Genomic DNA, 104338 nt, shown 5'->3' with positions numbered 1-104338 from the left:
GGCCGCGGTCGAGCCGCGCCTCGATCGCCGCCAGCTCCCCGGCCGCGCGCGTGCCGCCGGCCTGGCCCGGGGCGAGCGTCGCGTGCGGCGCGTCGGCGGTGATCGTCGAGGCCTCGCCGGTCGGCGTGCCGTGATCGAGCATCCACTTCCAGCTGCCGTCCTTCTGCCGCCGCCAGATCGTGAAGAACCAGCCGTGGCCGGTCCGGCCCGCCTGCTCCTGGACGAACGGGCCGGTGGTGAAGGCGAGATCGCCCGACTGGGCGATGCCGGCAAAAGCCGGCCACCATCTCAGGCTCCCCGGCGACTCCCCGGCCTCGGCGAGGAAGGCCTGCGCCGGGCGCGGATCGGGAGTGAACAGCACGCCGTCCTCGGCCGCGTAGGTCCGGAAGGCGGTGCTGATGCCCTTCTGCGCGGCCAAAGCGGCGAAGGCGCGCTCGATCTCGACGATCTCCTTGCTGTCCGGCGCGGCCACCGCCGCAGCCGGCGCGAGGAGCGGGAAGAGAAGCAGGCTCGATCGCATGGCGGGATCCTCCGGTCTCGCCGAGGGGTCAGCGGGTGCCGCGGACCGGCGCGTTGCGCTGGCGGGCGGCGAGCACGGGCGCCATCTTCTCGGCGACGCTGCCGGCGACCTCGCGGTGGCATTCGGCGATCGAGGCGAGCTCGCCGAGATCGCTGCGGTCGAACGTGCCGCAGATCCTGCGGGTGGCGAGGCGGACGCGGCGCTCGAAGGTGGCGCGGCCCTTGTCGGCGGCGAGATCGAGATCGTCATAGCGGATGCGGACCGACTTCTCGCCGGCCGCCACGGCGGGGGCCGGCGCTGCGGCCGCGAGCAGCGGCACGATCAGCACGGACGAGAGCAGAATTTTCATCGAAAGTCTCCTGGTCAGCCGCGGCGGGCGCTCGGCCCGTGGCGGTGATCCGGGGATAGGTGAAGCGCCCCGGCGAGGCGCGCCTGCTGCGATCGAGCCTCGCGGCGCTGCTGCGAAGCGCAGACCCCCGCGACGAACCCGTCGCTGCGGTCGACGAAAGGGTGGGGGGCACCGGGCGCGAAGGGCAGGCCGGAGCCCGGCCCCGCCGTCTCGGCGGCATCTCAGGGGCGGACTGCTAAGAGAGGCGAAGCATCGATCAACACCGTTCGGCCTGGGCTTGTCGAAGGCCACCTCCGCTTAGGCGGAGTAAGGGAAGGGGTGGGCTTCGACAGGCTCAGCCCGAACGGAGTGCTTTGCGCAGCGGCCGGTTCTATTTCGTCTCCGAGACCAGGGAGAAGTGGGCGCCCTGCGGATCGATTCCCGAGACGATCCAGCTGCCGTCGGGCACCGCCATCGGGCCGTTGGTGATCCGGCCGCCGGCGGCGCGGATCCGTTCGGCGGCGGCGTCGATGCCCTGGACGACGAAATAGTAATTCCACACCGGCTGCGGGGTCTGCGGCATCCGCGTCATCATCCCGCCGATCGCCTCTCCGTCGCTGCCGCCGCCGAGGCCCCACAGCCGGTATGTGCCGTAGCAGCCCATGTCCATGGTCGAGACCTCGCGCCAGCCGAACAGGTCGCGGTAGAAAGCGAAAGCGGTCTCGCCGTCCTCGGCATGGAGCTCGTGCCAGCCGACATTGCCCGGATGCATCCGGGGGAGGGGCGGCGGAACCTCGCCCTGGGGCTGCGGCGTCATGATCATGAAGGCGGCGCCGCCGGGATCGGCGACGACGGCGAAGCGCCCGACATCGGGTATGTCCGCCGGTGCGCGCAGGATCCTGCCGCCCGCCGCCTCGATCCGCGCCGCCGCAGCGTCGGCGTCGGGCACCGAGACGTAGCCGAGCCAGCCGGGCGGAGCGTCGCGGCAGTCGTCCGGGCAGGCCATCACGCCGCCGACGGCGCGGTCGCCGGCCTTGACCAGGGACTAGCCGGCGTGCGGCCCGCCGAGGTCCTCGCTCTCCCAGCCGACCACGTCGCGGTAGAAGGCCCTGGCGCCCTCGGTGTCGTTGGTCACCAGCTCGTACCAGAAGAAGGTCGGTGTCTCCGCCATCCTGCCCGCTCCCTCAGCGATCGACGATCGGGGCGAAGCCGCCCCAGAACATGCGCTGCCCGTCGAACGGCATGTCGCCCTCGGGCTTCATCCTCTCGTCGGCCATCAGCTTCTTCCAGCCCTCGTCGCGCGCCTGCTTCGACGGCCATTCGATCCAGGAGAAGACGACGGTCTCGCCGTCCACCGCCTTCACCGCCTTGCGGAAGTCGGTGACCTTGCCATCGGGCACGTCGTCGCCCCAGCCCTCGACCACCCGCAGCGCGCCGTGCTCGCGGAAGATCGGGCAGGCCTTCTCCGCCATCGCCCGATAGGCGTCCTTCTTGCCGGGCGGGACGGGCACGACGAAGCCGTCGACATAGGCGCTGCCGTCCGAGGCCCCCTCGTCGAGCAGGGACTCGAAGCCGCCGAAGATCATCCTCTTGCCGTCGAACGGCATCGAGGCGCCGAGCGCCTCCATCCGCGGATCGGCCATCATCTTCTCGTGCGCCGCGTCGCGCGCCGCCTTGTCCGGATATTCGAGCCAGGAGAAGACGACCTCCTCGCCGTCCTGCGCCTGCACCGCGCCCTTGAAGTCGGTGACCTTGCCGTCGGGGACGTCTTCGGCCCAGGCCTCGACCATTCGGCGGGCGCCGAACTCCTTGAACAAAGGCTCGGCGCCGAGCGCGTGCTCGCGATAAGCGTCCTTGTTCGCGGCCGGCACGGCCGCGACGAAGCCTTCCACATAGGTCATCGTCTCTCCTTGCTCTCTCTCCCGCCGGCGGGCGCAGCCCCGCGCGGCGGCCTCTCGGATCGTTCGACCCCTCAGGCCGGAACGGACTCCCTGGGCGCCATCGCCTCCTGCGCGGCGGCGAGGTCCATCCACATCACCTCCCAGTGATGGCCGTCCGGATCCTCGAAGCTGCGCCCGTACATGAAGCCATAATCCTGCACGGGACCGGGATCGGCTCTGCCGCCGGCGGCCGCGGCGCGCTCGATCCGTGCGTCCACCTCGGCGCGGCTGTCCTCGGAAAGGCAGATCAGCACCTGGCTGGAGACATGGGCGTCGGCGATCTCCTTGCTGGTGAACTGGCGGTATTTGTCGTGGGTGAGGAGCATCGCGTGGATGGTGTCGGAGAAGACGATGCAGGTCGCCGTCTCGTCGCTGAACTGCGGGTTCCGGGTCGCGCCCAGCGCTTCGTAAAAGGCGGTGGAGCGGGCGAGATCGGTGACCGGCAGGTTGATGAAGATCAGCTTCGACACGGGCGTCCTCCTGGCGAATCGATGTTTGACGATCATGTCGATTCTGGTTACTAAAAACAACCATGGAGTTAGAAAAAATAACCAAAACGGAATCAAGGGCTTCCCGCCGCTACGAGGATGCGTGCGGCGCCGCCCATGCGCTCGACCTGGTCGGCGAGCGCTGGGCCCTGCTCGTCATCCGCGAGCTGATGCTCGGCCCCAAGCGCTTCGGGGACCTGCGCGCCGATCTGCCCGGGATCAGCGCCAACGTCCTCACCCAGCGGCTCGAGGGGCTGGAGCAGGCCGGAGTCCTCGTCCGCCGCAGGCTGGCGCCGCCCGCCACCGTCCAGGTCTACGAGCTCACCCCCTGGGGCTATGAGGCCGAGCCGATCTTCCAGGCGCTGGGGCGCTGGGCGGCGCGCTCGCCGAGCCACGATCCCGGCCTGCCGCTCAGCGCCGTGTCGCTGCTCCTGTCGTTCCGCACGATGGTCGATCCGGTGCGCATCCGCGGCGTGAAGATGCGAGTCGGGCTGCGGCTCGGGCGCGAGGACTATCTGGTGCGGATCCACGGCGGCACGCTCGAGGTGGCGCGCGGAGACGTCGCCGAGGCCGATCTGCTGGTCAGCGGCGCGCCGCCGGCGGTGGCGGCGGCCGTCTACGGCGGCGTCGCCGCCGAGGCGCTGGAGGCCGACAAGGCGCTCGTCCTCGAAGGCGAACGCGGCCTGTTCGCCCGGTTCGTCACCTTCTTCCCCCGGCCGCCGAAGGTGGCAGACTGAGATTCCCGCCGAAGGTGGCAGGCTGAGGCTGCTCAGCGGGTCGGTTTCGCGAGCGCGTCGAGGGCGGCGCTGATATGGGCGCGCATCTGCGGCTCGCGGGTCATCTCCAGCATCGCGCTGAGGCTCGCGCGGGCCGCGGCAAGATCGCCCAGCTGCAGCTCCAGCCGGGCGCGCTCCCACCAGGCCTGGCTGTTGCCCGGGGCGATGATCGTCATCCGTTCGTGCAGGGTCAAGGCGCGCTCGTGGTCGCCGGCCGCCTCGGCGCGGCTCGCCTCGTTGAGCAGCAGCCGCACCAGCATCGCCCGGTTGGACATCGGGGAGAGGTGCTCCGGCCCGGGCTGGACGTCGGCGCCGAGCGCCTGCGAGAGGAGGGTGGCGAGGCGGTCGGCGCCGACCAGGGTGCCGCCGTTGAACGGATCGACCAGCACCGCCACCTCGTCGTCGCCGACGCGGATCAGCACGTGGCCGGGGGTGTTCAGCGCGTCGGCGCTCCAGCCGATCCGCCGGGCGAGGCCGACGTAGAGGATCGACAGGCTGACCGGCAGGCCGAGGCGCCGGTCGAGCACCCGGATGAAATCGGCGTTGTCGCGGGCGTCATAGGCCTTGCGGTCGCCGTCGAAGCCGTAATCGGCGCCGATCACCTCGGCCAATGCGAGGGCGCGCTCGGCAGGGCTCTCCGCGCCGTCGCCGGTCCTCTGCAGCGCCTCCGCCATTTGCGCGAGCTGCTCGAGATAAAGCGAGAGATCGACGTCCGGATGGTCGAGCGCCGCGATCTCCAGGGCGGCGATCTCGGGCGCGATCAGCTCGTCGTCGACGAGGCCGAGATGGGCGATCTCCTGGGTCATCTGCGAACGGACGTTCGGCGACCCGCGGCGGTTCCGCTGCTCGGCCCGGCAAGTTGATCAACCTGGGTAAATGCGCGGGCTCGCGCGCCGGAGTAGATTTGGCTCAGCAGAGGAGGCCGAATTGTTGTCCGAGACCGAGCGATCGTATCATGCGAACAGGGCGCGCGCCGAGCACGATCTGGCGCGGGTCGCCGCGTGCAAGGCCGTTGCCGATGCCCATGCGCAGCTCTCCCTGCTGCACCTGGCGCGGCTGAAGGAGGTGGACGAGCTTTGCGAAGGGACGATGCTTCGCGGGCGGCGGTGAGGCACGCCGCCTGCTGAGGCGTCAGTGGCCGGCGGACATGCCGGGGAAGACGGCGAAGCGCTTCTCGATCACGCAATCGACCCGGTGGCGATATTGCTCGAAGCACTCCATGCCCGGCCGGACGAGGCCGAGCTCGGGCTCATAGTCGCCGCGGATCGGCACCAGGGTGATCGGCGTCGCCGCGGGGATCAGCTGCGAGCCGGAGCCGACGACGAGCGTGGTCAGCACGCCGTTCATCTCGCCGTGGATGGTCGGGCGGCCGAGCAGGATCAGCCGGTACTGCCCCTCGGTATTGGTCACGAGGTAGATGTGGCCGGAGAGATGCGGGAACGAGACAAGCCCGTGCTGGGTGAAGTCCGCATCGAGCCGCGCCGCCTCGGCGAACTGCAGCAGGTTCCGCTCCGCGTCCCAGGAGATCAGGGTACGATAAGCGTAGATCGCGCCCGGCTCGTCGAGCGAGGGCCGCAGGGTCAGATAATGGCCCTCGAGCCAGCGCACGCCCTGGCGGGCGTAGGCGCCGAGCTCTTCCGGCGCGAGGCCGCTTTCCGCCACCGGCCCGGCCTTGGTCGCGGCTTCCTCGCGGAGGCGGACGGCGAGCGCTTCCTCGAGTCGCACGACGGTGCCGAGGGTGAGGGGGCGCCGGCCGGACAGCGCCTTCTCCAGCGTCGAGATGCTGATCCGGGCCTCGTCGGCAAGCCACTGGCGTGAGCGCCTGCGGCGCGCGAGCTCCTCCCGCACCTTCGCCGCGACGGCATTGCTCTGTGCGAGGTCGAAATGGTCCTGCATCGATCCCCCGGTGATTCCCCCGCCGTACGTTTCCGCACAAATCCGCACATCTCGTCAATGGCAGATCGCATGCGGACGTTGTCGCCATCAGAGATGGACGCGATTTGCCCAGATGTCCCGTGGCCGCCTTCGCCGCCGCACCGCATAGAGGGGAGCACAGGAGAAGGGGTTCGGCCGATGACGAGATGGAACAAGGAGGCGGTTCGACTAGGCGGCGGTTCTGCTGGCATCACCCTCGTCGCACTGGTGCTGGCGCTGGTCCAGGTCCTCGGCGGCGGCGCCCAGGCGCCGATGCTCTGAGGCGCCCCACGCTCCCCCGAAACAAGGACAGAGACGATGACAATCGACCATGATCTCGAGACCGGCGCCTCCAGCTTCCCCGGCACCGCAGCGACCCTTCGCAAGCGGCTCGGCGGCGAGCTCAACCGCGTGGTCGAGGCCTGGCTGCTCTGGGTCACGGTCGGCGCGCTGACCGGCGTGCTGATCCTCTCGCCGTCGCTGCAGAGCCCGACGGAGCTCGTCACCCGCCCGGCGCCCAGCGCGAGCGACATCGAGCAGGCGGTCGCCCAGGCCGAGGCCGAGGGCATCGCTGCCGGCGCCGCCATCAAGCCGCGCGCGCAGTGACGCGGCCCGATTTCCGCAGCCGGCACGCACCGCGGGGGTGAAGCCGGCGCGCGCGCGGCGGGGGCTCGTGGCCCGCCGCGCGCGCGGAATGTCCTCTCCCGAAATCGATGTCTTCGCCGCGCCCCGCGCGATCCGGCCGCGACCAGCCGCAGTTACGGCCGGAGCGGACCGATCGTCCCGGCGAGGAGGTCGGCGAGCTTGCGGTCGTCGGCGAGCGACGGGTGGCTGTGACAGCCGGCATAGTCGAGCCCGTCGAAGCGCAGGGTGACGATCCGTCCCGCGTCCGCCTTGCCGAAGGCGGCGGCGACTCTCTCCACCTCGGCGAAGAACAGGTCCGATCCCATCAGCACGAAGCGGGCCTGCGGCTGGCGGGCGCGCAGCTCGCGTACGAAGCCGACGTAGCGCGCCCGATAAGCCGCCTTCAGCGCCTCCGCGTCGCGCCACGGCTCGCCCGGGTTCAGGGCCGTCGAGAAATCGTTGGTGCCGAGGTTGATCACGATCACCTGCGGCCGCCACGCCGGATCGCTGCCTTCGACGTGGCCGGCCTCGTCCGGCTTCAGGCGCGGATAGATCGCCGGCAGGCTCAGACCGCGGCTGGTGCCGTTGTAGTTCCGCACCATGCCGAAGCCGGAATAAGCGTTGATCCGGTAATCGGCGTCGAGACGCTTCGCCAGCAAGGGCCCGAAGGCCGACTGGGTGTCGGTCGTGTCGTGGACCTCGCGATCGGTGCACGTCCGGCTGGCGGAGGTGTTGCCATAGCCGACGGTGAAGCTGTCGCCGATGAACTCGATCTGCCGCGGGCGCGCGGACGCCGGCAGCAGCGCGCCGCCCGGCGGAACGAAGAAGCCGAGGAAGCGGCCGCCGCCGCTCTGGCTCTCGGTCATCTTCTCGAGCCGGACGCTGTGCTCGCCGTCCGCCAGCCCGCCGAGCAGGATTTCGCCGCGGCCGGCGCGCTTCAGCACCATCTTCTCCTCGCCGTCGACGAGCAGCCGCATGTGCTCCGCCGGCGCTTCGATCCGCACCCCGATGGCGGTGCCGCGGAAGCGGCTCTCGAAATAGGTGCCGGGCCAGCCGAACACCCAGGCGCCGTCGTCGGCGATGACGCGTCCGCCGACGTGCGGCGCAGGATCGGTGGGGGGTGCGGCCGCGCCGAGCAGCGCCAGCGCCGGCAGCGTCAGGATGGATCGCATCGGTGATCCGTGACCTGGCGCCGGGGCCGCCTAGCGGCCGCCCTTCAGCGTCAGGTTGAGCGTGCCGTCGAACCAGCGCGCCTTGGCCTCGCCGGTCGAGCGGATGTCGCCGCGCTCGGAAAGGCTCAGCACCGTCATTCCCACCAGGGTCTCGATCGGCGTGCAGCCGACTCCGGAGACGAGCACGCGCTGGGTCTTGCCGTTCGGCTCCACCAAAGCAGCGTAGGGGACGGTGAGATCGAAGGCCTTCGCCGTCTGTCCGGGCAGGGTGCACTGCTTTGTGCGGAAGATCTCCTCGGCGATCGCGACGAGCTGCGTGTAGGGGACGTATTTCATGTTGACCTTGAGGTCGGGCATCTTCTCCCAATTGGCCGAACCGACCTGCAGCACCTCGCCGTCGCGCAGCTTGCGGTCGAGCGGGAAGGGCTGCTCTCCGGTGAAATCCTCGTCGTCGCGCAGGTCCATGATCGACTTGCTCCACGCCGAGGCGAGGCGGCACGTCTTCCGCTTCACCATGCTCGATCCGGTGGCGACGCTGTTCTCGCAGGTCACCCGGAAATCGTTGCTGGTGGTGGCCGCCGCGGGCGCGGCAAGGGCAGCACTGCCGGAGATCCCCAGCGGTACCGCGAGCAGAAGCCATTTCATCATTACCACGTCCCCCGAAACATCACCCTTTCCGGATGGTAGAAAACCGACGGCGGCGCCGCAACCGGTCTCGTCTTGCTTATTTTCAGCGACTTGCGTCCTGCGCGGGGATGCGCTTGAGCGTCGGCCGTGATGATCCGCGGAAACCTCCAGCGCCTGCTCGTCGTCGCCTTCTGGACGGCTCTGCTCTTCGCCCTGGTCATGGCGCTGCTGCCCAAGCCGCCGCGCGTGCCCGGCGATCCCGGCGACAAGGTCCAGCACGTCATCGCCTTCGCGACGCTCGCCGCTCTGGCTTCGGCCGCCTATCCCAGAACCAGGCTGGCGGTGATCGTGCTCGGGCTCGCCGCCTTCGGCGCGTTGATCGAATTCGCCCAGGCGATCCCGGCGCTTCACCGCGACAGCAGCGTCCTCGATTGGGTGGCCGATTGCGCCGCCGTCGCCGCGGTGCTGATCGTGCGGATCGCCGCGGCGCGCCTCGTCGCGACGTTCAGCCGCTGAGCAGGGCCTCCAGCCAGAACATCGTCGCCGGTCCGGCCCAGGCGAGGCCGATGCCGAGCACGACCAGCAGGATCCGGCGCCGGCGCACGCCAAGCACGAGCAGGGCGACGACTCCCGCCGCCCAGCAGGCGACGAGGGAGTAGAGGAAAGCGAAATAAGCGTTGCTGTTGATCATGCATCCCTGCGCGGCCGCCGCGGCGGGTGCATGCCTGTCCGGCCCGGCGGGGCGATGTCAATCCGCCGGCGCCGCGCGCCCGGTTGCGGTCTCGTCCAGCGCGGCGACGTCGCCGCGCAGCGCCGCCTCGAGGACGAGGCGGGCTTCCGCCGCGCCGAACGCGCGCGGATTGCCGCCGGCGGACGGATCCGCCTCCGCCAGATCGGCGAGCCGGCCGATCGCCGCCTCGTCGACGCCGAGCTCGGCCAGGCTGTGAGGGATGCGCAGGGTCGCGCGCAGCGCCAGGATCCAGGCGAGGAAGCCGTCGAACGTCGCCGGCGCGAGGCCGAGATAGGCGGCGAGCGCCTCGATCCGGCGGGTGATCGCGGGCCGGTTGAAGGCGAGGACATAGGGCATCAGCACCGCATTGGTGAGGCCGTGATGGCTGCCGAGCGTCGCGCCGATCGGGTGAGAGAGAGCGTGCATCGCGCCGAGGCCCTTCTGAAAGGCGGTCGCGCCCATCGCTGCGGCGGCGAGCATGTGGGCGCGCGCCTCCAGATCGGAGCCGTCGGCGACCGCGCGGGGCAGCCAGAGATGGACCAGACGGACGCCTTCCGCGGCGATGCCGTCGGCGAGCGGGTGAAAGCCGGGCGCGCAATAGGCCTCGATGCAGTGGGAGAGGGCGTCCATGCCGGTCGCCGCGGTGACGTGCGGCGGCAGGCCGACGGTCAGCTCCGGATCGAGGATGACGATCGCGGGCAGCATCTTCGGGTGGAAGAGGATCTTCTTCACCCCGGCCGCCTCGTCGAGGATCACGCCGGCTCGGCCGACCTCGGAGCCGGTCCCCGCCGTGGTCGGCACCGCGATCACCGGGGCGATGCCGGCCGGATCGGCGCGCGACCACCAATCGTCTTTGTCCTCGAAATCGAACAGGGGCCGGCTCTGGCCGGACATGAAGGCGACCAATTTGCCGACGTCGAGCGCGCTGCCGCCGCCGAAGGCGATCACGCCGTCATGGCCGCCGGCGCGATAGGCGGCGAGGCCGGCCTCGACATCGGCGCCGGTGGGATTGGCGCTGATCGCCGAGAACAGGCCGGTGTCGATGCCCGCCGCCTGATTGGCGGCGATCGCCGCCTGCACCATCTCCATTGCCGCGAGCGAGGGATCGGTGACGAGCAACGGTCGCTGCATTCCGGCGGCGCGGCAGGCGTCCGCCAGCTCCGCGATTCGCCCGGCGCCGAAGCGGATCGCCGTCGGGTAGTTCCAATTGGCGTGCGGAACCATCAGGCGCTCCTCAAATGGAAGGATCGCGGCCGGGTGACCGAGTCGAAGCCGTAGCGGCCGAGCGAGGCGCCGCGGCCGCTGTCCTTCACCCCGGTCCAGGCGAGGCGCGGATCGAGATAGTCGCAGCGGTTGGCGAAGACGGTGCCGGCCTCGATCCGCGGGGCGAGCCGGCGCGCGGCGTCGAGGTCCTGCGTCCAGATCGACGCGGTCAGGCCGTAGGCGGAGTCGTTGACCAGGCGCAGCGCCTCTTCGTCGCCCTCCACCTTCATGATCCCGACCACCGGGCCGAACGTCTCCTCGCGCATCAGCCGCATCCCGTGATCGACGCCGGTCAGCACCTGGGGCATCAGCCAGGCGGTGCCGGGCGCGTCGGCCGGGAAGAGCTGGCGTGCGACATGCGCCTCGGCGCCCGCCGCCAGCGCCTCGCCGGTCTGGGCGCGAACCTCGCCGGCGAGCCGCGGGCTGGCCATCGGGCCGAGGCTGGTCTCCGGATCGAGCGGGTCGCCAAGCCGGTAAAGCTCGGTCGCCGCGACGAACGCGTCGACGAACGGATCCCAGACGCTCTCCTCGACATAGATGCGCTCGATACCGCAGCACGATTGGCCGCTGTTGTAGAAGCTGCCGTCGACCAGCCCCTCCACCGCTGTGTCGAGCGCCGCGTCCGCGCGCACATAGGCCGCATCCTTGCCGCCGAGCTCAAGCGTCAGCGTGGTGAAGCGGCGGGCGGCGGCCCGCTCGACGGCCCGCCCGCCCGCGACCGAGCCGGTGAAGGTGGCGTGATCGATCCGGCCGGAGGCGAGCAGCCGGACGACGTCGTCATGGCTGAGGAACAGGTTGTGGAACAGGCCCTCGGGCAATCCTGCGCTCGCCAGCGCCTCGGCGAAGCGCTCGCCGGCGAGCGGAGTCTGGGCGGCGTGCTTGAGCAGCACGGCATTGCCGGCGAGCAGCGCCGGCACGATCGTGTTGGCGGCGGTGAGAAACGGGTAGTTCCAGGGCGCGAGAACCAGGACGAGCCCGGCAGGCACCCGGGTCACGAAGCGTCCCGCCTCCGGATCGCCCACCGGGCCGAGCGCTTCGGGCACGAGCGCGAGCATCTCCTTCACCCGCTCGGCGAGCGAGCGGAACTCGCCGCTGTAGCGGACCGGCCGTCCCATCTGCCAGGCGAGCTCCGGGACGATCAGAGGATTGAGCGCCTCCATCGCCTCGACGAAGCGGCCGAGGACGCGGCAGCGCGCGTCGAGCGGCACCTGCGCCCATTCGCGCTGCGCCCGCCGCGCCTCCTCCAGGGCACGCTCGATCTCGGCCGGGGAGGCGAGCCGCCGCCGCGCCACCTCGCGGCCGTCGACCGGCGACAGGCAGACGATCTCGTCCATCAGATGATCTCGAAATAACGGGCGAGCTGCCAGTCGGTGACCGCCTTGCGCGCCTCCCGTTCCTCCCATTCGCGGGTGGCGGCATAATGATCGACGAAAGCGGCGCCGAACAATTCGCGTGCGGCCTCCGATCCGCGCAGCCGCTGCGCCGCCTCCCACAAGGTGGCGGGGAGGCGGCGCTCGGGCGGCGCCTCCTGGGCATAGGCATTGCCTTCGATCGGCGCGTCGGGCTCGATCCGATGCGCGATGCCCCACAGGCCGGCGCCGATCGCGGCGGCGAGCGCGACATAGGGATTGATGTCGGCGGCGGTGATCCGGCACTCGACGCGCTGCGCCTTCGCCGATCCGCCGATCACGCGCAGCGCGCAGGTCCGGTTCTCATGCCCCCAGCTCGCCGAGGTCGGCGCCCAGAAGCCCGGGATCAGCCGCGTGAAGGCGTTCACCGTCGGCGCCAGCATCGCCAGGAGCTCGGGCATCAATTGCTGCTGGCCGCCGACGAACCAGCGCATACGGTTGGACATGGAGAGCGGATTGCTCTCGTCGAAGAACACAGGCTCGCCGGTCGCGCGGTCGGTCAGCGACATGTGGAGATGGCCCGACTGGCCCGGCCAGTCGACCGACCATTTCGCCATGAACGTCGCCATCCAGCCGCGGCGCTGGCAGAGGATCTTGGTCATCGTCTTGAACAGGGCGGCTCGGTCGGCGGCCTCGAGCGCCTCGTCGACCGCGATCGCCGCTTCGATCACGCCCGGCCCCGTCTCGGTATGCAATCCCTCGAGCGGCATGCGCATCGCCTCGCACAGGCTCCACAGGTCACGGTAGAAATCGGCGTGCACACCGGAGCGCAGCATCGAATAGCCGAAATGGCCGGGCGTGATCGGCTTCAGGCCGCGATAGCCCTTGTCGCGGATCGAGTTCGGCGTCTCCTCGAACACGAAGAACTCGAACTCCGCCGCCGCTTTCACCGCGAACCCCATGTCGTCGGCTCGGCCGAGGATCCTGCGCAGCAGGCCGCGAGGGCAGATCGTCTCCGCCTCGCCGGCGAACTCGCCGAGGATGAGCGGCATCCCGTCCTCGAACGGAATGGCGCGGAGCGTCTCGGGGATCAGGCGCACCGAGGCGTCGGGATAAGCGGTGTGCCAGCCGGTGTAGGCGGCATTGTCGTAGAGCTGGTCGCTCGAGTCCCAGCCCAGCACCACGTCGCAGAAGCCGAAGCCCTTCTCTAGCACGGAGCGGAGCTTGTCCGCCGACATGTATTTGCCGCGGAAGATGCCGTCGATGTCGAACACGCCCACCTTGGCGCAGGGCGGATCGCGCTCCGCCAGCAGCTTCATGATCTCCGCCGGATTCGCCTGCATGCTGGCCCGCCTCGAGAAAGTGCCGGCCAGACCTAACCGATCCGCCGCACGCGGGCGAGCCCCCGACATTAGCCCGGGTCAGCGGCGCTGGAGGGGGTCTGTTGCCCTCCGGCCACGGCGCCCGCTTTTCGCGCGCCGCAGCGCCGCACCGGAGCGTCATGCGTTGACAGCTGTCCTCACGATATGAGATCGTGTCCCACATTATAAGATAGTGGCGTGGGAGAGGGTTTCCCCCTCCGAGTCTCGTCGGATGCGTTCGGTTTCCCGAAGACGGAGATGGACATGCACTTTCGCGCACGGCCGCGCTCGCTGAGCGGCGCTTCCCTTCCCAGCCTCGCCCTTGCCGCCGCCTTCGCGGCCCTCGGTGCCACACCCGCGCTCGCCCAGCAGGAGCCCGGCGCCACCGTCGAGCCCGGCGACGAGACCACCGCCCAGGATCAGGCGGCGGAGGCGCAGCCGGCCGGCACGGCGGCCCAGCCGGAGGAAGACATCGTCGTCACCGGCTTCCGCGGCGCCCTGCAGAGCGCGATCAACGCCAAGCGCAACTCGAACGACATCGTCGACGTCATCAACGCCGAGGACATCGCGGACTTCCCCGATGCGAACCTCGCCGAGTCGCTGCAACGCGTGCCCGGCATCTCGATCGAGCGCGACGCCGGCGAAGGCCGCAACATCACCGTGCGCGGCCTCGGCGGGGATTTCTCGCGCGTCCGCCTGAACGGGCTCGAGGCGATCTCGGCGACGACCGGCTCGACGCTGGGCTCGACGATCAACCGGGGCCGCGGCTTCGATTTCAGCCTGTTCGCGTCGGAGCTGTTCAACTCGATCACGGTGCGCAAGTCGCAATCGGCCGAGATCGACGAAGGCTCGCTCGGCGCGACCGTCGACCTGCAGACGGCGCGCCCGTTCGACAGGAAGGGCCTGCGCGGCGCCGCCTCGGTGCAGGGCGCTTATTACGAAATGGGCAAGCACGTGCAGCCGCGGGTCGCTGCGCTGATCAGCGATACGTTCGCGAACGATACGATCGGCGTGCTCGTCTCCGGCGCCTATTCCGAGCGTACGGTCGAGGAGGAAGCCTATTCGAACACCGCGCTTTCCGATTTCTGGGAATCGCAGCAGGGCTTCTGCCCGGTCGTGCCGGGCACCGCGGTCACGCCGATCAACACTCTGGTGACGACGGCGCCGTTCACGCCGAACTGCACGCCCGCGCCGGGGCCGGTCCCTGGCTCGACCCCGGCGGCCTATGCGGAGGTCGCGCGCGCCGGCGTCTTCGTCCCGCGGCTCCCCGGCTACGGCCGGTTCGTCAACCGGCAGAAAAGGCTCGGCCTCACCGCCGCAGTCCAGTGGCAGCCGAGCGACAGGACGCTGCTCACCATCGACGGCGCCTATTCGCGCTACGACCAGCGCAAGAACGATCTCGCCACCAATCCGATCAGCTTCAACCGCGGCAACGGCACCGCGGCGGGCAGCCTGACCGCGCGCCAGGCAACCGGGCGGCCGAACATGAAGATCCGCGAGGCAGAGGTCGATGAGACCGGGCTGCTCCGCTACGGCGTGTTCGACGACACCGATTTCCGCATGACCAATGCGTTCGAGCGCTCGGTGACCCACTTCTGGCAGGTCTCGGGCGCCTTGCGCCAGGAGTTCGGCGATCGCGGCGTGCTCAACGTGCTGGCCGGCGAATCCCGGTCGCTGTTCAAGGTGCCGGAATTCACCCTGATCTCGTTCGATCGCCTCGACAGCGACGGCTTCGTCTTCGATTCCCGCGAGGACAAGCGCCGGCCGATCCTGAACTTCGGCTTCGACGCCTCCGATCCGGCGAACTGGAACTTCATCAACGGTTATTCGGACATCCGCGTCCAGCGCCAGCGGGTCGACAACAAGTTCCGCAACGCCAAGGCCGATTTCGCCTGGGAATTCGATCAATATGTCACCGGCAAGGTCGGCTTCGCCTACAAACGCTTCACGTTCGAGACGCAGAGCCAGTCGCGGCTGACCTCGACGATCATCAACGCGCCGATCCCCGCCGGCTCGTCGGTGGCCTCGCTCAGCCAGCCGATCACCAATTTCGGCCGCGGGCTGAACCTGCCGGAGGGCTCGACGACCAGCTTCATCGTGCCCGACATCGACGCCTTCGAGGCGGTCTACGATTACAATTGCAACTGCCAGAACGCCCTCGGCGATTTCCGCATCGGCACCGCCGCCGCGCTCGGCAACAACCGCTTCGTCCGCGAGACCGACACCAGCCCCTATCTGCAGCTCGATTTCGATCTGCCGCTGAACGAGACGATTCGCCTGCGCGGCAATCTCGGCGCCCGCTATGCCTGGACCAAGCAATTCTCGACCGGCTTCATCTCCGCTGCCTTGCCGATCGTCGAGGCGCGGCGCTCGTACGAGGATTTCCTGCCGGCCGCGAACCTTGCGGTCGAGGTCGGCGAGGACCTCGTCTTCCGCTTCGCCGCCGCCAAGGCGATCTCGCGGCCGGCGCTCAGCAATCTGACGCCGGGCGGCGCCGTCAGCACGACCGGCAACCTGTTCACCTCGACGGTCGGCAACCCCGAGCTCGAGCCGTTCCGCTCGAACAATTACGACGCCAGCGCCGAATGGTATTTCATGCCCGGCGCCGTCCTCCAGGTCGCGGTGTTCCAGAAGGACCTGAAGACCTTCGCCCAGCAATTGCTGACCCAGACGACCGTCGGCAACAGCGGCATCCCGGCCTCGGCCTTCCCGGCCGGCACCGACCCCAACACGCCGCTGAACATCACCAATTTCCAGACCACCGAAGGCGGCCGGATCCGCGGCCTCGAGGTCAACTATCAGCAGCCGTTCACCTTCCTGCCCGGCTTCCTCAGCAACTTCGGCGCCCTGCTCAACTACACCCACATCAACTCGAAGATCAGCTATTTCCTGACGGCGAACCCGAACGGGCCGGTGCTCCGGGACCAGCTGATCAACGTCTCGCCCCACTCGTTCAACGCGACGCTCTATTACGAGAAAGGCGGCTTCTCGGCGCGCCTCTCGGGCGCCTATCGCAAGGAGTATCTGCGCCAGGTGCCGCTGCGCGCCGGGCTCGCCGATGCCACCGGCTCCTATTCGACCTTCAACCTCGATGCCGCTTTGTCCTACGATCTCACCGACAATATCGGCATCAACATCGACATGCTGAACCTCACCGACCAGCCGACCGACTTCTGGGACGGCAAGACGATCCGCGACCAGCAGGTGTTCAGCAAGACCGGCCGCCAGTTCTTCGTCGGCGCCCGCTTCAAGTTCTGACGGGCAGAGCGGTGGGAGCCTAAGAGATCCGGATCGCGGCGAAACGCTCCGGATGGGCCGCCTCGCCGCGGAAGTTCGAGAAGGTGAGGCCCGGCGCGTTCTCGGCCTGGAGGGCGTGGGTGAAGCTCTCGGGCAGGGCGCCGGACCAGCGCACGGCGCAGTCGCGCAGGGTGACGGCCTCCGCGTTGCGGATGCTGATCGCCGGGGTGGGGTGGGGCTCGATCGGCGGCACGACCGCGGTCGGTCGGTTGTCGAAAACGGCGCCCGGATAGGCGGTCGTGCGGCCGAGCGTCAGGTCGACCCGCTCGAGCGTGACGTCGCGGACGCGGCCGCCGCCGAGCCCCTCGATCCGGACGCTGTTCTCGGCGCGGCCACGGACCCGCTCGACCCGGACGTCGCGGATCGTGCCGACCTTCGTGTCGGCGTTGCGCGGGATGGCGGTGAACGAGATCGCCTCGCCGCGGCCCCACCAGGGCGCCGAGTGATAGCGGGAGACGAAATCCACGTCGCGGAACAGGATGTCGTGGACGTCGCCCGGATCGCGAAGCTGGATGGTGAGGCCGCGGCAGCTGGACACGATCCGGCAGCGCTCGAAGCGGATGTCGTGGATGTCCTGGGTCGTCTCGGTGCCGATCTTGAGTCCGGAATCCTGGGTGTCGAGCACGCAATCGTGGACATGGATGCGGGTCGACGGGCCGTATTGCGGGAAGGCGGCGGTGGTCTTGATCACGGTCGCGTCGTCGCCGCAGGTGATCCGGCAGTTGCGGATCACGACGTCCTGGCAGTGATCGGGATCGATGCCGTCGCAATTGGGCACGTCGCGCTGGTTGCGGATCGTGATGCCGTCGACCAGCACTCCGCGGCAGCCGACGAGATGGACGGTCCAGCTCGGCGCGTCGACGATGGTGACGCCGCGGATGGTCAGCCGCTCGCAGTCCTCCAGCACGATCAGGCGCGGGCGGAACGCCTTGGGGATCCACCATTCGTCGGCGGCGTCGTAACGCTCCATGAACTCCGGCGAGCGGCCGTCGATCGTGCCGCTGCCGCTGATCGTCAGGCCGGGCGCGCTCTTCGCATGGAGCAGGGAGGGCTGGGCGTAATCGGCGGGATCAATGCTGACCCGGAGCACGCCATCGACCCGAAAGTCGATTCCGGCGGCGAGGCGGAGCGGGCCGGTCAGATAGGTTCGTCCGCGCCGCAGCAGCACGCGTGCTCCGCCGCCCGCCGCAGCCGCCGCGTCGATCGCGCGCTGGATGGATTGCGTATCGGGGGTCCTGCCGTCGCCGGCCGCGCCGTAATCCTCGACGTCGAAGATGCGCACGGCGGCCGCGGCGGGCAGGGCGCGCAGCGCGGCGGCCGCGCCGGCGAGCAGGGCGAGCAGCCGGCGGCGCGCCAGGCCGCTCATTTCGGCGGATCCGCGACGAACGAGACGTCCCAGACCTTGGCGAGGCGGGCGCTGCCGCCGGGCCCGGAGGCGCGGAGCACGACGACATATTTGCCCGGCCGGGCATAACGGTGGACCGGGTGCTGCTCGGTCGAGGTCCCGCCGTCGCCGAAATCCCAATGCCAGCCGGTGACGCTACCCCGGCTCTCGTCGCGGAACGCGACGATCCGGCGGTCGCGGTCGATCATGGTGAAGCGCCAGTCGGCCGCGAGGCGGGGCGGCGGATCGCGCGGCATCAGCCGGAACGCGCGGAGCTGCGAGGCCTGGCCGTACATCGTGTGCGCGTCGGACAGGTTCCAGAAGCCGCTGCGCGCCGCCGGCCCGTCGCGGTCGATCACCGCCCAGGACATCGCGATCACCTTGTCCTCCTCGAGCTTCGTCTCGATCGAGCGCCCGGGCCCGTCCGGCGAGGCGAGATCGAACGGGGTGATCCAGAATTCGAGGGTGAGGCGCCCGCGCCCGCCGGGCCTGAAGTCGTAGCGGTAAGCGGCGTTGGCGAACGGCAGGCGCTTGATCCAGTCCGCCTGCGGACCCCAGGCCATCGCCCAGTCACGCTCCCCCGGCGGCGTGAAGATGTGGTAATTCTGGGCGTGGATGTTCTGGAAGCCGAACCAGGCGTCTTCGTCCGACATGGCGAGCGGTCCGGGCGTCGCGCCGGGGCGGGACGCGAGCTCGGGATGGAAACGGGCGATCAACGGGCCGCCGGAGCGGTCGCCGTCGACGACCAGCTCGAAGATGTCGCCGCCGAGGTCGAGGCCGGCGAAGTCCCAGTGATCGTCCTCGGCCTCGTAGAGGAAGAAGAGGCGGTTGAGGCCCTTCACCCAGCCGACGCGGACCCGGACCGTAAGGCTGGCCGGATCCGGCCGGCGACTCGATCCGTCGTCGGCGGCGAGCTGCGTGGTGTCGACGACATATCCGTCGCCGACCGCGCCCCAGTCGGCCGGATCGCCGTCGATGCGCGGGATCGCGTCGGCGGGGAACTGGAAGATCCGGTAGCTCTCCTGGCGCGGCTGCGCCGTCGCGACCGTGGCGAGGATCAGCGCGGCGGCGAATCCAAGCCAGGCAGTCCGCATCGGCCTCTCTCCCCGTCAGGGCGACTCCCGCGTCGCGCCGGGCCTATTGGAGGTTCACGAAGGCGCCGCCGTCGACCAGCAGCGAGGCGCCGGTGACGTATCTGGCGAGATCGGAGGCGAGGAACACGATCGGGCCCTCGAGGTCGTCGGGCTGGCCGAGCCGGCCGAGCGGCACCCGACCTTCCATGTACCTGCGCTTCTCGTCGTCGGCGAGATCGTCCTTGTTGATGTCGGTCAGGATCGTGCCGGGCAGCACCGAGTTGCAGCGGATGCCGTATCTGCCGAGCGCGATGGCGGTCGATTGCATCAGCGAATGAAGGCCCGCCTTGGTCGGCGTATAATGGGTCTGATACTCGCCGCCGACCAACGCCGAGATCGAGCTCACCGCGATGATCGCGCCGCCATGGCCCTGCTTCACCATCTGGTTGGCCGCCGCCTGGACCATGAAATAGGCGCCGTGGAGGTTCACCCGCATCGTCCGCTCGAACGTCTCGACCGGCATGTCGAGGAAGGCGTGGAAGGGGCAGATGCCGGCGTTGTTGACGAACACGTCGACCTTGCCGAACGCCTCGACCGCACGCGCGACGAAGTCCGTCGCGGTCTCGGGATCGGAGACGTCGCCCTTCACCGCGAGGCCGCGCTGGCCGAGCTTCTCGATCTCGGCGACCGCGCTCTCCGCCCCGGCGACGTCGCGCGAGAAGTTGATCGCGACGTCGGCGCCGTGGCGGGCCGCGCCGATCGCGGCGGCGCGGCCGATCCCGGCCGAGGCGCCGGTGACGAGAACGGTCTTGCCTTCGAGCAGCTTGGTCAATTCAGTCTCCTATTTCTGGCGGCGCCCCCGCCCGGCCGGCGCGGCGTCCGGATTCCAGCCGAGCTCCCCGCTGATCGTGTTGGCGGTCGCGACGACGTCGTGGGTCAGCGACTCCATCCGTTCGTCGTCCATGTACTGGGCGGCGCTCGACACGCTGATCGCGCCGAGGATATTGCCGCTGGCATCGCGGATCGGCGCCGCGACGCAGCGGATCTGATCCTCATTCTCCTCGAGATCGTAGGCCCGGCCGGCCTCGACATAACCGCTCATCCGCTCCAGCCAGGTCGCGTAATCGGCATGGACGCTCGACGTCTTCTGGTCGCCTTCGAACAGCGCCTTCCAGCGTTGCTGGCCCTCGTCGAGCAGCAGCGCCTTGCCGAGGCCGGTGGAGGTGAGGGGGTGGCGGTCGCCGACCCGGCTGCTGATCACGATGCGGCGTCGGCCCGGGATCTTGTCGAGATAGAGCGCGCGGTCGCCGTCGAGGACGCCGAGATGCACCGTGTCCTCGGTCTGCTCGGCCAAAGCCTCGAGCCGCGGGCGCGCGATCTGCACCAGGTCGGCCTGCTGCTGCGCCTGGAAGCCGAGCTCGAGCAGCTTCGGCCCGAGCTGGTAGCCGCGGCCGGGCACGAGCGTCAGATAGCGGCGCTCGATCAGCGCGTTGGCAAGGCGATGGGTGGTGCTCCGGGTCAGGCCGAGCCGGGTGGCGAGCTCGCCGAGCGAGGCCGGCCCTTCCGCCACGCCTTCGAGCACATCGAGGCCGCGCAGCAGCGTCTGGCTGCCGGACGGCCCGCGACTGGCCTTAGCCGAATTTTCCTGCTCCGCATCGTCGCGGCGAATTGACGTCCCCTGTCTCATCACGTAATACTCTATCCCATATTGTGGAAAAGCCAAGCCGGAATTTACCCCGGTCGGAGAAGCGATCGTTCGGGCGGGAGGCGGAAGGACCTGTGCTTTGCGTGCGGCGTTCCTCCTGCTCCGCGTTCACCGTTCCAGATAGCTTCCCAACATGTGGGATTTCCATAGGCTGTTGAGGGAGAGGCCGCCAGCATGAACTTGCCGAAGATCGCGCATGTGCGGGCGTTCGTCGTTCGCGGCGGGGGCGCCGACTATCACGATCAGGGCGAGGGGCACTGGATCGACGATCACATCGCCACCCCGATGAGCCGCTATCCCGAATATCGCCAGAGCCGGCAGAGCTTCGGGATCAACGTGCTCGGCACCCTGGTGGTCGAGATCGAGGCCACCGACGGCACGATCGGCTTCGCCGTCACCACCGGCGGCGAGCCCGCCTGCTACATCGTCGAGAAGCACCTTGCCCGCTTCCTCGAGGGCCGCAGCCCGACCGAATATGAGAAGATCTGGGACCAGATGTACTTCTCGACCCAATATTATGGACGTAAGGGCCTGGTGGTGAACGCCCTGTCCGGCGTCGACCTCGCGCTCTGGGACCTGCTCGGCAAGCTGCGCGGCGAGCCGGTCTACCACATGCTCGGCGGCGCGGTGCGCGACGAGCTGCAATTCTACGCCACCGGCGCACGGCCCGATCTTGCCCAGCAGATGGGCTTCATCGGCGGCAAGATGCCGCTCCACCACGGTCCCGCGGAGGGCGAGGAGGGGCTGCATAGGAACATCGCCGAGCTCGCCGAGATGCGCAGCCGGGTCGGCCCCGATTTCTGGCTGATGCTCGATTGCTGGATGGCGCTCGACGTCAACTACGCGACCCGCCTCGCCCAGCGAGCGCACGAGCATGGCCTGAAGTGGATCGAGGAGGCTTTGAGCCCCGACGATTATTGGGGCTATGCCGAGCTCAAGCGCAACGCGCCGACCGGCATGCTGGTCACCACTGGCGAGCACGAGGCGACGCGCTGGGGCTTCCGCATGCTGCTCGAGATGGATTGCTGCGACATCATCCAGCCCGACGTCGGCTGGTGCGGCGGCGTCACCGAGCTGATCAAGATCTCGGCGTTGGCGGACGCCCGCGGCAAGCTCGTCGTGCCGCACGGCTCGTCGGTCTATTCCTATCACTTCGTGATCACGCGGCATAACAGCCCGTTCGCGGAATTCCTGATGATGGCGCCGAAGGCCGACGAGGTGGTGCCGATGTTCCACCCGCAGCTGCTCGGCGAGCCGATCCCCGAGAACGGCCGGATGCGCGCCTCGGCGCTCGACCGGCCCGGTTTCGGAGTCGAGCTCAACCGCGACATCGCCCTCCACCGCCCCTACACCCACTAAGAAAGGCGCTTTCCCGATGAAGCTGCTGCGCTACGGCCCGCCGGGCCAGGAAAAGCCGGGCCTGCTCGATGCCGACGGACACATTCGCGATCTTTCCGGTCACGTCGCCGACATCACTCCGGCCGAGGTCACGCTCGCCGGCATCGCCCGGCTGAAGGCAATCGATCCCGCCTCGCTGCCGCGGGTCGAGGGCGAGCCGCGCTACGGCGTGCCGGTGAACGGCATCGGCAAGTTCATCGCGATCGGCCTCAATTATGCCGACCATGCCCGCGAGGCCGGCCTCGAGCCTCCGCCCGAGCCGATCTTCTTCACCAAGGCGATCTCCTGCCTGACCGGCCCGAACGACGAGGTGATGCTGCCGCGCGGCTCGGAGAAGACCGACTGGGAGGTCGAGCTCGGCGTGATCATCGGCAAGACCTGCCGCTACGTCGAGCAGGCCGAAGCGCTCGATCACGTCGCCGGCTACGTGCTGGTCAACGACGTGTCGGAGCGCTGCTTCCAGAAGGAGCTCGGCTCGCAATGGGACAAGGGCAAGGGCTGCGACACGTTCGGCCCGACCGGCCCGTGGCTGGTCACGCCCGACGAGGTCGGCGATTGCCAGGCGCTCGGCATGTTCCTCGACGTCAACGGCAAGAGGATGCAGACCGGCAACACGGCGACGATGATCTTCCCGGTCGCCGAGTGCATCGCCTACGTCAGCCGCTTCATCACTCTGCATCCCGGCGACCTGCTGATCACCGGCACCCCGCCGGGCGTCGGCGAGGGCCAGAAGCCGGAGAAGATCTTCCTCCGGGAAGGGGACGAGATGCGCCTCGGCGTGTCGAAGCTCGGCGAGCAACGGCAGAAGGTCGTCGCCTGGCGCAAGCTCAATGACGAGGCAGCCTGACATGACCAAATATTCGGGCCGCTTCGACGGCCGAACCGCGATCGTCACCGGCGGTGCGTCCGGCCTCGGCCTCGAGACCGCGCGGCGCATCGTCGCCGAGGGCGGGCGGGTCGTGCTCTGGGATCTCAGCGCCGACAATCTCGCCGGCGCCCGCGAGGTGACCGGCGCCGAGCATGCGATCGCGCTCGACGTCTCGGACGCCGCGGCGGTGGCCCGGGCCGCCGAGGAATCGAACCGCGTGCTCGGCCGGATCGACATCCTCGTCGCTAGCGCCGGCATCACCGGCGCCACCGCACCGGTGCACGAATTTCCGATCGACAGCTTCCAGCGGGTGGTCGAGATCAACCTCTACGGCGTCTTCTACTGCTGCCGCGAGATCGTGCCCTACATGCTGGCGAACGGTTACGGGCGGATCGTCAACGTCGCCTCGGTCGCCGGCAAGGAAGGCAATCCCAATGCCTCGGCCTATTCGGCGTCGAAGGCCGGCGTGATCGGGTTCACCAAGTCGCTCGGCAAGGAGCTGGCCGGCAAGGGCGTGATCGCCAACTCGCTCACCCCGGCGACGTTCGAGAGCCCGATCCTCGAGCAGCTCCCCCAGAGCCAGGTCGATTACATGCGCTCGAAGATCCCGATGGGCCGGCTCGGCGAGGTCCACGAATCGGCGGCGATGGTCTGCTTCATGGTCAGCGAGGAATGCAGCTTCACCACTGCGAGCGTGTTCGACACGTCGGGCGGCCGGACGACCTATTGAGCGCCCGCGAGGGAGGAGAGATGCGCGACATCCCGTTCGTAGACGCCCATGTCCATCTCTGGGACCTGGCGCGCATCTCCTACCCCTGGCTGGCGCCGCCGTTCTCCGACGACGGCCCGAACGGCAGCGTCGAGCCGATCGCGCGGACCTATCTGCTCGACGATTACCTGAGCGACGCGACCGGCTGGAATGTCGCCGGTCTCGTCCATGTCGACGCCGGCGCCGCCGCCAGTGCGGCGCTCGACGAGACCCGCTGGCTGCAGGACATGGCCGAGGCGCGCGGGATGCCAAACGGCATCGTCGCCTTCGCCGCGCTCGACGATCCCGACGTCGAACGCCTGCTCGCGGCGCATGTCGAGCATCGCAACGTCCGCGGCATCCGTCACATCGTCAATTGGCACGCCGACCCGAAGCGCACCTACAGCGAGCGCGACGTCACCGCAGACGAGGCCTGGCAGCGCGGCTTCGACCTGCTCGGCAGATACGGCCTCTCGTTCGATCTGCAATGCTATCCGGGTCAGTTCGCCAACGTGGCGGTCGCGATCGCGCGCAATCCCGCCGTGCCGGTGATCCTCAACCATTGCGGCATGCCGGCCGACGATCCCGATCAGTGGCGCCGCGAGATCGGCCGGCTTACCGCGCTCCCGAACGTCTTCGTCAAGCTGTCGGGCTTCGGCTTCATCGAGCGGGCCTGGTCGGTCGAGACGATGCGGCCGTTCGCGCGCGAGGTGATCGATCGCTTCGGGCCCGAGCGCGTGCTGTTCGCCAGCGATTTCCCGACCGACAGATTGTTCGCGTCCTTCGCCCAGGTGATGGAGAGCTTCGTCGACGTCTCCGCCGGCTTCAGCGAGGACGAGCAGCGCGCGATGTGGGGCCGCAACGCCGACCGCGTGTACCGGCTCGCCCTCGGGGTCTGAAGCGGCGAGGGGCGCGCTGAGTCTACGAGACTCTCCCCGCCCACTTCCGTTCGGGCCGAGCCTGTCGAAGCCTTTCCTTTCTGCTTGTCAGGAAGGGGCGGGGCTTCGACAAGGTCAGCCGCGAACGGCTTCTGGGAACCGATCTCTCGAGCGGGCGGCTCAACGGGCCGCGTCGCTGACCGGGGCGATCGGGATCACCATCAGCGAATGCTTCTTGCCGTTGGTCAACATGCCCGATTGCACCAGGATCCGCCGACCGTCGGCGCTGAAGCTCGGATGGGTGTGGTCAGGCTTCATCTTGTGGCCGGTGGTGAGCAGGGTGCGCTTGTTGTTGCTGCGATCGATCAGCCAGACGTTGCCGTCGAAATCATCGCCCGCCGCCCAGCGCCCGTCATAGGTCACCGCATTGTGCCAATAGCCGCCGGTGCTCGACGCATCCTGCGGGATGTTGGGATCGGTGAAATTGGCGAGCTCGGTGCGCTTGAACTCTTCGATCGGGATCTGACCGAGATGCTCGATCGTGTCGTCGCGCAGATTGACGACGAGCAGGCCGGTGGCGGCCTTCCTGAGCTCGCGCTTGTGGCCCATCAGGTTGAAGATGACGTGGTTGGCGTCGGCGAACTGCTCGTGGGTCACCCAGTCGGTCGGCCCCTCGTGGAAGACGGGGCGGTTGCCGCTGCCGTCGGCCTTGACGATCCACATCCGCTGTGGGGCGTCGCCGCCGGTCTCGTGGCAATAGAGGATCTCGCCCGGCACCAGCGGATTGGCCTGGACGTGGCCCATCCGGAACGGAGTCTCGATCACGGTGCGGACGCGGCCGGTGGCGAGATCGATGGCGCGCAGCCCGCCGGGCACCTGCGGCACCGGCTGACCGGGCTGGCGCGGTGGGGCGCGCCGCGCGTCGAAGCCGACATAAGCGGTCTTCTCGTCGGCATCGAGGGTGAAGCCGCCCGCCTCGATATGATCCCTAGGCAGGGTCGCGACGACCCGCTCATAGCCCTGCGGGCGCAGCGTCCCGGCCGCGGAATCGGCGAGAAGCGGAGTGAGGTCGACCTCGATCAGCTGGGTCTGCGCGTCCTCGGAGGGACGGCGCATGTAATAGAGCTTATTCGAGCGTCGGCCGAGATTGAGGCTGCCGGTGCCGGTGCCCGGCCCGTCGGTCAGCTGGATGATGTCGCCGGTGATCTCGTTCACCGCAAAGGCCTGCGGCGTGCCGTCCGGATCGCGGTCGGCCGAGCGAAAGACGATGTGGACGCCGTCCGCCGCCCATTGCGGATGGGTCGGGTAGTTCTTCGAATCGGCGTAGCGGCCGGAGGTCAGCACGGCGATCGGAACGCCGGTGACGCGGTCGACGATGCTGGTCTTCTCGGACGGATAGCGGCGGCCGACGTCCGAGCCCTGCGCGAGCGCGGGAGCGGCGGAGGCGAGAAGGGCGGCGGCGGCGAGCAGGCGGAAGCGCATGATCCTGATCCTCATTCGGGCTTGAAGGCGGGGGACGCGACAAGGGACATGGGAACGCCGCCGCGGACGCTGCCGAGGTCGACGAGCTGGACCTGCTCCAGCCCGTTGCCCGAGGCGCCGTCGCTGGTGACGGCGATGGCGAGCGTGTTGCGGCCATTGGGGTTGAGGATGCCGGTCGGCACGATGAAGGTCCGCTGCGGGCCGGCGTGGGCGATGAACTGGCCCATGTTCCAGCCGTTGACGAAGATCAGTGCTCGATAGCTGACCGCCGAGCGCGGCGTCTCGGGATTGCCGATGGTGAGGCCGATCGAGGCGTCGTGACCTTTGGGGACGCCGAGATCGAAGCTGGTGCGGTACCAGGTCGTGCCGGGCGGGACCTGGGTGGCGGGCAGCCGCGCCCTGGCCCAGCCATTGTCGGCGAAGCCGGGCAAATGCCAGCCCATCCGCTCGCCGAACTGGCCGCCGTTGTTCATCGGCCCGCGCACGGTGTCGGCGATCGCCTCGCCGCCTTTATTGCCCTGGATGCGCCATGCGATCGGCACCGCGAAGCTCGGACCCGACTGGCTGGACAACGAGACCGAGATCAGGCCGCGCGGCTCCTTGTGCGCATCGTCGGCTTCGAGATCCCAATTGTGGCCGTTGTTGCGCACCATCACCGCCAGCACGTGCGGCCCGGCGACCTGTGCCTCGGGCGGCAGAGTGAACTCGGCGACGCCGTGGGTGAGCGGCCGGGCCATGCCGGTCGGCAGCTCGTGCTGGCCGACGAAGCGGCCGTCGAGCCAGAGCTGGAGCATGCCGGTGCCGCCGCCGCCATAATGGAGCGCGATCTTGCGCGCGTCGGGACCGCCCTCGAAGCGCCCGCGATACCAGACGTCGCCATTGTGGAAACCGTGCGCCGACATGTCCATCGCCGGCTGGCCGGTCGGCGGTCGGATCGTCGCGGCGGTGCCCGCCTTGCCGATCTGCAGCCAGCTGGAATCGTCGAAGCCCGGCTGCGCCTCGGGCGAGCCGGCGGCCACCCGCCATTCGAGCAGGGTCGGGAGCGGGATCTTCAGCGCCTCGGGCAGCGGCTTTTCCGAGCGCCAATGGCCGTCGGCGGTCCGCTCGCCGCCGATCGTACGGCCGTTCAACTGCACCCTGCCGACGCGCGGGCCCCAGATCTCCAGATCGGCGGCCTCCCTGGTGTCGCCGGTCAGCGACAGCTGGCCGCGCGACAGGGCGGCGGTGCGCAGCAGGGCCGGGCCGCGGGCGAGGATCGCGCCGCCGGCCGTGTCCTGCCGCCAGAATCGGGCGGCGACATCCTCCTCGCCGATCAGCAGCATCAAAGGCGGGCGGCCGCCGCCGCTGACCCGCAGCCGGATCAGCCCGTCGTGGCGGTAGTTGAGCCTCAGGTCGCCGCTTGCCGGATCGAAGGCATGCTCGGCTGCGCCTTCCAGAATCTCGACCAGCGGCGCGCTCTCGAAGCGCAGCACTGTCTCGCCGTCCTCGCCCTTGCGGCCGTAGAGCAGGGCGATGTCGCCGTCCGCACCCTTGAGCTGGGTCTGCAGCTCGGAGGTCGAATAGACCAGCCGGTGGGCGCCGAGATCGTGCGAGGCGATCAGCAGCTTGGCGTCGAAGCCGTTGAGCCGCAGCGTGCCCGCCTGCGGCAGGCGGTAGCGGCCGTCGCGTGTCTCGAGATCGAAGCTGAAGGCGTCGTCGCTGCGCGCGTTCGAGGGATCGTGCGCGACGAACAGAAGGTGCGCCCCGGTCTCGGCATTCACATTGTGCCGGATCCGCACCTTGTCGGACGAGGTCTTGATCTCCGGCCCCTTGTCCATGCGGGCCAGGCTGGTGAAGCTCTGCACGAACTGGCCGAGCTGCTTCAGCTCGAGCGCCTTGGGCCGCAGGTTGCGCGCCTCGTCGATCGCGGCGCCGTAATCGTAGCTGGTGTAGACCACCGGCGCCGGCTGCCAGCCCCAGGAGGTGCCGCCGAAGCCCATGTAGAAGCTCTGGATGGTCAGCGCGTTGGCGAGGTTGGTGCCGTAGAAGACGCGCTGGTAGCGCTTGCCGCGCTGGATCGCGGTGCAGGGATAGGTGCCGTTCGAGCCCCAGTAATCGAACCAGCCGCCGCCGAACTCGGCGGCGAAGCCCGGGGTATCCGGCGAGGCGGAGGCACCGCCCTTGGCGCCGCCGGGGCCGTACAGCCCCCAGTCGGGCGCCGCGCCGCCGTTCGTCGGCCTGGCGAAGACGTCGCACGATCCGCCGGGATAGCCATCGAACGCATAGAGATCGCTCGGCCCCTTGATCGTGCCCTCGACCGGGCTCGACGCCGGCACCCAGCGGCCGTTGCGGCCGATGTCGTTATGGAAGATCGGGACGGTGATCCCGTCGGCGCGCGCGCGATCGTAGAGATGCCGCATGTAGCGCTGCTGTTCGGCATTGGTGAGCAGCAGCTCGTTCTCGATCTGGTGGAGGATCACCATGCCGCCGCCGTCGCTATATTGGTGCCGGGCGATGATCTTGTTGATCCGGGTCAGCCATTCGTCGGCGGCGGCGAGATATTCCGGTGCGTCGGTCCGGGCGCGGGCATTCTGGCGGACCAGCCAGCCGGGATAGCCGCCGCGGCTGAGCTCGGCGTTCACATAGGGGCCGGCGCGGGTGATGACGTAGAGGCCTTCCTCCTTCGCCATCTTCAGCAGCAGGTCGACGTCGCGCACGCCGCTGAAATCGTACACGCCCGGCGCCGGCGAATGGTATCCCCAGGCGAAATAGAGGGCGACGGTGTTGAAGCCGCTCGCCTTCATCTTCTGGAGGATGTCGCGCCACAGGCTCGGGCTCGGCAGCCGGTAATAATGGAATTCGGACGACCAGATAACCAATGGCTTGCCGTCGAGGATTATCGAATGACGATCGAACGACACCCGGCCGAAGTCGCGCCGGGCGGCCGTCGCCGCGGGCGCATCCGCAGGCGGCTGGGCAAGGCCCGTTCCCGCGAGCAGCAGGGCCGCTCCGCACGTGAGTCCCGTCCGCCAGCCCCGTACCATCCGTCTCTCCCGAAGCGCCGCTACCGGTCTTGCCGTCGGCTGGCGGCGCGTCAACTTGCTTGAAATGTGGAACGTCTTTCCAACATGTGGTATCAACCTCTCGCCGAAGGTCAAGGCTTTCGAACCATCTCCGCCGCCTCGCTGACGATCTCCGGCCGCGCGTCCGGTCGCTCGGTCTCGAGCCGGACGTCGTCCAGACGAACGCCGCGCGCGTGGCGCAGCCACAGCCCCCAGGCGGGCGTCACCCCGAACATGCTCGGCTCCGGATAGGCGTCGGCGAGCAGCGGCGGGCGCCGCGCGGCGTCCTCCGCGCGGCCGCCGCCCTCGTAGACCAGGCGCACGTCGCGCAGCCGCACGTCCTCGATCTCGTGGCCCGGCAGGCCGGCGATGGTCGCGGCGAAGCGTCCGTCGATGCCGATCGCCTCGACATCCTCGATCGATACGCCGCGCATCGCACCGATGCCGGTCCCGGGCGGCCCGCGTCGCCGGTCACCGAGTCGCAGGAAGATCGGCGCGGTGGTGACCTCGCGCATCGTGATCCCGGAGACGGAGACGTTCTCGATCGTGCCGCCGTCGACCGTCTCCAGCGCCAGGCCGCGCGATCGCTCGAAGCGGCAGTCGCGGATCGCGATGTCGCAAAAGCCGCCGTTCGACTCGGTGCCGAGCTTGATCCGCCCGGTGACCCGGTCGCGATCGGGCGCGATCTGCTGGGTTCGGCCGAACGTGCCGTCGAGCATCGTGCCGGGATCGAAGCCGCTGACCGAGCAATGCTCGATCACCACGGCCTCGGTCGCTGCCGGCCGGCCGAGCGCGAAGGAGCTCTTCAATACGATCGCGTCGTCATTGGGCGTGTTGACCCGGCAATGCGCGACGCGGGCATTGCGCACGCAGTCGAGATCGATGCCGTCGCGCTCGGTGTCGATCGTCAGGCGCTCGACGGTCAGGCCGTCGACGCCGGTGGCGAGGAGCGCGAAATGCCCGCCACCGTCGATGGTAAGATCGGCGACCCTGACATTGCGGCAGTTCTTCAGCGCGATCGCCTTGTTGCCGAGGCCGTTCATTCTCTCCGCCTCGGGCTCGAGCGCTCTTATCTCGGCTTCGCTCATGCCCTGCATCGACAGCGGCCGCTCGCCCGTCTCCTTGCGCCAGCGCGCACCGGGTCCGTCGCGGGTGAGGCCCTTGCCCTCGATCCGCCCGGGCCCGAGGATCGCGACGTCGTGGAGGCCGTCGCCCCAGATCAGGGAGTTGCGCCAGTGGCTGTGGCCGAAATCCTGGTAGAGCTCCTCCGGCCCTTCCTCGGGCGGATCGTAACGGCCGGCGTGCCGGGCCGGGTCGGCGGCCTCGATCACCGCCCCCACGGCGAGCAGCAGGGTGACGCCGCTCGCCAGCCGCAGCGAGAAGCAGAGAAAACGCCCGGGGCCGAGCAGCACCGTGCCCCCGCCCGCCTGCGCCGCCGCGGCGATGGCGCGGTTGATCGCGTCGCTGTCGATCGTGCGGCCGTCGCCGCGTGCGCCGTGATCTCGGGCGTCGAACAGACTCAATGGCAGGCGGCGCGGCCGAGCGGCGCGGTGCGGGCGAGATCGGGCCGGGTGGCGAGGACGTGGGCGGAGACGGGCAGGTTCAGCGCCTTCAGGTCGCGGGCGACGATCTCGGCGATGCCGCGCGCGCCGATCTCGCTGAAATGGGTGTCGTCGGCGATTCCCTCGGGAAAGGCGGCGACGCCGTCCGTCTTCGAATAATGGAGGAAGAGGCGCTTCGAGCCTTCGGCACCGGCCTGCTCGACCCAGGCACCGGAGTCGCGCTCGAGGTCGATCAGCGGCACGTCGAGCTCGGCGGCGAGGCCACGCACCGCGTTGGACCAGGCGGGGAAATCGGCCAGCACCCGGCCGTTCTCGAAATTGCGGCGGGTGACGGGGGTGATCAGCACCGGCTGGGCGCCGGCCGATTTCGCCACCGCGATCATGCGGATCAGGTTGGTGCGATAGGCGCCGAGCGGATCGGCATAGCGCTCGATCTTCACCCTGTTCGCGTCATTGTGGCCGAACTGCATGAGCAGAGTGTCGCCGGGCCGGATCTCGTCGGCGATCCGCTCGAGGCGCTTCTCGCCGATGAAGGTGCGGGTGCTGCGGCCGCCGACGGCATGGTTGCGGACGGCGACGCTGCCGTCGAGCGCGCAGCCGAGGAACTGGCCCCAGCCGGCTTGCGGATAGCGGTCCGCGGCGTAATTGGCGGCCGTCGAGTCGCCGGCGATGTGGATCGTCGAGGCGAGCGCGGGCATGGCGGCGAGCATGAAGAGAAGGACGGCCCCCGTGCGCAACATTGGCATTCTCTCCCGATATTGCCTGTCCATCGCACATGTGGGATGCTGTAGCAATATGTGGGACATTGCTTCGGTCGATCGTCGCGCCTTCCTCGCCGCTCTCGCCGGTGGTGCGGCGCTCGCCGGCTGCGCGCCGGTGCGAGGGCGCTCCACGCTGCTCTACCATGACGACTTCCGCTCCGGGCTCGACAAGTGGCTGGTCGAGGCGGAGAAGGGCGGGCGCTTCAGTGCCGAGGATGGCGTACTCGACATCGACAGTCCCGGCGGCGTCACCCTCTGGTTCCGTCCGCGGCTCGAGAGCCCCGTCGCGATCGACTATGAGGTGACGGCAGTTGCCGAGGGCGGGACGAACGACCAGGTCAGCGACATCAACTGCTTCTGGATGGCGACCGACGCGCGCGCGCCCGGAGGCGACGTGCTCGCCCGTCCGCGCAGCGGCGCCTTCGCCGATTATGACGAGCTGAGGACCTATTATGCCGGGATCGGCGGCAATCGGAACACGACCACGCGATTTCGCCGTTACATCGGCCGGCGCGACGATCGCCCGCTGCTGCCTCAGCACGATCTCTCCGCCGCGGCGGATCTGATCGTCCCGAACCGGCCGTACCGGATCCGGCTGGTTGCCGCAGGCTCGCGGATCGCGCTGATCCGCGACGGCCGCACCCTGTTCCGCCTCGACGATCCCGAGCCCTACACGCGAGGCCATTTCGGCCTGCGCACCACCTGGAGCCACCTGCGCATCCGCGACTTCCGGGTTCGGCGGCTGCCGGCCTGAGCGGGAACGCAGGAAAGCCGGCAAAATAAAATGTGGAACAGCGCCTCAACATATGGGATTTGGCTTGCCTTGCCGACCGATCCGTAGGACCAAGTCGGCAGCCAGACGCGTGGCGCGAAACGAGCGGAGAGGCGGATGAACGGCAGGACGAACCCGATGCGCTGCGGAGGGCTCGCCCTCCTGCTTCTCGCGAGCTGCGGCACGGCATGGGCGAAGGGGCCGGCGACGGTCTCGGGCCGCCAGGCCGAGGCGCTCGACCGCGGCCTGGTCGTGGTGCCGGTGAACGGCGGCGGCGGCAATCTCGTCAGCTGGCGCCTGCTCGGCGACGATCCGTCCGGCACCGCGTTCGCGGTCTATCGCGACGGCCGCCGGATCACGGCCGCGCCGCTGACCGCCGCGACCAGCTTCGTCGACCGGGGAGGGGCGGCCGGGTCGCGCTACAGCGTCCGCACCGTCTCGGGCAGCCGCACCGGTCCCGCCGGCGAGACGGTGGCCGTGCAGGCGTCCGGATTCCTGACCATCCCGCTCGATCGCCCGGCCGACCGCACTGCCCAGGACGGTAGCGTCTATAGCTACGAAGCCAACGACGCGAGCGTCGGCGATCTCGACGGCGATGGGCGCTACGAGATCGTAGTCAAATGGTATCCGTCGATCGCCAAGGACAATGCGTTCGCCGGCTTCACCGGCAACACCCTGTTCGACGCTTACACGCTCGACGGCAGGAGGCTGTGGCGGATCGACATGGGGCCGAACATCCGCTCGGGCGCGCATTATACGCAGTTCATGGTGTTCGATTTCGACGGTGACGGCCGCGCCGAGCTGGTCGCCAAGACGGCGGACGGGACGATCGACGGCGCCGGCCGGGTGATCGGCGACCGGCGCGCCGACTGGGCCGAGCGCGGCGGCGATGCGGCGAGCACCGACCGCACCGGATCGACCGAGCTGCCCGACGGCCGCCGCGTCGCCCAGCTCACCGGCCGGATCCTGAAAGGCCCTGAATTCCTCACCGTGTTCGACGGCCGTACCGGGCGGGCCCTCGCCACCGCGCCTTATGCGCCGCCGCGCCATCCGGACACGCCGAACCCGAGCGGCGACCAGCTCAAGGCCCTGTGGGGCGATTCCTACGGCAATCGCTCCGAGCGCTATCTCGCCGGCGTCGCCTATCTCGACGGCAAGCGGCCGAGCATCGTCATGGGCCGCGGCTATTACGGACGGTCGACCGTCGCGGCCTGGGACTATCGCGGCGGCAAGCTGGTCAAGCGCTGGCTGTTCGACAGCGCGGCGCCGGGCAACGAGCGCTTCGGCGGCCAGGGCAATCACCAGCTCAGCGTCGCTGATGTCGATGGCGACGGGCGCGACGAGATCGTCTACGGATCGATGGCGATCGACGACGACGGCAAGGGCCTGTGGAGCTCGGGCCTCCGCCACGGCGACACGATGCACCTCTCCGACCTCGATCCGACCCGCCCCGGGCTCGAGAAATGGGGCGTGCACGAAGAGGTGTCGCGCAACGGCGGGATCGGCGCGGCGATGCTCGACGCGCGGACCGGCGAGGTCCTGTGGTCGACCAAGGCGGACAAGGACACCGGCCGCGGCCTCGCCGCCGACATCGACCCGCGCTACCCGGGCGCGGAAGCCTGGGCGAGCAACACGCCCGATCTCTACGATGCCCGCGGCAAGAGCATCGGCCGCCACCCGCGCCAGACCAATTTCGCGATCTGGTGGGACGGCGATCTGTCGCGCGAGCTGCTCGACGGCGCCCGCATCTACAAATGGGACTGGCAGAAGCAGGAGAGCGTTCCCCTACTCGATCCAACCGGAGTCGTCTCGAACAACGGCACCAAGGCCAATCCGTCGCTCAGTGCCGACATCCTGGGCGATTGGCGGGAGGAACTGATCGTCCGCACCGCGGACAGCAGCGCGCTGCGCATCTATCTGACGCCGTACCCGACCGAGGTGCGCCTGCCGACGCTGATGCACGATCCGGTCTATCGCCTCGGCGTCGCGTGGCAGAACACCGCCTACAACCAGCCGCCGCACGCCAGCTATTTCCTCGGCACCGGGATGGCGCCGCGCGGGCGCTGAGCGGCCGGGTCAGCTCAGCCAGCGATGCCCGGCGAGCCGCTCCAGCGTCTCGGCCGGCAGCGGGCCCTCGGCGGCCGCGGCGAGATTGGCCGCGACATGATCGGGCCTGTGCATGCCGACCGCCACGGTCGTCACCGCCGGATGGGAGAGGGCGAAGCGCAGCGCCAGCGCCGGCAGCGCGTCGATCGGGAGGCCGAGGCTCGCCGCGATCGCTTCCGCCCGCGCCCGCGTCTCGCGCCGATGCGAGTCGAAGAAGTAAGCGGCGCGCCAGTCTCCCGCGGGAAACGGCTGCGCGAGCCTGGGCGAGAGCCCGCCGAAATAGAGCGGCGAGCGGGCGACGGCGCCGACGTCGTGACGGCGGCAGAGCGGCAGGATCTCCTCCGCGGCGGCCTGGTCGAACAGATTGTACATCAACTGCACACAGTCGATGCGGCCGCTCGCCACGGCATCCAGGCCGGCGGGAACGTCATGATCGAACAGCGAGACGCCGATCGCGGCGATCTTGCCTTCCTGCCGCAGGCTGAGCAGCGTCTCCAGCCAGTCGCCTTCGTCCAGCCACTCCGGGCACCAGGCGTGGAGCTGCACCAGCGCGAGCCGCTCGACGCCGAGGTCGCGCAGCAACTGCTCGGTCTCGGTGCGCAGGGCCGCGCCCGGATAGGCGTCCCCGGCGTGGACGTGCGGCGAGGGGAGGTCGAACGCCACCCGCGAGGTCGCGCGGCAGAGGACGTGCGGCGCCGCCCCGCCGCGTGCTCTGATCGCTTCGGCGAGGATCGACACCGCCTGCCGGTCCGCGGCGGCCAGTTCCACGGTGTTGATCCCGGAGCCGAGCGCCAGATCGACCGCCTGCGCCGCTTCGGCGGGATCGAGGCCGGGTCGCCCCAGCCCGGTTGTGCCGAGCGTCAGCTCGGACACGGCGATCCCGGTACGCCCTAGCCGCCGCATCCGCATCACGCCGGGTCCGCGGCGACGGTGATCACGATCTGGACGCCGGGGGCATGGCGATTGGCCCAAGAAGAGCAATGGAAAGTGCCCTGCGCGGCCGGTGTCGCGACGCGATGGATGCTGATCGCGCCGGGCGCCACCGACCACGCCCGTGCCGGATCGACGATGAACGGGAAGCGCCCCGTGGTCATCGCCGCGAGCTGCGCCGGCCGGTGCGCCCAGAGCGTCTCGAGCGGAGCGCCCGTGCGCAGGACCTCCGTGTCGAGGCGGCAGAGCAGGGGATGCTCTCGCCGCATGTAGGCGCCGTAGATCCCGGGATCGATATTGTCGGCCTGCGTGACGCGCATGCCGCCGGGCCGGCCGAGCGGCCAGAGCAGCCGGAAGGCGCGACGTTCGGCGACCCGGTCGACGTGCCAGACGAGGTCGCCCGGCGCGAAATAGGTGCGCAGGGCAATCTGCGGCCGCGCGCCCTCGACCAGCGCGGCGGCGAGGGCGGCCAGCCTCTCGATCTCGGCTGCGAGCGAGGCCCGCTCGGCGGCGAAGGCGCCCGCGAACAGCTGCCGCGCGACCAGCGCCAGGGCTTCGTCCGGAGTCTGGCCGCGGAAGTCGAGCCTGAAGCCGGGCGCCCGCTTCAACGCCTGCACCAGATCGCGGAACGGCTGCGCGTCGAGCGGTGCGGCCGCGATCTCCACCGCCTCGATCGCCGGGTCAGCGAGTCGCCGGCGGGCGTCTTCGGCACCGGCGTCCGCGGGCAAGCTGGCGAGGGCGGTCACCGCGCCTGCGGCTCGCCTCGGGCCGCCGCGGCCTCCTCGGGCGACAGCCTGCGGACCGCGCGGACCAGGCACCTTTGCGCGCCGCGGCCGCTCGCCGTCGGCACCACCAGCTCGGCATTGGCGCCGGAGCAGATGCGCTCGCTGCCGCGCGAGACGATGCCGATCCGCATCGCATAATCGACCTCGGGGCAGCCCGGCGCCAGGTCCAGCGCCCATGTCTCGCGGCGGCCGATGCTGACCAGGGCGCGATCGGGGCCGGCGTCGCTGAAGCTGGTCACTTCCGAGGCCCAGAAGCATTGCCGGGCACCCGTGTCGGTCGCCGCTTCGCTCGTTCCGCGCGACGAGGCGGTGCAGCCGGCGAGCAGCGGCAGGACGCACAGGAAGGGGAGGTGACGCATCGATCTTCTCCGCTGATTGCGCCTTTCTGTACCCAAAACGGCGGGTCCGCCAGAGATTGCCCACCGCCGGCGCGAGGCAAAAAAAGGCCCGGCGTCAGTCGCCGGGCCCAGGGGGGAGAGCAGGCAGACGCGCTGCTGCGGACAGGCCGGTCAGCAGCTTTCGCTGCCGTGGCGGGGAGACCGGCAGCTTACTTGCCGCCGAACTGGATGCGCACGCCGCCCATGATCCGCCGTCCGCCGTAGGACAGGCGCATCAGCCGCGGCGTGTCGTCGCCGAACGGCACGTACTTGCCGGTCGAGATGGTCTGCGCCTCGCGGGTCATGTTGCGGCCTTCCAGATAGACCTGGAAGTTGCGGTTGATGTTGTACGAGATCTTGGCGTCGATGAAGGTCGAGCCGTCGTTGAAGCGCGGCACGCCCGGGTTGTAGCCCGGCGCGACGAGGCGGACGTTGGTCCACTGTTCACCCGGATAGTTGATGTCGATGTTGTTGCCGCCGCACGGCGTGATGCACGAGAAGCGGGCGCTGCGCTTCTGGTACGAGACGCGCATGTTGAGCTTGCCGTCGTCATACCAGAGCGAGGCGTTGGTGTAATATTTGGACTCGTCCGGCGGCAGCATGATGTCGCCGGTGAGCGGGTCCTGCTGGCCGCTGGTCGCCGCCGAGGAGAGGATCGCGAAGTTCGCGTCGACGCCGGTGTGGCGCAGGAACCAGGGCAGGAAGGTGAAGGCGGTCTTCGCCTGGAACTCCCAGATGTCGCGCTTGTAGCCGGGGCCGTCGTCCCAGGTCGGAACCAGGAACTCGAGATCGGCGAGCTGCTGGCCGGTCAGCGGATCGGTCTCGGTGCTGGTCGCGAACGGCCGCTCGGCCCTGGTCACCGCGACCGGCTTGCCGATCTTCACGTCGAGCTTGCCGTAGGTCACCGCGAACAGCGTGTCGGCATTCGGATACCATTCGAGGCTGGCGTTGTAGTTCCAGGCGGTGAACGGGCTCAGGCCGGCGTTGCCGAGACGGCCGGTGCACTCGAACTCCTCGTTGTCCACGCCGAGCGCGGCGCGCTCGTCCTGGATCGTGCAGGTGCCGCCGGGAATGATCGTGTCGAGCGACGGCCGGGCGATCGTCTTGCCGCCGTAGAGCCGCAGGACGACCTTCTCGTTGAAGCCCCAGAGGTTGAAGTTGGCGCTCGGCAGCCAGTCGGAGGTCTTGGCGTCGACGGTGACGTTCTGGCTGAAGGTCACTGCGTTGATGCCGGCGGCCGCATTCGGGTTGAGCGGGTTGAACGACGAGGTCAGGCGGACGGCGCGCAGCGTCTGCAGGCCCGAGCCCTTGACGTCCGCGAAGACGCCGCGGATGCCGACATTGCCGTTGAACAGCAGGCCCAGCGGCAGCTTCTGCTCGAAATCGACCATCGCATAGACGTTCTTGATCGTCTCGCTGACCCGCTGGACGGGCTGGTCATATTCGTTGCCGTCGCTGCCCACGCAGCGGATCAGGCAGTCGAAGTTCATGAACTGCGACGCGCCCAGAGCGGAGAACAGTTCGTCGGTGCGGATGCCCTGCCAGGCGGGGGGCAGGTTGCCGCGGTTCGGCAGGTCGCCGAAATATTCGGAATCGCTGTCCTCGAGCGTGCGGGCGAACAGGTCCTGGAGCTCCTGCGGGGTCAGCGTGTCGAGGCCGGAGCGGACGTTGAGCGGGTTGGTGTTCGGAACGAAGCCGTAGTTGCACGACAGGCCGCCCGGCGCGGACGAGCCGGCGGTCGGCACGCAGGCGCGATAGTTGCCGCGGACCTGCGCGGTCGGGACGATCACCGCCGGCACGTAATCAGCCTGGCCGAACGTGCCCTTCTGCGGGATCACGGTGTAGCCGCCGGCGCCCCAGCGCGCGATCTTGTTCTGGCGGTACATCGCGCCGGCCTTCACCCGGGTGAGGAACGGCATGAAGTCGTCGGTCTTGTAGGCGGCGTCGAACTTGGCGATCTTCTCGGAGGCCTTGCCGAGGCGCGGCGAATATTGGACCGCGAAGTTCGGGGTGACCAAGGGCATCTGCGAGACGAGATATTGCGGCGTCGCCGGGCCGTTCGGCCCCGCGGCGACCGCGTTCTGGCCGATGCAGGTCGCCGGGTTGGTGCCGCCGGCGACGCAGGCCGGGGCGGCCGGCTGGACGAAATTGGCCGGATTGGTCTCGTCATAGCCGGAGGGCAGGCCAATGTCCCACAGGCCGTTCGGCTGCAGGGTCAGCGTCGCATCGCCGTAGCGATAGGAGCGCGAGGTGCGCATGTCGGCGCGGCTGGTGCGGGCCGAGGTATAGCCCGCCATCGCGTCGATCTCGAGCCGGTCGCTGCGATATTCGGCGCCGGTCTGGGCATATTTGGTCTTGGTGTCGATCTGGTTCTCGATCTGGTCGATCGTCACCGAATTGTTGGTCAGCGTCATCTGGGTGACGTTGTGAGCGTCATCGACGACGACGCTGCCCGGGACGACGTTCAGCACGTTGCCGCGGGTGGCGTTGTTGCCGACGTTGTTGAGACCGAATTGCGGATCGAACAGGAAATAGCCGGCCGGCGCGTTGGGCGAGACGCTGCGGACGCGCGGATAGCCGGTAGTGGTGTCGACGAAGGTGCCGGCGACGTTCTGGTTGAACAGCGAGACCGGGGTGCGGCTGCGGTTCTGGTCGTGGACCTGGCGGTTGGCCATCGTGCCCTTGGCGAAGACGGTCAGGTTGTCGGTGACCCGGAAGTCAACGCGGGCGTCGAACGCCATCCGTTCGTCGGTCTGGGTGTTCATGAAGTGCCGGATCAGCGACGGCGTATAGTCGTTCCACTGATTGAGGCAGGTCTGCTGCTCGAGGATCCGCTGCGACCGCTGCGCCGTGCTCGCCGTCGGGTTGTGCGGGAAGATCGTCAGGCATTCGGCCTTGGTCTGGGCGCCCGCCGCGAGCGTCACCAGCTCGCGCGGGGTCAGCGACGAGCCGTCCGGCGCGGTGCTGTTGGCGAACGGCACGTCGGCCGCGTCGGTGCCGACCGTTGCCGGATTGAAGCTGAACGTCTTCTCCGCGGACTGATCGAAGTCGAACAGGCGCGCGTAGCCGCGGTTGTTGCTGGTCGTGTTCTCGTAGCCGTGGCCGTTGTTCTGGATCTTCGAATAGCTGCCGCTGGCGATCACGCCGAGGCGGTTGTCGAGGAAGCGGCCGGCGGCGACGCCGTTCACGTCCGGCGTCCAGTCCTTGCCCAGGGAATTCTGGCCGAGTCCGGCGCGCAGCGAGAAATAGGGCTTCTTGAAGTCGAGCCCGGTACGCGTCTTGATCTGGACGGTGCCGCCGAGCGAGCCCTCGGTCATGTCGGCGGTCGAGCCCTTGACGATGTCGACGCTCTTGACGAGGTCGGCCGGAAGCTCGCGAAGGTCGCCGCCGCGGCTGCCCTGGCCGTCGATTGCAAGCGTGTTGGTGGCCTGGACGCCGACGCCGTCGAGCTCGACGCGGGTGAGATCGGGGCCATTGCCGCGCACCGCGACGCTCTCGCCCTCGCCGAATTCGTTGCGGCCGAGCGCGACGCCGGGGACGCGGGAGATCGCCTCGTTGACGTTACGGTCGGGGAAGGAGCCGATGTCGTCGGCCACGATCGAATCGGTCGCCGTGCGCGCGTCGCGCTTGCGGTTGTTCGACGATTGCTGGCTCGCGCGCGAGCCGGTCACGACGATCTCGTTGGCGGGCTCGGCCGCGTCCGTGACATCGGTCTCCGGCGGCGCCGCATCGGCTTCGGCGGCGGCGTCAGGGCCTGCCTGAGCCTCGGCCGGCGTCGTCTGCGCACCTGCGGTCCCGGCACCGAAGGCGAGCAGCAGGCCGAGAACGGCCCAGGACGACGTCGCACCGATGTTGCGGCGCAGGTTGGCGTGATTGACCATATTTCCTCTCCCCTGGGAGTGAGGCCGTGCGCGCCGTGGGGCATGTTCTGTTCTTCCCACGGGCCTCCATGCGGAGGGCCCCGACTCGTCTCGTTTAGCGCGGCTGCTCCATTTCCACAATATGGAACGACCTTCCACGATTCGGGAAGCTATCATCCGTTTTGGAGTGTGGCAAGCAGCGGTCAGACCAATTGCTGACACTATTCCGAGGCTTGGATCGTATCCACCAGCACGAGCCCGTCGAGCGCGAGCCCGGCCTCGCGGCTGTACAGCGTGAGCTGCAACCCCTTGCCGGCGGGCAGCACCGGCAGCGGCACAAGCAGCCGGTTGTCGAGCACCGCCTGCTTCCACGCCGGGCTTTCAGCGTCGCGCGGCACGGCGAATGCGCGCGCCGCGCCGCCATTGGCGGAGACGGCGAGGTGGAAGCCCGTCTCGCCTTCGGTGGGGAAGGTCGGCACCAGAGCAAGGGCGAGGCGGCAGCCCGTGGGCAGGGTTGCGGTGAGGCGGAGTCCGGCGCCGGCCTCGGCCGCGACCAGCGCCCGGCCGCTGCGGCCGAGCCCGTCGTGGCTGCGCCAGCCGGGGGCGACGCGCGGCAACGTGGCAGCGGTGCCGGCGCAGCGCGCCGTTCGGCTTCCGGCCCAGCGGCTCATCGCGCGCAGCCCCGCCTCGGACAGGTCGAGCGGCGCCGTGCTGAAGCGGGGCCAGACGCCCGCGGGCAGCCGCTGCGTCATCAGGTGGCGCCATTTGCCGCCGGCGACGTCCTCGTTGAAACGCCGCGTCATCTCCTTGACACGGGCATCGGCGGCCCTCGCGGCCGCGGCCCAGCGCGCCGCCTCGGCCGGGCGGCTCGCCATCGTCCGGGCGGCGAGCTCCGCGCCGAAATAGCGCCGGTTCGCATCGGCGGCCGCGCGCACCGGATAGTCGACCAGCTCGAAAAAGGCGTCGCGCTGGTCCGCTGCCGTGCCGGCCGCCGCGCGGTCGAGCGCCGCGGCCAGCCGGGCGTACCGGGCGAGACGCTCGCCGATCTCGGCCTCGCCAAGGGGGCTCATCCGGGGTTTGTCGCCGTACAGCCAATATTGCAGATGCTCGGGCCGCCGCTCCTGGTTCAGCCGGAAGTGTTCGTCGAGCACCGCTCCGATCGCCCGCGCCTGGCGCGTGCCGAAGGTGCGGCCGGCCCAGTCGTCGAGAAAGGCCCGCTGGCTGCGGCCGCGCCAGCGCTCCACGTCCCAGGCCATCTCGAGGAACAGGCTGGTGCCGATCTCGGCGGGCTTGATGTCGCCCACATTGGCGATCCAGATCGTGCGTGCGCCGGCATTCCAGGCGCGCGTCATCTCCTCGTTGATCAGCGCCGGCGGCGTCGTCGCGAGCCACAGATAGGAGAGCGGCGCGCCGAGGTAGGAGAGGTGGTAATAGATTCCCGAGCCGCCGCTCCGTGCCCGCTCCGCCGCGCTCGGGAACTGGCGGACGTAGCCGAAATTGTCGTCGGGCCAGACGATCGTGACGTCGTCCGGCACCTTGAGCCCGGCGCGATAGAGATCGAGCACTTCCTTGTACGGCATGAACATCTGCGGCACGCGCGTAACGTCGGGCGCGACGTATCTGGCGAGCAGCGCCCTCTGATCCGCGATCGCCCGGTCGAGCAGCGCGATCTTTCCCTCGACCGTGTCCGCGCCGACGATACCGCTGTCGTGGATGCCGCGCATGCCCACGGTCCACAGGCTCTCGTAGCCGGCGTTGGTCCGCACCCGCTCTTCCCAGTAGCGGCGGACGCCTTCGCGGTTGGTCGCGTAGTTGAACCGGTCCTTGGCGTCGGTCCATTCGCCGATGTTGTTCCGCAGCATCGGCTCGGCGTGGGACGATCCCATCACGATCGCATAATCGTCGGCCAGCCGCGCATTCGCCGGGTCGGCGTTGAACGGCGGCGAGACCTCGTGCATCGCCGGCCACAGGATGTTGGCCTTCAGTCGGAGCAGCAGCTCGAACACGCGGGCATAGGTCTTCGGCCCCAGGCCCTTCGCGCCGGGCTCATGGGTGCGCGCGGCCCAGGGCTGCAGCCCCCAATCCTCGTCGTTGATGAAGAGGCCGCGATATCTGACCGAGGGCGGCCCGAAGCGATGCGCGCCGGCGGCGATCCACAGCTCCGCTCGCCGGCGTGCCGGAACGTCGGCCCACCAGCTCCACGGCGAGACCCCAATCGTTTCGCTGAGCTCGTAGAGCCCGAAGGCGGTGCCGCGCGGATCGCTACCGGCGATCACCAGCGCACTCGCGACTCCCGGTGCCGGCCGCTCGACGACCGCGATCACGAAGCTCTCCCACGCGCTGCGAAGCCGGCCGACGTCGAGCCGGCCGCTTGCGGCAAGCGCGTCGATCGCGCGGCTGCGGCCGAGAGTGCCGGCGATGACGACATGGCGTGCCGTCGGCGCCTCGCTCTTGGGGTGCAGCCTGGGGGTCAGGCCGGTGACCGCGGCGACGTCGCGGGCCAGGTCCGCGGCCGCATGGGCGACCACCGGGTGGTCGGCCGGGTCATAGTGCACCGGGGCTGCGGCGCCGGCCGCGGCGAGGGGGAAGCCCGACGCCGTCCTGGCGAGCAGGCCAGGGGAGGCGGCGCCCGCGGGCGCGCCAAGGAACCCCAGCAGGAGGATCAGGCTGGCGAGTGCCACGCGATGAAGCCCGGCCTCGAAGCCGTGCGGAAGTCGCTGTCGCTGGCGTGAAGGGCTCATCACAGTCTCTCCGGTCACGCGCCGATATCAGCGGCTCGCAACTTGCGGGCGCTGACCCGGCAATTGGTCAGACCGCCGCGGTCCGCCGATCAGAGCGACGCGCGCTGCGCGATCCGGCTGCGCTGGGCATGGGCCTCCGCCTGCGCACGCTCGATCAGCTCGACCTCGGTCGCGGCGAGAAGGTCCTCGGTCACGCGGCGCAGATGGGCGCGCATCGCCTCGCGTGCGGCCTGGGGATTGCGCGCCCTGAGCGCGTCGACGATCAGGCGATGCTCGGCGACGCGCGGGGTTACGCCCTCGCGGCGCGCCTTGCCGAACATGTGGACGCACAAAGGCGAGCTCTCGCGGATCTGCCAGAGCATCTCGACCACCGAGCGGACGATGCTGTTGCCTGTGCCCTCGGCGATCAGCAAATGGAATTCGCGGTCGGCGTCGACCGCTCCGGGAGACTCGCCGGCGCCGGCCATGCTCTCGAGCACCCGGTCGAGCGCGGCCAAAGTCTCGTCCTCGATCGAGGTGGCGGCGAGCGCGGCCGCCTCGCCTTCGAACAGGATGCGCGCTTCATTCAGCTCGAACGCGCCGACGTCGAGCTCGGGGGAGCGGCCGGCCGGCGGCGGTGCCTGGGTCACGTAGATTCCGGAGCCTTGCCGGGCCTCGACCATGCCGCGGATCTCGAGCGCGATCATCGCCTCGCGAATGGTCGGGCGGCTGACCGCGAACTCCTCGGCAAGGTCGCGCTCGCCCGGCAGACGGGTGCCCGGACGATAGCGGCCGTCGGCGATCGCAGCGGCGATGTCCTCGGCAATACGCTGGTAGAGCTTGCGGGCGGGAACGTGCATCGCTCCGGCTTCTCACGGACAGTGGCTTGACACAAGAGCGAACTCTCTTCAATTTGGTCAGACCAATCTGGAGGTCCGATGCTCAAGATCCGCTCCGCCCGCGTCATCGTGACGTGCCCCGGCCGCAACTTCGTGACGCTGAAGATCGAAACCGACGACGGCGTCACCGGCATCGGCGACGCGACCCTGAACGGCCGCGAGCTCGCCGTCGCCGCCTATCTGACCGATCACGTCATCCCGACGCTGATCGGCAAGGACGCGCACCGGATCGAGGACATATGGCAATATCTCTATCGCGGTGCCTATTGGCGGCGCGGGCCGGTGACGATGTCGGCGATCGCCGCGGTCGACATGGCGCTGTGGGACATCAAGGGAAAGGTCGCCGGCCTCCCGGTCTACCAGTTGCTCGGCGGCGCCAGTCGCGACGGGGTGATGGTCTATGGTCATGCCAATGGCGTCAGCATCGAGGACACGGTCGCCGCCGCGCTCGACTACAAGGCGCAGGGCTACAAGGCGATCCGGCTGCAGTCGGGCGTGCCGGGTCTCGCCTCCACCTACGGCGTCTCCAAGGACAAGATGTTCTACGAGCCCGCCGACGCCGATCTTCCGACCGAGAATCTCTGGTCGACCGAGCGCTACATGCGGGTCGTGCCCGAGCTGTTCGCCGCCGCGCGCGAGGCGCTCGGCTGGGACGTCCATCTCCTCCACGACGTCCACCACCGCCTCACCCCGATCGAGGCAGGGCGGCTCGGCAAGGATCTCGAGCCGTACCGCCCGTTCTGGATGGAGGATGCGGTCGTCGCCGACAATCAGGACAGCTTCCGCCTGATCCGCCAGCACACCACGACGCCGCTCGCCGTCGGCGAGATCTTTAACTCGGTCTGGGACGCCAAGCAGCTCATCCAGGAGCAATTGATCGACTATATCCGGGCGACCGTGGTCCATGCCGGCGGCCTCACCCACCTGCGCCGGATCGCGTCGTTCGCCGACATGTTCAATGTCCGCACCGGCTGCCACGGCGCCACCGATCTCTCGCCGGTGACCATGGCCGCGGCGCTCCATTTTGACCTGTCGGTGCCGAACTTCGGCATCCAGGAATATATGCGCCATACCGAGGAGACCGATAAGGTCTTCCCGCACGCCTACAGCTTCAGCGAGGGCAGCCTCCATCCCGGCGAGGCGCCGGGACTCGGCGTCGACATCGACGAGGAGGCGGCCGCCCGCTACCCCTACAGCCGCGCCTATCTGCCGGTGAACCGGCTCGAGGACGGCTCCATGCACAATTGGTGAGCGTCACCGGAGAGGATCGGCCCATGCGTCTGACTCTATTGGGCGGGCTGCTTCTCGCCGCCACCACGCTCGCACCCGTTCCCGCGCTTGCGCATGACGCCTCGAGCGTGGTCGCGTCGCCGCGACGCACGTTCAACCTCAATCCGGGCTGGCGGACCGCGACAGGGGAGCGCGCCGGGGCCGAGCAGCCGGGCTTCGACGATGCCGGCTGGTCCACCGTCGCCCTGCCCAACGCCTTCAACGAGAAGGAGGCGTTCGCCCGCGATATCAAGCAGCTCTCGACCGGGATCATCTGGTATCGCAGGCGGATCACGCTTCCCCGGGAGGCGGGCGACGGCAAGGCGCTGCTCGAGTTCGAGGGTGTCCGCCAGGCCGCCGAGGTCTGGGTCAACGGCCGCTCGGTCGCGCTATCGGAAAACGGTGCGATGGCGTTCGGCGCCGACATCTCTTCCGCTTTGCGTCCCGGCGAGAACGTCATCGCCGTCCGGGTCGACAACGACTGGAAGTATAAGGAACGCGCGACCGGCAGCGGCTTCCAGTGGAACAACGACAATTTCAACGTCAATTACGGCGGCATCACCAAAAACGTCCGGCTGCACCTGACCGGGCCGGTCTACCAGACGCTGCCGCTGTTCGCCGGCCTCGGCACCACCGGGCAATATGTCTGGGCCGACGGATTCGATCTCTCCGCGCGCGCGGCGACGATCCATGCCGAGACCCAGGCGCGCAACGAGGACAAGGCCGCGCGCCGCGTCTCGACCCGGGTCGAGATCCGCGACCGCGACGGCCGGCGAGTGGCGCGGTTCGACGGCGCGCCCGTCGTGCTGCAGCCGGGCGAGACCCGCATACTTGCCGCGTCGGGCCGGGTCTTCGGCCTCCATTTCTGGAGCTGGGGCTACGGCTATCTCTACACGGTGACGACCAGCCTGGTGAGCGAGGGCCGGGTGCTGGACAGCGTCGATACGGTCACCGGCTTCCGTCAGACCCGCTTCGGCAACGGCATGGTCGAGCTGAACGGCCGCATCATTCAGATGCACGGCTATGCGCAGCGCACGTCGAACGAATGGCCGGCGGTCGGAGTCTCGATCCCGCCGTGGATCAGCGACTTCTCCAATGCCCTGTTGGTGGAGAGCGGCGGCAACCTCGTCCGCTGGATGCACATCACGCCGTCCAAGCAGGATGTCGAATCGGCCGATCGCGTCGGGCTGATCCAGGCGATGCCGGCCGGCGACGCGGAGAGCGACACCAGCGGCCGCCGCTGGGAGCAGCGCAAGGAGTTGATGCGCGACGCCATCGTCTACAACCGCAACAACCCCTCGATCCTGTTCTACGAGAGCGGCAACGAGAGCATCAGCGAGGCCCATATGGCCGAGATGAAGGCGATCCGCGACCGCTACGATCCGCACGGCGGCCGCGCGATCGGCTCGCGCGAGATGCTCGACAGCGAGACCGCCGAATATGGCGGCGAGATGCTCTACATCAACAAGAGCGCCGATATCCCGATGTGGGCGATGGAATATTCGCGCGACGAGGGCGCCCGCCTGTACCAGGACGATCTGACGCCGCCCTTCCACAAGGATGCGCCCGACTATAACCGCAATCAGGACAGCCACGCGATCGAGGATGTCCGGCGCTGGTGGGATTATTACCGCGTCCGGCCCGGCACCGGCCGGCGGGTGAGCTCGGGCGGCGTCAACATCATCTTCTCCGATTCCAACACCCATTATCGCGGCGACAACAATTACCGGCGCTCGGGCGAGGTCGACGCGGTGCGCCTGCCCAAGCAGGGCTTCTACGCCCACAAGGTGATGTGGAGCGACTGGGTCGACAGCGTCACGCCCGCGACCCACATCATCGGCCACTGGAACTACGCGGCGGGCACCAGCAAGGACGTCACCGTCGTGTCGAACGGCGAGTCGGTTGAGCTGTTCGTCAACGGCCGCTCGCTCGGGCAGGGCGCGCGCAGCGCCGGCTTCCTCTTCACCTGGAAGGGCGTCCCCTGGTCGGCAGGGACGATCCGCGCCCTTGCCGCCCATGCCGGCGGCCGTCGGTCCGAGCATCGCATCGAGACCGCCGGACCGCCCGTGGCGCTGCGGCTGACGCCGCGCACCTCGCCCCGCGGCTTCGTCATGGACGGCGCGGACATCGCCCTGGTCGACGTCGAGGTGGTCGATGCCGCGGGACGGCGGGTGCCGACCGCCCATGACTTGATCCGTTTCACGCTCGACGGGCCCGCCGAATGGCGCGGCGGAATCGCCCAGGGCGACAGCTCCGGCAAGACCCGGGTCGAGAGCGCCGCGTCGGGAAGCGTCGTCGCGCCCGCGGCCGGCCACGATGCGGTCACCCATTATGCCGGCAGCGCACGCGATGAGGACAATTACATCCTCTCGCAGACCCTGCCGGTCGAAGCCGGCGTCAACCGAGTCCTGCTCCGCGCCGGCACCCAGCGCGGGGCGGTGCGGCTGACCGCCTCGGCGCCCGGTCTGAAGGATGCGCGGGTGACGATCGCCACCGTCATGCCGAAAGCGTCGTCGGGCGGCCTCTCGCCGGATTTTCCCGAGCACCACCAGCAGGGCCTGCTCAGCCGCGGTCCGACGCCCGAGGCGCCGACCTTCGTGGAAAGCCGGACAACGCTGGCCCCGGCGCGGATCGTCGCCGGCGCCAACCAGGCGGAGGCGGGCCGCTCGATCGACGACAACGAGCTCTCCCGCTGGACCAGCGACGGCAAGCCCGGCTCGGCCTGGATCGAATATTCCTTCCCGGGGCCGGTCGAGCTCTCCGAAATCGAGCTCAAGCTGGTCGGCTGGCGCTCGCGCGCCTATCCGCTCCGCGTCACGCTCGATGGGCGCACGATCTGGGAAGGGGAGACCGAGCGTAGCCTCGGCTATGCCGTCCTCCGCTTCCCGGCCGCGACCGGGCAGACGCTGCGCATCGTGCAGACCGGCAAGGTCGAGGACCGCGACGCGTTCGGGAAGATCGTCGAGCTCGAGACCGCCCGCCAGGCTGGGGACACCGGCGCCAACGCGGTCCGTCCCGGCTGGACGCTCGGCATCGTCGAGGCGGACTTCCACGGTCCCGTACCGCCCGCGCGGCGCTGAGCCCGGTGGCACGCACCGGCCTCGGCGCAGCTTGCGTGGCATTGCTGTCCGCGTCGGGCGCGGCGGCCGCGAAACCGCCGCTGCCGGACGTCTATCTGCTCGCCGGCCAGTCGAACATGTCGGGCCGCGGCGCCCTCGCCGACCTGACCGAGGCCGAGCGCACGCCGGACCCGGGCATCCGGCTCTACGGCAATGATGGCAAGGCGCGGGTCGCTCTCGACCCGCTCGACAGCGCCGAGGGTCAGATCGACGCAGTCTCGGCCGACCCCCAGGCGGCGGTCGGGCCCGGCCTCGGCTTCGCCCGCGAGATTGCCCGCCATTCCCGCCGGCCGATCGTGCTGGTGCCCTGCGCCAAGGGCGGCTCCTCGATCGCGCGCTGGCAGCCGGGCGGCGGCCGCGACACGCTCTACGGCTCCTGCCTGGCACGCGCGCGGGAGGCCGGCGGCCGAGTCCACGGCATTCTCTGGTACCAGGGAGAGAGCGACGCGGCGACGCTGGCGGCGGCGAACGCCTGGCCGGAGGCGTTCGCGGCGCTGATCGCCCGCTTCCGCGACGACCTCGGCGACGCGCGCCTGCCGGTGGTCTTCGTCCAGCTCGCCGATCCGCCGGCGCGGCCCGACCGCGCGCTGCGCTATCCCGGCTGGCGCCAGGTCCAGGCCGGGCAGGGCGGGGTGCGGATGAAATGCACCGCGATGGTCGCCGCGGCCGGCCTGCCACGGCTGGAGGACGAGCTGCACCTGACGACCGCGGGCCAGCGCACCCTCGGCCCAAGGCTCGCCGCGGCGATGCGCCGCCTGCAGCGACAGGGATGCCGCTGACTCTGTTTGAGTCGCGGACGGCGGGTCTCAACATGCGCGGGCTCGTCTCGCGTCATCGCATATTGTGAGACGCTGTCTCACATGTCATGTATTTCATCGAAGGAGTCGAAGTGATGATCAGCAGGCGCGCGTTCCTCGTTCATTCGGCTCTCGCCGGCGGCTCGCTCGCCGCTCTGCCGGGGCTGTTCCCCGCCGAGGCCAAGGTGCGCGGCGATCTCCCCGCGCCGCCGGTCGACGCCGAAATTGCCTGGATCGATGGCGCCGCTCCGGTGCTCCACGAAGGCGAGACCTGGGGGGTGCCCTGGCCGCGCGGGACGAAGAAGAAGGGCGCACGCTTTGCGCTCCGCGACGGCGAGGGACGGGCGCTGCCGGTGCAGAGCTGGACGACCGCGACCTGGCCGGACGGTTCGATCAAATGGACAGCCCATGCCATTCCTGCGGGCGCCGGCCGCACCGCCCGCCTGCGCGTCGTCCCTGGCCGGGCGGCGCCGCCCGAAGCGCCGGTGCGCGCGGCCGAGCAGGGCGATGCGATCGAGGTGACGAGCGGGCCGCTGCGCTGGCGGATCGCCAGGAACGGGGAGAGCATCATCCTCGCCGCCGCGCACGGCGGTCGCGAGACCCTGCGCAACCTGCGGCTGGTCGCGACGACGCAGGATCGCCCGGAGAGCGAGGCCGAGGAGACGATCGCTCGCCGCCGCTACGCGAGCGCGGTGACCGGCGCCGCGATCGAGCAGGCAGGGCCGGTCCGCGCCGTGGTCCGCGTCGAGGGGCGCCACCGGGGCGGCGACCGCGCCTGGCTGCCGTTCACCATGCGGCTCTATTTCCACGCCGGATCGGAAGCGGTGCGGATCGTGCACAGCTTCGTCTTCGACGGCGACGAGCAGAAGGATTTCATCCGCGGCCTCGGGCTGGTTGGCGAGGTGCCGATGGCCGACGCGCCTTACGACCGGCACGTGCGCTTCGCCGGCACAGGCGACGGCGTCTGGGGCGAGGCGGTGCAGCCGCTGACCGGCCTGCGCCGAAACGCCGGCAAGGCGTTCCGCGACGCGCAGGTCGCCGGCCTCAAGGTGCCGCCGATCGCCGAGATGGCCGCGCCGGTCCGCGACGGGCTTCCCTACGTGCCCCTGTGGGGAGATTTCACCCTCAGCCAGCCCAACCCAGACGGCTTTGCGATCACCAAGCGCACCAAGGCGGGCCATGGCTGGATCGAGGTCGACGCCGGCAGCCGCGCGAATGGCCTCGGCTTCGTCGGCGGGCCCGCCGGGGGGGTGGCATTCGGCTGCAAGGACTTCTGGCAGCGCTGCCCGGTGCGGCTCGATATTCGCGACGCCCACACCGAGACCGCAAGCTTCACCGTCTGGTACCATTCGCCCGACGCGCCGGCGATGGACCTGCGCTTCTACCACGACGGCATGGGCATGAACGACCACGCCGCCGAGAACGAAGGCCTCGACATCACCTACGAGGATTATGAGGCCGGTTGGGGGACGCCGCACGGCATCGCCCGCACCACCGAGTTCACCCTCTGGCCGCTGCCCGCGACGCCGACGCGCGAGCGCTTCGCGGCGATGGCCGCCTTCGTCGCCGCACCGCCGCGCCTCGCCGCGACCCCGGCGCGCATCCACGCCGCGGGCGTGTTCGGCGACTGGGGCCTGCCGGACCGCTCCACGCCGGCGCGGGCGGCGATCGAGGCGCAGAACGACTATCTGCTCGAATTCTACCGCGGCCAGATCGAGCAGCGCCGCTGGTACGGCTTCTGGAACTACGGCGACATCATGCACACCTACGATGTCGACCGGCACGTCTGGCGCTACGACATCGGCGGCTTCGCCTGGGACAATAGCGAGCTCTCGCCCGATCTCTGGCTCTGGTACAGCTTCCTGCGCTCGGGCGACCCGCGGGTGTTCCGGATGGCGGAGGCGATGACCCGCCACACCGGCGAGGTCGACGTCTATCATCTCGGCCGCTTCCGCGGGCTCGGCACCCGGCACGCCGTCCAGCATTGGGGCGACAGCTCGAAGCAGCCGCGCGTCTCCAACGCGGCCTACCGGCGGATCTATTATTATCTCACCGCCGACGAGCGCGTCGGAGACCTGATGCGCGAGCTGCTCGACAGCGATCGGACGCTGGTCCATGTCGACATCGGCCGCAAGGTCGGGGCACGGCGCAGCGGCTCGCTGCCGCCCGGCGGTACCGGCGCCGTCACCGCCGAGGCGCCGCTCCCGGAAGGCCAGATCTTCCTTCAGTTCGGCACCAGCTGGTGCTCGCTGGTCGCGGCGTGGCTGACCGAATGGGAGCGGACCGGCGATCGCCGGTGGCGCGACCGCATCCTCGCCGGCATGACCTCGATCGCCGCTCTGCCGAAGCGCTGGTTCGCCGGCGGCGCGGCCTTCGATCTCGCCACCGGCCGCTTCCTCGGCGCCGGCGAAAAGGTGAGCGTCAGCCACCTCAATTCGGTGTTCGGCGCGGTCGAGATGAATTCGGAGCTGTTCGATCTGCTCGATGTCCCGGCCTATGAGGAGGCGTGGCTCGATTATTGCGTCGCCTACAATGCGCCCGCCGCCGAGTTCCAGGCGATGACGGGCGCACCGGGCCAGGGCCGCAACCTCAAGGAAGGCCATTCCCGGCTTACCGCTTTCGCCGCCCGCCAGCGCAAGGATCCGGCGCTCGCCCGCCGCGCCTGGGCCGAGTTCTTCTCGGGAGAAGCCGGCCTCGGAATGGGCATCCCGGCCCAGCAACGGAAGATCGACGGGCCGGCGGTGCTGAAGCCGGTCGACGAGGCGCCGAGCGTATCGACCAACGCCACGGCGCAATGGGGCCTCGCCGCGATCCAGAACCTCGCTCTGATCGGCGACGCGCTGGAGGCGTCCTATCCGGGCGGTGGCTGACCGGCTGCGGGGCGACGTTCATGATCCTCACCCGCCGAGACGCGATCGCCGGCCTCGCCGGCGCGGCCCTCTTGCCCGGGTGCGCCGCGCGCCCGTCGGCCGGAGCGCGCGCCTGGCTGTTCAGCTATTTCGCCGGCGGGCGCGGCGCCGCGCCCGGCCTGCGGCTCGCCGCCAGCCGCGACGGCCTCCGCTTCCGTGCCATTGGCGCCGGCGACGTGCTGCTCGCGCCGGAGGTTGGCGAGAGCCGGCTGATGCGCGATCCGTTCCTCCTCAAGGGGCCGCGACACGGCGATCCCTGGCATCTGCTCTGGACGACGTCATGGGAGGGGGTGACGCTCGGCCACGCCACCAGCCACGATCTCGTCCACTGGTCGGAGCAGCAGGCGCTCCCGGTGATGGCGTCGGTGCCGGGTACGCGCAACGTCTGGGCGCCGGAGATGATCTGGGACGCGCGCCGGCACCGCTTCGTGCTGTTCTGGTCGAGCACGGTCGCCGGCCGATTCCCGGAAACGGCGGGCACCTCGGAGAACGGCTACAACCATCGCTTGTGGTACGCCACGACGCGCGACTTCCGCACCGTCTCGCCGCCGCAATTGCTCTGGGACCCCGGCTTCAGCGTCATCGATGCGACCTTCGTCGACCATCCGACGCGCGGGCTTCGCCTGATCGTCAAGGACGAGACGCTGACGCCCGAGCGCAAGCATCTGCGGATCGCCCGTGCCCAATCGCCTACCGGGCCATTCACGAGGCTTTCGTCGCCGTTCACGCCAAGCTGGGTGGAAGGCCCGGCCGCGGTGACGATCGGCGCGTGGACCTACGTCTTCTATGATCGCTATCGGGACGGTAGCTGGGGCGCGGTGCGTTCGCCCGATCTCTCCGATTGGGAGGATGCGAGCGGGCTGATCGAAATGCCCGCCGGCGCGCGGCACGGCACCATCGTCGCGGCGCCGCTCGCGCTCGTCGCCGCGCTCGGCGCCCGTTGATGCGCCGAGCGCCGTTAGGCGGGAAGCGAGAGAAGGCCGCGGCATTCGGAGCCGGCCGCCGCTTTGAACGCTCCTTCGAAGCTGCTAGGCAGTCGTTCCGTGGATCGGCGGCGTCATGAAACGCCAGCGGGCGAGGAGGGGCAATGAAGAACTGGTTTATCGTCTTGGCTGTTGCTTGCGCGGCATCGCCTGCGGTTGCGCAGGATTTCCCGGGGGCAATGATCGCCGATTTCTACATGGAGAATTTCTCCACCCCGAAAGGCTGGACGCTGTCCTACAAGGGCAATGAGCGCGGGACCCAGGTCTTCGTCATGGATCGCGACCTCGACGCCTTTCCCCAGCCCGGGTTCCTTCAGCCGATCGAGCAACTCCGGCGCGTGATGTGCGGCGACGAAGCTCTCAAGGCGATGATCGCCGCCGGCACGATCGTTCGCGTCGACGCGCGCGACAAGCAGGACGGCAAGACCAGCGTCACCAAGGGCCCGCAGCTCACCCGCTGCTGATTTCCAGGGTCGGCGCGGCCCGCTGCCGCGCCGTCCGCCTCAGCTCTGGTTGGGCGTGATCCCCGCCAACGGGCAGCGGCCTCGGTCGTAATGGCCGACAGTGCGCACGATCTCGCCCGGCGCCGGCTCGATCCGCCGGCCTTCGGCAATGCCGGCGAGCACGCGGCCGATCAACTGGTCGAGGTGGGTGACCACGTAGCAGGCGAGATTCGGCTCCGCGTGCGGATTGCCGACGCCGCTGTCGTCGGTGAGGAAGATGTAGCGGCCCTGGGTGAGCGCAGCCATCGTCCGCATCACATATTCGGCCGAATCCTCGACCCCGCTGGCAGCGACGGGCACCACCTGCACGCCCATCGATCGAAGCCGCTGGGTGGAGGCGAGGGTCGGCGCCAGGGCTTCCTCATGCGGTGGTGCGTCGGCGACGAGCAGCATCGCCTTGGCGGCGCCGGGCCGCCATTGCATCCGCCCGGCGGCCGCGATCGCCTGGTCGACCGCCTCCGGCGTGTCGCCGCCGCCGCCGGCCTCCTCCTCGGCGAGGGCGGCGCGCAGTGCATTGATGTCGCTGGTCAACGGGATCGACCGGACGACGTAATCGTCGCCCTCGTCCCGATAGACGATCACGCCGATCCGAAGGTCGAGATGGCCGGTCTCCTGCTCGAGCCGCGCGACGATCGAATCGAGCTCGGCCTGCAGATAGGCCATTTCGTCGCCCATGCTGCCGGTGGTGTCGATGACGAGGGCGAGGTCCATCGCCGACACGGCCGGCGCGCGGCCGGGGAGGGCGATCGCGATCTTGCGGCCGCTCCGTCCGGCAAGGTCCAGAGCCCGGCTTGCGGCGCCGGCGGCGGAGCTCACCTTGACCGACGTCTTCGCCGGCACCCGGTCGAACGCGGGATAGAAGGACGCGACGCCGTCGGCGGCGGCGACCAGCTTCAGCGGCGCCTTGGCGCGGCCGACCTCCACCTGGGCGAACGGCACCGGCCGCCCATCGGCGTCGACGACCTTGATCGCAACTCTCTTGCGCGTGTCGACGAACGGCAGGTCGCGGCCGGCGCGCTGCAGGAAGCGGCTGGCATAATCGGCGTAGAGCTCGGGGTTGAGCAGGTCGTCATGGTCGCCGGCGGTGAGCAGGCCGGACTGCGGCCGCTTCTCCGGCGGCGGGGGCGCCGCCGCCTCCGGCGCTTTGCGCCAGGTCTCGGTCTTGCCGCGGACGATGCCGGCGACGCTCCATTCACTCTTGCGCGACGTCACGCCCGCCTCGTCGGCGCTGGCGAGCGCCTCTGTCGCGGCGGCGTCGGTCGGCGCCATCGCCTCCTCGGAGGTGCCGGCGCTGCACGCGGCGAGCCACAAGGGGATGGCGAGGAGGGGCAGGAACTGGAGGGAAGGGCGTACGGTCAGCATCGGGAAGATTCCTCTGCAAGGGTACGTCCCTAAGTCTATCATGCGAGTAGACAATGGTGAACGCCAATTAAACCGTGACGACTCAGGAGGTTGAGCACTGGACAGGTTCCCCATCGGGGCAGAGAGGAACTTGGGTTGGCCCGAGTCGCACAGGTTTTGCCGCGGCGTGAAGCCGAGAGGATTTGTCCCCAAGAGCCCCCGTCTGGAGCTGCGTCGTCTATAAGACGGGCTTGAACGTCTCCGCGACTGCGTCCGGAGACTTTCGGGGGGACCGTTTGAGCGCGATCGTGAACACCAGTGTCGAGGCCGGCGGCCGCCGCCGTTCACGGACGGCGCGCACGGCTGCGAAGCTGTGGCTTCATGGCGCGGTCCTCGCGGCGGCAGCGCTCATCCCGGTGCTGCCGCCCGGCCAGGGACCGATGCTGGTCGTGCCGGTCCTCCCGGGCGCCAATCCTGCCCAATGGGCCGTCGCACACGATGCAAGGTTGGTTGGCCTCGGCCCGCTTCCCGGCTCCCTCATCGTCGATGGTAAGCGGGACAGGATGATGATGGCGGCCCTCTCCAACGGCTTCCTGCTGGTTTCCGCCAATTCGCCGGCCTGCTCGGCTTCGGCCTCATGAGAATGGATAACTTCGCATGACCGTGACGTCTCTCGACAGCCTTCGCTCGATCGGCATGCGGCTGATCTGCGGCGCAATCTGCGCGCTTGCGGTGGTGAACTCCCTCGCCGCGAGCGCCGGCGACGGAAAGTGGCCTGCTGCGCTCGTGTCGCTCCTGCTCTGCCTCTATCCTTTCTCGGTCCTGCGCAGCGGCGACACGGGCGGGACCGCCCGGGTCGTGACGAGTCTCACGGTTACTGGCATGCCCGCCATCACGCTCTACGCTTTCGAGGGATTCGCCTGGCAGACCGACCTCCACATGATCTTCTTCGCCGCTTTGGCCACGACGGTGATCCTGTGCGATTGGCGCGCGATCATCGTCGGGACGGCCGCGGTCGCGGTGCATCATCTCCTGCTGGGGATGCTGCTGCCCGGCTGGGTGTTCCTGGGCGACGGCTCGCTCTTCCGCATCGTCATGCACGCGGTGATCCTGCTGGCTCAGGCCGGCGTGCTGATCTTTACCGGACAGCAGATCGCCTCGCTGATCGATCGGCTCCAGGCGGAGAGCGTCGAGCGGGCGGCCACGGAAGCGGCCGCAGCCGCCGAGCGTGAGGAGGGCGCCCGCGCGGTCCTCTTCGTCACCGACCGCATGGCGGCGAGCCTTGCCGCGGTGCGCGACGGCGATCTCACCGCCGGGATCGAGGATCCGTTCCCCGCCGCGTACGAGCCGCTGAAGGCGAACTTCAACGCGATGCTGGATGGAGTCCGCGAGCTCGTCATGTCGATCGCCCGCGCCACCGAGAATATCCGGGGCGGATCGGACGAGATCAGCCGGGCGGCCGGCGACCTCTCCCGTCGAACGGAGCAGCAGGCCGCCACGCTCGAGCAGACCGCCGCGGCGATGACCCAGGTGACGGCCACGGTGCAGAGCAGCTCTCGCGGCGCGGGCGAGGCCAACCGTCTTGTTCAGGCGATGCAGGCGGAGGCCCAGTCGAGCACCAAGACGGTAACCGACGCGGTTGCGGCGATGGCCGAGATCGAGAAGTCGAGCCAGGAGATCACCAAGATCATCTCGGTGATCGAGAGGATCGCCTTCCAGACCAACTTGCTCGCGCTCAACGCCAGCGTCGAGGCGGCACAGGCCGGGGAGGCGGGACGCGCCTTCACCGTCGTCGCCAACGAGGTACGCGCCCTCGCCCAGCGCTCGGCCGACGCGGCGCAGGAAATCGGTCAGCTGATCACCAATAGTTCGCGCCAGGTCGATGACGGCGTCGCCATGGTCGGCGAAGCCGGCAAGGCGCTCGGTCGGATCATCGGCTCGGTCGATGAGATCAGCGGCCTGGTGTCCCAGATCGCGAAGGCCGCCGACCAGCAGGGCTCCGCGCTCGGGCAAGTCAACATCGCCATCGCCGAGATGGACAAGGTCACCCAGCAGAACGCGCTGATGGTCGAGGAAAGCAACGCCGCGGCCGGAAGCCTGGCGGACGAGGCGACCGGCCTTGCCCGGATGGTCGACGGCTTCAAGACCGGCGCCGTGGCAGGTCTCCCGATCTCCGGCCGCCGCGCGGCGTAGCGCGGCCATCTGATCTCGCAGGCCAATCCCGAGACGAGAACGAAAAAAGTGGCGCGGCCCCGCCGTGAATTGCAAGGTTGCGGTCGGAAGATGGCACCAATCCGGGCGGGGAGGTTCGTGATGGCGGAGAGCGGAAAAGGCGCGGCCGACGAGATCGACGCGCGGCTCGCCGCGATGGGCGACTGGCGCGGACTCGTGCTGGCGCAGATGCGACGGCTGATCAGTGAGGCCGATCCGCAGCTGGTCGAGGAGATCAAGTGGCGCAAGCCGACCAACCCGGCGGGCGTTCCCACCTGGTCGCGCGGCGGCATCGTCTGCACGGGCGAGACCTACAAGGACAAGGTCAAGTTGACCTTCGCCAGGGGGGCGGAGCTCGACGACCCCAAGGGCCTGTTCAATGCCAGCCTCACTGGCGGCACGAGACGAGCGATCGACATTCACGAGGGCGACGAGGTCGACGCCGATGCGTTCCAGGACCTCGTCCGCGCCGCGGTCGCGCTGAACCTCTCCAACGCCTGATCCGCGCGGGCCCGGCCCTGCGGCGTCAGTGCGGCTGGGTCATCCCGACCTGAGCCACCGGATTGCGCCCCCAGAGCTGCTCGTGCCGCCAGCCGCTGAGATCCTCGACGATCGCCTTGGTCTCGGGCGTGGTCGGCGCGTCGGGATCGCTCTTGAAGCGATCGATCTCGTCCATCAGCACGCCGTGGGTGCGTGGATCGAGCTTGAACTTGAACGACACGATCACCCCGAAGATCAGCATGCCGATGGTACCGACGCCGAGCACCAGGGCGAGGGTGGTGATCGCCTCCGGGCTCTGCTGCTTGGCGCCGGCGACGAAGCCGCCAAGGCTCATGATCGCGGTGACGCCTTGCACCGCCGCCGATTGGGTGAGCTTGCGCACGAACGTCATCACGCCGGCGAACGCGCCCTCGCGCCGCCGCCCGGTGACGATTTCGTCGACGTCGGCCATGTAATTGTAGGTCGCCCAGGGAATGAAGTTGAGCGCACCGCGGCCGAGGCCAGCGAAGGCGATCGGCACCCAGAGCAAGGCGTCGCCGGAGCGCACGCCCGCGTTCCACATCACCAGCAGCACGATCACGCCGATCGCGAAGCTCGCCGCCGCCAGACGGTAGGCAAAGGCGGGGCCGATGCGAAGGGCGAGGTTGATCGCCAGCATCACCGCGACGAACTGGACGATGTACATCGTGCCGAGCAGCGACGAAGCGACGCTGATCGATCCTGCCAGCGCGAAGACGACGAAGAAGGTGAAGGCAGCGTTGAACACGTCCTGGCTTATGTAACCTCCAAGGTACATGCCAAGGTGCAGCCGGAAGGCCCGGATCCGCAACGTCGAGAAGAGGTTGCGGTAGAGCGCCTTGATCGCCGCGGCGACGCTCGGCTTCGCCTCGCCGCTGCGCAGCGCCGCCACTTCGGAGGGCGGACGCTCCCAACTCAGCAGGAACAGGCAGGCGGCGGTGATCATGAACAGCGCCGAGAACAATATGCCCATGTAGAGGAAGGTGTCGGCGCTGTCCTCGCCGAGCCATTCGATCAGCATCTTCGGGCCGAAGCCGGCGATGATCGCCGAGGCCTGGGCGAAGAGGATGCGGATGCCGGCGAACTTGGCCTTGGTGCGATAGTCCTTGCCCATCTCGGCGGCGAGCGTCTCGTACGGGATGATCACCATCGCGTAGAGCAATTCGAAGCAGACGTAGGTGACCAGATAGTACCAGAAGGTCTGGCCCGCGACCCACATCGCCGCGAAGATCGGCAGCAGCGGGATCGCGGCGAGGATGAAGAAGCGCCGGCGGCCGAATTTCTGGCCGAGCGCGGTATAGCCCATATTGTCGGAGATGTGGCCGATCACCGGCGAGGCGATCGCGTCGAGCACGCGCGCGACGGTGAAGATCAGCCCCGCCTGCCACGCCTCGAGACCGCAGAAGGTGGTGTAGAAGATCAGCACCCAGCCGCTGATCACCGCCATCGATCCGGCGCCGAGCACGTCCATCGATCCATAGGCCGCGTAATTGTACCAGCGGACCGGCCGGGTGCCGGTCGGTGCGAAAGCGCCTGTGATCGCCATGGACGAACCCTCTCCAGATGGCGGCCGGCCGCCGGCGCCTCTCACGGACGCTCGGCGGCGAGGCCGGTCAGATGTAGCTGCGCAGGAACTCGGCCAGGGCCAGCACGGCGAGCGACTGGCCATAGGGCATCGAGGTCAGCTTGATGTCCTTGTAGAATTGCAGGGTGTCGCCCATCGCGGTGCCGAACGACACCTGCTGCAACTCGCCGTCCTCGCTGATGTTGGCGAGCACGCCCTTCACCGCCTTCAGGCCGACCGCTTCGTACTTGCGATCGAGATAGCCTTTCCGCACGCCCTTCAGGATGCCGTAGGCGAAGCCCGCGGTCGCCGAGGCCTCGAGATAGGAGGTCGGATCCATTACCAGGGTGTGCCACAGGCCGCTCTGATCCTGCGTCTCGGCCAGCGTCTTCACCTGGGCGGCGAGCGTGTCGACCAGGAAGGTGCGGAAGGCGTCGCCCGGCTGCAGGTTCAGGATCTCGATGATTTCGGGGATCGCGATCGTCACCCAGCAATTGCCGCGCGCCCACAGCGCCTCGGCGAAATTGTGCCGGCCGTTGAAGTCCCAGCCGTGGAACCACAGGCCGGTCTTGCGATCGAACAGATATTTGATGTGAACGAGGAACTGGCGCTTGGCCTCCTCGACATAATGCGGCCGGTCGAGCAGCAGGCCGATCTTGGCCAGCGGCAGCACCGACATCATCAGGGTGTCGTCCCACATCTCGCCCGGGTTCACGTCGTTGTAGACGATGTGCTGGAAGCCGCCCTCCTCGGTCTTGGGCAGGCCGTCCGGCGCCATCAGCCATTCGGCCCAGGTGTCGAGATAGGGGATGTAGCGCGGGTCCGGCTCGTGTTCGTACAGGTAAGCGAGGGTGATGAACGGTGCCATCGTGTTGATGTTCTTGGTCGGCGTGCCTTCCGCGAAGCGGTCCTCGAACCATTGCTTGATGATGTCGAGCGCCAGGCGGTCGCCGGTCTGCTCGTAATAGCGCCACATGCCGAACAGGCCGACGCCATGGGTCCATTCCCAGCCGGCCCAGCCCTTGGTGTCGATGATCCGGCCGTCCTCGAGATGGAGCAGGAACTCGCCGGTCTCGTCCTTGATGTTGACCAGATTGTGCATCAGCCGCCGGATCGCGTCGGTGACGGTCTCGCGCGGGACATCGTGATGGGTGGCAGCCACGAGGCTCTCCTACGGAAGGTGAAACATGGGAATGAGTGGCCATTCACGGGGCTTGTTGCCAGGATCGACGTCCATGATGTCGGCCATGTGATCCCACCAGCGCCGCATTATCGGGTGCGAGGGAAGACTGTCCCGATCATTGTCCTCGGCGAGCTTCAGGGTCGCGAACAGAGCATTGCTCTCCGGATCGAGGAAGATCGAATAGTCGCTGATCCCGGCGCCGCGCAGCAGATCGGCGAGCTCGGGCCAGATCGCGTCGTGCCGGCGGCGATATTCCTCGGCCATGCCGGGCTTCAGCTGCATGCGAAAGGCGTGGGTCTCCACGTCCCTCTCCTCCTCGTCTCGTTGTTCCGCTTTATGCCTGCTTCGCGCGCGATTGAATAGCCATATTCTGAAACTCCATCCCGTAATGTGGGATCAAACCTTTTGCCGGCCGAGCCAATCCTGGAACAGCTCCGGCCAGAATCGGCCCGGACCGCTCGGGTCACCGGGCGCGCCGAAGCCATGGCCGCCGAAGTCGAAGATGTGGATGGCACTCGGCACCTTTCGGCGGCGCAGCGCCGCGAACATCATCATGCTGTTCTCGACCGGCACGGTGCGATCGTCGGCCGCGGCCGCGAGGAAGGTCGGCGGCATGTCGGCGGGCACGTTCTGCTCCAGCGACCAGCGGCGGATGCGCTCGGCGTCCGGATCCCGGCCGATCAGGTTTCGCCGTGAGGGGCCATGCGCATAGGGATCGGCCATGGTGATCACCGGGAAGAACAGGCCGGCGAAGGCGGGGCGGGCAGGGCGCGCGTCGTCGGCGTCGATCGGCTCGTAGCTGCGCTCGGCGAAGCGGCTGGCGAGGCTGCCGGCGACATGCCCCCCGGCCGAAAAGCCGATCGTGCCGACCCTTGTGCCTTCGCCCGCCTCGCGCGCGAGCAGGCGGAAGGCGCGCTGCGCGTCCTGGAACGGCGCGTCGGGGCCCGCGGCCCAGCCGTCGTAGGGGAGGCGGTAAAGCAGGGCGCCGACCAGGAAGCCGCGGCCGGCGAGGAAATGGGCGAGGCCGCCGCCGTCGGGGGAAGTCGCGATCCGCTCGTAGCCGCCGCCCGGCGCCATCAGCAAAGCGAAGCCGTTCGGCCGCTCCGGCCGGATCAGCGTCAGCGTCGGCTCGGTGATGCCGTAGAAGGCGAGGTCGTCCGGCCCCGACGTCTTCGACCGCGGTACCGCGCGTTGGGTCACCGTCACGCGCTCGCCGCCCGGCGCGCGTCCCGGCCACAGCCGGATGATTCGATAGGGGCGGCGCGCCGAGGCAGCCTCCTGGCCAAGTGCGGGGGCGCCGAGGCCGGCGGCGAGCCCGCCGATCAGCAGGGTGCGGCGGTCGACCATGTTCAATTCCCGTCCGGCCTGATGGTGCTGCGCGCGCCGCTCGCCGGAAGGGCGAAGCGCTCGGGCGGCGGCGGCTGCGACGGATCGAAGCTCCGCGCCTCGGGCAGGAGGTGCGCGGCCGGCGGGCGATCGATCCGCGCCAGCTCCGACGCGACGATATGCGCGAGCTGGTACGCGCCGTAATTATTGTGGTGGGTCTTGTCCTTGCCGCCGTCGTTGAAGGCGAGCGGCGCCCGCGCAGGTCCGAGCGCCTGGTAGAGGGCGATCGATGCAGCGTGGAGGTCTATCAACCCGACCCCTTCGCTGCGCGCGAGCGCGCGAACCGCGTCGGGATAGGCGCCGTGGCTCGGCACGATCGTTCCCGCAGCATCGAAATTGCGCCGCTCGGGCGAGGTGACCAGGATCGGGGTCGCGCCGCGCTGCCGCGCCTCGGCGACGAAGGTCCGCAGATAGGCGGGAAAGGTATTCACCGGGTCCGCATAGGTTTGCGGCCACTGCTTCTTCTGGTCGTTGTGACCGAACTGGATCAGCAGCCAGTCGCCGTGCTTCATCCGCGACAGCATCTTGGCGAGCCGCAGCTCGGCGATGAACGATTTCATCGTCTCGCCCGATTCCGCATGGTTGGCGACCGCCGCGGTCGGGCCGACGAAGCGGGTCAGCATCTGGCCCCAACTCGCCGCCGGCTCGGCATTCTGATCGGTGACCGTCGAGTCGCCCGCCAGGTAGATGGTCGGCACGTCCACCGGTGCGATCTCCACCGCGGTCACCTGGGGCGCGGCGCCGAGGAACTCGAGGGTCAGTCGGTCATCCCAGGTGGCGCTGCCTTTCTCGCGCGGCTTGAGCTGCACCGCGGTGCCGCCCGGCGCATTCTCCGGCGGGGCCTCGAGCAGGGCGGTGCGGACGTTGACGACGAAGCTGCGGGTGGCGCTGCGGCGGGCTGGCGTCCTCAGATTCTCGAGCATCAGCCGCCGCGCCTCGGCCTTGACCGTGGTTGCCGAGGGCGCGCGGCCGCCGCCGAAGCGCAGCGTCACCCGGTAATTTCCCTCCGGCAGCTTGACCGAGAAGCGGTGCGCATCCTCCCAGCCATAGCCGCGCGCCTCGTCATAGGCGGTACCGGCGGGGGCGGGTACGAAGCCTTCCGCTTTCCCCGCGATGGCGAAACGGAGCGGCGCGGGGGCGTCCGGCGCCGCGGAGAGAGCGGCCATGGCCAGTGCCGCCGCGATCACGCGGCGCCGCCGAGATCATGCACGATCGAACGGTCGATATCGGCGATCCGGGTGGTCCCGGTCAGCGCCATCGCGACGTTCATCTCGGCCCTGACCAGGGAGAGCATATGGCTGATCGCCCGCTCGCCGCCGGCAGCCAGGGCATAGGCCCAGGCGCGGCCGAGCAGCACGCCGTCGGCGCCGAGCGCCAGCATCCGCACGACGTCGAGCCCGGAGCGGATGCCGCCGTCGGCAAGGATGGTCAGCCGCCCCGCCACCGCATCGGCGATCGGCGGCAGCGCCCGGGCGCTGGACAGGGTGCCGTCGAGTTGGCGGCCGCCATGGTTGGAGACGACGATTCCGTCGGCGCCGTGCTCGAAGGCGAGGCGGGCGTCGTCGGCGTCGAGAATCCCCTTGATCACGATCGAGCCTTTCCACTGCGAGCGGATCCAGGCGATATCGTCCCAGCCGACGTTCGGCTCGAAATTGTCGCGCATCCAGGCGAAGAAATCCTCGAGACCGGTGTTCGGCCCGAGCACCGGCGCAACGTTGCCGAGCGCGTGCGGCCGGCCGTGCACGCCGACGTCCCAAGCCCAGCGCGGCCGCAGCATCGCCTGGCCTACGCGACGCAGCGCGCCCTTCAGCCCCGGCGCGCCGGCGAGGCCCGAGCGATAGTCGCGGTAGCGCGATCCGGGCACGGGCATGTCGACGGTGAACATCAGGGTCGGGCAGCCGATCGCCGCCGCCTCGGCGAGCAGATCGGTCATGAAGCCGCGATCACGGATCATGTAGAGCTGGAACCAGAAGGGCCTGGTTGCCGCGCTCGCCACCTCGGCGAGGGGGCAGGCGGAAACGGTGGAGAGGGTGAACGGAATTCCGGCGCGTTCGGCGGCGCGCACCGCCTGGCGCTCGCCGCGTCTGGCGTTCATCCCGGCGAGGCCGATCGGCGCCAGCGCCACCGGCATGGCGAGGTCCTGGCCGAACAGGCAGGTCGAGAGGTCGATGGCTGAGACGTCGCGCAGCACGCGCTGGCGCAGCGCCACCGCCTCGAGGTCGGCGATGTTCCGCCGCAAGGTGACTTCGGCATAGGAGCCGCCGTCGATATATTCGAACAGGAATTTGGGCAGACGCGCGCGGGCGAGCTCGCGATAGTCGATGACGGATGCGGCCTTCACCCTCTCCCCCCTCTCCACTCTTCGGACAGGCCCGTCGAATCACGGGGCGTTCGGCCGTTATCTCACAATCTGGAACATTGCTCCAGATATTGAGATTGTCTGCCGTAGCCGTCCTGGAGCGCGCGGAAAAAATTTGTCGCGCCCGTGTCGATTCGGCCAGGACATATTCGTCCGTGTAGGGCGGCCGCTGCGGCCGGCAATCAGGGAGAGAAAAGATGCGCGTAGTCGTGTTCGTCAAGGCGACCGAGGACAGCGAGGCGGGGATGATGCCGTCCTCCGATCTGCTCGAGGCCATGGGCCGGTACAATGAGGAACTGGTCAATGCCGGCATCATGGTCGGCGGCGACGGCCTCAAGCCTTCGTCCCAGGCCAAGAGGATCGCGTTCGACGGCCCGAGCCGCACCGTGATCGACGGTCCGTTCGCCGAGACGCGCGAGCTCGTCGCCGGTTACTGGCTGTGGGAGGTCAGGGACATGGACGAGGCGATCGCCTGGGCCAAGCGCTGCCCGAACCCGATGCCCGGCCCGAGCGAGCTCGAGATCCGGCCGGTCTACGAGCTGGCCGATTTCGGCGAGGCGGTGACCGAGGAGGGCGCAGCGATCCACGGACGCGTCGCCGACAGGCTCGCCGGCGCCTAGGCTGCGGCGGCGTGCCGCCCGCTTGCCTTGCCCGCGCGCGTCGCGGACAAGGCGGGAATGGCGGCGGACATGGCGGCGGACGAGGCGCAAAGGGCGGTCGAGGCGGTCTTCCGGATCGAGCGGAGCAGGCTGATCGGCCGACTCGCCCGCATGGTGCGGGACCTCGATCTTGCCGAGGAGCTCGCCCAGGATGCTCTTCTCGTCGCGCTGGCGCGGTGGCCCGAGAGCGGCGTGCCGGACAATCCGCTCGCCTGGCTCACCACCGTCGCCAGGCGCGGCGCGCTCGACAGGTTGCGCCGCGACCGGATGCAGGCGCGAAAGCACGACACCATCGCCCGAGAAGCTGCCAGCGAGGACGATCGCAGCATCGAGGAAATCGAGGCGGCGATGGACGACGAACTCGGCGACGAATTGCTCGGCCTGATCTTCGCCGCCTGCCATCCGATCGTCTCGCCAGACGCCCGTGCGGCGCTCACCCTCCGGCTGGTCGGCGGCCTCACCACCGACGAAATCGCCCGCGCTTTCCTGGCGAGCGAGCCGACGATCGCGCAGCGCATCGTCCGCGCCAAGCGCACGATCGCCGCCGCCGGCCTGGCCTTCGAGGTGCCGCGGGGCGCGGCGCGTCAGGCACGGCTCGCCTCGGTGCTGCAGGTCGTCTATTTGATCTTCAACGAAGGTTATTCGGCGACCGCTGGCGAGGATCTGACCCGGCCTTCGCTCTGCGCCGAGGCGCAGCGCCTCGGCCGGATCCTGGCCGCGTTCTTGCCCCAGGAGTCCGAGGTGCACGGTCTCCTCGCGCTGGTTGAGATCCAGGCCTCGCGCCTCGCCGCGCGGACCAACGCCGATGGCGCCTTGATCCCGCTCACCGAGCAGAACCGCGCGCGCTGGGACCGGCACCTGATCGGTCGCGGCCTCGCCGCGCTCGCCCGCGCGGAGGCGCTCGGCGGCTGCGAAGGCCCCTACGCGCTGCAGGCTGCGCTGGCCGCCTGCCACGCCCGGGCGAAGCACGTGGAGGAGACCGATTGGGCGCGGATCGCCGGCCTTTACGATCGCCTTCAGGCGGTGATGCCCTCGCCGGTGGTCGCGCTCAATCGGGCGATCGCGCACGGTATGGCGTTCGGCCCGGAGGTCGGGCTGCGGCTAATCGAGGCGATCGCGCCCTCGCCGGCCCTGCGCGATTATGCGCCGCTTCCCGCCGCCCGCGGTGACGCTCTGTTCCGCCTCGGCCGGCACGCGGAGGCGCGATGCGCTTTCGAGGCGGCCGCGTCGCTCACCCGCAACACACGCGAAAAGGCCTTCCTGCTCGCCCGCGCCGCCGCCTGCGCTTGACCGTCGAGGCCGCCGATCACTTCCCGTTCAGACGGGAGCGTGCAATCGCCGACGCATGATCGTTTCCCGCCGTCACGTCCTGCAAGCCGGCGCGGCCGCCGCGCCCGTCCTGCTGCCCGCGCTCGCCGTCGCCGCCGAGCTCGATCGCCTCACCCCCGAGATGTTCGGCGCCAAAGGCGATGGAGTCGCCAACGATAGCGCCGCCTTCGGCCGCCTCGCCGCGGCGGTCAACGCTCGCGGCGGAGGCACGATCGTCTTCGGCGCAGGACGCACCTATCTGGTTGGAGCCCAGATCCCGGCGATCGCCCCCGGCGCGCAATATGCCTTCGCGCCGGTCGAGCTGCTCGCCTTCGAGAAATGCACCCGGCCCCTGGTCCTCAGGGGCAATGGCGCGCGGATCAAATGCGCACCGAATCTGCGTTACGGCACCTTCGATCGCGCCGGCCGGCCGACCCGCAATTCCATGCCCTATGTCGGCGCCGGCGAGCTCGCGACGCCGTACCGGCACATGATCCGGATTGAGCGCTGCAGCGGCCCGATCGAGGTGAGCGACCTCGAGCTCGACGGCAGCCTGGGTGCCCTCCAGATCGGCGGCGAATATGGCGATACCGGGCGGCAGATCCCGGCGATCGGCCTCGCCTTGTTCGACAATCCGGGGTCCGAGTCGATCCGCAACGTCTACACCCACCATCACGGCCAGGACGGCCTCTACATCGACGGAGTCGTCGACGGGCCCGCGACGGCGCGGCGGATCACCAACGTCCGCTCCGAATATAACGGCCGGCAGGGCTGCAGCATCGTCGGCGGCCGCGGCTATGTCTTCGAGGACTGCCGGTTCAACCACACCGGCAAGAGCGCGGTGGTGAGCGCGCCGGGCGCCGGCGTCGACATCGAGGCGGAAGCGAAGATCAACCGCGACTTCCGCTTCATCAACTGCGAGTTCGCCAACAATGCCGGCTGCGGCTTGGTCGCCGACAGCGGAGATTCGGAAGGGGCGGTGTTCGAACGCTGCACCTTCATCGGATCGTCGAACTGGGCGGTGTGGCCGAAGAAGCCGCGCTTCCGCTTCCACGATTGCACGATCGTCGGCCAAGTCGTGCAATGCCATGGCGATCCAGACCTGTCCCGCGCCACCCAGTTTCACAATTGCCGCTTCCGCGACGATCCGAAGCTCTCGCCGACCGGAAAGCTCTGGGCCTCGGGCGGCGCCAACGCCTGCGCCGATCTCGGCGCCAACAGCACCAACATCGCTTTCATCGGCTGCGATTTCGCGCTGACCCACGAATTGGTCCTGCCGTGGAGCTGGCACGCTCTCTACCGCGACTGCCGGATGAGCCAAAGGTCGAAGCAGCAGGCTTATCCGAAGGGCACCTATTCAGGGCGCAACGTGATCAACGCCAATGTCGATCTCTACGGCACAAAGTTCCTCGGCCCGACGATCCTCAACGGCACCGAGGTCCCGAGGAGCTGACACGGGTAAAGCAGGGCACCGGCGGCGATTTGAATTCTTCTGCGAAGTGTCTGGGAGCGCGCCTTCGCTGAAGCTTCAGCGCTGATGGCGTTGAGCGGCATCCCACCCCAGACCTTTGCAGTGCGATTACCCGGTGATCTGCGGGGAGCAGCGGTAAAGTGGCCATTCCGGCACATAGCGAACGCCACGTCGCCGCAAAATCACCCCGCTCGCGACGCCAGGCGAAGACACGAACCCCTGGAGAGCGCACCCGGCCTCGTCAGGGTGCGATGGTGCGAATGTCGAAGCCTTGATGGGGCCGCAGCAACCCGAGGTAGGTCACCGGGAACGGCTTGGTCAGCGCATATTGCAAGGCGCCGGTGCCGACCCGATACCCCGCCGCGTCCTTGATCTGCCCCTCGGGCAGCCTCAGCCCGTCGGGCAAGGTCGTGTAGCCGCGGACGACGAACTCGTTCTCCAAGGGAATGCGAGCCAGGCGGTAGATCATCGCACCTTGCGCGAGATCGGTCTCGCGCAGGCCGAACGTGCGCGAGATCTCGCTGGGGGTCTGACCCGCCACCGATTGCATGAAGCCGAAATAGCCTCTCAGCTCCTCCTGAACAGGGCCGATGTTGGTCACCTTGATCAGGTTCTTCGCGCCCCATTCGGCGAAGCGCTTCAGCGCGGCATCGATGGCGATGCGGCTGCCCTGGATGGTGCGTTCGTCCATTTCCCCCCTTGGTCGCCGCTGCGTCCGGCGCATTGCTGCTGTCCCGCCGTCGCCGGTCGCCGGCGCCAGGTGCCGGTCAGCCCGGAGTCTGCTCGCGCAGCTTCGACACCGTCCGGTGCTCGAACCGGCTTATTGCTTGACGATCTCGACGCGGCGATTGCCTGGGTTGGCGGCCGATTGACCGTCGAGCGGGCGGTTGAAGCCATATCCGACCGCTTTGAGCTTCGCAGCCGGGACGCCCTGCGCGACCAGATAGCTGACCACGGTCTGGGCACGCCGCCGCGAGAGATCCTGGTTGTGGGCGCGCGATCCGCTCGAGTCGGTGTGTCCTTCGATCACGAACCGCCCAGGCGCGCTGGCGGATTCCTTCAGCACCTTGGCGAAGACGTCGGCCTGTGCGGTCGCGGCGGGCGTGAGTTGGGCGGACTCGAGCTCGAAGTTCAAGCGCATGTTGAGCGACTGACGGTTCGTCGCGATTGCGGGCCGAACCCGGTCGTTCCGGGCGGTCCGGATCGGCTTGCGCGGCTTTGGCGCCTGCGTGGTACCGGTCGGCTGGACCGGCGTCGCCTGCGGCGTGCTCCGCTTCTTGCTGTTGAGGTTGGCGACCGACCAATCCTTCTCCTCGCCGACCTTGCAGACGCCGGTGACGAAGCAGCGCGCTTCCTCCTCCGACACGGCGGGTTGCTGGGCGAAGGCGGATCCTGCGGCAACGCCGCTGACGGCAACAAAGGCAAGGAAGAGAGTCTTCATAGGTCACCCGCTGAGAGAAAGTGTGAACGACTCGTTTAAATTCACGATAAATCCAAAGCTTTGACCTCGCAACTGCCGTCAAACCAAAGAATTGACCGGGGCCCGCCAGCCCCGGAAGGCCTGCGCCGGGACTTGTTTCGCTTCCGTCTTCTCTCGGTACCATGAGACCCGCGCTTGTCGCGGACGCTGCTTTGGTCCAGCATCGGCCGGTCAGGGGAGCGGGGGCGCGGATGGAAGCGAAACTGGCGAGACCCGCAGGGGCGGCTTTCATCCTGATCGTCGCGATCGCAGCGGCGGCGGCGATCATTCACTTCGTGCAACTCGGCTTCTTGCGGGCGATCGAGACGCCGCCAATGATGGAATGGGACCCGGTGGTTCAGGAGTCCCTGTTCACATTATTGTTGTTCGCCCTGGTCGCCGCCGTCGCGATAGCCGGGATTCGTCTCTGCCGGCTGGCGATCCGGGCCGGCCCGGGGTGGCCGACCGCGGCCGTGGCGGGCGTCGCTGTCGGAATCTCCGGGGTCGCTGTCGCGCTCGGTCTCTCGGCGCTCGCCGGCGTCATACGTCCCGGAGACGGTGCCGGCGCCGGCTGGCTGCTGCTCGCCGGCACCGTCGTGACGCTCGTCCAGACCGGCTCGGAAGAGCTCTATTTCCGCGGGTGGCTGCAGCCGACGCTGCAGGCCGGTTGGGGGCGCTGGCCGGGCCTCGCCGGCCAGGCCCTCGGCTTCGCCCTGCTTCACTTCGTCGCCGGCCTGTTCGACCCGCTCAGCCTGCTCAACCTCCTGCTCGCCGGCCTCTGGCTCGGGCTGCTGGCCGAGCGCTCCGGCGGGCTCGTCCTGCCGATCGCCGCGCATTTCGGCTGGAACTGGGGTGAGACGTTGCTGTTCGGCGCGACTCCCAATCCGGGCGTCGGGAGCTTCGGCGCGATTCTCGACTGGGACCTCGTCGGCCCGCCCGCCTGGGGCGGGAGCGAGGCGGGGCTGAACGCCAGCCTGTCGGTCACCTTCGTGCTGGCCGCGCTGGTGATCGCCACCGCGAGCTGGGGCGGACGGGTCAGTCCGATCCCGCGGCGCGGCTGACGTCGATCCGGTCGCGGACCCGCTCGAAGGCGATCAGCTGGCTGCCCGAGAGGGTCCGTCCGCTTTCGGTCTTGATGCTGAGCGGATCGACCTTCTCGCCGTCGATGTGCACCTCGTAGTGGAGATGCGGGCCGGTCGAGCGGCCGGTGGTGCCGACCTCGCCGATCTGCTGGCCCTGCGCCACCCGCGTGCCGGCGGTGATCCCGGGCGCAAAGCGATTGAGGTGGAGGTAGAGCGTGTACCAGCCATTGTCGTGATGGAGCCGTATGAAGTTGCCGTTGGCGCCTTTCGGGCCGGCGAAGTCGACGACCCCGTTCCCGGAAGCGTAGATCGGCGTGCCGGTCGGCGCCGCGAAATCGATGCCGCCATGCAGCTTGCGGAAGCCGAGGATCGGATGGAGGCGATAGCCGAACTTCGAGGACACGCGGGCGCCGTCGACCGGGGTGCGCATCAGTGCCCGGACGATGCTCCGGCCGCTGGCATCGAACCATTCGCCTTCGCCGCCATCGGGCGCGAAGCGGTAGACGGCCGCGGACTTGGCGGCGGTGGTCAGCGACGCATAAACCAGGTTCGGTGCGCCGAACCGCTCGCCGACGGCATTCACCTCCTGCTCGTAGGCGATCTCGAATGCGTCGCCGGCCGCCACCTCGCGCTGGAAGTCGAAGTCGAAGGCGAGCGCCTTGGCGAACACCGGAATGACGCTGTTGGGCACGCCGACCGCGACGGCCGAGGTGTAGAAGCTGTCGCCATCCATCGTCCCGGCATGGACCATCGTCCGTCGGCGCAGCTGCGGCGCCACCCGGGCGACGGTGAGCGCGCCCGTGTCCGCGCGGGTCACGACCACTCCGGAGCTGTCGCGGTTCGATGCCTCGAGCCGGGCAAGCTGCACGCCGCCGCCGGCGATCGGCACCAGCGTCAGCGACGCCCGGATTTCGCCGGCCGGGCTCAGCCCCGGCGCAGCCGCGCGCGCGATCTCGGCGGCCAGCGCGGCATCGAGCCCTGACGAGGCGAGGGCGGCGGCGAGATCGTCGGCGCGCGACAGCGTGATCGTGCGGCGGATCTGACCGGGCGTGGCGGCCTGCGCCGGGGGGGCGTCCGGGCCCCCGTCCGCGATGGGCGGCGTTGTCGCCGGCAGCGGCGCTTCGGGCGCCGCCAGCCACGCCGTCGCGGCGCCGGCGAGTAGGACGCCGAGGGCCGCGGCGAAGCCCGCGAGCCGACGGGGCGCATGCCGCCGGAACGAAGCCGGCGCCCCCGGCGAGGGCGTCCAGGCGGCCATCCAGCGCCGCGGATCGTAGGAGTCGACGAATTCACTTCGCATCCACTTGCCCCCTCGCCGCAAGCGCGTGCATCATCGGGCCGAAATGACTGCAGGGACCGCAGTCATGGCGGCGCGTCCTGCCTCGACGCTACACGGCGACGACCCGCGGATGAAGGGGAAAGCGAATGATTCCGCTCAAGACCGAGTGGCACGCGCTGACCGACGTTGGGGCCGTCCGCAAGCTCAACGAGGATCGCTATCTCGCCTCCGACGCGCTCGGCCTGTGGGCCGTCGCCGACGGCATGGGCGGCATGGCGCACGGGGACTGGGCGGCGGCGACGGCGATCGAGGCGCTCGGCGGCCTGCAGCGGTGCGATGGCCTCGAGGAGACGCTCGCCAGCGTGGCGTCCGCACTGCGGGGCGCCAACGAGCAGCTTCTTGCCGAAGCGGAGCTGCGCGGCCAGCAGCTGGGGACGACCGCGGTCGTGCTCGCCATCCGCGACCTGCAATACGGCCTCCTCTGGGTCGGCGACAGCCGCGCCTATCTGATCCGCGATGGCCAGCTCCGCCGCCTGACGCGGGACCACAGCCAGGTGCAGGAGCTGGTCGACCGCGGCCTGCTCGACGCCGACGGCGCTGCGCGCCACCCGCTCCGCAACGTTCTGACGCGGGCGCTCGGCGTCTCGACGCCGCTCGAGCTCGACCGGATCGAAGGGCGGCTCGAACCGGACGACCTGCTTCTGTTGTGCAGCGACGGCCTGCACGGCGTCGTCGACGATGCCGAGATGCAGACGATTCTAGATCGCGAGCGGCTCGACGAGGCCCTTCCGACGCTGGTTCGGCGCTGCCACGAACTCGGCGCGCCGGACAACATCACCGTCATTGCCATCTCGGTATCCGAGTCTACGCTGATCCAGTTCGCAGCCATCGACGCGGGGGTCGGGATTTGAGCGAAGGGGAGGACGACAAGACGGTCTTCCGGCCGTCGGGGCAGGGCGAGCCGCCAGCTCCGCCGCCGGACGCCACGATCATTTCACCGCGCGGTCAGACGCCGACCCCCACCGCCGTCCCGACCCCGCCGCGCTCCAGCGCGGGCGTGCAGGTCGGCGACGTCCTCAATCATATCTTCGAGGTCAAGAGGTTCATCGCGCGTGGCGGGATGGGCGAGGTCTTCGAGGGGATCAACATCAACAGCGACGAGCGGGTCGCGATCAAGGTCATCCTGCCGGCGCTCGCCGCCGATCCGAACGTCACCGCGATGTTCCGCAAGGAGGCGCAGACGCTGGTGCGGCTGTCGCATCCGGCGCTGGTCCAGTACCGCGTGCTCGCGCAGGAGCCGCAACTCGGCATCTTCTACATCGTCACCGAATTCATCGACGGCGTCGATCTGTCGTCGGTGCTCGGCAAGATCAGCCCGACCCAGGAGGATCTGATCGGCCTCACCCGGCGCCTGGCCGAGGGCCTGCGCGCTGCCCATGCGCTTGGCGCGATCCACCGCGACATTGCGCCCGACAATGTCCTGCTCGAGGGCGGACGGCTCGAGCGGGCGCGGATCGTCGACTTCGGCATCGCCAAGGACGTCGATCCGGGGTCGAAGACGATCATCGGCGACGGCTTCGCCGGCAAGCTCGGCTATGTGGCGCCGGAACAGCTCGGTGATTTCGGCCGCAATGTCGGTCCCTGGACGGACGTCTATAGCCTCGGCCTCGTCATCCTCGCCGTGGCCAACGGCCGCGGCGTTGACATGGGCGCGTCCTTCGCCGACGCGATCGACAGGCGCCGCAAGGGGGTCGACACGAGCGTGGCGCCGCCGCTGATCCGCGCGATCCTGGCGAGGATGCTCGTCGCCGATCCATCGAAGCGTTTCCAGTCGATGGACGAGGTCCTCGCCGCCGTCCAGCGGGCGGAGGCGAGCGCGCAGGCATCGGCGCGCCCGCGCCGCCTTCCCGCACTCCCGAACGCCTCGAACATGGCCGGACGGCTGAAGGACGTCCCGCGCCCTCTATTGCTCGGCGGCGCCGGTGCGGCGGCATTGCTCCTGGCCGGGCTGGGCTGGGTCGCGTTCGGCGGCGATGACGGGCGCGCGCCTCCCGCCGCGCCGGTTGCCGGACCGACGGCCGCGGCGCCCGCTGCGCCGCGCCCTGCCTCACCGGCGGACGTCCGAGGCGCCCTCGAAGCGGCGCTGCCGCAGGTTCCCTGCACCTGGATGACGCTGATCCGGGCCGACCAGGGCGAAAGCGGGGTCTCGCTCGGCTTCGCCGGCGTCGCGGGCCGTCCCGCCGACGCCGAGGCGGCGATCTTCAAGGCGGTGAGCGGCACCGGCGCCTCGGTGGCGGCGTCCGACCTGTCGGCGGTCGCCCCGGTCGACACTTCGTTCTGCGGCGCGCTGGACGCCGTCCGGCCGATCCGATCGACCGCCGCTCCGCGCATGTCGATCTCGCAGCCGAGCTATGAGATCGCGCCGTTTCCGAACGGCGACTACGAAGGCGAGACGGGTGCGCGCGTGGTGATCGATTTCGCGCTGAACGGCCTCCCTGGCGAGTTCGCGCTGTACGGGATCGATGAGGACGGCAAGGGCAACGCCATCTTCCCTTCGCGCGCGGCCTTCATGAGCCACGTTGAGACGAGAAACATTCAGCCGCTCGATGGCCACGATCGATATCGGATCACGATCGATGCGCAGCGCGGCACCGGCTGGGGAGGCCTGCTGCTGCTGACCGGGCGCGGCGGCTTCGATCCGGACCTGCTCGCCAACAGCGGCTCACCCGCTTGGCAGGACCGCTTTGCCGAGCGCGCCGCGGCGAACGGCTGGAAAGCCGAGATGATCTGGGTCAAGTTCGTCGACGAACTGCCCAACTGAAGCACCCTGGCGGGCTATTCCTTCGACAGCCGATCGTAAGCGCCGGCCAGAGCCGCGGCGAAGACATCGACGAAGCCGTCCGCGCCGGCGAACGCCTTTTCGTAAGCGCGCCAGGCCGCGGCATCGTCGCGAGCGCGCAGCTTGATCGCCTCGGGCGCGAACTGATCCAGCGCCGCGGAAAAGGCGTCCTGCATCGCCTGCAGGGTCGCCCGCTGGTGGCGGTCGAGCTCGCGGCAGGCGTCGGCCGCCATCTCGGCGGCGGCGCTCGGCGGGGCCGAGAGCAGGGCCTCGAGCGGGGCGGCTTCGCCGGTCTTGAGAGGATTGGCCGACGGCGGCTCGGCCGGCAGGCGCAGCTCGCGGCGGGCCTTGCGACGGTCCGCCAGCATCGCCGCAAGGCCCGTGGTGGTCGCGCGCAACGCCGATCCCGCAGCCGCGAGGATCGCTTCATCATCGGCCTGGATCGCGCCGCGATCGATCCCCGCGGCCCGCAGCAGAAGCGTGACGGCCCCCGTGGCCTGCGCCGGCGGCGCCGCCGAGGCGGCGGGGGCGCGCGCGGCGGCGCTGCCGCGGCCCCAATCCTGGAGGTTGATGCCGGTCGTCGCGCCGGGCGGGACGGACGGCTGGGTGTCGGCGCCGGTGTCGATCGCGACCGCGATCTCGACGAGGCCGATCCCCAGCACGTCGCCGTGCTGGAGCGCCGCCGTGCCTGGGATCCTCTGCCCGTTCAGCGTCGTTCCGTTGGTGCTGCTGTCCTGGACCTGCCAAGCGGGCCCATTGCCGACCAGGGTGCAATGGCGGGCCGAAACGAGCGCGTCGGGGATGACGAGATCGGCGGCGGCATCGCGACCGATGACGATCCGGCCCGTCGACCTGCGCAGAGGGGCGGGCAGGGGCATGGCTGCGTTGCCGGCGCCGCGGGGCGTGAGAATGACGGCCATTCGACCTCCAGGTTCCCGGTTGCCCTATTCCTACCGACCATTCAAAACTCCGCAACTGAACTCACCGCGGGCGGTGAGCGGCGGTGCCGGGGGGCGACATGACCGAGATCACCACGCGCTACGATCTTGTGGCCTATCCGGCAGGCCTGTTCCCGACGACCTTGCCCGATCACATGGCGGCGATCGCGCGGCTCCACGGCCTCGATGCCGCCGCCCCAGCGAAGGCCCGCGTTCTCGAGGTCGCCGGCGGCGACGGGGTCAACCTTATCGCCATGGCGGCCGCATGGCCCGACGCCCGATTCCACAGTTTCGATCTCTCGTCGGCCGCGGTGGGACGTGGCGCCACGCTGGTCGCGGCCGCCGGCCTCGACAATGTCCGGGTCGAGGTCGACGACCTGCTCGAGGTCGCTGACCGGCTCGACGGCCCGTACGATTATGTGATCGTGCATGGTCTCTATGCCTGGGTGCCGGAGCCGGTTCGCGAGGCGGCGCTGCGGCTGATCGGGCGGGTCCTGGCGCCCGAGGGCGTCGCGTTCGTCAGCTACAACGCCCAACCCGGCGGCCATCTGCGCAGCGCGATTCGCGACATGCTGCTCCACCATGTCGGCGACATCGCCGATCCGGTCGAGCGCGTCGGGGCGGCGCGCAAGGTGCTCGAGCAGTTCGTCGCGCCGCGAGAGGGCGACCGGCCGGTGGTCGCCGCGCTGCGGCAGATCGCCGAGCCGATGCTGCGCAAGAATGCCGGCTCGCTCTACCATGACGAGCTCAGCGACTGCTACGCCCCGCAGTCTCTGTCGCAGGTCGCCGCGGCGGCGGAGCAGCACGGGCTCGCCTTTCTCAACGATGCGGTCCCGTCGATGCTCTACGACGGTCTCCCGGGAAAGGATCTCGACGATGCCGCGGTCGTTCATGCCGCGCAGGCGGACGATTATGTCGCCGCCAGCTTCTTTCACCAGACTCTGCTCGTCCGTCCCGGCCGAGGGCCGTGCCGCCGGATCGTGTCGGCCAATGTCGCCGGACTGCTGGCATCGTCACAGGCGACGCGGACCGGCGAGGGCAGCTTCGCCGCTGGCGAGGACCGGTTCGAGATCGGCGACCCCCGGCTCGCCGACTTCATCGGCCTACTCGGCGAGGTCTGGCCGGCGCGCCTGCCGCTCGCCGGCTTCGCCGATTCGCTGGAACATTGCGAGGCGCTGGTCCAGCTCGCCCACAAGACGCTGATTGGCTTCCACGCCGTGCCCTATCCTGCCTGCCTGGACCCGGGCGAGCGGCCGCGCGCCAGCCCGCTCGCGCGCGCCCAGATCGCGAGCGGCGCCACCAACCTGTTTACCCTCGATCACCGCATGGTCGCGTTCGTGGAACCGGGGCCGCGCGCGTTCCTGAGCCTGCTCGATGGCACGCGCGACCGGGCGCAGATCGCGGCGGCCTGGGAACAGTCCGAGTTCGGCGGCCAGGTCTCGGTGGACGAGGCGCTCAGCCAGTTTGCACGAGCGGGGATGCTGATCGCCTGAGCGCGCTTTGCTGGCCGGTCGTGGCGGACGGGCAGGCGATCTTGACGAACGGATCGAGCACGAACGGATTGGTCCCGCCGAACGTCCGCACGCGGAAGTCGAACCGAGCACCGGCCTGGGTGAGGCTGCCTTCGCCGATCGCCGGTGACGCGCCGCTCTTGACGGCGGCCGCCTTCATCAGCCGGAACGCGGCCCATTGTCCCGGCCACGAGCGCACTTCGGGCGCCGTGCCGGTGGTGGCGAACTCGACCGAGGCCCCGCCCGGCCCCGGCCACTCGAACGTCACCGGGATCGGAGACTTGCCGTCGAACGTCAGCGTCTGGCCGTCGATCCGCAGCGTGACCGACGGCGCGCCGGCGAGGGCCACCGGCTCTACCTGGTAAGACAGGCGCGCCGAATGGGGATCGCCACCGAAGAAGATCCGGGTGACGAGGTTCGCCGCCTGAAGCGCGCGGACGTTCGCCTCGGTCAGGCCGACCTCAGTCGCGTTCGGCTTGGCCTGCCAGCTCTCCGTGCTGGTGTCGACATAGCCGGCGAGATCGTCGTTGACGAAGCGCGCGAACTGGCCCTGCGGCGCGAAGAAGCGTGCGAAGACGTCGAGCGGCAGCTCCGCCGCCGCGGCGGGGCGGACCGGAAACGCATGGGAGAGGAGTTGCAGGCACTGCTCGCCGAAGCTGGCGTTGATCGCGCCGCTCATCTGCGCGAGGCGCGCTCCGCCCAGGGCGACGCTCGCGTCGCTCGCCACCGCCTTGGCCCACAAGCCCGCCGGCGGTGGCATGGCGTTCGCCGATTGATCGAGCTGCAGGATCAGCGCCTTCGCTTCGAGGCTCTGCTGGGAGCCGGTCGCGCCGCCGCCGCCGGGCAGGACCGCGATGACGTTCAGCTTGTCGGCGAGCTGGCCCATTGTCGTCATCAGCGCGTCGACCGGGGCGTTCGACGGCGCGCCGCCCGCAGCCGCGGTTCCGACGAAGATGCGCAGCGGAACGAAGGCGTCGACGATGCTGCGGCGCGGATCGCCGCCGCCGGCGAACGCCGCACCGGCCGCACCGGCCGCGGTCTTGGCCGCGGCGCCGAGCACACCGCTCTGCGGCAGGACGGCGCTCGCCTGCGGTTTCGGCACGTTCTTCCCCGGTGTCAGATCGGTCGCCTTGGCGATGGCCCGCAGCAGCGGCGCGATCGGCGAGAGGGGACCGCTGCCGTCGCGCAGGCGCTGGACGTTGTCGGCCAGCGAGGTTACCGGGCGCGGCTTCAGCGAAGCGACATAGGTCTGCCAGCGGCTGAGGAACTCGGCGAAGTAGAGCCGCTCCAGGTCCTGGCGGAGGGCGCCGAGCTCGGCCGCGGAGAGGCGGGCGACGCCGGTGTCGCCGACCACCCAATTCTCCTCCTCGAGCAGCTTCGGACCGCTCGCGGCGATCGGCAGGAACGTCCGCTCGTAGCCGGCGCGGGTGAACAGGGCCGGCACTCCGGCGCCGGGCGCGAAGGCCCCCCCGCCGTCAAAGAAAAGCTCGGGACGCGGGCCGGCATTGTCGCGCGCGGTCCACATCGGCTCGCCCTTCTCGATCGCCCGGGTCTTCAGCCGCCCGTAGACGCGCACGGCGGGCGGCTGGGTACGCAGGATCGCCCGCGCCGTCTCGATGCGGGCGTCGTCGATGGCCACCGGCTTGAAATTGCCGTCGAACAGGGCCGCGGTATGCCTGGCGAGCTCGCCCGCCTCGCTCTCGGCGCCCGGCCCGCCGCGCGCCGTCCAGGCCGATTGCACCCAGGCGAGCACATGCTCGTCGAGGGTCGGACCGCGGCCGCCGAGGATCAGATAGGATTTGAGATCGTCATAGAGCGCGGCCGGGGCGGTGCCGTTCGCCGCGAGCCGCTCCTCGGCGAGGCCGACCAGGATCGGAGTCAGCCGGCGCTGGAGATCGCGGCCGTAGACGCCGCGCAGCTCGCGCCCGAGCCGGCCGCCCTGGCCGAGGCCGAGCCCGAAGTCGCCCGCTTCGGTCATGTCGTGGGTCGCCTTGCCGAGTACGCCGAGGGCGGCGAGGTCCTGCTCGACGCTGGTGCCCGCGGCCGCGCCCCCGGTGGCTTCGGAATAGGCCGACGCAGTCGCGTAGATACTGTGAATCAGCGCCATGTTGCGCGAATAGCCCCAGATCCACAGCCCGATGGCGAGCGTCAGCGCGACCCCGGCGGCAGCCACGCCGGCGATGTAACGCTGCCTCGTCCGCCGCTCCGCGGCGGGGTTCCGCCCGGCCATGCCCTGTTCCGGGATGACGAGATCGGAGAAGAAGCGCTTCAGGAAGAAGCTGCGGCCCTGGCCGACCGCCTGGGCCGAGGCGAGCGCAGGCAAGCCGGCGCCGAGCAGGATCCGGTCGACCGGGTTTCCGGTCTGCGTTCCCGACGCCAGATAGACCCCGCGGACCCGCGCCGGCTCATCGAACCGGCTACGTACGGCGAGCGCGGCAAGCAGCGTGGCGAGTGGGGCGCGCAGCGAGGCGAGCTGACCCGGAAAGCCCGCCATCTGCGCGCGCAGCGGCAGCTGCGGCTCGCTCTGCATCCGGTCGACGAGCCGCGACGAGACGCTCGTGACGAGCGCGTCGAATCCCCTGAGGACGGAGTCGCTGTCGGGGTTGGTGCCGGGCGCGGTCGCTCCGAACACCTGATCGGACTCGGCGTCGGTGCTGCGCGCGAAATACTCGCGGAAGCCGGAGAGCAGATCGGCCTTGGTGATCAGCACGTAGACCGGCAAGTCCTGGCCGAGCGTCTCGCGGATCTCGGCCAGCCGGGCGCGGATATTGCCCGCGTGCGCGGCCATCGCCGTCTTGTTGGCGAAATCGGGCGCGGGAATGGCGACGATGATGCCGTTGAGTGGCTGCAGCGGGCGGTGGCGCTTGAGCAGCTCGAGGAAGCTGCGCCAGCCCTCCGCGTCGGCCGCGGCGTCGATGTCCTGGGTCACGTAGCGGCCAGCGGTATCGATCAGCACCGCCTCGTCGGTGAACCACCAGTCGCAGTTCGGCGTGTTCGGCTGGCCGCGCAGGGCACGATACTCGCCGGCGACGGCGGTGGGGAAATCGAGGCCCGAGTTTAGGAGGGCGGTGGTCTTGCCGGCACCCGAAGGGCCGATGATCGCATACCAGGGCAGCTGGTAGACATAGGCGCGCTCGCTGCCGAGCCGCGCCGATTTCAGCATGTCGAGCGCTTCGACGAGCTTCGCCGCAATCTCGTCATGATCGGCCGGGGACCCCGGCTTCAGCGCCTCGATCATTGCCGCGTTGCGCCGCTGCGCGCGGCGGCGCGACCACAGCCAGGCGCCGGCGACGACGAGGGGAGGCAGCAGCGCGAAGAACAGGGCCGCCGGCCACCATTCGAACGGGCGGAAATCGCCGATTGAGACGAGCGGCCCCAGGAACCAGATCAGCAGGCCGAGCAATATCGCGCCGAGAGCCCGCCAGAACCAGCGGGAGCGGAGCAGAGCCTTCAGCTTTCCCATCGGTCGCTCCCCCTTCGCGCTAGCGCCAGGCAATGTCGTTGGCGACGCGGATCTCGACGCGCCGGTTCTCCCGCCGTCCGTCCGGGCTGCGGTTGTCGCCGATCGGCCGGGTCTGTCCGAAGCCGGTGGTGCTGATCCGATCGGGGTCCGTGAGGCCCGCGCCGGAGAGCTCCTCGGCGACGGCGTCCGCGCGCGCCTGCGAAAGCTCCTGGTTCGACGGGAAACGCAGCGATCGTATCGCCTGGTCGTCGGTATGCCCCTCGATGCGCATCGGCCCCCTGGACAGGTTGGCTGCCTCGGCGAGCCGGGCGAACGTGTCGGACCAGCCGCTCGACGGCTCCGCTTCGCCGGACGCGAACAATTCCTGGTTGCGCAGCCGGATCACGATCTCGTTGCCCTCGCGCAGCAGCTGCAAGCGGCCGCGACGCACGTCGGGCGCGAGGATGTCGCGGATCCGTGCATAGGTGGGGGTGGCGCTCTGCGCGGGCGGCGGGGCAGGGGCGACCTGCGAGCTGCCGACCGCCTGGTTGAGGGCGGCGATCGCCGCGTCGCCCTGGGCGCTGAGCCGGAAGAGGAGCGCCCCGAAGATCAGCAGCGCGAAGGCCGCCACGCCGGTCAGCACCGCCCACAGCGGAATTCGCGGCGCGTAGCGCCCCGCTCCGACCGGATGTCCGCGCCATTGGGGCGAAAGGTCCGCGGGCGGCGGTCCGCTGCGATTGGTGATCGTCGCGGCCAGCCGCGCGCGCCGCTGGTGCAGCAGCGACTCTCCGCGCGGCTCGAGCGCCGCCCGTCCCTCGAAGCCCAGTGAAAGGCATTGGTAGAGCAGCTCCATCAGCCGCGGCTCGCGATTGGGATCCTGCTCCATCCGCTCTGCGAACTGGAACATGCGGTCGCCGCCCTGGGTGTCGTTGTGATAGACGGCGAGCAGGCTCTGCTGCGACCACGGACTGTTGGCGCCCCAGGGCGTCGCCATCACCGCATCGTCGACGAACGCACACAGGATGTAATGGGCGAGCTGGAGCGACTTCTGCTCGAGCCCGAGCTTGCGAGCCCGGGCGCTGAACGCGTCCAGCTCCTGGATCACGAGCCGCCGCAGGCCGCCGAGATCGGGCCCGATCGGCATCAGCCGGATGCGGCTGGCGAGATGGATCAGGCGACCCGCGGCCGCGACGAGCGGCTCGGGTCCGTAGAGGTCAGGCTCGGCGCTGGCAAAGTCGATCCGCGGTGTGCCGCCGCTCTCCACCGCCGGCGACCCCGGGGCGGGAACGGGCGCGGGCGGAGCGCCGCCGCCCGGCGTACCCTGCCAGCTCGGCGGCGGAGTGGTCGGGAAGCCCTGGGGCGCGGCCCCCGGCGTGCGCGGGGGCGTTCCGCCGGGCCGGAACACCGTCCGATCATTGTCGTCGCCGTCGCTGCTTCCGCCGTTCATGTCTGCGCCCCCCGGATCGCCCACATTTCGAGTTCGAGACCCGGTATCTCGCCGGCGACGTGGAGCGCGACGGTGCCGGAGGCGCGGACTGCCTGCCACTCCTGGTGGCGCGTGTTGATGTTGAAATAGACCGTGCTGGCGCGGAACGGGATCTGGCGCGGCTCGGACGGCATCGGGTGGATCTCGACGCCCGGCAGCTGGCGCATGACGAGGTCGCGGATATGCTCGACCGAGCCGATCTTCGTCCGACGCGGCATGTTGGCGCGCAGCTGCTCGCTGTCGACCGCGCCGCGCACCGCCAGCACGAAAGAGCCGCTTGCGAACAGCGACGCGTCGGTGATCTGTCCAACCGAGATGCCGTAAGCGCGCTGCTCGAGCGGAATCGGCACCGCGCTCTGCTCGAACACGGCGCTGAGCGAGCGGCGGAGGTCCTGCATCACCGCGTCGAAGCAGGCGCGCTGGTCGCGGTGCGCGTAGAGCGGCATGTATTGCGGCCGGTTGCTGCTTGTCGTGAAGGTGGAGAGCTCGGCAGCAAGCGTGCAGAGCAGCCCGTAGAGGTCGGCCGGGTGCACCGAGGGCAGGGCGGCGACGTGCTTGAGCATCGCTTCGGCGCGGTTGACCGCAATCAGCATCAGGAAATCGGTGACGTCGGCAACGCCCTTCGCGCCGGGCGTGCCGAGACGGCCGGCGATCGCCTCGGCCCGCTGATGGACCATGCCTTCCAGCTCCGAGACGAAGCCGGTGAGGACCGGGCTGGCGGTGATCGTGACTCCGCACGGGATGAAGCCCTCGTCGAGCGCGACCGAATCGTCGGCCCGGCGCTCGATCACGCGTGCGATCGGAAGCGTGATGTAGCCGTCGAGGCCCTCGCCCTCGTGACGGAGCGAGAGCTGCAGACGGCCGACGTTGATCGGCACCCGGGACGCGCCGCCGTAGACGGTGTCCGCCGCCTCGAACTCGTCAGCCCGGAACCGGGTCTCGATGTGGCTGCCACCGTCCAGCCTGACGTCGGCGATCCCAGCACGCGCCTGCGGAATGCAGAGGTAGACGACGCTGTCGCGGGTATCGCGCAGCACCTCGAGCGGGAGCGGGGCGGCGGCATATTCCGGTACTCGAAAGGGCGTGCCGTCCTCGAAGACGCCGACACATTTGGTGATCGAGAGCTTGCCGGTTTTCAGCTGGCCCGCGTCGATCTGGAGCTCTGCCACGCCATAGCCGTGCGCGGCGAGCGGAGCGACGCGTCCCTCCAGCTGGGCGCCGACGAAGCGCTCGAACTGCTGGAAGTGCTGGGGGCGCAGGAACATCCCCTCGGACCAAACGGGCTTGTTCTCCCACGTCACTCGGCCAATCCTTTCCCCGCTGGCGGCGTCACCGGCCCGACTTCAGAAACTTCTCGTAACCCTCGCGAAAAGCGACGCTCATCACCCCGTTCGCGTTCGACACCGCATCCCGGCGAAGCGCCTCGAACACTGTTTGATACACAGTCCATCGATCGATGCCACGCCAGAACGAAAGATGCTTCTTCTCTCCCGCCTTCTCGATCAACTTGTCGATCTCGGCGGGGGACAGTCGGTCGAAAACGGCGGCCATGGCATGCTGCACGCCGGCCAGCATCGCCAGCTGGTGCTTTTTGATGTCCTCGAACGCGGTGCGCACGGTCTCCTCGGTCGACATGAACCCCGGGAGCGGTTCGCCGAGGAGGAATTTGGCCGCTTCGAGCGGCGGCAGGTGCTTGAGCGGATTGTTCTTGCCGATGCTGAGCTGGGTCCGCTCGACCCGGAACTCGTCCTTGAACGCGGCCCGGTCGTGGATCAGGTCCCAGAGGCCGAGCACGACCTGCCGATAGAGCACGCCGAGCCGGTACATGGCGTCGGAGGAGAGCCGGAGCTCGTCGGGGGAGAGGCCGGCTCCCTCGTAGAAAGCGTTCCAGGCTGCGTCCGGCGCGTCCGCTTGCGTCGTCGCGACAGGCGCGGCTGGAGGGGGGGGCGCGGACGCGCCGTCGGCGATTGCGTGCTCGACGGATGGCGGGAAGCCGGCCAGCGGATCGTTCGCGTCGGGCGAGAAAGCCGGCCGGTCGAACGGGTCGGCGCCCGGCGAAGCGGCGGGCGGCGTCTCCGGCGGGGGCGGCGGGAAGAGGGGCGCCGGGTGGGCCCCGCGGCCCCCGCCGGGCAAGGACGCTTCCGGCGCCGCCGAGAACGGATCCGGACGCGGAGCACCCGCGGCGAACGGATCGGCGTCGAACGGGTTCGCGGCGAACGGGTCCGAAGCGAACGGGTCGAGCGCGGAGGGACCAGATGCAGACTGGGACGCGGCGGGCGCTGCGGACGGATCCTGGGCCCGGCCACGCGGCGCGGGAGTCGCGGCCCAATCCTCTGGAATGGCGAAATCGGCCGGCGGCGGCAGCGGATCGGCCATGATCGGACGGGAGAAGGCCTCGCCGATCGGATCGCCGAAGCCGAAGTCGCTGATCCGCGAGGCCGGTTCCGGATTGGTCCGCGCGGGTGCGAGGAAGTCGTTCATCGCGTTGCCGAGGAACTCCTGGACCGCGGCGCTGGCCTGGCCGGCATCCCAGATCGGATCGATCGGCGTGTCGAACCACGAATCCGCCCGTGGCGGCGAGGGGCCGCCCGGCAGCGGCGGCGGTGCCGGAGTCGGCACCAGTCCGGCCGCGGCGGATTCGGTGGCGATGGTGATGACGAAGTCCCCGATCAGCAGCCGGTCGTTCGGCCGGATCGCCACGGGCGTGTTGGGGACGATCCGCTGGCCGGCGTGGTTCAGCGCGACGCCGTTGACGCTGCCGTCTACCACGTAGAGGTCGATGCCTTGCGCCGAGATCGTGCAATGCTCGCGCGAGACATAGCCCTGGGTGTCGGGCAGGACGAGATCGCACGTCTTGGCGCTTCGGCCGATCTTGACCTGGCCGGAATCGAGCTGCCGCCGATCGATGAAGCTGCCCGGCGGATCGGTCGCGCGCGAAAGCAGCAAAATCCACATCGTCGATATCAGGCCGCGGCGACGCGGCTGCGCAGCGCCGCCTGGGCCTGGCGGCCGTTCTCGCCCCGCATCAGGGCGATGCCGAGCGGCAACCAGTCGGTGAACGCAATGCGGTGGTTGAAGGCCGGATCGGAGGAAAGGAGAAGCAACGCGGTTCGGGACGCCACGCCGGCGAGATGCGGCGCCGGCGGCACCGGCTGCTGGCCGCGCGGCGCGAGCGACGGTCCTGCCCAATAAGCCGCCATCGCGACCCAGGCCGGGCCATTCTCGAGCCCGGCCGTCTCCGCTTTCTCGCCGGCATCCTCGGCATCGGCCGGGGCGACGCTCTGCACCCAGCGCTCCGCCGCTTCGACCGCCGCGCGATCAGCAGGCCGATGGTCGAGATCCGGCAGGATCCGCGCGGCCAGGCACGCCCACCAGACGGTCTGCCGGTGCGGCAGCACCATGACGAGGGCGTAGAGCGCGTCGCGCAGGTTGCCGGATTCGGCCAGCGACTGGACAAGCCGTTCCGGGCTGGTCGCCTCCGCCAGCCTGGCGAGGCCGGCGGCGCTCAGCTCCGCCTTGCTCTCCAGCTCGCCGCGCTGGAAGCGCAGGGGAATGGTGGCCGAGGCATTCATGTCAGTTGATCAAGACGATGCCGCCCTTGAGGGTCAGCATCGCATCCGCGGTCACGTCGGTCTTCGGCGCGTTGAGCTTGGCCATCGCGCCGCCCGACATCTCGAGCGAGACATCAGCCTTCACCTCGATCTTCGGCGCCTTGATCACGATACCCTGCATGGTCATCGTGATCGTCGAGGGGCCGACCTTCAGCTCGATCTCCTTCTTCGACTCGACCAGACTCTTGTCGATGATGGTCACCGTGCGGGTCTTGGTGATCTTGGTCTCCTGCTTGCCCTCCACGGTGACAGTGCGGTCGCGGGTCACGGTCAGCTTCTGGTCGCGCTCGACGGCGAGCGTCTGGTCGCGCTTCACCGTGCCCCAATCGTCCTGATCAATGACGCGCCGGTAGTCGCGGCCGGTATAGAGATAGATCTCCTCGGACCCCGGCTTGTCCTCGAAGCGGAATTCCTGGACGATCGATCCGTTCTTGTCCGTGACGGACCGCCAGCCCGTCTGCGTCGCCTTGCTGGTCGGATCGAAGGGATAGGGTTGGGACGGCGTGTACATCGTCCCGGCGATGAACGGCAGGTCGGGGTTGCCGTAGAGGAAGTCGATCACGACCCGCGTGCCCGCCCGCGGGAAGAATTGCGCGCCGTGGGTGCCGTGGGCCCATTGCTGCTGGACCGGCAGCCAGACGAACTTCTCGAGGCCCTGCGACGAATAGTCCCGGGCACCGGCGATCGCGACAGGCACCCGCCACTGATCGTCGATCTTGGCCTCGCCCTCGACGGTGTCGGTGCCCTGGACCACGCCGAGCAGGGGTCCCGGCGCCTTGCGCTCAGGCGCTCCCGCGACCGGCCGGAACACTTTGGCAGCGTCGATGCCGACGAAGCTGTTGCGATATCGTGCGGTGCCCGAACCCTCGATCATCCACGGATCGTAGGCCGAATGGGTCACCGAGGTGAGCACGACGCGACGCGGCGCCACGGCTGAACCGCCGGTAATCTCGAGCCGGCCGCCGGCCATCAGGCACGGTTCGCTCGAGCTGCCCTCGATCTGGTCCGCCGCCTGGGCATGCTCCTGTTCCTGCGCCGTGCTGCGCGGCTCGACGTCGCCGTCCGCCACGGCCTCGAAGCCGATCCGATCGTAGCTGTGGCTGTAGACGCCGCCCCAGCTCTCACCGGCCGTGCCGCTGCGCACGAACGGCTCGTCGAGCTTGTTGACGTTGAAGGAGAGATGCTGGTGGCTGCGCGGCGTGGCCTCGCACCGGCGGCCCAGCGCGTCGATCGCGCCGCTCGCCGAATTGGGCAGGAACTCGACCGCCCCGCAGGCGAGGTCGACATAATCGGCCGACTGGTTGGTGACGATCATCTTGTGGCGAAACGGCCCGGCCTGCCGCTCGTAGACGAAGAAGTACATGATCCCGTCCTGGGCGAGCAGGCGCGCCAGGAAGTCGATCTCGGTCTCGTCGTAGCGGACGGCGTAGCCGCGCACCGCCGGTGTCGGCGTCACGCCGACCCGCTTGACGAGCCCGCTGACGTCGGCCGTCATCGCGTCGAAGATGTCGAGGCTGCTCTTGTCCTGGATGAAATGCGTGGCCCGCCCGTAGCTCAGTGCAAAATAGGCGGGGCGGATCTGCACGACGACGCGGGTCATCTCGCCGCCATAGACACGGCGGACGCCGTAGATGCGGCCGGCGAACACCCGCTCGGTCCCGCTTTCCGGGCTGACGTCGAATTCCGCGAGCTTGCCGATCCAGCCGGAGACGTCCTCGTCCGCCGTCGTGATCAGCTCGAGCCGGTACTCGTAAGGCTCGGAGATGCCCTCCCGCCCTTCGAAGCTCAGCAGTGCATAGTCATCCAACGATGCGTCGGCGAGAGCGCGAAGATTGAGAAGGTGCTGACCCATGATGCCCCATGATTGCGCGCAATTCGGGCCGGCGCGGAGCGGTCACCCGGACCACTCTGCACCGGCACGGAGGCGTGATCAACCGACCTTGTTCTCCACGAGGCTGTAGATGAGGTGCGTGGGGCTGCCGGTCTGGGTGGCGTCGCGGCCGGTGAACGACCAGTCGAACTTGGTGAAGTTGAGCGACACCGATTCCGAGGGGAAATCGCCGCCCGACGACATGCTGAAGCCGGACACGATGACCTCCTCGAGCTCGAGCGTCGCATAAGCGACCGACTCGCCCTTGCTCGCCGCCACGAACGAGACGGTGGCCTTGCCGACCGGCTCGCCCTTGAGCAGCGCCTTGAACAGCAGCTCGGACGATTTGTCGGTGGTCTTGGTCGCGGTGATTTCGGAGACGCTGGGCTCGGAGGTGGTGCGGTCACCGCCGCGCGCGCTGGTGACGCCGAGGCCCGCGCCGAACTGGAAGCTGTTCAGCTCGATCTGGTCCTTGAAGTTCGAATCGGTCGAGCTGCCCTTCACGGAGTCTATTTTCAAGAAAATCGCCATCGCTACTTCCCTTCTCTGATCAGTGCGGCCGAAGCCGCGGCGCCTTGACACTCATTCCATGCACCGAAGTGCATGCGAACCTTCGATCACGCGAGGATGAACTGATAGTCCTTCACCTCGCCTGCAGTGACGTTGACATGGGAGACCGTTTTCCCCTCGGCACGCAGCTCGAGGAGCTCGGCGGCGAGATCGGCGAGCAATCCGCGCTTGAGGATGTTCTCGATGTTGCGGGCGCCGCTTTCGATCTCGGTGCAGCGCGACACGAGCCGATCGAGCAAGGCATCGTCCCATTCGAAACGGGCCCCGTAATTCTCGACCACCCGCTTGCGGATCCGCTCCAGGCTGATCGCCACGATCTCGCGCAGGATCTCGGGGGGCAGGGGGAAGAAGGGCACGGTCACGACGCGGCCGAGGAACGCCGGCTTGAAATATTCGAGCAGGTCCGGCCGGAGTGCCTTGGCCAGCTCTTCGGGCTCGGGCAGCGCGGCGACGTTGCGGCAGAGCTTCTCGATCGTCTCGGTTCCGGCGTTGGACGTCATGATGATCAGCGTGTTCTTGAAATCGATATCGCGGCCCTGGCCGTCGCGCAGCATGCCCTTGTCGAACACCTGGTAGAAGACATCCTGCACGCCCGGATGGGCTTTCTCCATCTCGTCGAGCAGGATCACCGAATAAGGCTTGCGGCGCACCGCCTCGGTCAGCACGCCCCCCTCGCCATAGCCGACATAGCCGGGCGCGGCGCCGACCAGCGTCGACACCTTATGCTCCTCCTTGAACTCGCTCATGTTGATCGTGGTGACGTTCTGCTCGCCGCCGTAGAGCAGCTCGGCGAGAGCGAGGGCGGTCTCGGTCTTGCCGACCCCCGACGTGCCGCAGAACAGGAAGACGCCGATCGGCTTGCGCGGATCGGCGAGGCCAGCGCGCGCGGTCCGCACCGTCTGCCCGATCATCTCCAGGGCATAGGCCTGACCCTTGATCCGCGCCGACAGCTGCTCGCCGACCGACAGGACCGAGCGTATCTCGTCGCTCATCATCCGCCCGACCGGAATGCCTGTCCAGCCGGCCAGCACCTCGGCCACGACCGGGCCGTCGACGACGTCGTAGATCATCGGCGACTCGCCCTGCATCTCGGCGAGCCGGGCCTGGACGTCGCGAAGCTTCGCAGTTGCCGCCTCGATCTCGGGCGCTCCGTCGCCGAGGCCGTCCAGCGCCTTGCGCGCATCGGCGATCTCGCGGACCAGCCCCAGCTCCTGCTGCCAGCGCTCGCTGAGGCTCGCCTTGCTCGCCTCCAGCTCGGTGCGGCGCGCGGCGCGTTCCTCGAGCGCGGCACGAACGTCGCTGCCGGCGCGACCCTCCCGCTCGAGCATCTTCACCTCGGCGTCGAGCAGCCCGAGCTGGCGCTCGATATCCTCGATCGCCGGCGGAGTCGCCGCCTGGCTGATGCCGACGCGCGCGCAGGCTGTGTCGAGCAGCGAGATCGCCTTGTCCGGCAGCTGCCGGCCGGCGATGTAGCGGTGCGAAAGCCCCGCCGCCGCCTCGAGCGCGCCACCGAGGATGCGGACGTTGTGATGCTTCTCGAGGATCGGCACGAGGCCGCGCAGCATCGCCACCGCGAGGCTCTCCGGCGGCTCCTCGACCTTGACGACCTGAAAGCGGCGGGTCAGCGCCGGATCCTTCTCGAAATACTTCTTGTACTCGGCCCAGGTCGTCGCGGCGATCGTCCGCATCTCGCCGCGCGCCAGCGCCGGCTTGAGCAGATTGGCGGCGTCGTTCTGTCCCTCGGCACCGCCGGCGCCAATCAGCGTATGCGCCTCGTCGATGAAGACGATGATCGGGGTGGGCGATTTCTTGACCTCTTCGATGACCGACTTCAGCCGGTTCTCGAACTCGCCCTTGATGCCGGCGCCGGCCTGGAGAAGGCCGAGATCGAGCGACAGCAGCCGCACGTTCTTCAGTGCATCGGGGACGTCGCCCTGGACGATGCGCAGCGCGAAACCCTCCACGACCGCGGTTTTGCCGACCCCGGCCTCGCCGGTGAGGATCGGGTTGTTCTGGCGGCGGCGGGTGAGGATGTCGACGATCTGCCGGATTTCGGGATCACGGCCGTAGATCGGGTCGATCTTGCCGTCGCGGGCCTGTGCGGTGAGATCGATCGTGTAGCGGGAGAGCGCGTCGCCGCCGGCCCCGGCGCCCGGACTCGCCGCGGGGGCGCCCGCGCCGCCGCCCGCGCCAGCCGCCGCTTCGCCACCGCCGCTCGCTTCCTCGGACGTCGACGCGATCTGAGTCAGCGTCGAGCGCAGCGTTTCGAGGGGCAGCTTGGCGAAATGCGAGCTTGCGTCGCGGGCGAGCGCCGACAGCTCCTCGGAGCCGAGCAGCGCCAGCAGCAGATGGCCGGACCGCACCGTTGCGGCGCCATATTCGAGCGAGGCGAGCAGCCAGGCCTCGCGGATCAGCTTGACGATGTTCGGCGCGAGCGCCGGCGCGCGGCCATTGCCGGTCTTGAATCGATCGATCTGACGGTTGATGTCCTGGGTCAGGCGCCCGGAATCGACGGAAAAATGTTCGAGAATCACGGCCACGTCGGAACGTTGCCGATCAAGCATTTTCAGCAGCCAGTGCTCGATCTCGACGTCGTAATTGGTTCGCGAAAGTGCGAGGCCAGCGGCGCTCTCCAGGGACGTTCGACAGGTGTCGTTTAACTTGGATACCAAGCTCTTCAGGTTGACCGGCGCCACGCTCCCCCCTTTCGCCATCCACGCCTACTATTGAAGGCGAGCAAGTCGTCTGTACGCGTATTTCTGGTCCCATGCCGCGGCCGCGCGGAGACTCACTTTCTCGATGCTTGGCCGAGCTTCCAATGGATTAACTCACTCGGTTGATCGCGACAACGTCAATTTGCCCCCAGCGGCCGACGGACCGGAATGACACAGTCGGTGACGATGCCTCGGGATCCTGGCGTCGGCTCGAGCCAGCTGGTCCAGCCGAGCAGTGCCGGCGCGTCCTCGGCGCCGAGGCGGAGCGGCGGGATGTCGCGAGCGTCGATCAGCATGCGGATCGACGGCTGGTGCTCGATGCCCGCGGCGAAGGTGCACAGATCGCCGAGAACCTGCTGCACCTCGCTACCTGTGCAGAAAAGCTGGAGCTGCCGATAGGAAACCGGCCCGATCTCGATGACGTAATGATGCTGCGCCTCGAGCACCGCGCTGCCGATCATCGCGGCCTCGCTCTGCGCCAGCGGGGAGGGGCTCCCGCCCAGGCGGGTGAACCGGCCGTCGGGCCCGCCGAGACGCGTCTGCTCCTGCGCGGGGACGGCCATCCAGACCGCTTCCGCCTGGGAGATGCGCAAAGGCAGGCCGGTGAGGAGGCGGAGCACCGTTTCGACGCTGGCGGCGCTGCGCCGAGCATCGCCGAGATGGGCCGCGAGCGGGGCGAGCACCGCGTCGTCGGCGGCGAGGCGGTGCCGGGTGCCGCCGACGCCAATGCCGGCGAGCGCCAGCGCGACGGCGCCGATCGGCTCCCTCTCGTCGCCCCGCGTGCCCTCGACCTGCAGCGGCCAGCTGTACTTGCGAGCGATCCGGTAGAAGAAGGAGAGGGCACGGTGATCGAACAGGTTCAGGAACTGGGCGAGCGCCGAGTCGCGCAGGCGCCGGCGCTGGAGCTGGAGCTCGCTGTAGATCGGCGGCAGGGCCGGAGTCGCTCCGGCGAGGCCGAGCACGTTGGCGGAGATACGGACCTGATCGGCCTCAGCGTCGACCTCGGCGACGTCTCCGGCAGGGAGCGACAGCCGGTCCGAGGCGACGAAACGGACGGGCTCGTCGGCCGGATAGGTGTCGCGGCCGACCTCGCCGGCGTGCCCGGACCGGCGGGCGGCGAGCTCCGCCACCCGGGCGGCCTGCGCGAAGGTCGCGCCGGCGAGCCGCCGGGCGAGGTGGCCGATGGCGCTCATATCAACGGACGGTCGCCGATCCGCGGCGGCCAGGTCTTCCACAGGCCGCTTTCACGCTGCAGCTTCGCCGAGACCCGCACGAAGCTGTTCAGCGCCGACGCACCGGCAAGGAAGCGCTCGATCACCGCGCAAAGCAGGAACGAGCCCGATCCGGAGAGACGCTGGTCGTCGATTTCGAGCACGACGTCGGTGCCGGCGCACATCGCCGTATGGCCCTTGATCTGCAGCCGGGCGACGCCCGGCTCCGCGGTGACGCTGCGCAGCCGCTCGCGGAGCTGAACGCTGTCGGCCGTGTCGCCCGGGTCGTAGAGCGCGAGCACCTCGCGCAGCGCCTGGCTGCCCCCGACGTCGCCGACCAGGCTGAGGTGGTTGAGCGAGAGCTGGCCGACGAGCTTCCACACCGCCGCGCGGCGGCGGGCCGGTCGTCGGGTCGGGGTCGGCTTGGTGAGGGCGCTCGCCTTGGCCAGTCCGGCGATGGTCCCGCCGACGGTCAGCGCGGGGCGGCCCCCGCCGAACGGCAGCCGCGCCGGGAGATCGCGGTTGGTCGCGAGGATGCGCGTGTTCACGATCGTGGCGTCGTCGCGCAGCAACTCGCCCTCGAGGTCGGCGATCGAGAGGAAGACGTCGTCGCCGCCCCCCGGTCCGAAGCTCGAGCGGCGGGTCACGGCGTGGAACATCCGGCCAAGCCGCGGCGAGCCGCGGTCGACGGCGTAGAGCGACGGCGCCTCGGTCCGATTGCCGGCGGCATCCTGCAGCACCGCCTCCTCGACCGAGTGGACCTCGAGCACGTCCTCGCGCCGCGCGTCGGGAACGATCCGGTATTCGATGCTGCGATGATCGAGGTGGATCGGCTCGGCATCGAGTGGGAAGAGATTGAGCGCGGGACAGGCGAACAGCTCGAAATCGTCGGCGCGGATCGCCCGCTCGAGCTCCGGGGAGATCCGGTCGAAGTAGAAGTAGAGGTCGAGCCGCCGGCCCGGAACGTCGAGCGTCCGCGCACTGAGACCTTCGATCTCGAAGAACAGATGCTTGTGGGGATAGGCGAAATGCTCCTGCAGCAGGGCGTAGCAGCGCCTCGCGACCGGCACCTGAGGCAGGAGCAGCTCGTTCTCGTCGAGCCCCTTCAGCCGCAGCCGGGACGGGGGCAGCAGGACGGGTCGGGAATCGTCCGGTCCCGTCGCGACGGCGACGCCGAGCAGGTTGGCGCCGAGCTGCTCGAGCAGGATCTGAGCGCGGCGGGCATCGCCCTTGATGAACAGGCGCAGGCGGTCGAGGCCGAGAGAGGCCATCTCGACTTCAGGCTTGGTCGTGCCCAGTCGGATGGTCAGCAGGCCCTTGGCGCCTTTGAGCCCGACCGCCGGCGCATCGAAAGGCGGACCGGCCACCGCCGCATCCTCGATCCTGATCGGCAGCAATTCGGTGTCGTGGCACAAACGGTAGCGGCAGGGCTCGCCGTCGATCGCCTCGGTGGTCAGCATCGTGCCGGCCGGGACGACCGTCGGCTTGTCGAGATCGGCGCCGGGCTCGAGCCGCACGACCATGAACGACGGCAGCGGCTGGATGAGATGGGGATAGAGCGTCAGCAGCAGCGCGTCGGAAAGCTCGGGAAACTCGTCGTCGATCTTGTGCCGCAGCCGCGCGTTCATGAACGCGACCGCCTCGATCAGCCGGCCGACATGCGGGTCCTCGATCGACTCGCGGGTGAGCCGCAGGCGCGAGGCGATCTTCGGATAGGCTTCGCCGAACGCGCCCGCATTGTTGCGCAGGAAGCTGAGCTCGCGATGATAATATTCGATGAGATCGTCGATCATGGCTCAGCTGGTGAGGTCGATGGAGATGGCGCGATCGCTCGGCCTGACGCTGGCGTCGTAGGTAACCGTCTCGCGGGCCGGCGAGAGGGTCAGGACCGCCGTGATGCGGAAGCGGATGCCGCGCGACGTCGGGGCGTCATCGGCCTCCACCTCGACGCTGCTCAGCCGCGGCTCGTGCTCCCTTATGCATTGCGCGACCATCCGCCGGATGCGGTCGCGAACCCCGGCGGCGGAGAAATCCTCGGTGCTGATGTCCTTCAGCCCGAAACCGACGATCGTACGCTCGAGATCCGGCTCGCCGTCGATCCGGGCGAGCAGCGGGCGCTTCGAGTTGAGCAGCGCCTCGAGGTCGCGGCGCAGCCCGTTCTTGAGCCGCTCGACCGCCCGCTCGTCGCTCTCGCTCGCGTCGAACGACAGATCCGGCTCGTCGTCGATCAGGCGGTCGAGCAGCGACTGGGTGAGGCCGTTTCGCATCAGGCCAGCGTCTCCTTGCCGACCACCGTCGTCAGCCGGAACTCGGACGAGATTTGATCGAGCTGATAATGCGGCCGGATCGCGATCTCGCAACCGTAGGTTCCGGGGCGCCCCGGCAGCTCGTGGACCTCGACCCGGGCCTCACGAAGCGGATAGCGCACCCGCACCTCGGCGGACGCATCGTCATTGCCGGTGACGAAGCGATTGAGCCAGGTCTGGAGCAGTTTCTGGCATTCCGGCGCGCTGGCGTATTTGCCGACCCAGTCGCGCGCCATCACCTTGACGTAATGGGCGAAGCGGCTGACGCAGAGGATGTAGTTCAGCATCGCGCTCATCTTCGCGTTCATCCGCGCGGCCTCGCCGTCATAATCGGGCGGCCGGTGCAGGCTCGGCAGGTTGAGGAAGGCCGCCATGCCGGTGAGGTGCATCTGGCGCAGGACGATGATGCCGGCGTCGTTCAGCACCATCTCCTGGTCCTCCGAGATCGCATTCTCCAGCGCGAAGCGCGCGACCACACCGCGACGGTCGCTCGGCAGAAACTGGCGCACCGGACCATCGACGGTTCCACCTTCGCCGGGCGGGAGCAGGCCACGGATCGCCGCCGGCCAGCGATGGCGGATCATCGCCCGCGCGGCGACATGCGCGAGACCGAAGCCCCCCGAGATCCACAGCAGGTCGGATCCGTCGCGGATCCGTTCGTCATAGACGAAGCCGAGCCGCGGGTGCTCGCGGCCGCAGTGAAGCCGGCGGGCGAGTAGCCTCGGTGCGACGACGCCGAGAAAGCGGCTGTCGGGCCGGGCGCGCAGCCGGTTCCAGCGTGCGAATGCTGGATCGGCGAAGGTCGCGGCAAGGTCCTGGCGCAGGTCGATCTCGTCGAAGCCGTCCATCGCCACCACCGAGGGGTCGGCGGCGACGATGATCGGGCAGAAGGCCGCAGCGGCGATCTCGCTCAGCCCCTCCATCACCGCAATGTCGTCGGTCCGGTCCCGGCCGAGCCGATGCGAGATCTGTTGGTCCACCAGGATCATGCCGTACGGCTTTCCGCCCGGCATGCCGAATTCCTGGCTGTAGACGAGATCGAACAGGTGGCTCTGGTCGAAGCTCATCGCCCGCTCGAGGTCGCGGCTGATCTCCAGCCAGCGCACGTCGAGCAGCCGCAGCCTGACCTCGTTGTCGTCGATGCCGTCACTGAGCCACTTCAGGCCCCGCCACAGCGACTCGAGGCGCTGGAATCGCGGATGGTGCAGCACCGCGTCGAGCGTTTCGCCGAGCAGCGCGTCGATCCGCGCGATCGCCCGGCTGGCGGCTGGTCGGTTTCGAAGCCTTCGGAGGCGGTCGATCGGGGAGCGGCCGCCTCCTTGGCTTGGCTGAGCGCCGCTCCCCCCATCTCAATGCCGTTCGGCGATCACGACGCCTTCGGAATGCGCGCGACGAGGCGCATCGAGGTGGTCAGCTCCTCGAACTGCAGCCACGGCCGCAAATGGGCGACCGCCGTGTACGAGCCAGGCGCCCCTTCGACCTCGCGGACCTCGACCCGCGCCTCGCGCAGCGGATATTTCGCCCGCGCTTCCTGTCCGGCGCCTTCCGTCGCATTGACGTAATTGCCGATCCAGCGGTTCAGCCAGGTCTCGCAATCGGACGCTTCCATGAACGAGCCGATCTTGTCGCGCGCCATCACCTTCAGATAATGGGCGAAACGGCTGGTCGCCATGATGTAGGGGAGACGGGCGGAGATCGCCGCGTTCGCCGTCGCCTCGGGCCGATCGTATTTCTTCGGCTTCTGCGTCGTCTGGGCACCGAAGAACACCGAATAATCGGTATTCTTGTAGTGGCAGAGCGGGAGGAAGCCGAGGTCCGACAGCTCCTTCTCGCGCCGGTCGGTGATGCCGATCTCGGTCGGGCATTTCGAGTCGAGATCGCCGTCGTCCGATTGGAAGACGTGGGTCGGCAGGTTGGTCACCTTGCCGCCGCCTTCCGCGCCGCGGATCGCGGTGCACCAGCCATATTGCGCGAACGCGTCCGTCATTCGCGCGGCGAGCGCGTAGGAGGCGTTCATCCAGCAATAATCGTCATGCTCCATCGCCTTCGGCGCGCCGCTCGCGTCGCGCGGCGCTTCCTCGTAGGCAAAACCCTCGACCGGCTTGGTGTCGGCGCCATAGGGCAGGCGGGCAAGCACGCGCGGCATGGTCAGCGTCACGAAGCGTGAGTCTTCCGATTGCCGGAACGACGTCCACTTCATGTAATCCGCGGTCTCGAACAGCTGCTTGAGGTCCATCGGATTGGAAAGCTCGCCGTAGCTTTCCATGCCGAACAGCTTGGAATTCGCCGCCGAGATGAACGGCGTGAACCCGGCCGCGGCCACGCTGGCGATGTTGCCGAGGAGCTCGATGTCGTCGGGATGCTTGGAGAAATAATAGTCTCCAACGAGCGCTCCGAACGGCTGTCCGCCGGCCGAGCCGAACTGGTCCTCATAGACCTTCTTGTAGAGCTGGCTCTGATCGAAATCCGTGGCCTTGGCGAGGTCGGCGGCGAGCTCCTTCTTGGAGACGTTGAGCAGCTTGATCTTGAGAGTCTCGCCGACCTCGCTGTTCTTGACCAGATAGTGGAGGCCGCGCCAGCTGCCCTCCAGCGTCTTGAACTTCTCGGCGTGCATCACGGTGGCGAGCTGCTCCGAAATCTGCGCGTCGATCTTGGCGATCGCCTCGCGCAGCGTCACCGTCATGTTCTTCTTGAACTGGACGGTTCCGCTCATCGCCTCCTGGGTGAGCGTGCGCATCAGCTCCTCGACGCGCTGCGGCTCGGTCTGCTTGGTCGCGCTGATCGCCTCGTCGAGGAGGCTGGCCGGCGCCAGGACGGTGTCGGCCTGCGGGCCGCCGGCCGCTTGGGTTGCTGCGTCCGCCATCGCCTTTACTCCTTGTCCTGACCGCCGTCGGCGGCCGCGAGCTGATTATGAAGGGCGCCGAGCTTTTCTTGGTCGCCGAGGATCTGCTCGAGCAACGACTCGAGCTGTTCGGAGCCGTCGGCTTTCGCCATCAGATCGCGCAACTGGTTGCGAGTCTCCATCAGCTTGCGCAGGGGCTCGATCTGTTCGACGATCCGCTCCGGCTCGAAATCGTCCATCGATCGGAACTTGAGGTTGACCTCGAATTCCTTGCCGTTCTTTTCAAGCGTGTTCTCGACCTTGAACTTGGCTGCGGGTTCAATTCGACCCATGACCTGATCGAACTTGTCCTTCTTCAAGTCGATGAATTTTCTTTCCTTGAGGCTCTTCTTCGGCACCGCCGAATCGCCGGAGAAATCGCCCATAACCCCAATGACGAAGGGAAGCTCCTTGATCTCCTGGGCGCCTTCCGTTTCGACGTCGTAGGTAATGTGAACCCGAGGTTTGCGGACGCGCTTCAGCTTGTCATGTACAGAGTCTGCCATCACTTCATCTCCCTCGAGCGCACCGGCGCCCGGATTCCCCAACTTGAGACGTTCAGTCGAACGACTTCACTATCAAGCCTCGCTCTTGCTGGACGGTGGCTTGATCCCCGACCGCCAGTAAAAAGACTCACGGTTCGATTCGTCCGGAATGAGCTCCGCAAGAAAGTCATGAAGACTCAATCGTGCGCGCCGGTCAACCTCGCGCAAGGTCCCGCCGAGTGGTGATTGCGGTTCGTGCGTCAGGAAATACTCGGCGGCGGCCGAAACGGCGTGCAGCGCATCTTCGCGCCTGGTGATCTTGCCGGGAACGAAGACCGGCTGCGCGGCTGCTCCCGGTACCGGCTGACTGCTTTCGGCGACCACCGCGGCGGCGACCGCCTCCGGCTCGTCGGGCGCCATGCGGGCAAGCATCGCCTCCAGCCAGACGCGGATCGCCTGGAGCTCGTCGCTGAGGCGCGAGGCGGCCGGAAACTGCGGCTTGGTCCGCTCGGAGATGAAGCCGATCGCGCGGCGCCACGCAGTCTCGGCGGCGCCGAGTCGATCGGCCGCCTCGGCGACCGCGCGGCGGGGAAGGCGCTGGGCGATCGCCTCGATCGCGCGGCGCGAGGCCTCGGCCTCCTCGAGCTTCGCCGCCTTCTGCTCGGGCGTGGCCTTGGGCGAGATCTCCATCGCCGAATCCGCCCTGATCTTGTCGACGTAACGGAGCTGATCGGCGCCGCTCGCCACGAGGGTCATGCGGCGGAGCGGCTGGATCAGCGCTCCGTCCTTGTCGCCGCTGCCGCCGCTCAGACCGGACAGGGGCTGGAAGCGGCTGCTGACGCCGTCCTCGTCCTCGGCAGGGTAGAGGCCCCGCTCCCAGAACGCCTCGACGAGGTCGGCGAGCGTGGCCATCGCACCGGCGACGCCCGAAGGCCCTTCCAGGCGAACCGAGGCCTCGATCAGCACCGCCATCGGTTCCAGGTCCTTGCTGTGCCCGGCGAGATAATCGCGCGCGTTCTGCGCCAGCGTCTCCCAGTCCCAGCCGTCGTCGGGTCCGCCCGCTTCGCCCATCGCGGCGGACAGCTCCTGTCGGATCAGCGCCTTGCGCTGCGAGCGGATCTCGCGAAGCAGCTCGCCGGTCGCGCCCTCGTCCTCGCGGCCGTCGAGACCGACCTCGCCGGAATCCTCCGCCCCGACCAGCGGCGCGACGATCGCAAGACGGCTTTCTTCATCGAACAACACGCAGGCACCCCCAGAATCACCGTGCGATTGGTCGAGCTTACAACCTTGTCGGGACAGCTCCACAGGTTTTTCGCCGGCCGGCCGATTTAGCGTTCACTTTACCATAGTCGTTAGGCCCGCCCTCACGACTTGCCGACTAAAGCGGCACGTGCCCATTCGTGTCGGCGGAAGGAATCCAAGATGAAACGTCTGCTTCAGTCGTTTGCGGTCATCACGGCCTTTGCGGCCGCGACGGCGCCGGTACAGGCCGCCTGCTGGGACGCCGCGGCGTTCGAGGCCGCGCAGGTGCGCCAGCTGGAGACGATGCTCACCGCCGCCGCAGCCCGTTGCGAGACCCGCTCGCCGGCCTTCGCCGCGCACTACGGAACCTTCCGCGCCGTGAACGGTGCGGCGCTGGCGAGCGCCCAGGCCAGATTGCAGCGCCATTTCGCCGGCGCCGGCGAGGGCCAGGTCTTCTCCGCATCGCTGGCTACGCAGGCCGCGAGTGCGGCGCGCGGCCTGTCCTGTGACGACATGGCGGTGCTGGCGCGGATCGCCGCGGACTCCGGCGGATCGGTGGAGGCGCTGGCGCGCTTCGCCTCGTCGGCCGATTTGCGGCCCCAGGGTGGCGCAGAGACCTGCCGTGCCGAGGCGGTGCCGATCCGGATCGCCCTCAACGCCTCCGGTCAGTAATCGGGGAAGGTCGCCGCGGGGGATCGGGCAGCCCCTGACGGGCTGGACTACCAGCCGTTGGCCGATCACATCGCTCGCCTGAGCTCGGGACTTGCAGCCGAACGCGCGATCGATCAGCGCTTCGATCGACGGGCCGGACCAGTCGGTCTTGCCTGGCTTGGGCATGGTCCCTCCGCAGCCGTGCCAGCTCAGGGGCGCGCGGGCGATGCGCCTCCCATGGCCGCGGCCGCATCCGCGAGAACGCGCGAGCCCTGCCGCCCCGGTTCCGTCGCCGCGGCGGCCGTGCGGGTCGGGCTGAGCATCGCCTTGGAACCATCGCCGACCAGGAAATAGGCGCCCCAATAATAAGGGTGCGAATAGCGCGGCTGGTCCATCAGGTGGTTCTGCGCGGTCTTCAGCGATGCCGCCACGCTGTCCGTCCGTCCGGCGCGGTAGAAAGCGGCGAGCAGCTCGTCGGTCTTGCTGTGCGCCGGAACCCGCCAGAAGGTTGCGAGCACCATGCGCGCATTGGCGACGATGAAAGAGCGGACCAGCCCGTCGAGCGCCGGCGTGCTTTCTTCGATGCCGCGGCGGCGGGCGAGGGCCGTGCTCGCTCCGGCGAAGGTGTCGCAGGCAGAGAGAACCACGAGGTTCGCGTTGAGCCGCAGCCGCGCCACCTCGTCGAACGACAGCAGCCCGTCCGACACGATCGGCGCGTCGGAGGGCGGCGCGGTAAGGGTCGTGATCAGTGCCGGAGGCAGGTGCATCGTGCACTGGTCGACGTTCACCGGCATCTCGGGAATGCCATGTGTGGCGAAGTGCAGCACCTGGTATTGAGCGAGGTCGTCCGCGGCATCGCCATGGGCAAGGTTCGCGTCGCTGAACCTCGGCCCGACGATCCGCGAATCGGCGACGCCGAGAGCGTTCGCGGCGATCCCGATCTCGTCGGCGCTGATCGGCTTGCGGCGCGCCAGCGTGTCGGCCCAGAGGCCGTAGCTCACCGAGCAATCGAACGGCATCGCGCGCGAGGCCGTCGTAGCGCTGGCCGGCTGCGGCGGCGCGTTCTCGCCGAGGCCGAGGAAGGGGCGCGGCGCAGTCGACGGGGCGAGCTCCTTGCGGCCCCGCAGGAAGGCGCGTGGCGACAGCGCCGTGCTGGTCTCCACCTTCCGGCCGAGGAACTGGACGCGGCTGTAGTCGGCCTTGAACTGCTGTTGCGCATAAGCGTCCACCGACCCCCGATCGGTGACGAAGATCGACGCGGGGAGCTGCCGCAGCGGGCCCGCGGGATTGTAGATCAGTCTGGTCGCACCCGCGACCATCGCGGCGGCGGGACCGGCGACGCTCCGGAACAGGCGCTCGGAGGCGGCGACGTCGAACGGGCGCAGCACGCCCTCGTCATCGCTTCGCGCGCTCATCTGTACCGCCGCGGCGAGATTCTCGATGGTCGAGAGGCTTGCCGGGAGCCGGTAGATCATCGTCCGGTCGCGTCCGATCGCGATCCCGAACATCGCGGAGCGCAAGGCGGTCAGCTTGAGGTAGACCTCGCCGGGGGCGAGCGCTTCGCGGATGCTCGCGATCGTCGCGGGCTGATCGCGAGAGCGCCGATACGGTTGGCGGCGAGGAGCTTCCGGTTGACCTCGTCGAGCCTGGCGTCGGCGGCGGCGCGCTCCCGCTCGAGCGCCGGAAGGTCGGCCTCGCCGGCGCCGGTCGAGGCGGTGATCTCGTAGCGCAGCCGGATCAGCTGGCGCTCGAGATCGGTGCGCTCGCGCAGGAGCCCGGCAATCTCGGGATCGGCCGAGACGACCTTCTGCAGCTGGGCATATTCGCGCGCGATCGCCGGCTCGCCGATCGACTGCATCGCCCGGAAGAATTCCTCGTCGCGCTGATCGGTCTGCGCACCTTCGGCGAGCAGCGCGAAATAGCGCTCGAGCGCGCCGAGCGAGACCGGCCCCGTGCCGGACAGGTTGGCGAGCGACTGCACCGCCTCCTCATAATCCTTGAGCACGGCGCCGGGGTCGCGCGCCGCGTCGCGCGAGGCGACGCTGGCGCGCTCAAGCTGTGCTTCGACGAGAAGCGGCGCGTTGAGAGCGGTGTCGGGGAGGGGGCGCGCGTCGGGGAAGACGCAGAGATGCCCCGCCGAGGGCGTGCCGCCCTGCAGCGCCGTGATCGCGCAATCGAAATTGGCGAGCGACGTTTCGATCGCGCCCTTGCGGGCCTCGATCCGCCCCTTCTGCCGCTCGATCGCGGCGCGGATCCAGACGATCCGCTCCGGCGCGACGGTGCGCACCGCGGTGCGCGCAAGATCGGCGGCGACGGCGAGCGCCGCCTCCGCTTCCGCCGTCCGGCCGAGACCGAGCTGGGCCACGCTGAGCGCCCAGGCGCGCTGCGCATCGAGCAGGCTCCTCGACAGCAGGTTGGCGTCGGTGAGCGAGGATTGCAGCGAGTCGATCTGGCCCGCTGGCTCCTGATTGAGCTGGCTGAGCGTCGCCGGATCGCTGAGGTCCTTCGATCCCGCCCCCGACATCGACAGCACCTCGAGCGCCTCGTCCCAACGCCGCTGATTGACCAGGTGCAGCCCGCGATAGGTGGTGAGCTGCTGCTGCTTGTACGCGGCCTGGGCGAGCCCCGGATTGTTGTTGAGCAGCAACTGGCCGATCACGAAATGCGCGTCGGCGGCATCGAACTGGCTGAGGTTGGAATCGGCGAGGCCGGCGGCGAGCCTGAGGTCGAGCTTGGTCCCGGCGTCGGCGGCGACGAAGGCGCGCAGGGCGTCGTTGAGGATCCGCGATGCGTCGAGCGTGCGGCCGGTCTGCAAAGCGGCGATGCCCTCGGCAAGGGCGGCCTCCGCAGTCAGCCCGGCGCGCTCCGACACGGCGGCCGTGGCCGGAGCTGGCGGCAGGTCGGCGAGTGCGATCGAGCTCGGCGCCGCGCTCCTCGGCGACGGGGCGCGGGCGCCGGTCGCGATCACCCGCAGCGCGGCCTCGAGCGGCGCCAGCGCGGTCTCCACCGCGACGCCACGATAGCGCTTTCCGTCTCGGGTAAAGCGAAGGTCGACGACCTGACGCGCCAGCACCGGGTCGATGCAGCGCCGCACCTCGGCGGGACCGAGCCCGGCAATCTGCATCTCGACGCTCGCGCCGCATTGGTCGGTGCCGGCGTCCCCGTCCGGTGCGTAGACATAGCCCTGCGCCTCGGCGGCCGAGACGCCCCGGCAGGTGATGCTGAACGGCTGGGCGGCGGCGAAGCGGACGCCGCTTTCCCCCGCGGTCCACTGCCGCGTCGCGATGCAGCCGTCGTTGGTGCTGTTGATGCCGAGCTCGAACCGCTCAGGCGCCGCGGGCGCTGCGCGGGCGGGAGAGGCCGATGCCGCGATCAGGACTGACGAAAGCAGCAGGGTTCGGGTCGCGTGGCGGGTGCGGATCATGGTTGATCTCCCCTGGCGGGACAGGTTGCATCATTGGGGTCGCACTCGATCGTGTCGATGCCGACCGGAACGTCCGCAATGTCGACGATCAGACCTTCATTGCCGCGTCCGACGAGCGGGTTGAAGAACAGCCCCGGATCCTCGGCGGAGCCGAACAGCTGGGTCTGCCGCTCGTCGTAGATCGACAGGTTCGGCCGCGGCGGATCGGTGGTGAGGCAGCCGCGATCGGGAGATCCGATGACGCAGCCGTTCACCCGCGAATTGGCCTGGGTGATGCGGACGATGCGCGTGCCGCCGGCGAGATCGGCGATCTCGAGATTCTCGTTCGGCAGCACGCCGGCGGACCGGCCGACGAAGCCGTTGACGCGGCCGAACAGCGCGAAGCTGTTCCCGCCGTCCTCGCCGGTGCTGTACAGCTGCAGCGCGAGACCGTTCACCGTCGGCGGCGACTGCTCGTTGAGCAGGACGCCGCCGCCGAGGCTCGCCCCGGTGTTCTGGAACAAAGCGAAGTTCGAGTAGCGGACCCGCAGCAGCTTCGCGGAAAGGAAATTCCGGCCCGTCGCGTCGCCGACGTAGAGGGCCGACGCGGGGTTCGCGACGTCCGCGGCCACGGCCGTGTCGTTGAGCGGCGAACTGCCGAGATAGCGGTCGAGCAGCGCGCCCCGGCCGAAGACGACGCGCTGCGCGCGCAGGTCGACGGTCCCGTTCTCGAAGGTGATTGCCCCGGCCGTGCCGCTGTCGCCGATGTTGACGCCGATCTGCGAGGCGAGGGTCGCGGGGTCGCCAAGCCCCGCCGGCTCGAGAGTGGTGCTGCCGCCGATCTGGAGGACGCCGCCGCCGCTGCCGCTCACCGCGCCGTTGATCTGGACCGCGCCGGTGGTCAGGAAGCGGGCGCTGGTCGCGCCCGTCTCCGACGCGAGGCTCAGCGTCCCGAAGACGATCGGGCGGGCCCGCGAGTCGATCACGACATTGCCCGCCCGCACCAGGTCCATCTCGGCATCGTCGAGCGCGAGGTCGGCGCCGGTATCGGCCGTGGTGCCGCCGACGATCGTGGTTCCGCCGCCGGTGTTGCGGATCTCGACCTCGCGCGCCGGATCCACCGCGCCGGTCGCTCCGGGGCGCGTCTCGATCGCGCCGAGCAGCGCCAGCGGTCCGCCGACCTCGAGCAGGATGTTGCCGTTGTTCGCGCGCGCCCGGCCGATCCGGGCGGACTGGGCCTGGACCTGGATCTGGTCCGTGCCGTTGGTCACGCTGCCCTGACCGGCATCGAGCTCGCCGAGCTGGGCGACGCGGCCGGCGGCCACCGAGATCGTCGCGCCAGCCGGCACCGCCTGGATCGACGCGGAGTCGTAGCCGGGGACATTGGCATTGGCCGCCGCCGAGGCGGTGCCGGCGGTCGTCCTGAGCGTCGCCGCGCCGGTGACTGCGGCCGTGCCGATCTGGAGCTGACTGCCGGCGGTCAGGTTGACCGCGCCCGCGGTGACGCTGCGCAGGCGCAGCGTGGCGGGCGCAGGCTGGCCGACGTTGGTCAGCGTTCCGGCGGTCACCGCGCCGGCGGCGGCGCTGTTCGTCACCGCCAGCGTCACCGTGCCGGGCGCACTGATCGTCGAGCCGCCGGTGCCGGTCGCGAAGCCGCTGCGCCGGCCGCTGACCGATCCGAGCGTCGCGGTGACGGCGACGGGGCCCTGGGCAACGATGCTGTCCGATCGGATATCCCCCTGGGCGGCGCTGAGCTGCGCCGACCCGGCCGTGAGCGTTCCGAGCACGAGGCCGCTGTCCGTGTCCCCCGTTATCGGCAGACCGCTCGCCAGAGACGCGGCGCGGATCGTGATGTTGTGGCCGGTCTGGTTGGTCGGTCCGGCAAAGCCGATGGCGCCGGCCGTTCCGGCGGCGCCGCGCGCGAACGTCACCGCCCGCGTGTCGGCGCCCGCACCGGTCGAGATCGCCGAGCTCAAGGTCACGACGCCGTTGGTGTCGATGTCGATGTCGTCGCCGGCGGTGGCGGAGCCGAGCGTGACCAG

General features: G+C 69.2%; 85 protein-coding genes and 2 pseudogenes. 29 read left to right on the top strand and 58 right to left on the bottom strand.

Going from position 1 to position 104338, the window contains the following annotated elements; translation table 11 throughout:
• From E2493_RS14235 to E2493_RS14215, 7 genes and pseudogenes are all read right to left on the bottom strand, one after another.
• Window positions 1-520 (bottom strand): YybH family protein (locus tag E2493_RS14235; RefSeq protein WP_404828324.1); only part of this gene is annotated, 520 nt, incomplete at its 3' end.
• Window positions 521-548: 28 nt separating this feature from the next.
• On the bottom strand, window positions 549-869 hold the full coding sequence (locus E2493_RS14230; RefSeq protein WP_135087923.1) for a UrcA family protein: 321 nt from the start codon (window positions 867-869) through the stop codon (window positions 549-551).
• Between the two features lie 370 nt (window positions 870-1239).
• Window positions 1240-1854, bottom strand: coding sequence for a VOC family protein (locus tag E2493_RS14225; protein WP_225421486.1), 615 nt, complete (start codon window positions 1852-1854; stop codon window positions 1240-1242).
• A gap of 39 nt (window positions 1855-1893) precedes the next feature.
• Window positions 1894-2019: a VOC family protein gene (locus E2493_RS22110; protein WP_263854094.1), complete on the bottom strand. Its 126-nt coding sequence runs from the start codon at window positions 2017-2019 to the stop codon at window positions 1894-1896.
• A 13-nt stretch (window positions 2020-2032) separates the two neighbouring features.
• Window positions 2033-2434 carry a DUF1428 domain-containing protein gene (locus E2493_RS21890; protein ID WP_404828325.1) on the bottom strand — a complete coding sequence of 134 codons (402 nt, stop codon included), beginning with the start codon at window positions 2432-2434 and terminating at the stop codon, window positions 2033-2035.
• Between the two features lie 18 nt (window positions 2435-2452).
• Window positions 2453-2749, bottom strand: a pseudogene (locus E2493_RS21885) (DUF1428 domain-containing protein); the annotation flags it as partial.
• A gap of 71 nt (window positions 2750-2820) precedes the next feature.
• Entirely contained in the window at window positions 2821-3258 is a 438-nt protein-coding gene (locus E2493_RS14215; protein WP_135087919.1) for a VOC family protein, read from the bottom strand.
• Window positions 3259-3320: 62 nt separating this feature from the next.
• Here E2493_RS14215 and E2493_RS14210 point away from each other — a divergent pair, with 62 nt between their 5' ends.
• Window positions 3321-4013 carry a winged helix-turn-helix transcriptional regulator gene (locus tag E2493_RS14210; protein ID WP_135087917.1) on the top strand — a complete coding sequence of 231 codons (693 nt, stop codon included), beginning with the start codon at window positions 3321-3323 and terminating at the stop codon, window positions 4011-4013.
• Between the two features lie 32 nt (window positions 4014-4045).
• Here E2493_RS14210 and E2493_RS14205 read toward each other — a convergent pair whose 3' ends face one another.
• Window positions 4046-4858: a SirB1 family protein gene (locus tag E2493_RS14205; protein WP_135087915.1), complete on the bottom strand. Its 813-nt coding sequence runs from the start codon at window positions 4856-4858 to the stop codon at window positions 4046-4048.
• 124 nt (window positions 4859-4982) lie between these two features.
• On the opposite strand from E2493_RS14205, the gene E2493_RS14200 reads away from it, so the two are divergent.
• Complete coding sequence (locus E2493_RS14200) at window positions 4983-5162, top strand: hypothetical protein (protein WP_135087913.1); 180 nt, start codon at window positions 4983-4985, stop codon at window positions 5160-5162.
• 21 nt (window positions 5163-5183) lie between these two features.
• Here E2493_RS14200 and E2493_RS14195 read toward each other — a convergent pair whose 3' ends face one another.
• Window positions 5184-5948 (bottom strand): helix-turn-helix domain-containing protein, encoded by a 765-nt coding sequence (locus tag E2493_RS14195; protein ID WP_135087911.1) that lies wholly within the window; start codon window positions 5946-5948, stop codon window positions 5184-5186.
• Between the two features lie 177 nt (window positions 5949-6125).
• On the opposite strand from E2493_RS14195, the gene E2493_RS22105 reads away from it, so the two are divergent.
• Window positions 6126-6248 (top strand): hypothetical protein, encoded by a 123-nt coding sequence (locus E2493_RS22105; RefSeq protein ID WP_263854093.1) that lies wholly within the window; start codon window positions 6126-6128, stop codon window positions 6246-6248.
• A 36-nt stretch (window positions 6249-6284) separates the two neighbouring features.
• Complete coding sequence (locus tag E2493_RS14190; RefSeq protein WP_135087909.1) at window positions 6285-6572, top strand: hypothetical protein; 288 nt, start codon at window positions 6285-6287, stop codon at window positions 6570-6572.
• Window positions 6573-6724: 152 nt separating this feature from the next.
• Here E2493_RS14190 and E2493_RS14185 read toward each other — a convergent pair whose 3' ends face one another.
• Entirely contained in the window at window positions 6725-7762 is a 1038-nt protein-coding gene (locus E2493_RS14185) for an SGNH/GDSL hydrolase family protein (RefSeq protein WP_135087907.1), read from the bottom strand.
• A gap of 30 nt (window positions 7763-7792) precedes the next feature.
• Window positions 7793-8410, bottom strand: a complete 618-nt coding sequence (locus tag E2493_RS14180; RefSeq protein WP_135087905.1) for a hypothetical protein — start codon at window positions 8408-8410, stop codon at window positions 7793-7795.
• Window positions 8411-8539: 129 nt separating this feature from the next.
• Here E2493_RS14180 and E2493_RS14175 point away from each other — a divergent pair, with 129 nt between their 5' ends.
• Window positions 8540-8905 (top strand): hypothetical protein, encoded by a 366-nt coding sequence (locus tag E2493_RS14175; protein WP_135087903.1) that lies wholly within the window; start codon window positions 8540-8542, stop codon window positions 8903-8905.
• Here the strand turns inward: E2493_RS14175 and E2493_RS14170 are convergent.
• From E2493_RS14170 to E2493_RS14155, 4 genes are read right to left on the bottom strand one after another with little or no spacing between them, the layout of a single operon-like run.
• Window positions 8895-9080 carry a hypothetical protein gene (locus tag E2493_RS14170; RefSeq protein ID WP_135087901.1) on the bottom strand — a complete coding sequence of 62 codons (186 nt, stop codon included), beginning with the start codon at window positions 9078-9080 and terminating at the stop codon, window positions 8895-8897. The two genes, E2493_RS14175 and E2493_RS14170, sit on opposite strands and share 11 nt — an antisense overlap.
• Window positions 9081-9137: 57 nt before the next feature.
• Window positions 9138-10343, bottom strand: coding sequence for an iron-containing alcohol dehydrogenase (locus tag E2493_RS14165; RefSeq protein ID WP_135087899.1), 1206 nt, complete (start codon window positions 10341-10343; stop codon window positions 9138-9140).
• Complete coding sequence (locus E2493_RS14160; RefSeq protein WP_135087897.1) at window positions 10343-11716, bottom strand: aldehyde dehydrogenase family protein; 1374 nt, start codon at window positions 11714-11716, stop codon at window positions 10343-10345. Before E2493_RS14160 ends, E2493_RS14165 begins: the two co-directional genes overlap by 1 nt.
• The gene (locus tag E2493_RS14155) at window positions 11716-13074 is read right to left on the bottom strand and encodes a glutamine synthetase family protein (RefSeq protein WP_135087895.1); all 1359 of its coding nucleotides are present in this window, start codon (window positions 13072-13074) and stop codon (window positions 11716-11718) included. Before E2493_RS14155 ends, E2493_RS14160 begins: the two co-directional genes overlap by 1 nt.
• 282 nt (window positions 13075-13356) lie before the next feature.
• On the opposite strand from E2493_RS14155, the gene E2493_RS14150 reads away from it, so the two are divergent.
• The gene (locus tag E2493_RS14150; RefSeq protein ID WP_167737538.1) at window positions 13357-16350 is read left to right on the top strand and encodes a TonB-dependent receptor; all 2994 of its coding nucleotides are present in this window, start codon (window positions 13357-13359) and stop codon (window positions 16348-16350) included.
• A 19-nt stretch (window positions 16351-16369) separates the two neighbouring features.
• Here E2493_RS14150 and E2493_RS14145 read toward each other — a convergent pair whose 3' ends face one another.
• From E2493_RS14145 to E2493_RS14130, 4 genes are read right to left on the bottom strand one after another with little or no spacing between them, the layout of a single operon-like run.
• Complete coding sequence (locus E2493_RS14145) at window positions 16370-17755, bottom strand: glycoside hydrolase family 28 protein (RefSeq protein ID WP_135087891.1); 1386 nt, start codon at window positions 17753-17755, stop codon at window positions 16370-16372.
• Window positions 17752-18867: a PKD domain-containing protein gene (locus tag E2493_RS14140; protein WP_135087889.1), complete on the bottom strand. Its 1116-nt coding sequence runs from the start codon at window positions 18865-18867 to the stop codon at window positions 17752-17754. Before E2493_RS14140 ends, E2493_RS14145 begins: the two co-directional genes overlap by 4 nt.
• 43 nt (window positions 18868-18910) lie before the next feature.
• On the bottom strand, window positions 18911-19678 hold the full coding sequence (locus E2493_RS14135; protein WP_135087887.1) for an SDR family NAD(P)-dependent oxidoreductase: 768 nt from the start codon (window positions 19676-19678) through the stop codon (window positions 18911-18913).
• 9 nt (window positions 19679-19687) lie between these two features.
• The gene (locus E2493_RS14130; RefSeq protein ID WP_135087885.1) at window positions 19688-20533 is read right to left on the bottom strand and encodes an IclR family transcriptional regulator; all 846 of its coding nucleotides are present in this window, start codon (window positions 20531-20533) and stop codon (window positions 19688-19690) included.
• A 192-nt stretch (window positions 20534-20725) separates the two neighbouring features.
• On the opposite strand from E2493_RS14130, the gene rhmD reads away from it, so the two are divergent.
• The 4 genes from rhmD to E2493_RS14110 are packed head-to-tail and all read left to right on the top strand — an operon-like array spanning window position 20726 to window position 24464.
• Window positions 20726-21910: an L-rhamnonate dehydratase gene (rhmD, locus tag E2493_RS14125; protein ID WP_135087883.1), complete on the top strand. Its 1185-nt coding sequence runs from the start codon at window positions 20726-20728 to the stop codon at window positions 21908-21910.
• 16 nt (window positions 21911-21926) lie between these two features.
• Window positions 21927-22796 (top strand): fumarylacetoacetate hydrolase family protein, encoded by an 870-nt coding sequence (locus E2493_RS14120; protein WP_135087881.1) that lies wholly within the window; start codon window positions 21927-21929, stop codon window positions 22794-22796.
• Between the two features lies 1 nt (window position 22797).
• Window positions 22798-23547 carry an SDR family NAD(P)-dependent oxidoreductase gene (locus tag E2493_RS14115; protein ID WP_135087879.1) on the top strand — a complete coding sequence of 250 codons (750 nt, stop codon included), beginning with the start codon at window positions 22798-22800 and terminating at the stop codon, window positions 23545-23547.
• 20 nt (window positions 23548-23567) lie between these two features.
• Window positions 23568-24464 (top strand): amidohydrolase family protein, encoded by an 897-nt coding sequence (locus E2493_RS14110; protein WP_135087877.1) that lies wholly within the window; start codon window positions 23568-23570, stop codon window positions 24462-24464.
• Between the two features lie 159 nt (window positions 24465-24623).
• Here the strand turns inward: E2493_RS14110 and E2493_RS14105 are convergent, their stop codons facing one another.
• The 4 genes from E2493_RS14105 to E2493_RS14090 all read right to left on the bottom strand — a co-directional run bounded on the left by E2493_RS14105 (window position 24624) and on the right by E2493_RS14090 (window position 31268).
• Window positions 24624-25940, bottom strand: a complete 1317-nt coding sequence (locus E2493_RS14105; RefSeq protein WP_225421485.1) for an oligogalacturonate lyase family protein — start codon at window positions 25938-25940, stop codon at window positions 24624-24626.
• Entirely contained in the window at window positions 25937-28948 is a 3012-nt protein-coding gene (locus tag E2493_RS14100; protein WP_135087875.1) for a beta-galactosidase, read from the bottom strand. The genes E2493_RS14105 and E2493_RS14100 overlap by 4 nt, the downstream gene beginning before the upstream one ends.
• A 110-nt stretch (window positions 28949-29058) precedes the next feature.
• Window positions 29059-30489: a rhamnogalacturonidase gene (locus E2493_RS14095; protein ID WP_225421484.1), complete on the bottom strand. Its 1431-nt coding sequence runs from the start codon at window positions 30487-30489 to the stop codon at window positions 29059-29061.
• Window positions 30486-31268: a rhamnogalacturonan acetylesterase gene (locus E2493_RS14090; protein ID WP_318531698.1), complete on the bottom strand. Its 783-nt coding sequence runs from the start codon at window positions 31266-31268 to the stop codon at window positions 30486-30488. The genes E2493_RS14095 and E2493_RS14090 overlap by 4 nt, the downstream gene beginning before the upstream one ends.
• 55 nt (window positions 31269-31323) lie before the next feature.
• Here E2493_RS14090 and E2493_RS14085 point away from each other — a divergent pair, with 55 nt between their 5' ends.
• Together E2493_RS14085 and E2493_RS14080 are read left to right on the top strand one after the other, a co-directional pair.
• Window positions 31324-32043, top strand: a complete 720-nt coding sequence (locus tag E2493_RS14085) for a DUF6250 domain-containing protein (RefSeq protein WP_135087869.1) — start codon at window positions 31324-31326, stop codon at window positions 32041-32043.
• 135 nt (window positions 32044-32178) lie between these two features.
• A complete protein-coding gene (locus E2493_RS14080; RefSeq protein ID WP_167737537.1) occupies window positions 32179-34128 on the top strand; it encodes a rhamnogalacturonan lyase in 1950 nt (649 codons plus the stop codon).
• Between the two features lie 9 nt (window positions 34129-34137).
• Here the strand turns inward: E2493_RS14080 and E2493_RS14075 are convergent, their stop codons facing one another.
• The 6 genes from E2493_RS14075 to E2493_RS14050 form a co-directional block, all read right to left on the bottom strand.
• A complete protein-coding gene (locus E2493_RS14075) occupies window positions 34138-35040 on the bottom strand; it encodes an aldo/keto reductase (RefSeq protein WP_167737536.1) in 903 nt (300 codons plus the stop codon).
• Window positions 35041-35075: 35 nt separating this feature from the next.
• The gene (locus E2493_RS14070) at window positions 35076-35843 is read right to left on the bottom strand and encodes a hypothetical protein (protein WP_135087865.1); all 768 of its coding nucleotides are present in this window, start codon (window positions 35841-35843) and stop codon (window positions 35076-35078) included.
• Window positions 35840-36241, bottom strand: coding sequence for a DUF6491 family protein (locus E2493_RS14065; protein WP_135087863.1), 402 nt, complete (start codon window positions 36239-36241; stop codon window positions 35840-35842). Before E2493_RS14065 ends, E2493_RS14070 begins: the two co-directional genes overlap by 4 nt.
• A gap of 188 nt (window positions 36242-36429) precedes the next feature.
• Complete coding sequence (locus tag E2493_RS14060) at window positions 36430-40140, bottom strand: TonB-dependent receptor (RefSeq protein WP_135087861.1); 3711 nt, start codon at window positions 40138-40140, stop codon at window positions 36430-36432.
• 200 nt (window positions 40141-40340) lie between these two features.
• The gene (locus E2493_RS14055) at window positions 40341-42860 is read right to left on the bottom strand and encodes a glycosyl hydrolase 115 family protein (RefSeq protein ID WP_225421483.1); all 2520 of its coding nucleotides are present in this window, start codon (window positions 42858-42860) and stop codon (window positions 40341-40343) included.
• An 89-nt stretch (window positions 42861-42949) separates the two neighbouring features.
• Complete coding sequence (locus E2493_RS14050) at window positions 42950-43699, bottom strand: FadR/GntR family transcriptional regulator (protein ID WP_135087859.1); 750 nt, start codon at window positions 43697-43699, stop codon at window positions 42950-42952.
• A 78-nt stretch (window positions 43700-43777) separates the two neighbouring features.
• Between E2493_RS14050 and manD the strand changes: the two genes are divergently transcribed.
• The 6 genes from manD (at window position 43778) to E2493_RS14020 (ending at window position 53279) form a co-directional block, all read left to right on the top strand.
• Window positions 43778-44989, top strand: a complete 1212-nt coding sequence (gene manD / locus E2493_RS14045) for a D-mannonate dehydratase ManD (RefSeq protein ID WP_135087857.1) — start codon at window positions 43778-43780, stop codon at window positions 44987-44989.
• Window positions 44990-45012: 23 nt separating this feature from the next.
• Window positions 45013-48087, top strand: a complete 3075-nt coding sequence (locus E2493_RS14040) for a glycoside hydrolase family 2 protein (protein ID WP_135087855.1) — start codon at window positions 45013-45015, stop codon at window positions 48085-48087.
• Window positions 48088-48122: 35 nt separating this feature from the next.
• Window positions 48123-48905 carry a sialate O-acetylesterase gene (locus tag E2493_RS14035; RefSeq protein WP_225421482.1) on the top strand — a complete coding sequence of 261 codons (783 nt, stop codon included), beginning with the start codon at window positions 48123-48125 and terminating at the stop codon, window positions 48903-48905.
• 113 nt (window positions 48906-49018) lie between these two features.
• A complete protein-coding gene (locus E2493_RS14030) occupies window positions 49019-51793 on the top strand; it encodes an exo-rhamnogalacturonan lyase family protein (protein ID WP_135087851.1) in 2775 nt (924 codons plus the stop codon).
• 20 nt (window positions 51794-51813) lie between these two features.
• On the top strand, window positions 51814-52776 hold the full coding sequence (locus E2493_RS14025; RefSeq protein ID WP_135087849.1) for a glycoside hydrolase family 43 protein: 963 nt from the start codon (window positions 51814-51816) through the stop codon (window positions 52774-52776).
• Between the two features lie 143 nt (window positions 52777-52919).
• Window positions 52920-53279, top strand: a complete 360-nt coding sequence (locus E2493_RS14020; RefSeq protein ID WP_135087847.1) for a hypothetical protein — start codon at window positions 52920-52922, stop codon at window positions 53277-53279.
• A 39-nt stretch (window positions 53280-53318) separates the two neighbouring features.
• On the opposite strand, the gene E2493_RS14015 is transcribed toward E2493_RS14020, so the two are convergent.
• Complete coding sequence (locus E2493_RS14015; protein ID WP_135087845.1) at window positions 53319-54680, bottom strand: vWA domain-containing protein; 1362 nt, start codon at window positions 54678-54680, stop codon at window positions 53319-53321.
• 287 nt (window positions 54681-54967) lie between these two features.
• Here E2493_RS14015 and E2493_RS14010 point away from each other — a divergent pair, with 287 nt between their 5' ends.
• From E2493_RS14010 to E2493_RS14000, 3 genes are all read left to right on the top strand, one after another.
• A complete protein-coding gene (locus E2493_RS14010) occupies window positions 54968-55300 on the top strand; it encodes a hypothetical protein (protein ID WP_135087843.1) in 333 nt (110 codons plus the stop codon).
• A 16-nt stretch (window positions 55301-55316) separates the two neighbouring features.
• Complete coding sequence (locus E2493_RS14005) at window positions 55317-56852, top strand: methyl-accepting chemotaxis protein (protein ID WP_135087841.1); 1536 nt, start codon at window positions 55317-55319, stop codon at window positions 56850-56852.
• 120 nt (window positions 56853-56972) lie between these two features.
• A complete protein-coding gene (locus E2493_RS14000; RefSeq protein WP_167737535.1) occupies window positions 56973-57371 on the top strand; it encodes a DUF1801 domain-containing protein in 399 nt (132 codons plus the stop codon).
• A 25-nt stretch (window positions 57372-57396) separates the two neighbouring features.
• On the opposite strand, the gene E2493_RS13995 is transcribed toward E2493_RS14000, so the two are convergent.
• The 6 genes from E2493_RS13995 to lldD form a co-directional block, all read right to left on the bottom strand.
• Window positions 57397-58935, bottom strand: coding sequence for an MFS transporter (locus E2493_RS13995; protein WP_135087837.1), 1539 nt, complete (start codon window positions 58933-58935; stop codon window positions 57397-57399).
• Between the two features lie 67 nt (window positions 58936-59002).
• Entirely contained in the window at window positions 59003-60115 is a 1113-nt protein-coding gene (gene bglB / locus E2493_RS13990) for a beta-galactosidase BglB (protein WP_135087835.1), read from the bottom strand.
• 9 nt (window positions 60116-60124) lie between these two features.
• On the bottom strand, window positions 60125-60439 hold the full coding sequence (locus tag E2493_RS13985) for an L-rhamnose mutarotase (protein WP_135087833.1): 315 nt from the start codon (window positions 60437-60439) through the stop codon (window positions 60125-60127).
• A 93-nt stretch (window positions 60440-60532) separates the two neighbouring features.
• The gene (locus E2493_RS13980; protein WP_225421481.1) at window positions 60533-61483 is read right to left on the bottom strand and encodes an alpha/beta hydrolase; all 951 of its coding nucleotides are present in this window, start codon (window positions 61481-61483) and stop codon (window positions 60533-60535) included.
• A 2-nt stretch (window positions 61484-61485) separates the two neighbouring features.
• The gene (locus tag E2493_RS13975; RefSeq protein WP_225421480.1) at window positions 61486-62709 is read right to left on the bottom strand and encodes a rhamnogalacturonan acetylesterase; all 1224 of its coding nucleotides are present in this window, start codon (window positions 62707-62709) and stop codon (window positions 61486-61488) included.
• Window positions 62706-63863, bottom strand: coding sequence for an FMN-dependent L-lactate dehydrogenase LldD (lldD, locus tag E2493_RS13970; RefSeq protein WP_135087827.1), 1158 nt, complete (start codon window positions 63861-63863; stop codon window positions 62706-62708). The genes E2493_RS13975 and lldD overlap by 4 nt, the downstream gene beginning before the upstream one ends.
• Window positions 63864-64078: 215 nt before the next feature.
• Here lldD and E2493_RS13965 point away from each other — a divergent pair.
• From E2493_RS13965 to E2493_RS13955, 3 genes and pseudogenes are all read left to right on the top strand, one after another.
• A pseudogene (locus E2493_RS13965) lies at window positions 64079-64429 on the top strand (YciI family protein); the annotation flags it as partial.
• 129 nt (window positions 64430-64558) lie between these two features.
• On the top strand, window positions 64559-65830 hold the full coding sequence (locus E2493_RS13960; RefSeq protein WP_225421479.1) for an RNA polymerase sigma factor: 1272 nt from the start codon (window positions 64559-64561) through the stop codon (window positions 65828-65830).
• Between the two features lie 55 nt (window positions 65831-65885).
• On the top strand, window positions 65886-67301 hold the full coding sequence (locus tag E2493_RS13955; protein ID WP_135087822.1) for a right-handed parallel beta-helix repeat-containing protein: 1416 nt from the start codon (window positions 65886-65888) through the stop codon (window positions 67299-67301).
• A 259-nt stretch (window positions 67302-67560) separates the two neighbouring features.
• Here E2493_RS13955 and E2493_RS13950 read toward each other — a convergent pair whose 3' ends face one another.
• Together E2493_RS13950 and E2493_RS13945 are read right to left on the bottom strand one after the other, a co-directional pair.
• Window positions 67561-68010, bottom strand: a complete 450-nt coding sequence (locus E2493_RS13950) for a hypothetical protein (RefSeq protein ID WP_135087820.1) — start codon at window positions 68008-68010, stop codon at window positions 67561-67563.
• Window positions 68011-68139: 129 nt separating this feature from the next.
• Entirely contained in the window at window positions 68140-68760 is a 621-nt protein-coding gene (locus E2493_RS13945; protein WP_135087818.1) for an OmpA family protein, read from the bottom strand.
• Window positions 68761-68921: 161 nt separating this feature from the next.
• Here E2493_RS13945 and E2493_RS13940 point away from each other — a divergent pair, with 161 nt between their 5' ends.
• Window positions 68922-69839 carry a CPBP family intramembrane glutamic endopeptidase gene (locus tag E2493_RS13940; protein ID WP_135087816.1) on the top strand — a complete coding sequence of 306 codons (918 nt, stop codon included), beginning with the start codon at window positions 68922-68924 and terminating at the stop codon, window positions 69837-69839.
• Here the strand turns inward: E2493_RS13940 and E2493_RS13935 are convergent.
• Window positions 69814-71157: a M23 family metallopeptidase gene (locus E2493_RS13935; protein ID WP_135087814.1), complete on the bottom strand. Its 1344-nt coding sequence runs from the start codon at window positions 71155-71157 to the stop codon at window positions 69814-69816. The two genes, E2493_RS13940 and E2493_RS13935, sit on opposite strands and share 26 nt — an antisense overlap.
• 125 nt (window positions 71158-71282) lie before the next feature.
• Here E2493_RS13935 and E2493_RS13930 point away from each other — a divergent pair, with 125 nt between their 5' ends.
• Window positions 71283-72047, top strand: coding sequence for a PP2C family protein-serine/threonine phosphatase (locus tag E2493_RS13930; RefSeq protein WP_135087812.1), 765 nt, complete (start codon window positions 71283-71285; stop codon window positions 72045-72047).
• The gene (locus E2493_RS13925; protein ID WP_135087810.1) at window positions 72044-73957 is read left to right on the top strand and encodes a serine/threonine-protein kinase; all 1914 of its coding nucleotides are present in this window, start codon (window positions 72044-72046) and stop codon (window positions 73955-73957) included. The genes E2493_RS13930 and E2493_RS13925 overlap by 4 nt, the downstream gene beginning before the upstream one ends.
• A 14-nt stretch (window positions 73958-73971) precedes the next feature.
• Here the strand turns inward: E2493_RS13925 and E2493_RS13920 are convergent, their stop codons facing one another.
• A complete protein-coding gene (locus E2493_RS13920) occupies window positions 73972-74895 on the bottom strand; it encodes an FHA domain-containing protein (protein ID WP_135087808.1) in 924 nt (307 codons plus the stop codon).
• Window positions 74896-74993: 98 nt separating this feature from the next.
• Here E2493_RS13920 and E2493_RS13915 point away from each other — a divergent pair, with 98 nt between their 5' ends.
• Window positions 74994-76406 (top strand): class I SAM-dependent methyltransferase, encoded by a 1413-nt coding sequence (locus E2493_RS13915; protein ID WP_135087806.1) that lies wholly within the window; start codon window positions 74994-74996, stop codon window positions 76404-76406.
• Here the strand turns inward: E2493_RS13915 and tssM are convergent.
• From tssM to E2493_RS13840, 15 genes are all read right to left on the bottom strand, one after another.
• Window positions 76369-79887 (bottom strand): type VI secretion system membrane subunit TssM, encoded by a 3519-nt coding sequence (gene tssM, locus E2493_RS13910; protein WP_135087804.1) that lies wholly within the window; start codon window positions 79885-79887, stop codon window positions 76369-76371. The two genes, E2493_RS13915 and tssM, sit on opposite strands and share 38 nt — an antisense overlap.
• 19 nt (window positions 79888-79906) lie before the next feature.
• Window positions 79907-81313, bottom strand: coding sequence for a type IVB secretion system protein IcmH/DotU (icmH, locus tag E2493_RS13905; RefSeq protein WP_135087802.1), 1407 nt, complete (start codon window positions 81311-81313; stop codon window positions 79907-79909).
• The gene (gene tssK, locus E2493_RS13900) at window positions 81310-82653 is read right to left on the bottom strand and encodes a type VI secretion system baseplate subunit TssK (RefSeq protein WP_135087800.1); all 1344 of its coding nucleotides are present in this window, start codon (window positions 82651-82653) and stop codon (window positions 81310-81312) included. Before tssK ends, icmH begins: the two co-directional genes overlap by 4 nt.
• Window positions 82654-82681: 28 nt before the next feature.
• Window positions 82682-84307: a type VI secretion system-associated FHA domain protein TagH gene (gene tagH / locus E2493_RS13895; RefSeq protein WP_135087798.1), complete on the bottom strand. Its 1626-nt coding sequence runs from the start codon at window positions 84305-84307 to the stop codon at window positions 82682-82684.
• Window positions 84308-84315: 8 nt separating this feature from the next.
• Complete coding sequence (locus E2493_RS13890; protein ID WP_135087796.1) at window positions 84316-84924, bottom strand: DUF6931 family protein; 609 nt, start codon at window positions 84922-84924, stop codon at window positions 84316-84318.
• Window position 84925: 1 nt separating this feature from the next.
• Window positions 84926-86770: a type VI secretion system Vgr family protein gene (locus E2493_RS13885; RefSeq protein WP_225421478.1), complete on the bottom strand. Its 1845-nt coding sequence runs from the start codon at window positions 86768-86770 to the stop codon at window positions 84926-84928.
• 123 nt (window positions 86771-86893) lie between these two features.
• A complete protein-coding gene (locus E2493_RS13880; protein WP_167737533.1) occupies window positions 86894-87352 on the bottom strand; it encodes an Hcp family type VI secretion system effector in 459 nt (152 codons plus the stop codon).
• A 98-nt stretch (window positions 87353-87450) separates the two neighbouring features.
• Window positions 87451-90117: a type VI secretion system ATPase TssH gene (tssH, locus tag E2493_RS13875; RefSeq protein ID WP_225421477.1), complete on the bottom strand. Its 2667-nt coding sequence runs from the start codon at window positions 90115-90117 to the stop codon at window positions 87451-87453.
• 137 nt (window positions 90118-90254) lie between these two features.
• Window positions 90255-91310, bottom strand: coding sequence for a type VI secretion system baseplate subunit TssG (gene tssG / locus E2493_RS13870; protein WP_135087790.1), 1056 nt, complete (start codon window positions 91308-91310; stop codon window positions 90255-90257).
• Entirely contained in the window at window positions 91307-93121 is a 1815-nt protein-coding gene (gene tssF / locus E2493_RS13865) for a type VI secretion system baseplate subunit TssF (protein ID WP_135087788.1), read from the bottom strand. The genes tssG and tssF overlap by 4 nt, the downstream gene beginning before the upstream one ends.
• 3 nt (window positions 93122-93124) lie before the next feature.
• Window positions 93125-93595: a type VI secretion system baseplate subunit TssE gene (tssE, locus tag E2493_RS13860; protein WP_135087786.1), complete on the bottom strand. Its 471-nt coding sequence runs from the start codon at window positions 93593-93595 to the stop codon at window positions 93125-93127.
• Window positions 93595-94887, bottom strand: coding sequence for a type VI secretion system contractile sheath large subunit (gene tssC, locus E2493_RS13855; RefSeq protein ID WP_225421487.1), 1293 nt, complete (start codon window positions 94885-94887; stop codon window positions 93595-93597). Before tssC (E2493_RS13855) ends, tssE begins: the two co-directional genes overlap by 1 nt.
• Window positions 94888-95000: 113 nt before the next feature.
• Window positions 95001-96497 carry a type VI secretion system contractile sheath large subunit gene (tssC, locus tag E2493_RS13850; protein ID WP_135087782.1) on the bottom strand — a complete coding sequence of 499 codons (1497 nt, stop codon included), beginning with the start codon at window positions 96495-96497 and terminating at the stop codon, window positions 95001-95003.
• Between the two features lie 5 nt (window positions 96498-96502).
• Window positions 96503-97021, bottom strand: a complete 519-nt coding sequence (gene tssB, locus E2493_RS13845; RefSeq protein WP_135087780.1) for a type VI secretion system contractile sheath small subunit — start codon at window positions 97019-97021, stop codon at window positions 96503-96505.
• A 72-nt stretch (window positions 97022-97093) separates the two neighbouring features.
• On the bottom strand, window positions 97094-98242 hold the full coding sequence (locus E2493_RS13840) for a type VI secretion system protein TssA (RefSeq protein WP_167737532.1): 1149 nt from the start codon (window positions 98240-98242) through the stop codon (window positions 97094-97096).
• A gap of 180 nt (window positions 98243-98422) precedes the next feature.
• Between E2493_RS13840 and E2493_RS13835 the strand changes: the two genes are divergently transcribed.
• Complete coding sequence (locus E2493_RS13835; protein ID WP_135087776.1) at window positions 98423-98914, top strand: hypothetical protein; 492 nt, start codon at window positions 98423-98425, stop codon at window positions 98912-98914.
• Between the two features lie 188 nt (window positions 98915-99102).
• On the opposite strand, the gene E2493_RS13830 is transcribed toward E2493_RS13835, so the two are convergent.
• The 3 genes from E2493_RS13830 to E2493_RS21285 all read right to left on the bottom strand — a co-directional run.
• Window positions 99103-100401, bottom strand: a complete 1299-nt coding sequence (locus tag E2493_RS13830) for a CHAT domain-containing protein (RefSeq protein WP_167737531.1) — start codon at window positions 100399-100401, stop codon at window positions 99103-99105.
• A gap of 17 nt (window positions 100402-100418) precedes the next feature.
• Window positions 100419-102317, bottom strand: coding sequence for a hypothetical protein (locus tag E2493_RS13825; protein ID WP_135087772.1), 1899 nt, complete (start codon window positions 102315-102317; stop codon window positions 100419-100421).
• The coding region (locus E2493_RS21285; protein ID WP_167737530.1) for a hypothetical protein at window positions 102314-104338 on the bottom strand (2025 nt) is incomplete at its 5' end. The genes E2493_RS13825 and E2493_RS21285, both read right to left, overlap by 4 nt.

Source organism: Sphingomonas parva (ex Maeng et al. 2020) (assembly GCF_004564275.1).
GTDB lineage: Bacteria > Pseudomonadota > Alphaproteobacteria > Sphingomonadales > Sphingomonadaceae > Allosphingosinicella > Allosphingosinicella parva.
The sequence above is the reverse complement of the archived record's forward strand: the minus strand, read 5'-3'. Positions and strand labels throughout refer to the sequence as shown.

Bases quoted from the DNA above. Each gene is read 5' to 3' on its own strand.
- E2493_RS14230 (WP_135087923.1), bottom strand. From the start codon at position 869: ATGAAAATTCTGCTCTCGTCCGTGCTGATCGTGCCGCTGCTCGCGGCC.
- E2493_RS14225 (WP_225421486.1), bottom strand. From the start codon at position 1,854: ATGGCCTGCCCGGACGACTGCCGCGACGCTCCGCCCGGCTGGCTCGGC.
- E2493_RS22110 (WP_263854094.1), bottom strand. From the start codon at position 2,019: ATGGCGGAGACACCGACCTTCTTCTGGTACGAGCTGGTGACCAACGAC.
- E2493_RS21890 (WP_404828325.1), bottom strand. From the start codon at position 2,434: ATGATCTTCGGCGGCTTCGAGTCCCTGCTCGACGAGGGGGCCTCGGAC.
- E2493_RS14210 (WP_135087917.1), top strand. From the start codon at position 3,321: ATGGAGTTAGAAAAAATAACCAAAACGGAATCAAGGGCTTCCCGCCGC.
- E2493_RS14205 (WP_135087915.1), bottom strand. From the start codon at position 4,858: ATGACCCAGGAGATCGCCCATCTCGGCCTCGTCGACGACGAGCTGATC.
- E2493_RS14195 (WP_135087911.1), bottom strand. From the start codon at position 5,948: ATGCAGGACCATTTCGACCTCGCACAGAGCAATGCCGTCGCGGCGAAG.
- E2493_RS22105 (WP_263854093.1), top strand. From the start codon at position 6,126: ATGACGAGATGGAACAAGGAGGCGGTTCGACTAGGCGGCGGTTCTGCT.
- E2493_RS14190 (WP_135087909.1), top strand. From the start codon at position 6,285: ATGACAATCGACCATGATCTCGAGACCGGCGCCTCCAGCTTCCCCGGC.
- E2493_RS14185 (WP_135087907.1), bottom strand. From the start codon at position 7,762: ATGCGATCCATCCTGACGCTGCCGGCGCTGGCGCTGCTCGGCGCGGCC.
- E2493_RS14180 (WP_135087905.1), bottom strand. From the start codon at position 8,410: ATGATGAAATGGCTTCTGCTCGCGGTACCGCTGGGGATCTCCGGCAGT.
- E2493_RS14175 (WP_135087903.1), top strand. From the start codon at position 8,540: ATGATCCGCGGAAACCTCCAGCGCCTGCTCGTCGTCGCCTTCTGGACG.
- E2493_RS14170 (WP_135087901.1), bottom strand. From the start codon at position 9,080: ATGATCAACAGCAACGCTTATTTCGCTTTCCTCTACTCCCTCGTCGCC.
- E2493_RS14165 (WP_135087899.1), bottom strand. From the start codon at position 10,343: ATGGTTCCGCACGCCAATTGGAACTACCCGACGGCGATCCGCTTCGGC.
- E2493_RS14160 (WP_135087897.1), bottom strand. From the start codon at position 11,716: ATGGACGAGATCGTCTGCCTGTCGCCGGTCGACGGCCGCGAGGTGGCG.
- E2493_RS14155 (WP_135087895.1), bottom strand. From the start codon at position 13,074: ATGCAGGCGAATCCGGCGGAGATCATGAAGCTGCTGGCGGAGCGCGAT.
- E2493_RS14150 (WP_167737538.1), top strand. From the start codon at position 13,357: ATGCACTTTCGCGCACGGCCGCGCTCGCTGAGCGGCGCTTCCCTTCCC.
- E2493_RS14145 (WP_135087891.1), bottom strand. From the start codon at position 17,755: ATGAGCGGCCTGGCGCGCCGCCGGCTGCTCGCCCTGCTCGCCGGCGCG.
- E2493_RS14140 (WP_135087889.1), bottom strand. From the start codon at position 18,867: ATGCGGACTGCCTGGCTTGGATTCGCCGCCGCGCTGATCCTCGCCACG.
- E2493_RS14130 (WP_135087885.1), bottom strand. From the start codon at position 20,533: ATGAGACAGGGGACGTCAATTCGCCGCGACGATGCGGAGCAGGAAAAT.
- rhmD (WP_135087883.1), top strand. From the start codon at position 20,726: ATGAACTTGCCGAAGATCGCGCATGTGCGGGCGTTCGTCGTTCGCGGC.
- E2493_RS14120 (WP_135087881.1), top strand. From the start codon at position 21,927: ATGAAGCTGCTGCGCTACGGCCCGCCGGGCCAGGAAAAGCCGGGCCTG.
- E2493_RS14115 (WP_135087879.1), top strand. From the start codon at position 22,798: ATGACCAAATATTCGGGCCGCTTCGACGGCCGAACCGCGATCGTCACC.
- E2493_RS14110 (WP_135087877.1), top strand. From the start codon at position 23,568: ATGCGCGACATCCCGTTCGTAGACGCCCATGTCCATCTCTGGGACCTG.
- E2493_RS14105 (WP_225421485.1), bottom strand. From the start codon at position 25,940: ATGAGGATCAGGATCATGCGCTTCCGCCTGCTCGCCGCCGCCGCCCTT.
- E2493_RS14100 (WP_135087875.1), bottom strand. From the start codon at position 28,948: ATGGTACGGGGCTGGCGGACGGGACTCACGTGCGGAGCGGCCCTGCTG.
- E2493_RS14090 (WP_318531698.1), bottom strand. From the start codon at position 31,268: ATGTTGCGCACGGGGGCCGTCCTTCTCTTCATGCTCGCCGCCATGCCC.
- E2493_RS14085 (WP_135087869.1), top strand. From the start codon at position 31,324: ATGTGGGACATTGCTTCGGTCGATCGTCGCGCCTTCCTCGCCGCTCTC.
- E2493_RS14080 (WP_167737537.1), top strand. From the start codon at position 32,179: ATGAACGGCAGGACGAACCCGATGCGCTGCGGAGGGCTCGCCCTCCTG.
- E2493_RS14065 (WP_135087863.1), bottom strand. From the start codon at position 36,241: ATGCGTCACCTCCCCTTCCTGTGCGTCCTGCCGCTGCTCGCCGGCTGC.
- E2493_RS14060 (WP_135087861.1), bottom strand. From the start codon at position 40,140: ATGGTCAATCACGCCAACCTGCGCCGCAACATCGGTGCGACGTCGTCC.
- E2493_RS14055 (WP_225421483.1), bottom strand. From the start codon at position 42,860: ATGAGCCCTTCACGCCAGCGACAGCGACTTCCGCACGGCTTCGAGGCC.
- E2493_RS14050 (WP_135087859.1), bottom strand. From the start codon at position 43,699: ATGCACGTTCCCGCCCGCAAGCTCTACCAGCGTATTGCCGAGGACATC.
- manD (WP_135087857.1), top strand. From the start codon at position 43,778: ATGCTCAAGATCCGCTCCGCCCGCGTCATCGTGACGTGCCCCGGCCGC.
- E2493_RS14040 (WP_135087855.1), top strand. From the start codon at position 45,013: ATGCGTCTGACTCTATTGGGCGGGCTGCTTCTCGCCGCCACCACGCTC.
- E2493_RS14030 (WP_135087851.1), top strand. From the start codon at position 49,019: ATGATCAGCAGGCGCGCGTTCCTCGTTCATTCGGCTCTCGCCGGCGGC.
- E2493_RS14025 (WP_135087849.1), top strand. From the start codon at position 51,814: ATGATCCTCACCCGCCGAGACGCGATCGCCGGCCTCGCCGGCGCGGCC.
- E2493_RS14020 (WP_135087847.1), top strand. From the start codon at position 52,920: ATGAAGAACTGGTTTATCGTCTTGGCTGTTGCTTGCGCGGCATCGCCT.
- E2493_RS14015 (WP_135087845.1), bottom strand. From the start codon at position 54,680: ATGCTGACCGTACGCCCTTCCCTCCAGTTCCTGCCCCTCCTCGCCATC.
- E2493_RS14005 (WP_135087841.1), top strand. From the start codon at position 55,317: ATGACCGTGACGTCTCTCGACAGCCTTCGCTCGATCGGCATGCGGCTG.
- E2493_RS14000 (WP_167737535.1), top strand. From the start codon at position 56,973: ATGGCGGAGAGCGGAAAAGGCGCGGCCGACGAGATCGACGCGCGGCTC.
- E2493_RS13995 (WP_135087837.1), bottom strand. From the start codon at position 58,935: ATGGCGATCACAGGCGCTTTCGCACCGACCGGCACCCGGCCGGTCCGC.
- E2493_RS13980 (WP_225421481.1), bottom strand. From the start codon at position 61,483: ATGGTCGACCGCCGCACCCTGCTGATCGGCGGGCTCGCCGCCGGCCTC.
- E2493_RS13960 (WP_225421479.1), top strand. From the start codon at position 64,559: ATGGCGGCGGACATGGCGGCGGACGAGGCGCAAAGGGCGGTCGAGGCG.
- E2493_RS13955 (WP_135087822.1), top strand. From the start codon at position 65,886: ATGATCGTTTCCCGCCGTCACGTCCTGCAAGCCGGCGCGGCCGCCGCG.
- E2493_RS13950 (WP_135087820.1), bottom strand. From the start codon at position 68,010: ATGGACGAACGCACCATCCAGGGCAGCCGCATCGCCATCGATGCCGCG.
- E2493_RS13945 (WP_135087818.1), bottom strand. From the start codon at position 68,760: ATGAAGACTCTCTTCCTTGCCTTTGTTGCCGTCAGCGGCGTTGCCGCA.
- E2493_RS13940 (WP_135087816.1), top strand. From the start codon at position 68,922: ATGAGACCCGCGCTTGTCGCGGACGCTGCTTTGGTCCAGCATCGGCCG.
- E2493_RS13935 (WP_135087814.1), bottom strand. From the start codon at position 71,157: ATGCGAAGTGAATTCGTCGACTCCTACGATCCGCGGCGCTGGATGGCC.
- E2493_RS13930 (WP_135087812.1), top strand. From the start codon at position 71,283: ATGATTCCGCTCAAGACCGAGTGGCACGCGCTGACCGACGTTGGGGCC.
- E2493_RS13920 (WP_135087808.1), bottom strand. From the start codon at position 74,895: ATGGCCGTCATTCTCACGCCCCGCGGCGCCGGCAACGCAGCCATGCCC.
- E2493_RS13915 (WP_135087806.1), top strand. From the start codon at position 74,994: ATGACCGAGATCACCACGCGCTACGATCTTGTGGCCTATCCGGCAGGC.
- tssM (WP_135087804.1), bottom strand. From the start codon at position 79,887: ATGGGAAAGCTGAAGGCTCTGCTCCGCTCCCGCTGGTTCTGGCGGGCT.
- icmH (WP_135087802.1), bottom strand. From the start codon at position 81,313: ATGAACGGCGGAAGCAGCGACGGCGACGACAATGATCGGACGGTGTTC.
- tagH (WP_135087798.1), bottom strand. From the start codon at position 84,307: ATGTGGATTTTGCTGCTTTCGCGCGCGACCGATCCGCCGGGCAGCTTC.
- E2493_RS13890 (WP_135087796.1), bottom strand. From the start codon at position 84,924: ATGAATGCCTCGGCCACCATTCCCCTGCGCTTCCAGCGCGGCGAGCTG.
- tssH (WP_225421477.1), bottom strand. From the start codon at position 90,117: ATGGCGAAAGGGGGGAGCGTGGCGCCGGTCAACCTGAAGAGCTTGGTA.
- tssG (WP_135087790.1), bottom strand. From the start codon at position 91,310: ATGAGCGCCATCGGCCACCTCGCCCGGCGGCTCGCCGGCGCGACCTTC.
- tssF (WP_135087788.1), bottom strand. From the start codon at position 93,121: ATGATCGACGATCTCATCGAATATTATCATCGCGAGCTCAGCTTCCTG.
- tssE (WP_135087786.1), bottom strand. From the start codon at position 93,595: ATGCGAAACGGCCTCACCCAGTCGCTGCTCGACCGCCTGATCGACGAC.
- tssC (WP_135087782.1), bottom strand. From the start codon at position 96,497: ATGGCGGACGCAGCAACCCAAGCGGCCGGCGGCCCGCAGGCCGACACC.
- tssB (WP_135087780.1), bottom strand. From the start codon at position 97,021: ATGGCAGACTCTGTACATGACAAGCTGAAGCGCGTCCGCAAACCTCGG.
- E2493_RS13835 (WP_135087776.1), top strand. From the start codon at position 98,423: ATGAAACGTCTGCTTCAGTCGTTTGCGGTCATCACGGCCTTTGCGGCC.
- E2493_RS13830 (WP_167737531.1), bottom strand. From the start codon at position 100,401: ATGTTCGGGATCGCGATCGGACGCGACCGGACGATGATCTACCGGCTC.
- E2493_RS13825 (WP_135087772.1), bottom strand. From the start codon at position 102,317: ATGATCCGCACCCGCCACGCGACCCGAACCCTGCTGCTTTCGTCAGTC.